Below are 110504 nucleotides of genomic sequence, written 5' to 3'. Positions count from 1 at the left end.
TTTCCTAATCATCCGCACTCACCTGCTTTTCGTTATGACTCAATTATACAGAAAAAAAGGTACAGCCTCTTCAATTTAATTGAATGACTGTACCTTTTTCTATGAGATGGACTTTTTCAGTGGCCTCACATCGCGTCGGTTTCTTTTTTTGTTTGAATAGAGGCACAACAAAAAAACGGTTCGTTGGATGACGAACCGTTTCGCTCTTATAGCTTCGCTAGTTCCTTCCGGTTTGGCGCGTGAGGCGGCTCTTCCAGCCACTTGTACTCGATCATGAGATCCATTCCGTCCTTTGCGAACTTTACGATTTCCGGTATCGTTTTGGAATATTCGGCGACAAGATCCGTTCTGGAGGATATGGATAAAGCATGCCCGACATAAGCAATTCCCTGCGTATTAAGGGCTGTGACCAGGAACATCATCAGCCTGTCGGAGAACGGCGAGACCGTTGACGTGGACACCTCGGAATTCACCATGACCGTTCCCAGGAGATCATCTTGGATGAAGGTTTTATTTAGAAATTTTATCTGCTTTTGGGCCAGCTGTTTTCCCCGTATCAAATATTTTTTAACCTTCTCGTCTTGAACGACCTGAATCAACCCCGTCAATAGGATTAATCCGAAGTAATTCCGTTCAATATTGAAGAACATCTCCGACATCTCGATGACGTTAAGGGGACGCTCTTTCTCCATCCACTGCGAAATGAAGGTTTCCTTCTTCCGGATAAACTCGATATGGTCGGGATAAGGAACCATGGGCGGCCGATCGTATAGTCCTTTCTCCAGCATCAACTCAACCGAGATATTGTACAATTCGAGAGTGGACTGCAGACACTGCGTAAAAAATTCGCGAACGTCATTGCGGGCTACGCTGGATACGATCATGCTGTAAGTGGACATCCCGATTCGGCTCATCCCGTATACATAGCTGACGGAGAACAAGTCGAAAAATAGCGCGGGCGCGCTTACATTTAAATCGTTCTCCGAGAATCCCGCGGGTATCGGAAAATTCTCTTTGGTAAAAATTTTTTTTATTTCCTCCACATGCTTCTCGGACAATTCCAGCGATCTCTGCAATAGGACTGCGACGTCCTCATAGCTGTTGTGCTGCTTCAAATGTTTGGTTATGCAGATCGACATCGTTTCGTTAATATAAACCGACCATAACCACGCGATTTCCGTGGACGACAGCCCGACTTCATGCGTCACGTTCATTCATCCATTCTCCTTGCGCCGATTAATGAAATTCCCCTACATTATGCGCCGCGGAACCTTTCCATATGCAAGAAACGAAAGAGGCGTCATCCCATTTCGGGAGCGGACGGTGCAACCTTATTCCATTTTGTCCCGTCAGGATAGGCAGGAACAACACACAACACCATTACGAGACAAGGAGCGAACATAATGAGCAACAAGATGGGAAAAACATTACTCGGCACACTATCGGTAACGGTACTGTCCCTCACTTCCGCAACCGCCATTTACGCCAATACGAATGGGGGCTCCCTGCCCGGCAGCATCCAACCGATCAAAGCAGAGGTCGGCCAAGAGCAACTCGAGCCGGCCGCGCACTATATGTCCGTGAAAGGAACCGTTGAAGCCATCAACGATCATGGCCAAAATAAAGACATGCAGCTGGTGACGGTCAAAACGGCAGACGGAGCCACCACTCACCTTGTCGTGTCCGAGCAGACTTATCTGCTCGATGAGCTGAAGGTCGGAGCGGAGATCATCGGCTTCTACGATGCGAATTTGCCCGTTATTATGATCTACCCGCCTCAATACTCGGCCGTCGCCATTGCCGAGGTCGACAATGGCCGCAACGTGAAGGTCGATCAATTCGACGAGAATTTGATTAGCGCCGACGGGACGCTCAAGCTGAACGTCGCGGACGCTACGGAGATTATACATACCGATGGGACGGCCTACGACGGCGAACTAGCGGGCCAGGATCTCATCGTGGTGTACGGTCCATCCACCCGCAGCATTCCCGCTCAGACGACTCCGGAGCAAATCGTGGTGCTTCCCGAACAGGGCGAGCAAGACGTGGATCAAGCGGCCTTCGCAAGCGTGACGGGCACGATTCAAGAGATCGCCGAGCCGGAGCAAGAAGACGCGTCTTACCAGCAATTCATTACAGTGGAGACTCAAGAGGGCGAAACGATTCATTTGACGATATCCGAGCAGGCATATGTCGATGAGAAGCTTGCCGTAGGCGCGGAGATTATCGCCTTCTACGATGCGAACGCTCCGATGCTGATGATTTATCCGCCGCGTTATGACGTGGAAGCCGTTGCGCTGGTTAAGGATGACCGTTCGGTCATGGTGGATCGCTTCGATGAGACGCTGCTTAACAGCGACGGGTCGTTAAAGCTGAACGTAACGGACGAAACGAAGGTCGTTACGCAAGACGGAGCGGCATTCGAAGGCGATCTGACGGATCGGAAGCTCTTCGTGGAGTATCAGGCCGTGCAATTAAGCTATCCTGGGCAGACGACCCCGACTCGGATCGTTGTCTTGAATGAACGGGAGACGGCCGATGAATCCGGCGTCATCATTAAGGATCTGAACAACCTGGAGGAGAAGCCATGGCTGGTCAATGGCCAATCGGTTGAAGCTCCAAGCGCGTATGCGAACGAGGAAGGGACGGTCATGGTGCCGCTCCGCGCAATCGCCGAAGCGCTCGGCTATGAATTGACATGGGAAGCCGAGACGAGAACCGTAAGAGTAGGTCCGGTCATCTCCCTCCAGATTGGCGAGGACTACTACGTCTATGCGAAGATGGCTCCGATCGAGCTGGGCACGGCTCCGGTCCTGTCGGACGGCGTGACCTATGTGCCGATCTCCTTCTTCAAGCAAGTGATCCGCGCCGAAGAAGTACGGATCGACGCCGAGCAAATCGCGATTCGCGAGTAGCATAGCATACGAAACAACCCGCTGATGGCAGCGGGTTGTTTCTTTTTGTCCACGGGCTATTGATTGAGAATGCTGTCCTCCAGCACCGAGAATTTATCGCCGTATTTTTTGATAATATGCTGTTCGCCCCAATCGCATAAAGCGTTCAAAATCTTCTGCAGACTCCAGCCGTACTCGCTCAGCTCGTATTCCACCTTCGGCGGCACCTGATTGTAGACAATCCGGTTAACGATCCCGTCCTCCTCCAGCTCCCGAAGCTGCTGGGTCAGCATCTTCTGCGTAATGCCGGGCATCAGGCGCTTCAAGTCGCTCGTCCGCTTCTTCCCATGCGTCAAATGACATAGAATGACGCACTTCCACTTGCCCCCGATCACCTCCAAGGTAGCTTCTACGGATATGTTGTATTTCTTCTTCACGGCCGTCTCGTTCGCCATGGCTATTCCCTCCTTGCTGTCGCTCATGGGCACTTTTTGGTACCTATATCACTTCAAAGTACGTACTACCCATTCTGAATCAATTCCATCATAATAGCATTCACCGGCCGGATTGAATAGAGAGTTGAGGAGTGGAACCATGGCACGAGAAAAAAATAAGAACATGCTGGCCTTGCTGGCTTTAGCCGTCTGCGCCTTCGCCATAGGAACAACCGAGTTTATCAGCGTCGGGCTGCTGCCCCTTATTGCCGAAGACTTTCATATACCGGTGGCGACCGCCGGATTAACCGTTACCTTGTATGCGCTGGGCGTCACCTTCGGCGCGCCGGTGCTGACGTCGCTGACCGCGGGCATCCCGCGCAAAACGCTGCTGCTGTGGATTATGGCGGTGTTTATTGCCGGCAATCTGATGGCCGCGGCCGCAAGCGGGATCGAGATGCTGCTCGCCGCCCGCATCATCTCCGCGCTGTCGCATGGCGTCTTCATGTCGATCGGATCGACCATTGCGGCCGATCTTGTTCCGGAGAATCGGCGGGCCAGCGCCATCTCGGTCATGTTCTCCGGGCTGACCGTCGCGACAGTCACCGGCGTGCCGCTCGGCACGTATATCGGACAGCTCATGGGCTGGCGGGCGGCCTTTGCCGCGATCGTGGCGATCGGTGTCCTTGCCTTCATCGCCAACATGGTACTGGTCACCTCGAGTTTGCGTCAGGGCGCCAGAACAAGCTTCCGCGACCAAGTGAAGCTGGTCACGAACGGCCGCATGCTGCTATCCTTCACGATCACCGCATTAGGCTACGGGGGAACGTTCGTCGTTTTTACTTATTTATCCCCGTTGCTTCACGATATAACCGGATTTGAAGAAAAGACTGTCGCTCTAATCCTCCTCGTTTATGGCATCGCAATTGCCATCGGCAACGTGGTCGGAGGAAAAGCCGCGAACCGCAATCCCGTGAAGGCCTTGTTCTATATGTTCGCCATTCAGGCCATCGTGCTATTGGCGTTTATGTTCACCGCGCCGTACCAGGTCGCCGGACTGATCACGATCTTCTTCATGGGCTTGCTCGCGTTCATGAACGTGCCGGGGCTGCAGGTATACGTCGTGATGCTCGCGGAACGGTTCGCCCCCGAAGGGAAGGACGTAGCTTCCGCCGTCAACATCGCCGCGTTTAACGCCGGCATTGCGCTCGGCGCCTACTTGGGGGGCGTCGTGGCCGACTCTATCGGACTGATCCATACGACGTGGATCGGGGCGTTGATGGTGCTCGGAGCGGCTCTGCTTACGGGATGGGCCCGAGTTTTGGACAAGAGAGATCACGCAAACGTCGTACAGCTTACCGCAAAAAAATCCGCTTAACACAAGATAACCACACATTTTAGGAGGAAAATTGTTATGATACAGCATCTGCAAGACACCGTTACTCTGCACAATGGCGTGCAAATGCCGGGCCTTGGGCTCGGGGTATTCAAGGTGGAGGAAGGTACGGAATTAGTCGAGGCGGTAAGGACGGCCATCGCGCACGGCTATCGCAGCATCGACACGGCCGCTATCTACGGGAACGAGAGCGGCGTCGGCGAGGGCATTCGCCAGGCCATGCAGGATAACGGCATTCCGAGAGACCGCCTGTTCGTCACCTCGAAGGTGTGGAACGCCGACTTGGGCTACGAGGCCACGCTATCGGCCTATGAAGCCAGCTTGGAGAAGCTCGGCCTCGACTATCTCGATCTGTATCTCATTCACTGGCCGGTCGCCGGGAAGTACAAGGATGCATGGAGAGCGCTGGAGGAGTTGTACAAGGAAGGCCGGGTCAAAGCGATCGGCGTAAGCAACTTCCAGATCCATCATCTCGAGGATCTGATGGAGGATGCCGAGATCAAGCCGATGGTGAACCAGGTCGAATTCCACCCGCGTCTCACCCAAAAGGAGCTGCTACGATTCACTACCCAGCATGGCATCCAGCTTGAAGCCTGGTCCCCGCTCATGCAGGGCGAGCTGCTTCAGGAACCGGCGCTGGTCGAGCTTGCGGCGAAGTATGGCAAATCGGTTGCGCAAGTGATCCTTCGGTGGGATCTTCAGCACGGCGTCGTCACCATACCGAAATCGACGAAGGAGCACCGCATCATCGAGAACGCGTCGTTGTTCGATTTCGAGCTCAGCCGCGAGGACATGGAACGCATCGATGGCTTGAATCGCAATTTGCGGGTAGGACCGGATCCGGATAACTTTGATTTCTAATAAAGAAACGGCGGTGTTTGGGTCAATCCCCTGCACCGCCGTTTTTCCGCTGAATCGGGAACACACCGCTGGTTTACTTCGCTCCCGCTTCCAGCAATATTCGCTCGATTTCCTTGAATCCCTTGCTGCGGGCATGCTGCAGAGGGGTTACGTTATCATGATCCGCCAGGTTGACGTCCGCCCCGTGATCGATCAGCAATTGCACGGTCTGCTGCTGCCTCTCGTTTCCATTGTTTAAAATGATAGCCTCAAGCAGGGCGGTCCACCCCAGATTATTCACATGGTTGACATCGACGGTCGTCCTGGTCAGGAGCTCTTTAACGACCTCCACATAACCATGTTCGGAAGCCGGAATCAAGGCGGTTCCGCCATAACGGTTCGTGATGGCCGGATCGGCGCCCGCGTCAATGGTCAGCTTGAGAATATCCAGATAGCCCTCTGCTCCGGCGTACAGAAACGGACTGTTCTTCATGCCGTCTTGCTTGTTGACGTCGGCTCCCGCCTCGATGAGAACCTTCACCGTCTCGAGATCTTGGTTATACGTTGCAAGCATGAGAGCCGTGCGTCCTTCGTCGTCCTGCGCGTTCAGGTCGGCGCCTTCCCTTATCCACTCGGCGACCTTATCGGCTTGTCCTCTCTTTGCCGCCGCTTGGAGCAGCATTTCGTTTGCGCTTGGATTCACGCTTTCTCCCTCCTTCTGTTGATCGGCGGGCTCTTCCGCCTTATTCGCCGCGCAGCCTGTCAGCAACAAGAAGCAGCAGACCGCGGCAGCCATCCATTTCTTCATCTGCATCTACCCCTTACAAGGCTCATTATAGCAAATGCATCTTGGCTTCCGCCTCGTCCCATGGTACCGAGTAGCCGGCTCCCTTGGCGCAGAAGATGGAGGAGGACGTATAGAGAGGATCGGCGTCCTTCCGATAGCCCAACCGTTCGATGACCTCCTCCGGGTTATGGCACAGGTCGTAGCCGCCGAACACGCAGCGGATGCTGCCCCGCCCATGCGTGAAGGAAGCGAACTCCATGCTATAGTTCATAAAGGTCGATACGGGCACCCTTCCCGAAATAATCGCGTGGGCTGCGGTCGTCTGAGGCGGCTCGAACGTGCCGGCCGCGCGCTGAATATCGGACAGCACCCGCCCCATCTCGTCGATGCTTACTTTGATTTTGAAATCGTAATAGGGCTCCAGCAGGACGTTGTCCGCCTTCTCCAGCCCCTGGCGCAGCGCGCGGAAGGCTGCCTCGCGGAAATCCCCGCCGTGCGTATGTTCCTTGTGCGCCCGTCCTCTCAGCAGCGTGATCTTCAGGTCGGTGACCGGCATGCCGGTCAGCAGCCCGTGATGCTCCCGTTCGTAGAGATGGGACTCCACCAGGTTTTGATAATTAGAAGGTAGTACCTCCGGATGACAGTCGCTCGAGAATGCGATGCCGCTGCCCCGCTCACCTGGTTCAAGGAGGAGGTGCACCTCCGCATAATGCCGAAGCGGCTCGAAATGGCCATATCCCGTCACGGCCGACCGAATCGTTTCTTTATACAAAATTTCCGGCTGGCCGAAGGAGACGGCGAAACCGAACCGCTCCTTTACGAGCTGCTCCAGCACCTCCAGCTGAATGACGCCCATTACGCGGATATGTATTTGCTGCAGGCTTTCATTCCAGACCACGTTCAAGGACGGATCCTCCGCGTTCAGAATATGGAACGCGCCGAGCACCTTCTGCACGTGAAGCGATTCGTCGAACAGCACCCTCGACTGCAGGGTGGGCTCCGACTCGTAGGACAGCTTGTCCGTAAGCAGCCCAAGCCCCTGTCCGGCCTCCGCCGCGGATAGACCGACGGCCGCGAACAAATCGCCGGCCGCCACTTGCTCCACGGGCTGCGATTTACTGCCGTTCACCAGGAAGAGCCGCGTTATTTTCTCGTCGTGCGCCGCTCCACCACTCTCATACTGCAGCTGGTCACGAACCTTCAGCTTGCCGCTCAGCGCCTTGATGAACGTAAGCCGTACTCCGTTCGGATCATGCCTTATTTTATAAATGCGTCCTCCAAATGGAGCGTCCTCCTCATTGGCCGTCGTCGTCAGCAGCCACAGCTGCTCCAAAAACTCGGCGATGCCCGTATCCTGAAGCGCGGAGCCGTGAGCGCATGGGAAGAGGCGAGCCTCTCGAATCATCGTCTGCAAGGCATCCAGCCAGAAGGTCGGATCGGCTCTTCCCTCCAAGAACGCGTCCAGCAGCGACTCGTCCCGCTCGGCCATGAATTCTCGCAGCGCCTCGCCGACGGTGCCTTCCGCGAAGCTTCCCGTTATGGAACAGACATCCCCCGTCAGTTGCCGACGAATGTCCTCAACCGTTCGATCCGCATCCGCGCCGACCCGGTCCGTTTTGTTGATGAAGAAGAACGTCGGGACCCGCCGCTTGCGAAGCAGCTGCCAGACCGTCTCGGTATGGCCCTGCACGCCTTCAACCGCGCTCACGATAACGATGGCGTAATCGATGACCTGAATCGCGCGTTCCATCTCCGGGGAGAAATCGACGTGCCCAGGCGTATCGATCAAATAATACGAGTCGCCTTTATATTCCATCATGGCCTGATCCGCGAATACCGTGATGCCCCTTGCCCGTTCGATATCGTGGCTGTCCAGGAAAGCATCCTTATGATCGACGCGTCCCCTCGACCGGATGCTGTTCGTATGGTACAGCAGCTGTTCCGCAAAAGTCGTCTTGCCTGCATCCACATGGGCAAACAAACCGATTGTTATTCGCTTCATGCTATTCGTCCTGCCTCACTTCCGGCTTGCGCGCATCGCCTTCACTCGTTTGATGCTTTCGTCGTTCGCGAATGCCTTGTACTCGTCCGATTCGACGGCATAGAGGGCCATCTTCCCTTCGGCATTGTGATGAATGCCCCAGCCGTAGCGTTTGCCCAGCGAGGATGTCCGCAGACAAGGCTGACCTTTGGAGAAGAACGCCTGCCGCGCAGCCTCCCGCTGCTCCTCCGCAATGTCGTTCCGGATCGCGTAGGTTTCGAACAACACGTCTTCCTGCGTGTACCGGTAGGGATGTCCCGCGATCATCTCGTAATGGATGACCGGCACCGTCTTCGAATCGCCTTTCGCCTTCGGGATTTCCGCTTGGGAGACGGGGCAGTCCTCGCTCACCTCGATAAACATGCCGTAGTGATTATGATCTTTCATGGTAGTGCCTCCTTGTACTAGTTCTTCCTATAGCCAGTATAGACTAAGATCACTGACAGATATGGTCAGGAATTGAAAGTCTTTTAAAAATGATGTATGCCATGTCAGCTTTCATGGTTTCGCCATACTTTTTTATATTTTTCAGAAAAATTTCATTCTTTCATCATTATATATTGACAACCCTCCAAAAGAGAATATATAGTAAATGACGTTGATAATCATTATCACATACTAGAACTAGATAAGGGATGGGTCTGCAAAATGAATGCCAAAAAAATCTCGTTTAAAACACTGCTCGTTTCGGCTGCCGTTATGATTTCGCTCGTCGGCTGCTCCAGCCAGACGAAGAACACAAACTCGGCGGCGGAGCCGACTTCGTCCGCTACCGCTCCCGCGGAGACGGCAACGGCAACTCCTGCTCAGGAAGAAGCAGCGGCTGTGGAATATCCCATCACAATCAAACATGCTTTCGGCGAAACGGTCATCGAGAGCAAGCCTGAACGCGTCGCTACGATTCAATGGGCGAACCATGACGTGGCTCTGGCCCTCGGCGTCGTGCCTGTAGGCTTCTCGGCTGCCAACTACGGCGTCCAAGACGACAGCGGCCTGCTGCCTTGGACGAAAGCGAAGCTCGATGAGCTGGGCGTAGCAACCCCGAACATTTTCCAAGACACGGACGGACTTGATTTCGAAAGGATCTCCGATTCCGATCCGGATGTTATTCTGGCCGCTTACTCCGGCATTACGCAAGAAGAGTACGACACGCTGAGCGAGATCGCTCCGGTCGTCGCTTACCAGACGAAGCCTTGGGCCACGACTTGGCGCGAGCAAGTTCAGTTCTCGGCAATGGGCATGGGCATGCAGGCAGAGGGCGAACAGCTCATCAAGGATACCGAAGCTCTGATTCAAGAAGGAGCAAGCAAATATCCGCAAATGAAAGGCAAAAAAGTCGTTTGGGTCAACTTCTCGGCTAAGGATATGTCCAAGCTGCACATTTACACGCCTGCGGATCCTCGCGGCGAATTCCTGATCGAGCTCGGCATGGAATACCCGGAGAGCGTGACAAGCCAAATTACGGATCCGGCTGCCTACTCGCTGCAGCTGAGCGCCGAGAACGCCGAAGCGTTGAACGATGCCGACATTCTTATCGGATATGGCGACGAGTCCTTGTACGAAGCGGTGAAAGCCGACTCCCTGCTGGGCAAGATTCCGGCGATCCAAAGAGGGTCCGTCGTCTTCATCGGCAACGGAACGCCGCTGGCCGCTTCCGGCAACCCGAACCCGCTCTCCATCGCCTATACCTTGGATGAGTACCTGGCGCTGATTGGCGGAGCCGTTGATAAGCTCAATGAATAGCGCTTCGATTTCGAGCACGGGCACAGGCGGGATTCGTTCGCAATTCCCTAAGCATTTCGCCTTGGTTCTAGTGGGCTGCCTAGTCCTGCTTCTCCTGTGCGTGCTCGCCTCGTTGGCCCTGGGCTCCAAGTCCTTGAGGCTGCAGGAGGTCATAGACGGATTGTTCCGTCCCGACCTGAGCTCCTACTCGGCCAACATCGTGCAGAAGCGGATCTCCCGCACCGTCTTCAGCTTATGCTGCGGAGCGGCGCTCGGGGTATCCGGGGCGCTGATGCAGTCCGTCACGCGCAATCCCATTGCGGACCCCAGTATACTGGGCGTCAACATGGGCGCATCGTTGTTCGTGGTGTGCGGCATCGCGTTCTGGAACATCAGCACCGCGAATCAATATATATGGCTAGCTTTGGCCGGCGCCGCGATTACCGCGGTGTTCGTGTTCGGAATCGGCTCAATGGGGCGTGGCGGAGCCACGCCCATTAAGCTTGTTTTGGCCGGAGCCGCCACCAGCGCCGCCCTCGGCTCCCTCGTTACCGCCATTATGATTCCGCGCTCGTACGTCATGGATGAGTTTCGGTTCTGGCAGGTCGGAAGCGTCGGTTCGGCCAGCTGGGGCGGCATCGGCACGTTCCTCCCGTTCCTGCTAGGCGGGCTGCTGATCGCCTTCCTCGTGGCGCCGGCGCTCAATGCGCTGGCGCTGGGGGACGATACGGCGACCGGCCTCGGCGTTCGGACGGGGACGCTCCGCTTCACGGCGGCGCTGGCTGGCGTATTATTATGCGGCGCGACGACGGCGCTGGCCGGACCGATCGGTTTTATCGGACTGTTATCGACCCACGTCATTCGCCTTCTGCTTGGAGCCGATTTACGGTTTGTCATCCCGATGTCCGCTATCGCAGGGGCCGCCATTCTTACCTTAGCAGATGTGGGCGGCCGATTGATCGGCAGCCCCGGAGAGCTTGAGGTTGGGGTCGTGACGGCCTTTATCGGGGCACCTATACTAATCATAGTCGCTATGAGATCGAAAGTGCGTTCATTATGACCCATACAAACCCTACAATTACATTAATCATGGCAGGCCGGCGCCGGAGACAAGGCCGATGGATACTCGTGACCAGCCTTCTCGCGGTGCTCGCCTGCGTACTGTGCTGCGCCATGCTGATGTTAGGCAATACCGTCTATCCCGTGAAGGATGTGATCCGGGCGCTGTCCGGCGAGCAGATTAAGGGCGTCTCCTTCGCGGTAAGCACGATCCGACTGCCGAGAATGCTGGCGGGTCTGTTCGCGGGCTTCGCTTTCGGCGTCGCCGGCTATGTGTTCCAGACCATGCTGCGCAACCCGCTTGCCAATCCGAACGTGATCGGCATTACGTCGGGCTCCAGCGTGGCGGCCGTCTTCTGCATTGTCGTTCTTCAAGCCAGCGGCGCCGTTATCTCCGTCGCATCCGTCGTTGCGGGGCTGGCTACCGTCATTCTGATTTATCTGCTGTCTAGGGGCAAGGCCTTCTCGATCGGCAGGCTTATCCTGATCGGGATCGGCATCCAAGCCATGATCGACGCCGCCATCTCCTATCTGATGCTGATCAGCGCGGAGCAGGACCTTCCCGCCGCGGTCCGGTGGCTGACGGGCAGTCTTAACGGCGCTCAGATGGATCGACTGCCTCCGCTTATGATTGCCGTCTTGATCTGCACGCCGATTATTATCGTGCTCGGCAAGCAGCTGAACCTGCTGGAGCTGGGCGAACAAGCGGCCACCTCCCTCGGCGTTGACACGGACAAGAGCCGGATCGCGCTGATCGTGAGCTCCGTCTGCATGATTGCCATCGCCACCGCGACAACGGGACCGATCGCTTTTGTCTCCTTCCTTGCAGGGCCGATCGCCAAGCGATTGGTGGGAATCGGTTTTTCGAACATCATTCCTGCTGGATTGGTAGGCATCAACCTGGTACTGGCGGCGGATCTCATCGGGCAGTTCGCTACCCCTTACAGATTCCCTGTAGGCATTATTACCGGTCTGCTCGGGGCGCCTTATCTCATCTTCTTGTTAGTCCGAATGAATCGGAAGGGAGAACTTTAATGAAACCGACACATCACTTCCAGGCCGAGCGGGTCGTTGCGGGCTACGAGAACAAGACGGTTATTCACGGCGTCGATCTGGTCATACCCAGCCATAAGATCAGCGTCATTATCGGCTCCAACGGCTGCGGCAAGTCCACGCTTCTGAAGACGCTGGCCAGGCTGATTAAGCCTGCTTCCGGTACCATCACGATCGACGGCAAGCCGCTGGGCAAAATTCCGCCCAAGCAGCTGGCGCGCGTGGTGGGTCTGCTTCCGCAATCGCCAATTGTCCCCGAGGGCATTACCGTGACGGATCTGGTCGGGCGCGGCAGGTTCCCCCACCAGTCCTTGTTCGGCAACTGGACCAAGAAGGACTACGCGGCGGTAGCCGAAGCGATGGAAACGATGCGCATTACCGAGTTCGCCGACCGTCATATCGATGAGCTGTCCGGCGGCCAGAGGCAGCGCGTCTGGATTGCCATGGCGCTTGCGCAGGAGACGGATATTCTGTTCCTGGACGAGCCGACCACGTTCCTCGATATTACTTATCAAGTCGAGATTCTGGATCTGCTCACCGACCTGAACCGCAGGCATGGCACGACGATCGTCATGGTCCTCCATGACATTAACCTGTCCGCGCGGTACGCGGACCACATCATTGCTCTTCATGAGGGCAAGCTAGTAGCCGAGGGCGCGCCGTCCGAGGTTATCACGAGCCCGCTCGTGAAGGACATCTTCGGCATGGATTCCGAGGTTATCGCGGACCCCGTCTCGGGCTCGCCCATGGTGGTGCCGAAGGGACGGTACCACGTCATAGGCTCTCCTGTACAAGAAGCATGACCGTTTGCGGTCATGCTTCTTTTTTTTTTCGCTATATTCTAGCTTGGTTGTTTGTTGAAAAAAGCCGCATGGGCCGCGGGCGGATTCTCGAACCAATGCGCTACTTGATTTGCCGCCTCCTGGCTGGAGGCCGCCTGCATGAGAATATGTACGACATGCTCCGGCAAGGGGCCCGTCATCGCGTTCGTCCACTCTGTCACCGCCGTCAGGTAAGGCCTGACACGGCTCCAGTACGCCATGCCCACTTGTTCGTCCCACGGGGACTCCTTGCTGGCCAAGAGAGTTTCCAGCAGCTGCTCCGCGCAATAAGAAGCGGTGTTGCAGCCCTGGCCCGTAATGGGATCCGCGAGGAAGACGCTGTCGCCGCACCCCACGATTAACTTGCTGTTATGTATGACATAGGGTTTTCGGATGACCGGCGTAACCGCGGTCTGCAGGTAAGCGCCTTCGTCTACCAGGCCAAACGCGTCAGGTTGGATACGCCCGGCAATGCCCGGAAAGCTGTCCTCCACGATGGTCCTCATCCGCTCCTCGAAAGCCTCAGCGGTCTTGATTCCTTTGAAAGCATCAAGCGGTCCGTCAGGCACCGCCTCGATAAACAAGATGGTGACTGGCCCATTCTCCGTCAACGCCGGGATTTCGAACATTTCGCCCGCTCCAGGAATGATGGTAATCGAAACCCCCGTGGGTTCTACCGGGGACACCCCGGTGAAATATCCGACGATACATTTCCGCTGCGGCGTCTGGAACGGCGTAAGCTCCTTTTCGACCGGGAAGGGAAGCAGCGGACCGGCTTTGCCTGTCGCATCGATGAGGAGGTCGAAGGCTTCGGCTAATGCATCAATTTCATGCGCCTGCACTCTGGCTTTTCGGAACGGTACGCCCTGTTGGGATAGATCGGCCATCCCCGCTGAGAAGGTAAGCCGCTGGTCTACGGACCTAGCCGGACCTGTGAGCTGTCCCACGAACAACTTCTGCGGGCCTAAGCTTACATGGATCGTCTGAATGGACGGCGCCGCATCCATGTCCGGCATCTGGAATCGCTGCGCTCTATCCAGCGCCGGGTGAAAATGAACCTGCGTGGACCGAACCCTTCCTTGGCGGATGTCCTCCGGATCCTCGTGATGAAGGACCGTCACGTCAAATTCGTTCTTCAAGGAGTACGCCAGCTGCAAGCCGGCAACTCCACTTCCGATAATGCCAATCCTTTTTTTCATAAAATTTACCACTCCCTTCTCCAAACAAATTATGCTCGGACGCGGTAACTAAGAAGCGCTTCCGTTCCCTTGAGAGAACAGATTTTTCAGGGGGAGAGCGGCGCCTTGCAAGGGCGAATCCGGCTGCGCCAGCCGGTTAAGGCGCTGGGGGCGCCTTGCAGGAGCGGAAACCAACTGATGCCAACTTCTAAGGCGCTGGGAGCGCCTTGCAATAGCAGAGACCAACTTACGCCGACTTCTAAGGCGCTGTGGGCGCCTTGCAGGAGCGGAAACCAACTGACGCTGACTTCTAAGGCGCTGTGAGCGCCTTGCAGGAGCGGAAACCAACTGATGCCAACTTCTAAGGCGCTGGGAGCGCCTTGCAGGGGCTGAAACCAACTGATGCCGACTTCTAAGACGCTGAGAGCGCCTTGCAGGGGCAAAAGTCGGCTCCGCGTGCCGGTTAAGGCGCTGTGGGCGCCTTGCAAGCGTGAAGGTCGGCCGCCGGCGTGGGTTAAGGCGCTGGGAGCGCCTTGTAAGTGCAGAAACCGTCCGTTAGGGGCGATTAAGCCGCTCAATGCGCTTTGTACGGGTGTAAGAGAGGCAGGCTGGGGGCTTACGGAACTGAGAGGCGTTATTCAGTGGAAAATGAGGCTTATTGAGGGGCTAGCGGAACTGTGCGCCCTTATTACCTTCGAATGTGTTCGAAACACCGCTGAAATAGGCAAATAACGGCTCTCCGTTCCGTTACCATCGAAAAAAAGCTCGTATATTCGAAATAAGGCTTCTCATTTCCGTTAGCGGTTAGGATTAGAGTTCAAGCACCTAAATCAAGCACCTGTAGAAACCGCATCATCAGCCGTAAATACGAAGAAAGGTGCAGCCCCTCTTCTGAACGCCCCCACTTGTTAGACAAAACTAACAAGTGGGGGCGATTCCATTAAGCCTGGGGTCTGCACCTTTCTTTCGTTCAAGCAAATTTCATAGCGGTCCGGCCGCCCACAAGGACGGCCATCTCGTCAACTCCTTACCACTTTCTCGACTTGCAGCCCTTCAGTTTGGCCGAAGCCTCAAGGCCGTTCTTCATGTTCCAGCCCTTGTCGGAATGCTCATCGAACTGCTCGCCGATGATGTCTTTGACCTTCTTCTCATCGATCATATCATCTACCGTGCCCGATGCTTTGGACTCCGTAAACGTGAGCGCGTCGTATTCGAGCGGGCCGAAGCCGAGCGACAGCTTAGGCGCGCCTTCGACGCATGGCGCTCCTTGTTCCTTCTTCCACTCGTACCCGCCTCCGATGGAGGCGGCCCCTGCTTTGGCCTTAACGCCGATCTCGAATGCCGCGTGCGTCTTCGGCAATTCCTCGAACGGGCTGATGTCGATGCCGCCGCCAATGCCTAAGCCGATCTCGCCGCAGATGGCCGCGCCTTCGTCGCTGAAGCAGAGCTTGAAGCCGCCGCCGATTCCTTCGTAGAGGGAGCCGCCGATACACGCCTGACCGCAAGGGTCGCGCACGATAATCGGGTTATTGTTGACATAGGCGTACATGTTCGCCTGGCCGCTCTCATAGAAGATCTGATCGCGAGCCATCCAGCGGCCGGACAACGAGTCGTAATCCCGGGTGCTGAAGCGCACGAGACCCGTATCCTCATCCGCAATGCCGCCGGAGAAGCCGATATCCAGGCGGAACGCCGGATTGGAGTCGTTCAGCAGACGGCCGAAGCTGTCGTACTGCATTTCCTTCACGGTGTCCCCGTTCTCGTCCAGCACTTGCACCGGCGTCGCGACTTGGTCCGTAATGACATAATACTTCTGACCGTCGCGCTCGAGGCCGATCAGGTACCCGTTCAGGTCATAATGATAAACCGTAATGACGCCGTCCGGACCGATCGCCGCGCTGATCGATTTCTGCTGATTCATGTTGCCGTACAAATATTGCGTCTTGCCCTGTCCGTCTTCGCGGGCTGTCAGACGTCCGAGCCCGTCATACGTATAATGAATCGAATCGCCGCCAGCCGTCGCTTCCAGCAGCTCGCCGCCCGGAGCGTAGTGGAACGTATCGCTGCCCCTGCGGGTTAAGCTGCCTTCCGCATTGAATTCATACGCTGTCGACCCGACCTGCTCAAGCACGTCGAAATCGCCGTATGTGCTTACTTCGCGTTCCGAGCCCGTTACTTCGCGGACAAGGCGGTTTTTGTTATCGTCATACTCGTAATGCTCTTGAATGGAGGAGCTTCCGTCTACCTCTCTCGCGACGTCCGTCAGCTGGCTGTCGGCGTCGTAGGTGTACACGAACCGCTCCGTCTTGCCGCCCGACACGACCGTCTTCGTCTCCAAGTAGTTTCTCTTGTCATACGTATAGGTGACCTGGTAGAGCTCCTTGTCGCCCATTCGGTAAGTCAGGCCGGAGATGCGGCCCAGATCGTCGTAGCTGCGGGCAATGTGCAGGTTGCCATCCTGAATTTCTCCGAGCCGCTTGTTAGGACCAGTGTACTCATAGTGGAACGGTCCCATCTGAGTGACTTCATAATCTTTGTTGTAAGCGACCGGCGTATTGTACGAGAAGTCGCCAATCGTGGACGTCATTCCCGTCATTAAGCCGAGCTTATTGTTCGTATACGTGAATCGTCCTTGCGCATCGCCTATAAAATTGGAGGCTGTCACGTGCATGCCGTCATACTCGTAGGACACCGTTTGCTTATCCGCATGGCTGTTGCTCGTTACGGTATTGATCGTTTTGATGCGTCCCATCGTCTCGCTTGGATCGTACGTAAACTCCCTCAGAAGATCCTCGTCGCTTACCGAGATCAAGTTCGCTCCATCGGTTGTATAGTCGATCGTCCGCCCGCTCCGCAAGGTGGAAGAATCTTTGGCGGAGCCCACTGTACGGTTTACGGTCAGCCCGTTCTCTTCTTCCCCGAAGCGCAGGCTTTCGAATTCGCCGTCCGCGTTATAGCCCTGATAGACCGTTTCGCCATTCGGCATCGTCAGCGAGGTATGATTGCCGTCATCGTCATAGCCGTATTGATACTGCTTCAGTCCCGGCGTCACCATGGACTCCAGACGGTTAGCGGCATCGTACTGGTACGTTTTGACGAAGCCCGCGGCGTCGGTTACCGTCTCCACCAGCCCCCGATCGTTGTACGCGTATTCCTGGAACTGCGGTCCCTGCTCCAGCTTCTTCATGCGTCCGCGTTCGTCGTACGTATACAGGATCGGCTCGATCGACGTTCCCGGCTCCTCGATACGGACGGTACGGTCCCACTCATCCATGTAGTAGACGACTTGGTGCCCCTCTGCCGACGTCACCACGACTTTGTGCTCGTCGGGGAAATACTCCCTTGTCGTTGTGGCGCCGTCCAGCGTGGACGTCGTCTTCATGGAGACGATGCTGAACGGATCGTAATCGTCCGCAAGCACGACCTCGCGCTTCGTGTCGCGAAGCACTTCCCGTCGGTCATGCGTCAAGGTCCGGATATGGGTGACATATTCCTCGCCCCATTGCATGTCGCGGGCGAACGTCATGAAATCCACGGCGTCATCCGGATATCGCTTGGTCGTCAGGGAAGCCGTCGTATTCACCGATGTTTCGGCCCCGTCATCATCCTTCAGCGTCACCGACCGGAAGCCGACGAGCTCGCGAACGGTATACGTGGTCTTCAAGCCGTCCGGATTCGTAACCAGCACTTCATAACCGTAATCGTGCTCGGTCCGCTTCAGCGTCTTCACGCCGTCGCGGGCGGTCTCCGCTCGAATGAGACGTCCATCTCCGCTGTAGTCATAGTCTTTGACATGATGCTCCGGATCGATGAATTGCTTCATCAGCCCCTTCTCGTCGTAGACCATACGGTGCGTTTCCCCTGCAGGATTCGTCACCTCGGTCAGCCTGCCGTTCTCTACCTTCAGCTTCGTCACCTGTCCGTACGGGCTGATGATTTCGACCGGTAAGCCGGTGTCATCGCGCACGATCTGCACGGTTTCGCCTTTGAAATCCTTCAGGGCGACCAGGCGGCCCTCGGCGTCATACTCATACGTAAAATGGGTTTTCCCCGTCAGGGCGCTGACCGTCCGGATCAAGCGGCCGTTGTTCAGGTCGTACACGCCGGCGTACATGCCGCTCGAATCCGGCACCGCCAACGTGCCTTCTTGATTGCCGGTTCCTTTGGACGTGCGGAATACCATCGATTCATAGTTCGAAGGATTGGTATACAACAGAACTTGATCCTCCGGTCCGGCCTGCAGCAGCTTGACATCCACCAATTCCGGCGCCTTGGAATTCTCGCTGGACGTCATATTTTTGGCGGCGGCAACAGCCTTGGTGTCGAAGAGTCGCACCGTTCCCGTCGTATCCACTTTGTAGATCGCCTGGTATATATTGCTCGAAGCATGGAAAGCGAAGTAGAAATTGCCTTCCTCGTCCCTTTCGAACTTCAGCGTCTTGAACAAAAGCTCGCTCGCTTTGACGCCGTCTTGAATATTGTAGCTTTGGCCCATAATTTCATCTTCCCAGCGGGAGGCAAACGGAACGCCTACCTCGACGCGAATCTCCCCGTTCGGATCGATGGATTTAATCTGCGAAACGTACAAGCCTCCCGACTCGCAGCCAATCTTACATGCATTGATGCCATGTCCCTGCAGGACATAGATCGTGCCATCTTTTCCGATTTCGACGGACATGACTTCGCCGATATTTTCTTTTGTGCCCAGCCCCTCGGTCGTTCCCTTGCCTAGGTAGTTATCCGACAGCACGTCGCGGTCTTCGACTGCATACGGGAACATTTGGCCGTTCGTATCGACCCGGTAGAGCACGAAGTTATCGATGAAATATAATTTCCCGTCCGGTCCCACTTCATAATCGTTGAATTGGGTGCTCCACGAAATCGATGTAGCCGCCGTGCCGTCCGGGTAATATTGTTTCGTGCCGATCGGACGCGCCGTGCCGTTCCCGGCAAAATGCTCCCACGCGGACTCCCCGGCCGCTTTGCGATACAGATTCTGCGTTACCGAGTCCTTCGCGAACATGGTGCCGTCGGCTGCCAGAGCGATCAGCTCATCGTTTGGCGAGCGCAGCGCAGCCGCGGTTTCCACCCCTCGGCCGAACGGTTTAATTCGGACAATGTCATTGCCCTTGCGCGCATAATAGCTGCCGTCCGATCCGATAATCGCGCTCGGGAAGGTGCCGTACGAGATGCCCGCGCCCTTAATTTCCTCGGTCACCGTTCCTTGCTCCAGATTCAGGAGCAGATCCTGCGCGCTCAGCTTCCAGCCGGCAATCCCCGTCTCTTCATAAGGGTTGTTCGGGCTGGTCATATAGCCTTGGAACTCCCGGTTCAAGGAGGCGCTGTCCCGGGTTGGGCGGAAATAACCCATCAGCAGCTGCCCTTTGCCTATCGGCTTGCCGAAGCTGGAGCCCCCGCCGCCGGAACCGGAGCCGCCGCCGCTACCCGAGGCGGGGAGCGTTCCGATGAACATCGTTTGCGGATAATGGTACGTCACGACGGCTTTGTATGGATGCTGGCCGACCAGCTTCCTGCCGTAACGGTCGAGACCGTCCCATACGAACTTATGTTTAACATTCTTGCTGAGCGAGCTTACGGCGTACGTCTTCGTAAACGTGCGGCCGCCCACGATCAGAGTGACCGTTGCGCTCGTCAGCCTATCGGGCAGCTCTCTGCCGTCCGTTACCGGAATTTCGATTTCGCTTCTAGCCGTGTATCCTTCCGCGAATTGGGTATCGTAGTCAAGCGATAAGGACGTTCCCAGCACCGGTATCGATTGGCCTAACGTTTGGCTTAAGCAGCCGATGATGGAGCCTTTGTCTTTGCACGGATCGCCTTTGCCGTCCGCATCCTTGCCCGGGTTCTTCTCTCCATCCGTTGGAGGCATCAGACGCTCATCCGGCTCCACGAACGGATTCATGTTGAAGTCATGCGGCGAGAAATGTTCAACCGGGACGCGCCAGAGCGTCTTGCCTGCCTCGTACATGGAGGCGAGCTTCGCGCGCTCCTCCGGCGTCCAGCCGAACGCCGCAAGCTGCGCTTCCGTCTCCGCCGTGCCGTCGCCGTCCAAATCGATTTGCGCCATGCCGTCAGTCACGCTCAGCAGCTTGACGACAACGCCGTCGGTTTCCGCTTCCCATGCGCCCTCCTGCAGATTGTAGTATCCGTTAGGAAGGATGCTGCCCACCTCAAGCTCGAGGAAATTATCGACATAGACATAGACCGGTTGGTTGAATTGGACGCGGGCCGCGCCGGCCGCGACCGCTTCATCCGCGGAAAGCTCCACCGCGTACGTATACACGACGTTATGCGGGATTTCGCCCGGCATCGCTTCTTCACCCTTGTCGCCTACCGTATACTCCGTCGCGCGTACGTGCAGCGTATCCAGCGTCTGCACGCTTCCGTCCGGCAGCGTGATCGTTGCCGTCGTGGACGGATGGAATAGCATGGACGCTTGACGCGTGCCGTCTTCATCCGTGACGGGGCTGCCTTGAGCCACTTGAACGCCGGACGAAGCTTCTCCCATCTTCACTTCGGTTACTTGCGTGTCGTATGCCTTCAGCACCACTTCCGGCATCGTGTAGAACTCGTTCCAGTCCGCCGGCGCTTTGCGCTGCACGGTCATATAACCCGTCTTCTCATATTGAAGCGTCACGCCGCTGCCGCCGTTTACGACCATGTCGTAGGCGCCGTCCTCCCGGGTAGCGGTCATGCCGAGATCGCCGTTCTTCAGCACGGTCACCTTAACGCCCGGAATCGGGTTGCCTTCCGCGTCATTCACGACGCCCGTCAGCACGCTGACTTGTTGCTCCTGCAGCGCGCCAGGCATGACTCCGTATTGGACCGGGTTCGGTCCCGTGTACAGGAAGGAGATCGCTTCCTTGAACGTCACGTTGTTCGTATTCGGCAATGTCGGCGCAATCGTGCTCGGATCCGGCGGAATGATCAGCGCGTCTGGCTTCGCCGATGCCGCTTCGGAGCGGATCGATTCCGCGCCGTCCGTACGGACCGCCGTCACGGCGAACGTATACAGCTGGCCGTTCGTGAGCGGCTTCGCCGCGTATTGCGTCGCCTTGCCCGCGCTCACGCCGGTATTCCATGTCACGCCGCCGTCAAGCGACGTGTAAACCATGTATTCTTTGAGATCCGATGCCGTAACGGCGCTCCAGCCCAGCTTCACTTCCTTGTCGCCCGCGCTGGCGGTCAAGCCTTGCGGAACGATATATTTGCTTGGCGTGCCGCCGACGAGACCGGATTTCGCCGATTCGTTGTCATTCGCGTCCACCGTCGTAACAGCGAACGTATAGCGCGTGCCGTTCGTCAAACCGTTGGCCAGGAAAGCCGCCGATCTTGCCATCTGAGCGGGACGCCAGGTCGCGCCGTTATCCGTGGATACGTAGACGTTGTAATAAGCTTTATCTTCATCCGATGCCTCGTTCCAAGCCAGAGACAGCATGCCGTCCCGGACATCCGTTATTCGAAGGCCCGTTGGCACCGAAGGCGCCGTCGTATCCTCGCTGCTTGGCGTGGCCGTGACAGCGGCGGATCTGGCCGATTCATTGTTCATGACGTCTACGGCGGTCACTTGAACCGAGTACTCGACCCCGTTCGTCAGATTCACGACTTGATAGAACGTTTCCGTGCCGGCATAGATTCGGTTAAATCCGCCCGTCGACGTATTCGTTACATAAACGTAGTAGTTTTGCAGGTCCGCATCGGACACCGGGCTCCAGGATACGGTGATGGTTTTGCTTCCCGCGGCGGCCGTCACACCGGCCGGAACGGCAGGCGGCGTTCGGTCGGGGCCGACAATCGGCGTTACCGTTACCGTAGCCGATTTCACCGATTCGTTGCCGCTTGTATCGACGGCCGTGATGGCAAACGTATAAGGAATGCCGCCTTGCAGCCCCTGATAGAAATGCATCGTGACCGGGCCGACATCCAAACCGGAATCCCAAGTCGCGCCGTCGTCCGTCGATTTGTAAATCTTGTACTTTGCGAGATCGGCTTCCTCAACTGCTGCCCATACCAGGACGGCGCCGTTGCTCTCCGCCATGCTCATCATAATGACCGGCGCGGCCGGCGGTGTCTGATCCCCCGTGCCGCCGGAGCCTTTCGGCGTAGCCGCCGCCGGCTCCGACTTCGCGGACTCGTTGCCTTCGGCATCGAATGCGGTAACGGCAAAGGAATACGCCGTATCGTTCGTTAAGCCGCTCACGATATATTCTGAGACTTGGCCGGCGTTCACAGGTGCCAGCCACGTGCTTCCGCCGTCCTCGGATACGTAGACGTTGTAGCCTTGTACGCCATCCTCCGCGGATGCGACCGTCCAGCGCAGCGTAACTTGAGCGTCGCCCGCTTCCGCCGCTAACCCGGATGGCGCGGACGGAGCAGCCCCGTCGACAGGCGTCGCCTTCGCATGGACCGATTTCCCCGACTCGTTGCCGACTTGATCCTTCGCCGTTACGGCAAAGGTATATTCCGTATCGTTGGTTAAGCCGGTTACGGTATATTCAAGCGCATGGCCCGCTGCAATACCAGGTCTCCAGGTCGCGCCGCCATCCTCGGAGACATAAAGCGAGTACCCTGCCAAATCCGCCGCCCCAACAGCCGACCAGCGAACGATGACCGCTCCATCCTGCGCTTCGGCTGCTATCTCCAGAGGCGCCCCTGGAGCTGTCCGGTCAGCCGGCGTCGCCGTTGCGGGAGCGGATTTCGGCGAACCATTATCCGATGTATCATATGCCGCAAGTGCGAACGTATAGGCTGTGCCATTGCTCAGTCCGCTTGCGGTATAGCCGGTTTCAATACCGAGATGAATGCCGGCATCCCATGTCGTGCCGCCGTCCGTCGAGCTGAACAGCTTGTAGCCGGCGAGATCTTTCTCCGTGTTGGCTGTCCAGGATAACGTGACGGCCCCGTCTCCCGCGGTGGCCGTCAAGCCTTGCGGAGCTGCGGGAGCGATCCTGTCGATCGGCGTGGCGCCCGTCGTCTTCGACTTCGACGACTCGTTACCGGCCAGGTCTATCGCCGTCACGGCGAACTGATAAGCCGTGCCGTTCTTCAATTCGGCTACTGTATAAGAGGCTTCCTGTCCCGCATGAACCTCGCGGCTCCAGCCCGCTTCCGTGCCGTTCACATACACCTTGTAGCCGGCCGTATCCAGCGTCTTCACCGGGCTCCAGCGAAGCTTCACGAAGCCGTCGCCCGCTTCCTCGGCGACAAGTCCCGCCGGAACAGCCGGCGCGCTCGTGTCGCCGACATGAATGTTGCCTTGCTTCGTCACGACAAAAAATCCGCTGAGCAGATTCCTTTCGTATAGCTCGCCGCCGCCCGGCTTGCTTACGCTCACGATTGCTTTATGGAGACCGGGCTTCGCATCCTCCGGCACCGTCCATTCGATCGGGAACAGATATCTTTTCTTCGCTAGCATCGATTGATTGTCGTATGTCTGGCTGTACAGCTTATCACCTTTGGCATTGAACAGCTCCACCTTCACTTGCACGGTCGTATCGTGCGAGCTCGTCACCATAGCCGTACCCGACATAGGCTCTCCGGCCTTCACGATGTTCCGTCCGGTTACGGCTGCTGCCGTATAAGCCGCTCTCTTGTTCGGCTTCGGCGGGTCCACCGGCGATTGCACCTCCAGCACCAACGCCTCCGTTTTCTCTACATACGTTACCTTCCGCTCGGCATCCGTCACGAGAATCTCGACGGCGTAGCTCCCGGTCGGCACCGCATCCGGCACCTGCCAGGCAAACGCGTAGCTTTGCTCCGATCCCGAGGCGAATAGCACCTTCGGATAGAGCTGCCGCGCAACCACGTTGCCCGCCGGCCCCTTCACCTGCAGGCTCACCGCCGCTTCCCGGTCCACCTTCGCGGCAACCTTGACGGTCACGGCCGCTTGCTCCCCGGTTTTCACGGCATTCTTCTCCGCCGCCGCGCTCACCGTAAAATCTTCAACCGCAGCGGAGCCGGCAGCCCCGTTGTCGTCGGCGCTTGCCGCCGCAGCAGGAAATACGCTGTTGAACAGCATCAAACCAATGAGCCACAACATGATCGGCCGCGGCCCTCTTTTCCTTGCGCGTTCGAATAACATTATTTAATCTCCCCCTCTTAATAGTGGTAGTCGTCAGAGTCATTGAGTTGTTCCCTATCGAATTATAGGGTCATCGGGGAGCTTCAGGGAGGATGAACTTTTTTCACCCCGGGGTGAGAAAAGTTCATCCTTATGCGCAAGGCCGGCTGCCCCTTATACTGAGAACGAAAGCGGGGGCCGCAAGCTCAGCGGCTTCATCAACCATACGGAAAAGGAATGATGATCATGAAAAAGTGGAAGTTTGCCGTTACTGCGGTATTAGGAATGGCTCTGGTATTCGGCGCGGCGATGCCCGCGTTTGCGGCAAAAGCCGAAGCGAAGCCGGAGGCTTTCAAAGCCGGAACGGTTTACGCCATGAAAGCCGAGGCCAAACCCGAAGTTTAAGGGCCCTAGGTCACGCAAAAACACCCCTGACATCTCGAGGATGTGAGGGGTGTTTTTGCGTAACCTGTTAATAACGTCAATTAACAACATCTAACCATGCTGTTATGTACTTACAAAAGCTCATTGGGTTTGTAATACTCGCAACCAAGCTTTTTGAAATCCTTATCCCATGTAAGAACGGGCTGCTTGTCCATTTTGGCCTTCTCAGATAGATACGCGTCAACAAGATCCACGTTCTTCGCTCCATGTACTTCAATTGCAGCAATCAAAGCCTGTTCAACGGAAATATCTTCATGGTCGAGAAGATCGAGCAGAGCGGAAGCTATTTCCTGTCTAGAAAATTTGTAATAAGCCTTCAGGGTCCAACATGCCTCTGCGACTACCGGCGCTGTTACGACAAGAGTAATCTTCTCTTCTTCAAACAGTTTTACTATGGCTTCTGTCTGTTCCGCGTCATCATTCAATAATAGCCGAAGGATGATGTTGGTATCCGAAAGGAGAGTTTGTCTCAACGTTCGATACTCCTTAAGTAGTTTGCGCTCACTTCTGCGCCGATTGCGTCATTGATAGCATGTTCATCATATTTGATATTCGTTTTTAGCAGTCCGACCGATTCTCTGATGGACCTCTTTTTCTGCGGCTTCATACTGATTACTTGCCCCGTTTCATCATCAATTTCTATCATCAATCTGTCACCCTCCTCTAGTCCCCATTGATTCCGCAATTCTGCCGGTATCGTTAACTGACCTTTGCTAGTCAATTTGCCTGTAAAGTGTCTTTGCATGGTTAACAACCTCCCTCATGTCAGATCATTGTAATACAGCAATAAAAGTATTACTTCAAATTTATCACTTACAATCAGATATTTCAAACATTTGTGCCAATCCCGCCGGTACATCCAACACGCATCCCTTTTTTCATATGAACCTCCCCTCGCTTCCTGCTTTATATCCCTTAATCTAATCGGGGCCTGCAAGGAGGAAACGCGTTTCGGCTAAGCGGTCGAAATTCAAGGTTAAGCCGACCTTTTAGCGCCCTGAGCCTTCGCTTAGGAAAGGCCGATTATCGGCAGCGCCCATGTAACATCCTTCATTTTCCAGAAGGTAACGCTTTCACGCCCTAACGCAATAAAAATACAGGAAAAATCTCGTTTTTTCGCGTTGAAATACGGCTAAATTCGGAAAGATCATGTATAATAAACAATTGAATGGCAAGTGGGCAGGAGATTGGAAGACGAGCCTGCTGGGAGCTAACCGCAAAGAAGGATCCCTCAGACCGCAGCCGATCGGAGCTAACGGCAAGACCATAGAGCAATGATCTTAAAAACAGTGTAGGAGGCAATCAACAATGGCATTGGAATCCATGAAGGACATGCTGAACAAAGCGCTAGCAGGAGGTTACGCAGTAGGTCAGTTCAACATCAACAACCTCGAGTGGACGCAAGCGATCCTCGACGCCGCTCAAACCGAGCAATCCCCGGTTATCCTCGGCGTATCCGAAGGCGCGGCTAAGTATATGGGCGGCTTCAAAGTCATTACGGCTTTCGTACAAGCCCTGATCGAAGAGCAAAAAATTACGGTTCCTGTAGCAATCCACCTCGACCACGGCTCCAGCTTCGACAAGTGTAAAGCCGCGATCGACGCAGGCTTCACTTCCGTAATGATCGACGCTTCCCACCATCCGTTCGAAGAGAACGTGGAAACAACGAAGAAAGTCGTAGAATACGCGCATTCCAAAGGCGTTTCCGTTGAAGCCGAGCTCGGCACAGTCGGCGGACAAGAAGACGACGTCATCGCTGACGGCGTTATCTACGCGGATCCGAAGGAGTGCTTCGAGCTTGTACAACGTACGGGCATCGACTGCCTCGCTCCTGCTCTGGGCTCCGTACACGGCCCTTACAAAGGCGAGCCGAACCTGGGCTTCAAAGAGATGGAAGAGATCTGCCAAACGATCAAGCTTCCGCTCGTTCTTCATGGCGGCACAGGCATCCCAACCGAGCAAATCAAAAAATCCATCTCGCTCGGCACGGCTAAGATCAACGTGAACACAGAGAACCAAATCGCGTTCACGAAGACGGTTCGCGAAGTTCTGGCTTCCGACTCCGAAGTTTACGATCCGCGCAAATTCATCGGCCCAGGCCGCGAAGCGATCAAACAAACGGTTATCGGCAAGATCCGCGAGTTCGGTTCTTCCAACAAAGCTTAATCGAACAGGCTTATGCCTTTTATCTGCCCGAAGTCCTCTTGAGGATTTCGGGCAGATTTTTTTTGCCGCATTCTGGTCATCCTCGAAGGACTCCGGTAGAGTTTTTCTCAATTGGTTTTATGCTTTGAAGTGGTTCAGAGGAACGGCGTATGATGGAATTACTCTAGGAATGAGGTGAGCGTATGATCGAAATTACCGTTGAGCGGGTTCGCCGGTTAGTCCATAGCCAATTTCCGCAATGGAAGCATCTATCTATACAACCTGTTGAGAAAAGCGGCCATGACAACCGCACTTTTCGGCTGGGCGACGAGATGACCGTTCGTCTGCCGAGCCACGAGCGCTACGCTTCGGCCGTCGAGAAGGAGCTGACGTGGCTTCCGGTTTTCAAGCCTCTCTTGTCGCTGCCCATCCCGGCTCCCATCGCCAAAGGAGAGCCTACGGAGGAATATCCTTTTCCTTGGTCCATCAACAGCTGGATTGACGGAGACACCGTCACGCATGACAACATCGGCGATCCGAACGAGTTTGCCGAGGACTTGGCCGGTTTTCTGAAGGAGCTGGAGGCGATCGACGCAAGCAACGGCATACCGGCAGGCATCCAGAACTTCCATCGGGGAGGTAGCCTCGCGGTCTATGATGAGAATACGAGGGCTGTCATCGAAGCGGTCGCCGGCCAGTACGACAGCAAGCTGCTCACGGAAATATGGGAGCTCTCCCTTGCGACCAGCTACCAGTCCGCGCCGGTATGGCTGCATGGCGACGTAGCCGTAGGCAATCTGCTTGTCCGAGACGGCCGGCTGTGCGGCGTTATTGATTTCGGGACGATGGGCGTAGGCGATCCTTCGAGCGATCTGGTCATGGCCTGGAACTTTTTCGACGACGATAGCCGCCGGTTGTTCCTGAAGCTGATGGACTTCGATGAGGCTACGGTTGATCGTGCGCGCGGCTGGGCTCTATGGAAAGCGCTCATTACTTATGCTTGGAACGAGAAGGGCTCGGAGCTTTCGACATGGGGAAGGAATGCGATAGACACCATTATTCGGGATTACAGGCGGCTGTAAGTATGATGCTTAACTTAAAAGGGCACCTCTGACAATGAGGTGCCCTAATTAAGATAGTTGTTACCTCAGACCCTCACGAGCAGACGTTTCTAGCACGCTTATTTACTCCAAACTGCCTCGTCACGCTCAGTTAGACGTTTCTGGCACGCTTACCCGCCAAGCTCCCTCGTCGGCTTCCTTCTCTGCGCATACTGCAGCGCCAGCATGGCGCCAAGCGTGCCGAAGCCGATCAGATCGGTCACAAGCCCCGGGATAATGAGCAGCAGCCCCGCAGCAACAGCGACAATCCGTTCCATTACGTGCAAGGACCGTATCCAATAGCCGATCAAGCCCGCTCCGACGCCGATCATGCCGATCACCGCGGTAAGCGTGACGCCGGCTGCCTCCAGCCAGTTGGTATCGATGAGCAGCAGCTGCGGCTGATAGACGAAGATGAATGGGATGATGAAAGCGGCAATCGCCACGCGCGTCGATTCCACGCCCGTCTTCAGCGGCTTGGATTTCGCTATGCCAGAGGCCGCATAAGAAGCGAGCGCGACAGGCGGCGTAATGTCCGCCACAATGCCGAAATAAAAGACAAACATGTGGGCGGCGAGCAGCGGAACCGGATAATCGAGGGCGACTATAGCCGGCGCGGCGATCGTCGACGTAATAATATAGTTGGCCGTCGTCGGCGTTCCCATCCCAAGCACCAAGCTTGCCAGCATCGTGAGAATAAGCGTGGGCAGCAGCAGGCCCCCCGCCAAGTCGAGCAGGCCGTTCGCGAATTTGAGGCCAATGCCCGTTAAAGTAACGACGCCGACGATCATACCCGCGCAAGCGGTCGCGGCAACCACGCCTAGGGCGGATCTTGCCCCGGCGGCCAATGCGGATAGGATGTCCTTAACCGACATACGGGTAGCCTTGCGGATGGCGCCAACCGCGATGACGGACAAAATGCCGTAAATCGCCGCCCGCTCAGGGGACATGCCGGACATGAGAAAGCCGATAATCGCTACAATCGGGAGCAGTAGATACAGGTTTTTCAGTACCTCCCGGCGGTTCGGCAGCTCCTCCGAGCGAAGCCCTCTCAGCCCCTGCCGCTTGGCCTCGAAGTGCACCATAATCCAAATTCCGGTGAAGTAGAGCAATGCCGGAATGAGCGCGGCGAGCGCCACCTGATAATAAGGGGTGTTCGTGAATTCCGCCATAAGAAACGCGGCCGCGCCCATAATAGGAGGCATGATTTGCCCGCCCGTGGAGGAGGAGGCTTCAACCGCCCCTGCAAACTCGCGCCTGTACCCGATTCGCTTCATGAGCGGAATCGTGAAAGCACCGGAGGTGACCACGTTCGCGACGGAGCTGCCGCTAATCGTGCCTTGCAGCGCGCTGGAGAAAATCGTAACCTTGGCCGGTCCGCCGATCCGCCTTCCCGCTATGACCAAGGAGAGATCGTTGAAGTACTCGCCAACGCCCGTTTTGTCCAGGAAGGAACCGAATAACAGGAAGAGGAAAATAAAGCTGGCGGAAACCATAAGCGGCGTCCCCAAAATCCCCTCCGGCGTAAAATACATCTGGCTGATCAGCCGTTCCACCGATACGCCTCTATGCTCCAGAAACCCGGGCATGTACTCTCCGAAGTAGGCATACAGCAGAAAAACGACCGTGATCGATACAATCGCTATTCCCACCACGCGGAGGGCGGCAACCAGAACAAGCAGCACCGCCGCTCCGCCGACGACCATATCCAAGGTCGTAAAATTCCCGATGCGGTTGAACAGCGCCTCATAGTTCATGAGCCAATACAATCCGACTCCGATTCCCAGCACGGATAACAAATAATCATACCAGGGGATTCGGCCGTCCCGGCCTTTCTTCGTGGAAGGATACAGCAGAAATATAAGACCCAACCCGAAGGAAAGGTGAACCGCGCGATGCACCTGATCCGGCAACGGGGTGAAGAAGCTGACGTACAGCTGGTACAGCGAGAACAAAACGGCAAATCCGAACGTCACGGCTCTCATGATGCCTTCCAGCCGCCGAAAATTAAAATCGGGATCGTATTTGCCGATCATCTCCTGTATGTCCTCTTGGCTCATGGTTTCCTTCTCGAGCTGCGGCACCTTCGGGTTATCAGTCAAGGCGAAGCCCTCCCTTCAAGTACTCCCAGACATGTAGACGGCCCACTTCGATCCGTACTGCCGACCCCGGCTTACTAAGCGAAGCGAGCGGAATTTCATCCCCCCGCAGAAGCAATCGATGGTCGGCCAACACTTGGCCGATTCGAAGCTCGAACGAATGGAGCGTCCGGCCAATGCCCTCAATCCGCATTTTCCCATCGTCCATGCGAAGGGTCTCAACACCTTCGAGCGAGGTCGGCATTCCGACCCCATACGATTCGAATAACATGGCGTCGAGAACGATTTGCCCTTTGTCATTAATGAAGAATAGCTCCTCTACCGGCGTACGATGAATCGAATGAATATAGAGAAGCGAGAAGCGGCTGCCTTCATCGACAGGCGACTGGAAGACGATCCGGCCGTCCGATACCTGCCTGATGCTGAGCACCGGAATGGTCGAAGCCCACAACCCGACGGCCGCGCACACGAACGCCAGGAAGAAGAGCATCAACCATCCCGTTCGATGAAAAACAGGTGCGGAAACCCGCACCCGTCCCCTGCCTTTCATTACTTAATGACGCCTTTTTCCTTCAGATACTTCTCCGCTCCCGGATGTAGCGGAATACTGATTCCTTCCAGCGCGTTATCGGTTTTGATCTCGTTCGCTTTGGCGTTGATGGCAATGAGCGGCTCCGTATTCTCATAAATCGTCTTGGTTATATCATAGACGAGCTGCTCATCCAGCTCAGCCCGCACGGACATAATCGCCTTCACCGCGACGGTCTTCACTTCGGCGTCCTGCTTGGGATAGGTGCCCGCTGGAATGATCTGCTGGCTGTAATATTTGTACTTATCCGTAATGGCCTTTACTTTGTCATCCTCGATCGTCAGAAGTTTTATGCCGGTCGTCGCGGCCAGCTCGTTAATCGCCGCCGTCGGCGCGCCCGCCGTGACGAACGCCGCGTCCAAGCCGCCGTCCTGCATTTTCTTGGCCGAATCGCCAAACGATAGTCGCTCCGTGCTCAAATCGTCGAAGGTAAGACCATACGCCTCAAGAATTTGTCTGGCATTGACCTCCGTACCGCTTCCCGGCGCGCCTACCGAAACCTTCTTGCCCTTCAGCTCCGAGACGGTAGTAATGCCGCTCTTCTCCGACACGACGATCTGAATCGTCTCCTGATAAAGGGCGCCGATCGCCTGCAAATTGCCTACAGCTCCGTCGTTAAACATCTCCGTGCCCTTGGCCGCGTAATCCGCGATGTCGCCTTGCGTAATCGCCAGATCGACCTCTTTGTCGCTGATCAAACGCATATTTTCGACTGCCGCTCCGGTCACCTGCGCCGTGGCATTCGTACCCGCCTTCTCTTGAATCAGATTGGCGATTCCGCCGCCCAGCGGATAATAGGTACCCGCCGTGCCGCCTGTCGCAATGATCAGGCTGGACGGCTTCTCTCCCGCCGCATTCGCATCCGATGCTCCGGGCTCCTCCTGGTTATTTCCGCCGCAGGCGGCCAGGGCCAGGATAAACACCAGCGCAAGAACGACTCCTCTGCTCACTCGTCTGATCATATTCATACCTCCATCCGTCAAATCATCGTATCCGTCCATACGGATCGTTGTCCTCGGTAGTATGTATATGTCGCGGAGTCGGAAAAAATCAGAAAAACAAAAAACCGTTTCTCGGCAGACGGGCGTTTTGCGCGCCATTTGCCAAAGAAACGGTTTGATTTGCGGTTTATTTAATCACAACATACTCCAGGTTCACGAGCTTCGCGTACGTGACGATCTGGTCGGTCGTCAGGTTCAAGGACACGACGGTATGATGGCCGCCGCCGTTCTCGATCCAAGCCTTCACGCCGTCTTGGAAGTTCGGCTTCACCGTCCAGAGGACGCGAGCGACAGGCAGCTTCGGAGCCGGAACCGTCGGCTCGAACGCGGACACTTCGTTGATCAGCAGCTTGTAGTGCGTGCCGAAATCGGCCATGGAGACCACGACGCCTTCGCCGGCCTTGCCGTCGAATACGAGACGGGCCGGGTCTTCGCGGTCGCCGATTCCGAGCGGATTGACCACGATTTTCGGCTTATTCGCCGCCAAGGACGGATCCACCTCAAGCATGTGGGACTGCAGGATTGCTTCTTGGCCTGCCGCCATCTCGTACGTGTAGTCTTCCATGAAGCCCGTATTCTGGTTGCGGCTCATCACCTTCATCAAGCGGTCAAGCGCGGCCGTCTTCCAGTCGCCTTCGCCGGCGAAGCCGTAGCCTTGCGCCATTAGGCGTTGAACGGCCAGACCCGGAAGCTGCTTCATGCCATGCAGATCCTCGAAGTTCGTCGTAAACGCGTTGTAGCCTTTCTCGTCCAGGAATCGCTTCAATGCAATCTCATAGCTGGCTTGAATACGGACGCTGGCTTCCCATGCTTCCTTGCTGTTCGTGCCGTAGTCGAAGTCGTACAGCTCCGCGTATTGGCCCATCAGATCATCGATTTCCTGCTCGGACACGGCATTCACGTATTGCACGAGATCGCCGATGCCGTAGTAGTCGACAGTCCAGCCGAATTGGATTTGCGCTTCGACTTTGTCGCCTTCGGTTACGCCGACGTTGCGCATGTTGTCGCCGAAACGAGCGACTTTGATGTTGAAGCTTTCGTTGTAGCCAACCGCCACGTCCATCCAATCGGCAATTTGCTTCTGTACTTCCGGACGCTCCCAGTAGCCGACTACGATTTTGTTCTGCTTCTTCAGGCGGGCATTGATGAAGCCGTATTCGCGGTCGCCGTGGGCGGCTTGGTTCAGGTTCATGAAGTCCATGTCGATCGTTGCCCATGGAATGCTTTCGTTGTATTGGGTCGCGAGGTGCAGCAGAGGCTTCTGCAGCAGCTTCGTGCCGCGGATCCACATTTTGGCCGGCGAGAATGTGTGCATCCAAGTGATGACGCCCGCTACTTCGTCGCGGTAGTTCACTTCTTTCATGATGCTGGTGATTTTGTCCGCGCTAACGGCCAAGTCTTGCAACACGAGCGGATAAGGCAGCACGCCGCTGTTATTCAGGGCATCCGTCATCGTCTGCGCGTGAGCCTTAACCTCGGCCAGCGCCTCTTCTCCGTACAAGTGCTGCGAACCTACGACGAACCAAAATTGTTTAGCTGCTGTTGCTGTCATCCTGATCATCCTCTTTTCTATAAAATATATAATGGATAAGTCCGATTATTTTTGCCCGTAGTAGGCGTCTTTCCCGTGCTTGCGAAGATAGTGCTTATCGAGAATGCTCTGCGGCAGCTCCTTGGCGAAGTGGTTCAGCTGGCGGGCGTACAGGTTCATCTTGCACACTTCCTCCAGCACGACGCTGTTCACGACCGCCGACTTCACGTCCTTGCCCCAAGTGAACGGCGCATGTCCTTGAAGCAGGACCGCCGGAATCGCCATGACGTCCAACCCGCGCTGCTCGAACGTCTCGATAATGACATGGCCCGTCTCCGCTTCGTACCCCCGGTCCACCTCATCCTTGTTCAGGAAGCGCGCGCAAGGAACGGCGCCGTAGAAGGTGTCCGCATGCGTCGTGCCCATGACCGGCACATCGAGTCCCGCTTGCGCCCAGATCGTGGCCCAAGTCGAGTGCGTATGCACGATGCCGCCGATTTGCGGATAATGTTTGTACAGCACGGCGTGTGTCGCGGTATCGGAGGACGGTCTTAGATCCCCTTCGACCACTTGTCCGTCGAGATCGACAACGACCATATCGCTCGGCTTCATCTTCTCGTAGCTGACCCCGCTCGGCTTAATGACGAACAGTCCGCTCTCCCGATCGATCGCGCTCGCATTGCCCCATGTAAATTTCACGAGTCCGTGCTTCGGCAAATCCAGATTCGCCTGGTATACTTCTTCCTTCAGCTGTTCTAACAACGTTAGCTCCTCCCGTTCTCTAGCAGATGATCTACCGCGGCCTGCTCAATGGCGAGACCCGCTTTGTAGCGTTCCATGAACGCTTCGAACCCTTTCACGTCCGCCGGATCCGGCGCGATCTCCTCGCCTTCGACATCCTGGAATACCTTCTTCTCGAGGAAGTCGTCGAGCCGCTCTTCTTGATCCTTGTTGAGCAAGTAGGAGGCCAGAAGCGCCATGCCCCATGCTCCGCCCTCGCCGGCCGTGGACATGACCGATATCGGTACGTTAAGCGCGGCGGCTACGATGCGTTGTCCGACGACGGGAGTCTTGAAGAGGCCGCCATGAGCCAGGATGCTGTCGATGGCCACTTTCTCGTTGTCGGTCAAAATATCCATGCCGATCTTGAGCGCGCCGAAGGCCGTGAACAAGTGGGTGCGCATGAAATTGGCCAGATTAAAGTTGCTTTCCGGCGAGCGGACGAAGAGCGGACGGCCTTGGTCGATGCCCGTCATGTTCTCGCCCGAGAGATAGCCGTAGCTCAGCAGGCCGCCGCCGTCGGGGTCGGCCTCGAGCGCCTTGTTCAGCAGCACGCTGAACAGCTTGCCGGAGTCCGCCTCGTAGCCCATAGCCGCCGAGAACTCACGGAACAAGCCCATCCAGGCGTTCAGATCGCTGGAGCAGTTGTTGGCATGAGCCATGCCGACCGGGCTGCCGTCCGGCGTCGTGACCATATCGATCTCCGGATACACCTTGGACAGCTCTTTCTCCAGGACGATCATCGCGAATACGGAAGTGCCCACGGAGATGTTGCCCGTGCGCTTCCGGACGCTGTTCGTCGCCACCATGCCCGTGCCCGCGTCGCCTTCCGGAGGACAAAGCGGAATGCCCGACTGCAGGTCCCCGGCCGGGTCGAGAAGCGCGGCTCCCGCTTCCGTCAGCTCGCCCGCTTGCTCGCCCGCGACGTAGACTTTCGGAAGAAGATCGTTCAGCTTCCACGGATAGCCCTTAGACGCGATGCGATCATCGAATTGCTGGACCATCGAAGCATGGTAGTTATGCGTCGCCTCATCAATCGGGAACATGCCGGAGGCATCGCCGATGCCGATCGCTTTGTTGCCGGTCAGCAGCCAGTGAATGTAACCGGACAGCGTCGTTACGAAATCGATCTGAGGCACATGCTCCTCTTGGTTCAAGATTGCTTGGTATAGATGCGCAATGCTCCAGCGCTCCGGTATATTAAATTGGAATAATTCCGTTAATTCTTTGGCCGCCGCGCCCGTTGTCGCGTTGCGCCACGTCCGGAACGGCACCAGAAGCTCGCCCCTGTTATCGAATGCCAGATAGCCGTGCATCATCGCGGAGAAGCCGATCGAACCGACAGCCCGGAGCGTAATGTCGTAGTTCCGTTCCACTTCCTGCTTGAGCTCGCGGTAAGCCGTTTGGACGCCTGTCAGAATATCCTTCTGGTCGTATGTCCAATAGCCGTCCTTGAGCTGATTCTCCCATTCGTAGCTGCCCGACGCGATCGTCTGGAAACGACGATCGATCAGCACCGCTTTGATCCGCGTAGAGCCCAATTCAATACCCAGTGACGTTTCTCCCTTGGCTATCGCTTCTTTCCATTCTGCTTGACTCATGGCCCGCTTATCCCCTCTCCGTTTTCGGTTTCCCGCCCATTCCCTTACTGACAGCCTTAGTATATTTTTTGTACGTACATTTGTCAATATAGTCTAATAGTTATACCTACATAAGTCTCGATGCCACTTATCGCTGTCATATTCTGCGTTTTTCAAGGACTAAGTAGGGAATTTGTACGGTTTTACCTGCAATTAAATGGCGCTGCATTTGCATTTCAAGCATTTCATGCTAATATGTGTACGTACAACTTATCCGTTCAACGATGAAAGAAGTGAATATCGTGAAGCCTAAGTACCAGGTCATTATAGATGATATCAAGAGTCATATCCTGTCGGGCACATACAAGGCGGGCGAGCAAATCCCGACGGAGCATGCTCTGCAGGAAAGCTACAACGTGAGCCGGCAGACCGTTCGGAAGGCCATTCTGGAGCTATCGAACGAGGGCTTCCTGCGAAGCGAGAAGGGCTCCGGCACTTACGTCAGCAGCCAGTACCGTTCCCGTTCGGGCGGGAAGCGAACCATCGGCGTCATTACCACCTATATTTCCGATTACATCTTCCCTTCCATTATTCGCGGCATCGAGAGCCGGCTGAATGAGGATAGCTATTCCCTGCTGCTCGCCAGCACCAATAACGATATCGCGCAAGAGAAGAAAGCGCTCGAGATGATGCTTTCCTACGGCGTGGACGGACTTATTATCGAGCCTACGCGGAGCAACGTGTACAACCCGAACATCGCGTATTACCTTTCGTTCAAGGAGCAAGAGGTACCTTTCACCATGATCAATGCCTATTACGAAGAGCTGGAGGTGCCGTTCTTCTGCCTGGATGACGTGCAATCCAGCTATCTTGCCACCAGAGAGCTCATCGCCAAAGGCCATACGCAGATCGGGCTTATCGCGAAGATGGATGACTTGCAGGGGAAATATCGGATGAAAGGCTACATTAAGGCGCTTGGAGAGGCCAAGCTGCGGTTCCGTCCCGAGCATGTCCTGTCCTTCGACACGGATACGAAGCCGGACCTGTCCGCCAGTCTGGAAGACTTCCTGAACGACAATCGGGGCGAATTAAGCGCGCTAGTGTGCTATAACGACGAAGTTGGCCTAGAGGTTGTACATGTGTGCAGAAGACTGGGCATCTCCATCCCGGACGAGCTGTCCATCATCGGCCAGGACAACTCATACATCGCCAAGAACGCCAATATTCAGCTCACGACGCTGACTCACCCCCAAGAACAGATGGGCCGCGACGCCGCGGACTGGATTATCAGGAACTTGCAAGGCAAAAAAGACTTACCCGTCAAAACCTACTACCAGCCGGTGTTGATCGAAGGCGAAACGGTCAAAGCGATCGAGTTGGAATAACAAACGGCCCCTTCCCGAGGGGCCGTTCTGTTTACCTTATGCGAATTACGATCGAAATCCCTTCACGATAAGCCAAATCGGTAAAGCGATCTCGAATATTGCTCCGGGAATATAAAGAATATTCCCTGCTTCCACACCAACTAGCGACAGAGAGCTGCTCGCCAGCAAGCCCGTATACCCGATCCAGCCGACGACGGACAACAGCCGAGGAACTAGTCTCGACCGGTAGAGGATCGTACAAAACAGCAGGCTGCCTACGCTCAGCACGAGCATGGCCAAGTCAAACAGCAAGTAATGAGCTTCCACCGCCGCATTTCCTAACGTGTGCATGGATGCATCACCTGAGGCTCCCGATGCCGGCGCTTGCTTGCTTAACGCGAGAATGATCAACGGACCGGCTAGACTCACAATGAGCAGCGCCGACTCCACGACCCGCGAAGCGAAGTACCCGTAGGCAAATGCTTCGTGATGCTTCTTCAAAATGGGATGCAGCAGCATGGCAATCCCCACGACCGCTATGGCGTTAATGACCTCCAAGAACACTCCCGCATATATTTGCTTTTGCTTGGCAACCACACCGTTTAGCAAATCGGCCCCGTGTAAAATAGGATCCAGCATGCCGCTTCCGATCAGGAATGCAGCCGTCGACAACAAAAACAACACCCCTGCCGCTCTTTCCAGCTTTCTCATCCTTGGTCCCCCTCCTGACTCCTTTATCAGCAGTATAGCTCGGGGGGGAATGGACCTGTAGACACTTTAGTGTGGTTTCGGGGTGCCCATTAACAAGTTTAATTCGCGGGCGCGGGCAATCGCTTCCGTGCGCCGCTGCACTTGGAGCTTCTCGAATATTCTTCTATTGTGGCCTTTCACCGTATCCAAGGCGAGGAAAAGCTTCCCGGCGATTTCCCGATTGGAGTGCCCCTTCGCTATGAGCTCCAGCACCTCGATCTCGCGCGGGCTGAGCAGGTCGCCCTTCCTTCCGTCCTCGAGAACGCGGCGCAAACGCTCTAGGTCCAATCGAGCTTCTTCGATGGCCGGGTGCGGCAAATCGCCGGCAAGTCCCAGAGCCTCCCGGTAACGCTCCGCCGCCAGATCGGTGCGCCCCTCCGCTTCCTGTATTTGCGCGATTCCAATCATGGCCATAATCGCCATCAGCCGATGATTGATCCTTCGGCAATTCGCGATGACCTCGTTATAGGCTTCGAGTGCCTCGGCATAAATTCCCCTTCGCTGGCAAGCGACGCCCAGCATCCAAGCCGATGCCGTCCGGGCCGACAGGTTATCGGGCTGCAGATAGGCCAGCGCTCGGCGCGATTGGGCCATTATAAGGTCAATACCTTCCGTATCTCTTACCAGGGCTTTCCGTACAGGCGCAATGAATTCGACTAGTTCATCCGTCTTGTCTTCCCTATCCGAATCTTGCATAGCCGCTTCTGCCGCTTCAAGACGGAGCTCGGACACGTCGGAGCTATCGGTTAAGCTCAAGGATGCCAACGTAGCGCGGGTAGCCGCGATCCAGCCGATCAAGTCCCTGACGCCGGCGTCTTGCTCCACGCCCTCCAAGACTGCCTCCGCCGCTTGAAGCTTAGGCTCGATGCTCGTCGGCTTCCCGGCTATCAATAGGGCCGAGCCGTAGAAAACCCACAATGCCGGTCTAGCATTCAGCTCCTGAGCAGGCAGCGACTCCAGCCAGTCGAGCGCTACTCGCGCGGCCCCTCTCAGATGCAGCGGCATTCCATTGCCTTGAAGCAAACGCGCGCTCCGCTCGATGTCCCGCGCTTCGACAGCATGACGAAACGACTCGATTTCGAAACCTTGTTGTTCATACCAGAAGCTCGCTCGTTTGTGCAATTCCGCGATAAGGCCCTCATCCGCGCTTTCCAGCAGCCGTCTGCGAAGAATATCCGCGAACAAATGATGATAACGATACCACCGCCGTTCCTTATCCAGGGGGATGACAAATAAATTTTTACGATCAAGCTCGATCAACATGTCCTTACCCGAAGCCCCATGCTCGGGTATTAGCTCGTCGCATAACGGACCGCACAATCGGTCGAGTAGGGAGGTCTGCAGCAGAAAGACCTGGACATCCTCGGACTGCCTTTGCAGCACTTCCTCAACCAAATAATCCAGCACAAAATGATGATTGCCCGTAAAAGACTGCAGGAGCCGATCGGCGTCCCGCTCCTCCTGCATGGAGATGGCAGCCAAGCGCAGGCCCGCGGCCCAGCCTTCGGTGCGTGATTGAAAATCCGTTACATGATCCTTGGAGAGGTTGAGCTCCATTACTTGGTTAAAAAAGGCTTCGGCTTCGCTAAGCGTAAATCGCATGTCGGCGGCGCGCAGCTCGGTGATCTGGTCCCGAACACGCAGCCGCGGCAAAGAAATGGCCGGGTCCTCGCGGGTCGTAAGGACAAGATGCATCGAATGGGGGAGATGGTCCAGCAGGAAGGCTACGGCTTCATCCACCTCGCTCGGGCTCGCCGCATGGTAATCATCCAGAACAAGAATAAAAGGGAACGGAATGGCCGCGAGTTCATGAAGGATCGCCGTCAGAATCGACTTGATCGGGGGCGGCTGCGGAGAGTGAAGGACGGAAAGCACGCCTTCGCCTATATTCTCCGCAATCGTCTGCAGCGCGGCGATCATATAGGTGATGAAGCGCGCAGGCTCGTTGTCTTCCTGTTCCAGCGACAGCCATGCCGCCGGCCGCCCGCAGTCGGCCAGCCAATCGCAGACTAAGGTCGTTTTGCCGTAGCCGGCCGGCGCGGAGATCAGGGTCAATTTTCGGTGCAAGCCCCTGTTCAATCCTTCGATTAACCGTCGGCGCGGCACCGTGTTGGGCCGAGGCGCAGGAATATATAATTTGGTGGCAATTAATGGAGTCGACATAGATCCATTATAACAACGTCGACCGTCCATCCTCAATGAGGATGGCGGTGACGAGAGGATAGTATTCGGTTGAAAAAGAAGCAGCAGATCAGTACGATAGTATCTGCCGATGTGAATAACCATAAGCACCATTCATACTTAAACGTAAGAATGTGCGCATGTGTCAGAACCAAAATGCCCGCCCCAATCGCGATCGGAACGGATGCCAGAATGGCCCAGTGCAGCCGGTAGAAACAAACCGTTGCCACGATGACCCCCCGCACCAGCATGAAGATTATAAGCACTGTCACCGTATCCCTCTCCGGAAGCTCAAAAAAACCGCCGACAAATCGGTAGTTATGATTGAAAAACGGGAGGACCGTGACATTACCGTAAAGAATGTAATTGATCCCGACCAATGTAAACCATCTGACAAACCGCGAGGATTCAATCTGTATAAGCCGATACCACTTGTTGGAGATCCAGAAGAAAAGCAGCAGTCCAATAAACGTATACCCCGGGTGCCACCAATTCAGTTTATAAATCCCCAATGCCAAAAATCCGTATTCGATCCCTACAAACATCCCGGCGAACACCAAAGCCCACCGAAAACGCAGGTGAAAAGCCGTAATGAACAGAGCCACCGAAGTGACGTAATAGACCTGAGAGAGGTAAGTTCCCAATACGATATCGAGATACGGGTCCTTCAGTATGTGAGGGTAATACTCGTAGCTCTCAAGCCAAATACAGACTACGTTTTCAAAGTAACCTGCAATAGCACCCAAACCTAGGTACAACGCCAGAAGCTTGGGGTCCCTTTTTCTCCAAAAGGTATAGGCGATAAGTAGAAGGCTCAGCCCGCCGAGCAGGAGAAACCAGAGGGCGTTTCCCGTTAGAATGTTTTCTCGGAGCATATACGGAATTGGATGTGAATGCGGCATAAGTTCCTCTCCTGGAATGGGTTGGGGTCGTATACCTATTATGGGTATAAGCATCTGAATCGATTCGCTGTTAGGCAGAAGGCATTCTGGTGCAATTTGGCATGTCTAATAATGTCGAAAAAAATTAATTTTCTTCTGACTTTACCGATAAATACAGGGATATATATTTTTTGAACAGTTGGCCGGGAGGAGTATACATGCGAAAGAACGGATTTTGGAGCAGCCAATCAATCGGCAGGAAATACGGCTATATTTTTACGATTGTCATGCTCTTATTTATATTGTCAGTAGCGGTTACATTCGGGTTGTTAACTCGTACCAAAACATCCGTTGAACAAACTCGTGTCGAAAACGAGGTGGTCATCGAGGTGTCGGAGCTCATGTCCCTGTATCAAGAGAAGTATCTCTTCGTTCCCGAGTTTATTCTGGATAACAATAATAAGCGTTTGCTTCTCTATCTGGAGCTGAGCGATCAGTTTGTGGATACGGCCAAAGGACTTAAAGGGCATCTAACAACGGATGAGCAAGTCGACCTGTTCGATCAAATGATCGAAAACAATCATAAGCTCGACGAATATTTTTTCAGTCAAATCGTGCCTCATGTCCAAAATATCAATACCGAAAAATTTGTTGAATTGCAATCTGCCGCGACCCGGTTTAAGGAAGACACCATGGCATTAGGAGACGCCTTGAAGCAAAAGGCCATTGCGTCCAATCAAGAGGCCATCGAGCGTTCGGGTGAGAACATTAACAGCTCCATCTCGACTCTCGTCATCTCGGTAGTCATCTCCTTCGTCATTTCGATCGTTCTCATTCTTTCTATCAGCCGCTCCATTCGCCGCCGTCTGCTGCAGGTCGTCACGTTCAGCGACGCCATCGCGAGCGGGAATTTGAATATCGACGATCTTCCGGATCAGAGCCAGAGCGAAATTGGCCAGTTATCCAAGTCCATCAATCATATGAAAGCCAGCCTGAAGGAAATGATCCATGAAATTTCGGCTTTATCCGGCCATGTGGATCATCAAGTGCTTCGTCTGACGGACACCTCCGATGGGGTGCGGGAGCAAAGCGAGCAGGTTGCAACGACAGTCGAAGAGCTTGCGGGCGGCGCTTCCAGCTTGGCGGAAGAGGCCCATATGATTTCGGAGAACATGAAGCAATTTTACGAGAACATTACAGGCGCCACTTCAAATGGAGAAAGGCTCGTACGGTTCTCGCAAGAGGTGCTGACGGTCTCCATCGATGGAAGCAATCAAATGACGCAGTCCCTCGAGCAGATGAATACGATCACGGAGACGGTGCAGAGACTGGTCGATAAAATCAAGGACCTGGAACAACAAACCTCGGCCATTACCGACTTTGTCGGAAGCATCCGTTCGATCGCGAAACAAACCAATCTGTTGGCCCTTAACGCCGCGATCGAAGCCGCGCGCGCCGGCGAGGCCGGAAAAGGCTTTGCCGTAGTGGCAACCGAGGTGCGTAAGTTGGCGGAAGAAGCCGGCAAGTCGTCGGATAGTATTACGAGGATCGTTGGCACCATCAATGCCGAGATCATGACGATGACCAGGGAGCTGGACAACGGCTTCCAAGAGGTTAGCAAAGGGAAGCAGCAGATTGAAACGTCGGGACAGTACTTTTTTGACATCAAAGAGAAGGTTTCGACCATGTCCCAGAGGATCGATGATATCTCCGAAACACTCGTTCATCTTGGCGAAGCAAGCGATGGCATCAATCAGTCGGTCGAGCATATCGCCTCGATATCCGAACAATCGGCAGCCGGCGCTGAAGAGATTTCGGCCACCGCTACCGAGCAGAAGTATGCGATGCAGCAGGTTTCGAACGGAGCGAACGAGCTGCGGGAATTAGTGGAGAGAATGAACAAGCTTATCGCGCGTTTTCACATTTAGCCAATGAAAGGAGAGCACGATTCGATGAAACGAATAGTAGTCAGCGGATTAACGCTGCTTATGATCCTGGTGTTAGCCGCATGCGGCCAAGCCCAGCCCGTCGACTCCGGGCAAACCGATGCGGCGGCGATCAAGCTGAGATCCGATCAAGATAAGGTTTATGTCGGATTTGTAATGGATACTTTGCAAGAGGCCCGCTGGTACCGGGATAAAGAATATTTCGAGAAGAAAGTGATCGAGCTTGGCGGCAATGTCAAATCATTAGCCGCCAATCAGGATGCGGAGGTACAGATCCAGCAAGCTGAGCTCCTCATCAAAGAAGGCGTGGACGTTCTGGTTGTGATCCCGACGGATTCTATTGCGTCAGGAAAAATTGTCGAGATGGCTCATGCCGCAGGCATTCAGGTTATTTCGTACGATAAGATGATCTTGCAAGCGGATGTGGATTACTACGTATCGTTCGATAACCATAAGGTTGGTCAGCTTCAGGCGCAATATGTTGTCGATCAAGTGAAAACGGGGAGGTACGCTTATGTAGGGGGATCTCCATCCGATAATAATGCGAAGCTAGTACGGGATGGCAGCTTCGAAGTCCTTCAGCCGCTAATCGATAACGGTTCGATTGAAATCGTGTATGACCAGCTTACCGAGCATTGGTCCGGGGATATAGCGAGGGAGCAGATTCAAGCTTATTTGGCTAATAACGGAGAACCCTTCGACGCGATTGTTACGGCTTATGACGGCTTGGCGCGCGGCGCGCTCGAAGCCATCGGCAGTCAGGCAGGGAAGATTCCTATATCCGGCCAGGATGCCGAGCTCGAAGCCCTGCGACGGATCGTTGCGGGCACGCAGACTATGACGGTCTATAAGTCGCTCCCGTTAATTGCCCAAAGCGCTGCACAGCTTGCGGTAGAGGTCGGTATGGGAGGCACGCCTTCCGCCGTTGATCAAACGGTCGACAATGGCCAGAAGCAGGTGCCTTCGATTTTATTGGAGCCTGTTGCCGTGACCAAGGACAATATCGAGCAAACCGTCGTTAAGGATGGACATTATATGAAGGAAGAGATTTATCAATCGAACGAAAAATAACCACTCGATGGTAAGGGAAAAGGGCTGACCGCTGCGGCGGTCGGCCCTTTCTTGTTGCCCGTAGGGTCATCGATATTACCTTGCTGCGACGGCTTCGATCTCAACGAGCAATACCGGAGAAGCGAGCGCTTTGACAATAACTAGCGTCGTCGCCGGCGGAGGGGTCGGCAAGAAGCCCGCGCCGGCCTCCATGAAGGGACCGATCAGACCTTCATCCGTTAAATAGATCGTTGCTTTCACGATGTCGTTCATATCCATATCCGCACCGGCAAGGACTTTGTTCAAATTGCCGATGGCCAGCTCCGCTTGCTCCCGAATATCTTGACCGGGAATCCCGTCCCCGCCTATTCCGACTTGGCCCGAAATGAATAGCATTCGCCCAAAGGATGTAACCTCAACACCGTGGCTATAAGCGTCTGACGAGACCATTCCTGAAGGATTGAATTTTCTTAGCGCCATGGGGTTAGACCTTCCTTACGGCAAACCAAAGTTCAACGGAATGAAGGCCGTCCCTTCCGCCGTAAACCTCTAACTCCAAGCCATCCGCCTGCTCATAGCCTGACGTTGGGAGCCACTCCGTAAAAAATCTTCGATACAACGTTTCAATCGTGTCGCCGAACGCATCCCAGCCGATCGGCTCCGATGGGAAGATGGCCCATGTCAGCGCGGGAATCGTTACAGTCGAATATCCGGCCTCGTTGCTGGTTCCACTCTTGAAGGCACCTAGCATATACGGGAAAGTATCCTTCCCTGTATCTCTGTAGCTGCAAATCCCATGTACTTTGTACGAATCCTGGCTCACAAACTTCGGCAAGTCGCCGGCATTGACAGCAAGTCTCTCTACTTCGCCATTGGCATGACTCTCTTGCCAGAGCTGCGCCGGCGTGTTCGGCGCTTCGCCGTCCTCATCGATCCGAAAAACCCGCTCCATGCCGAATACCTCGAATGCTTCCTTCGTTTCAATACGATAATTCATCGCGTCTACCCCTTTGATCGTAATCTGGAAGGAGAGGCGAGGATAGGCTTTCAGCGCAATCCCGTCTTGACGGGCCATAGCCGGCGTGACCCCGTGAAGAGCTTGAAAAGCACGGGCAAAAGAAACCGGGGATTCGTAGCCATACTTCATGGCAACATCGATCACTTTCGCCGTACTGCTGTTCTGTAATTCGAGCGCGGCAAGGGTAAGCTTTCGTCGCCGAATATATTCAGCCAGCGGGACATTGGTGATGAAGGGAAACATCCTTTGGAACTGATAGGTCGAACAGCAAGCTCTACGCGCTACTTCTTCCAGTTCAATGTCCCCAGCCAAATTCATCTCAATATAGTCCATCGCCCGGTTCATCCGCTCCAGCCAATCCATCTCAATCCCTCCTCCTGGACCAAAGTATAAAACACCCGCAGCCTACGACTCGCAACTATTCGTGCACCAATAAGTTGCGTCATAAGTTCTCCTATAAGAGTTCCACCGAGTCGTATCGATGTCCTCCCGAGGCGCTTGCTTCTTTTTGCTCTAACCAGGGTTGGTCTGGACACAAAAACAACCCCGCTTCAGAGCGGGGTCAGGTGCATGCTATAAGCGATAAAGCCGGCAAGCGATCAGCGCCCGCCAAGGCGTTTCTGTCGATGGCTTCCGGCTGTTTCTCAAGCCAGCCGTTATGAACCATAAGGTTATAGCACATAGCGCCAGCTTGCATGGCATGATTGACGACGCTTTTATAGTTCAGGACGACATCCGACCGCTGGGCCATAATCCTCCCGGCTAATTAGCAATGAAGTTATTTTTCCGCTGGCTGGTAATCGTTATGCATTATTCCTGTACGCTTCGAACCGCCTCCACGAATGATTATCCGTTCAATACCAGCTCCATTGCTGAACTTTTGCGTTTGAACCCTCTTTTTTCATAAACGGGCAATCCATCCGCAGAAGCGGTTAAAATGATTCGACCGACATGATTGTTTTTTGCGAATTCGATACAGCTATCTAATAAGGCCGTTGCAATCCCGTTTCCCCTATAGGTAGGAATCGTGTACACATTCATGATGTAGGCATCCATCCCTAAGAGATTATGTAAGTATGGCGGGCGATTAATTATAATGAGGCCGCTTGTTGCTATCAATTTCCCTTGGGACTCCGCAACAAAGGAGATATACTCTTCACTTTTCAAATGTTTTTCATAATACATCTTGTTCGCATGGCTGACGGTTTCGATCTCCGTCTTATTTGTTAGACCTCCCACTTCTTGCAGCAGCGCCATTCGAAGCTCGACAAGCTCCTCTACATCGGAATGCTCTGCGCGTCTTATCATGAACTCCATATTCGTGTAACGCTCCTCTTCAAAAAATAGATTACACTTACTCTACCATATGTTGGTATTAAAAGAAGGCCATCCTATGAAGGATGACCTTTCATCGTATTATAAACTTTTATACATCACGTTTCTTGGATGACCAGATTACCAGATGGACAGACGCTCATCCGGCGATACGTACATCGCGTCATCTTCCGTAATGTTGTACACCTTATAGAATTGCTCCAGCATCTGCACGACGAAGTTGACTCTCACTTTGTTCGGGGCATGAGGATCAACCTGCATATTGCCGATAATCGCCTCTACGGGCATCCACGTCGCAAACGCATGGGCGTATCCTTCGAACACCTGGGAGAGATCCGCGTCGGGATTGTCGTCCGCAATATCAAGCACGCATGACAAGCCGCCTAAATCCGCAATCGTTTCCGCAAGCGTCAATTCGCCGTTTAATTTAGTCCCCGTTATAAACTCGATTCGAGACAGCTCTTTCTCCATCTTCTCCGTACGCTTCTGGAATTCGGCATAGTCGGCCTCGGTCCACCAGTTGGCCAAATTACCGTCCTTGTCGAACTGAGCGCCGTTCACGTCGAAAGCATGGGAGATTTCATGGCCGATAATCGCGCCGATGCTGCCCAAGTTCTGCTCGCGGCTCGCCTCCGGATCATAGAAAGGCGCCTGCAGAATGGCTGCCGGGAAAATAATGCTGTTCGTTAAAGGATGATAGAACGCGTTAACCGTCATGACCGGCAGCATGTTCCATACGTCTGAGGAGTACGGCTTCTTTAATGCTTCTTTCCCGGCTGCCTCCAATGCGATTCTCTCGTTCATAAGCGCTTCAAACAGAGTGCCCCCGTCCGCTTGGCTCGGGAAGCTGTAGGAAAGCGTCGGCTTCCACTCATCGGGATAGCCGATGTTGACATCAATGTGCTGCAGCTTCTCGACGGCCTTTTCCTTCGTCTCGTCACTCATCCAGGTAAGCGCAAGGATCCGCTCCTCGTATTTCGCGATAATTTCGCTTACGATGTCTTTGACATCATTTTTACTGGATTCAGGGAAGTACTTATTGACGAACACTTTGTCGAATACCTGCGGTTCAAAGCTTTGGGCCAAAGCAGCCGCCCGCTCCTCCACTGGCAGCTTCTCGGGCACGATGCCCATCAGCTCTTTCATGATATCATCCTGGAAGCTTTGCGTTGCTTCGGAGAATGCCGTTTCATACTGTTGGAACATCGTAATGGCCAGATAATCTTTAATCGTCTGCAAGTTTTGATTGGTAATAAGGCCATCTGCAAATTGGATATACGCATGCTCCGGGGAGTAGACCGTCATATCGGCAGGCAAACTATAGAGCTTGATCGTCATCTCAGCCAATCCGGAGTTCGTCGTCGCCTTCTTCATCTCGTCCCATGTCGACTTCTTCAGGTAAGCCTTCGGATCTTGCATTTGTTCCGGCGGCGTAGCCTTGGCGGCAAGCTGCTTCTCAAGCTCTACTATCGCTTCCGCGCGCTCGGACAGCTCATCCTCTTCGCCGCTGTAGCTTAATACGCGTTCCAAATAGTCTACGTATGCCTTCTGAATATTGGCCATGGCGGGATCTTCCGAATAATAAAGCGCCGTACCCAAGCCTAACCCTGTGCCAACAAAGGTTGCGGCATACTTCGTTCGGTCTCCCAGCGTATCTTCAATAGGCCCAAAGCCTATAAACGGGACAAGATTAAATCGATCCCAATACTTCTCGGCTAACGCTCTCAACCCTGCAACATCCTGAACGGCGTATAATTCATCTAAATAAGGGCGGAGCTCTTGAATGCCGTTCTCTCGCGTATCTACATCGGTATACATGTTATAGATTTCCGCAGCTCTCCATTCCGGGGAACCGCTCTTAGCATTCTTATTCTGGAGCAGCTCCTTCATGATCTCGGAGCCTGTGTCGTCGACCTTCTTCATGACATCAAAGAATGTTCCGGCCATCGGATAACCGGGATGGATAACCGGATTGGCAACGTACTTCCGGTTCGTATAGAGGTAGAAGTCGTCCTCTAATTGCACTTGTTTGGCGCCGTACGGATTGCCCGCCGCGGCGGCCTGCATCACATAAGATAATACTCCCAAAAACTGCTCGGCTTGTTCGACCGTAACCTTGTCGGCAGGGAGTCCCAGCTCGTCCAGCAATCCGAAGTCATCAAGTGCCGCATAGTAAGGAGCAGCCCATGCCGGTACATTCTCGGCGCTGTCGCTGGTCGCTATACCTTGCCATTCCAGCAGATTACAAGCGATAACGACCAGCTGCGTGCCGGTAACGCTCGAGCCCGGCTGGAATTTGTTCGCTCCCGTCCCCTTCATATACCCCGCAGTCACGGCGATCGCAATATCCTTCGCATACTCATTGCCGGCAGGTACATCAGAAAAAGCTTGCTTCGGATTGTCCGCCGTAATTTGAAAGGTCTGATTGATCAATGCTGTCAGTTGACCCCTTGTAATCAGCGGGTCGTTTGCCGCATACGCATTCGTCAGCCCGACGCCGAATAACATCAGCATGGCTAACAGAATGACCATGGAACGTTGAAACTTTCTCACAAGTGCACCTCCAGGGTAATCTATTATCCCGTCTATCTTATCATAATAGACAAGATAGGTAAAATAAGGATATAATCCCTCTATTATGGACATTTTGTGAATGACGACTCTTATGGGCCCAATCGGATAAACCTTTCTTGTAGGGCCTCCATCATCTCTTTCGGCAGCTCCTTGATCTTAATATCGGCTCCCAAGAAAAGCAGCCAGCTGGTCATTTCGGCCAGCTCTTCCGCATGATGAACCTGGACATAGGTTTTTAGAATGGCTCTCGTTTGGAAAGGATCGGTATAGGAAATAGATACCTTTAACGGATGATATTTTTTGAACTGCGCAATAGCTTTGGGACCCAGCTCAAGGACAAGGTTGATCGCCTCCTCCTGCTTGCTTAGCTTCTCCCGTATCTTTTTTCGGCTTAGCCTCTTATTCACGGGGTAGGGCTCTACATCGGTGAGGTTATCGACGGAGAGAATGCGTCTCTTCTCTTCCATTAGGTCGAAGCCCTCTATTAGCCAAACGCTTTTCTCCCGGTAAAGGTGAAGGAGATAAATAGGATACGAGTTGGTAGAACCCCCTTCATACATGGTGAGCAATAAGCAGGTATCCGACAGCAGGAGTTGAATAAGCTTCTCTAGAATAGGATGCGGAAGATCCGACAGCTCCAGCAGGTCCGGATTATTCGGGTTGGTCCCTTCGAACAGCAAAATTTGATTTAAGAGAACAAGGTCATCCTGCTGGTTCTGCGATATGAGCCCCAGTAATTTCTCCGCTAAGGACTGGCGGCTCTTCAGATATGGAAGCTGTTGATTCCTTGTCGCCATAAACGCAATAAAAAGCGCCTTGGTCTCATTATCGGTAAAGCGGACGGTCGGCAGGACCGAATTATTCATGACGAAATAGCCCCCGTCCCTGCCAACCTCGGCGACCAGCGGCATCCCCATGCCTTCAATTTCTCGGATATCCCGAATCGCGGTTGAACGGGAGATATGAAATTCACGCATGATCTCGGAAATGGTGAAGGAAGCGCGGTTGTTGATATACCGCATGATGGTGTTAATCCGTTCTACTTTTTTCATGGCAGCCCCCTAAACAGTATCACTTTTTGACACGTTTAAGGGTTATTATAAACTCAGCAAGAGAAAAGGAACATCGCTTCTAAACATTTCGGGAAAAAGGATGGATGAAAAAATGGCAAACTACGCGCTTGAGGAAAAAGAAAGCTTTACCGTGCTTGGGATTGGAACGGATCTGAAAAGCGATTACACGGACTATGCCGGCATCAACAAAGAAAAGCTGGAATTCTGGCAAGCGGCCCAGCAAGACGGAAGACTGGACGCTCTCAAAGCGGTAGCGGAGAATGACTACATTTTCGCCGTGAACGAAGCCGTGAACAACAAAATGATGTATTACGCCGGCGTTATGACGAATGCAACACTGCCTGAGGCTTCTCGAGTGATTCTGTTCCCTAAGGGAGAATACCTGGTTGTCCAAGGGGAAGCTCAGACAGCAGATATGCTCGGCAATATGCTTACCGGCATCGCCTTCGGTCAAGTGCTGCCGGAAGCAAAAGACTTCGCCTACGTGGGCGGGCCGAACGCCACGGTCGAGATGGGGCAGCGCGACGGCATGGTTTTCGGTGAAGTGTGGATCCCCGTCGTCAGAAAATAAATAAGAACTAGGAGGAATGGTCATGTCCATCGCAGTAGATTTTAAACAAGTATCCACGAGCGGCTTAGAGTCGTCTCCCGTACAAGAAGCGCTTGCCGGTTTGCGAGCGAATGAAGCCCGCTACTTCATGAACAAATATAAGCATGAGTTCACGGTTACGCCAGCTGCCGAAAGTCAGGAAACCCTGGCGTACGTAAACCGGGTTTTGAAGGAGGAGCGCGACATTGAGTTCGCCGCTAAGCCTTTGGAAACGTCGCGTTTCCAAGTGGAAAATATCCAGTGGGCCTTCGTCTTCTATGAGGACGGCCTGGCGGTCAACGTTATGTATACGGTCGATGACCCTAAGAAGCGCGCGGTCGGGTTTAAGCTCTCTGAAGGAATGGACGTGCCCTCCGAGCTAGAAGGGAAGTTTAAGTTCGCCAGGCAGAAGTCCAAGCTGGCCGGCACTATTCGCGGATCGTTTTTCGTGATCAAAGGGGAATATTAATACTCGCGCACAACAGCACCTCTCCAGATGGGGGTGCTGTTGTTGTTTTCACGCAAAGGTTTAGTTAGCCACCATCGAAGCAGCTGTTTCGGCCCTCCGTTTTGCAAGACTCTCCCGACGATACCCCTTCGCGATTAACCAGCCTGCCAGGCTCATCTCGTACACGCCCACAGGCAGCGCCATCAGTCCCTTAGCCGCCGAGTATGGGGTAATAAACCCAAACATTTGAAGCAACCCGGCTATAAAAACCATTCCCCCTGTTACCATTCCGAATATCGCTAGCGGTTTGGGCACAAGGCCGGTTCGATATAGCAAGTAACTGTACAAGCTCGTATTGAGACCCAGCATGAGATTCGGGCCCAGCATGGCCGTCCAGCCGTAAATCGACTGCAGCATCATTCCAATAGGCTCTAATTGGGTCTGATCCGCTAAGTCTGTTGAAGCATAAGCCGAGCTAAGCTGTAACAGCCCCAATATGCTTACCAGACCGATCGCGATAAATACGGCCTCCATGAACCGGAAGCATAGATATCCGAGCGCAAGATGCTCATTCCAATGCCGCACGTACGGAAACAGCATCACCGCCGTACCGACGGCCGTTACCACAAGCAGGAGCTCATTGACCACGCCGATTAAAACTCTTGATTCCGATCCATCCGCCACGGCCGTCTGCCAATGCTCCGACAATACAGGTCCATACAACAGAACCGCTATAATCGACGTCGCCGCCGCCAAGATATAGAAGATTCCTAGTATCGTTGCGTTTCTTCGGTCTTGCCTCATCTTTGTCGCCTCCTCAATCGGAAAAAAGTTTAATTCTAGTAGTTATGCGATGGTATACTTGAGCCAAATAACCTTCTCAAACTTGCAAAGAGGGAGATCCTATGGACCACAACAAAGTCATCGAACGATCATTGATCCATATTGAGGAGCATTTGCAACACCCCCTGACCGTAGAATCCGTTGCCGGCGCCTTCAACCTGTCCAAATACTACTTCCACCGGCTGTTCTCGGCTATCATGGGCTGTTCGCTCAACCATTACATTCTATCCAGAAGATTGAATGCATCCCTAGCCTTTATTCAAAACAACAAGAGTTCGCTAACCGATATTGCGTATCAGCTTGGCTTCGGTACGCAAGCCTCCTTCACTCGCGCTTTTAAACGACACTACGGCGTTGCGCCAAGCTCTTTAAAAACAGGAACCACAACGATTCCACCGGTCCCCGTTCCGGAAGTCGTGAAGAGACCCATCAAAAATATTAACGGCGATATCGTCACGGATTTCACCCTGACCGAATTCAAGGAGACTCGAGTCAGCGGAATCGCCTTCGAAGTGGATTTAGCCAACGATGATTACAAGGAGAAGATTCGCGCCCATTCCAAATTGCTGTTGAGTCATATGGATGGGATCTTAAATACACCTTGTTACGTCATTTATTCCAATTGCCAACCCGATTCCACCCGGTTTAAGGTGCTGTGCGGAATCCCCGGCAGCATGGAGATCGATCAACCTTTTTACTTCACCGTAGATGTGCCGCCCATTTTTTGCGCAAGGTTCAACTATCGCGGCGACCTGCTTGATATTGGGGACGTACTGAAAACCGACTATGCCCGGTTTCTAAAAATATCTAGACAGGAAACGGCCGAAACCGAAATCGAACTCATTCAAGCTTTTGATAACGTTCACCAGCTGGATTCCAACTACCACATCTATGCGCCTATAAAAAAACTCCCTCTCGATTCTGATCTGGAATAGCGAGCATCTGCATCTGCAAATAAAAATAACATAATCGATTTCACCCGGCTTTCCACATCTTGCTGTAATCGCACGAAAAAATGCACCTCGAGAGAGGTGCATTTTCGCTCGTTTATTCGGATTTCCACTGCTCAAGCAGCAAGCTGGCATAGTAGGTTAGGTTTTTGAAGGCCACAGGAGATAGCGTATCCTTCTTCTTCGGTTGGTCAAGTTCATCCAAATACTTTTCGAGGAAATGAATAGCTTGATCCGTCCGGCCCTTCTCGACATGATGCTTCGCTTGCTTAAGGGCATTCCCCAATCGGGATACGATCGAACCGGCCACATCGCCCGATTGTACATAGCCGTTCGTCAGCTTCTCCAGCTCGGACAGAATGTCCAGCGTCGCCACCGTGATCTTCAGATCCGCCGGCTGGCCTGCGCTGAACACGAAGGTGAGAACATCGCCATTCGACAACGTTGCCAAGTAGCTGCTCTTGATTGTCACCGCTTGCTTGCCATCCGAGGTTGGGGCAGCAAGGCTGTAGTCAGTGCCGGCAACAAGCCCGGTATTGCCCTTCTTAATTTCCGTAAGCGTGTTGCCGTTTAATGTTGCCGTCACCGCAATGTCGGCTCTAGCATTCGTATAGAACGTAGCCGTCGCCGTCGAGAGCGTAGAATGCTCCACCGTATAGGCTAGGTTTGGCACCGGAAGCTGCATCGCCTGAACTTCGTCGCGTATGTCTTCACCCAGGTAGAAGCCCAAATGCGCCGGCTGGTTGTACATCGCGTTCTGCGAGTTCGCCGCCAAACGATACTGCGGATCATGCATCAGCGTGTAAATCACGTTATCCGTCGGGATATCCGTCGTGTAGATTCTTAGAGCATTATTGTCGCTCGTGCGAACAAGAACCTCGTCGCGCCAGTCTCCGAATATATCCGCGATAAGGCTTGGATTCGCTTTTGTTCCGTTGTTGGAGTAGGCTCCGGTCAGGGTCTGGAGCGTTTCAAGCCCGCTTTCCCCTGTTGCCACATTATAATTAAACTTCGTAATGGATGGGGAGTCTGTCGAGTTATTATTGTCCGGCCCGTCAAAAAACTCGCTGAGCAGGTCTCCGTCCCAATACAGGACGAAGTTAACAGGAGCCTTGCCGGCAACGCCAATGCCTCCGACATCGCTCGTAATCATCTCGCCGCTCACGATATTGTACATAGGCGTTCCGATGGCCCAAACCTCGAAGCCCGGCAAAGGAGTGACATTGGCCGCAACGCCGCGCCCGACGTCGCCCAGGTTGGCCGCATACGTCCATACAGGCTCCCCTGTGGAACCGCGCACCAAGGATACGTTGTTCGGAGGTCCGGCCTCATGCGGCTGGAACACATAAATTTCGTCGCTGCCCGGCACCATTGCGGATACATGAAGCGCGTCGCCGTGGCCACCGGCCACTGTTCCCCTTGTTCCGTTGGTGCTCCACACGATCGTTCCGTCCTGGTCCAGCGTAATGCCGCCAAGCACCACTTCGCTATAACCGTCGAAATCCACATCCGCGACTTTTACGTTATGATTGCCCTGATTACCGCCGGCATTCCACTCCGCCAGCTTAAATCTCCAAATTTCCACAATTTTGCCGTCTATCAGCTGATAAGCAGCCGCAAATCCCGGTCCGTAATGGGCGCGCACCTCGATAACCGTAGGATACGGCTCCGCGCCATCTATGCCATTCTTCGGCATATAGGCCACTGCTCCGTTGAAGCGGTCGCTGCGGTTATTGTTATTGTCGCCCCAGTTAGGGGTGATGTTGTACGGCGCAAAATAATTGACCGTGTCGACCGGCTCGCCTGTTGCGCCATTAAATACCGTAAAGGTTTCCGGACCGGACGCCACCCTGCCAAGCGCCGTGTTGTTAACCTGGTTGTTATTCGCCGGGTTTTGAAGGCCGCCTACCCATACCGCTTCGGGATCGCCCAATACCCATGCCGGAGTATCTGTCAGATCATTAATCGTGCCATCCGCTTTCGGAAGATAACCTCTGGTTCCGTCGGCTGTCTTGACCGAGAACTCCGCCTTGCCGTCCTGATCCAGATCATAGAAGTTGAACGCGCTGTGATGCGCGCTGGACACGATATTGATGCCCAGGTTGATTCTCCACAGCAGCTTGCCTTCAAGGGTATAAGCGTCGAATATCGTTTCTCCGGTGTGCCTGTTGGCAAGGCCCGGGTCTTGGGCCTGCGAAGGATACCATTTGACCAGAATTTCATACTGGCCATCTCCATTAACATCGGCTACGGAGGTGTCGTTTGCCGTATAGGTAATCGGATCCGCATTGGATGCCGCTCCGTAAGCCAGCGCCGGGTTGGGACGATCCGCCGGCTTCTGCAGGGGAATATCCTTGTAGTTATTGGCCCATGCCGTTGCAGGCTTGCTTGTTGCGCCGGTACTAACGGTCTCTACAACATATTGGTCCCCGGTTTGACCGTCTGCGTCCACATAATTAAGCGTTGCAACCGGTGTTGCGTTAACCTTATCGCCGTTTCTGTACACGTTAAAGGTTAAACCCATGTCATATTCCGAGGCGAGCAGACGCCATGTTACAAGTATGCCTTGCCCGCTGTTTTCCGGAACGGCTGTTACTCCTCTGTCCAGCCACTCCATGGAGATCGGCTCGGAGGTTATTTTTTCTTTATGGCGGTTCTCGATGTAAAGCTTCGCTTTTACTTCCATCCGATTGACCGCTACGCCTGGAACACTCTCGAGCGTTCCTACATAGGAGAATACGCCTTGCTTCTCCGGGTCATAAACCAATTCAGCGGCTGTTGTCGACCATGGCGCTTCGGTTAAAGCCCAGGTTACGCCTACCGTTTCGGTACTGCCGCCCGCCACCTTCACTTGAACGGTTGTCGGCAGGTTAAGCCCTGCCTCGTCGGCCACATCTCCGATATAAACCGTCTTGAACCAGCTTTGCCACGTATTATCGTCCGCCGTTGCGGGACGCTCCGGCAAGAAGTCATACGGCAGCACTTCGGTTATTGTGTCCGATGAAAGCGGCTTTGTGAAGAAATACAAGTTATCCATGCCGTTATCCACAACGCCGAGGTTATTACCTCCCGCGCGCTCGCCGGTGAGAACGAACGAGCTGATTTGGCTGCCTGCGAAAGGAACCGTCACCACGGAGGGCACGGCTGCGGCTTGATCCCTCGGAACAAGGGAAACCGTAGCGATCATCGTATCGAAATCAAACTCTACGCCTATCGTGTACCAAATATTAACCTCGTTATAACTAAACGCGTGGTAACGGTCGCTGCTCCAGAAATTGGCCGGGTTAGAGCCGGTCGGCCCCGGCAGAGCCCCTGCGAACGCGCCTATGGTCCTCGCGCCATTATAGGTGCCTGTTCTTAAGCTGAGCAGAACATTGGCCCCATCCTGGAAGCTTAGGTTAAACGTATTTTGCAAGGTGGAGACCGCTGGAACCTTCCAGTCAAAGTGAGCATACACCTTACTGCCGGACACGGCGTACGGTAAATCGCCCTTACCGCCGCGGTTGCCCGAACCGGACGCGTCAAACCGGAAATAGTTATTGATTCGAGGCGCGTCTTCCCTGGCAAGCGTATGGTAGGTACCGCCGGCGAATATCCAGAGCGGGGTCGTATCGTTTCCGGCGAAGCTGCTTCCGAACTCCTGCTTGTACCCTTCCTCTACTAGAGCGGAAAAGTCCGGAGCAGGTTCGGTTATCGGCGGGACATATTTGACTTGAATCTGCACGCTATTGGCTATGGATCCGTCCATATTGGACACAGCCGTTAAGGCGGCCTCTCCTGAGCCTATTCCGGTAACCGTCACGCTGTTATCCGGGTTTACGACAATAGCGGCAATGCTAGGGTCGCTGGTCGACCATGTAAACGTCCTGTCGGTTGCGTTAACAGGCAGGACAACCGCGCTGAAGGTAGCGGTACGCTTGTCTGCAAGCGAACCCTCCCCATATTCCAGGCTAGCCGCTGCGTTTGGAGATAGGATAACCTCGCTTGGGTTTATGGTCGGTTTTACGCCGCCGGAGGCAGCGGCCTTGAATTGGATGTTATCCACGCGCATGCCATACGTGCTTTCATCCCAATCAACGCCCGCAACCGCATTAAACCTCGCCCAGTTCTGTCCGCTGGCCCGGCTCGCGCCAATGCTTATGCTGGTCAGCCCGTCGCTCGGCAGGGCTATTGGCTGCGGCGCGGCGTATTGAATGGAGCCATCGTCGTTGGTAAGGCTAATGAACGCCACTTGCGCCAGAAGATCGACGTTCAGGGCCGCCGAAAGCTTGGTCAGGCGCGGCACGCCGGTTAGCGCGGTTGTGGCCGCTCCTAATGCCGGAGCGTTGTTGGCGGCCATATTCCCGCTGTAGAAGGAAATGCTCGCAGGCGAGTTCGCGCTCGTTCCGCCTCCGGACGTTCGAAGCGTTACGACTTGATCCGCGCCTTCGTTAAGGCGGACATCAAGGGAGTTTGCGCTAGGGCGGGTAATGTCCACCCACCAGTCGAAGGTTACCTCAACCTGATCTTTGCCGGTAAGGTCATACTCTCCGCTATCAAGGGGAAGCGTCCACCAGAAGCTTGCTTGTTTGGCCGCGCTCGAATCCGCATCCATTCCCGGAGGCTGAACGCGAAGCACCTTGTTGGAATCAAAATCCGCTACCGAAATGGACCCCGAGCCCGTGGCTGCCGGGGCGCCGGTTACGGTTCCTAGCAGCTCTCCATCCTCAAAATCCAAAACATCGCCAACTTGAGTCAAAGCGACAGGCGGGGTGCCGCCATCTCCCTCCGCACCCAGAACCAACGAGGGCATAAGCGTAGCTGCCATGGAAACGGTGAGCAGTACCGACATGTACTTCTTAAACCTTCTCTTCATTCCTTTTACTCCTCCCAGCACTGAATAGAGTTTTTAAAGTGAAGCGCTTTCAAATTTCCTGCTCTCACCTCGCTTATGTAGGGCATAATAATCAACTAAGTGTAGAGGTTCTTGCCGTGGCCAGGATACGTTTTGAATTATAGCCCTCGCCAACGAAACCGTAAATCGTGGCTATTGATTGTCCTAGTCATTTTTGATTCTGTACCCAAAATAACCGATAGAACCTGTTCGTTGAGGCACTTCAACATTTTTGCAGCGGGATTTATGCTCAGCAAAAAACTCCACAACCGCTAAGGCTGTGGAGTTCAAATCCTAGAGTCGAAGCATGATGAACGGCTATGCTAGCTGCGCTCAACCTGAGCATAACGAGCCCGTATGGAAGCGATCTTCTCCTCGATCTCAATCTGGTTCGGTAAGCTCGAAACATCATATGACGCAGCTATTCCTGCACCTGCCAATACATTTTTCACCGCGCCTGCAAAAGAAAATGCCCCCATCGGCCCAAGTCCTGCAAGCTCCTCGAGGCTGGCTGTACTCTGTCCCTCGACTATGGGATGCCCAAGCGAATCGTCTCCGCCAGACGCGATATCGTAGAAAGCCCGGACGAATTCAGCGCGAGAGCTCCCCGAGCCTTCCGCCACAACGAACGCCTGAATAATCGTAGCGTTCACCTGGCGTCTCTGCGCGATCCCGCAAAACTTACGACCATCGATGCCGAGATCGTAGTCGCCGGGGCAATACGCGCCCTCGACTAATCCTTTCTCCACGACCCGTCCTGTACTGCTTAACGCTTCCCTAATCAGCTTGAACATCGCCTCGAAGTCAAATTGATAACCCGAATGTCCTTCAACGGAATTCGGAAAGATAAGCGACAGATTCACCACGCCTCCATCCAGTGGGACCGCGGCTCCCCCTGAATTCCGCACCGCGACAGGCCAGCCGTTCGACTCCAGCCACTCCATTGCTTCCCGCGCGTTTGGCAGCCGGAGGTCCTGCGAGCCAAGCACGAATGCCTGCGGATGCCGCCAAATATGGCATACGGCCGGTCCGCCATGTCCCGCTCGGCGACAGAGCAACTCGTCCAGCGCGAAGGAGAATAGCGGATCGGTCGAGCCTAGCTCATTCATTCGGTCCAGGATCATCATATTTTGCGGCAGTTGGCTCATTCCAGTGACCTTCCCTCCGGGTAAACAATAACTGATTTAATACATCTGTCAGTTCGCCTCTATTTCGAAAGTATCCCGTTATGTTATGCACGTTTATATCGTACTCATGCAAGTGTACTTTTTCAAATCCACTCAATCGTTCTGCATATGCTCTATCCGGAGTACCATAATAGATATGATATTCATTATTTTTGTGTGGCAGTCTTTTCGCTTTTTCTAGGAAAATATTTCGCAAGTCCAGATACTCTCGGGGAACCTCACTGGGGATTTCTTTTAAAATCGGGATAATCCAGCTAAGTTCATCGGGATATTCCTTTTTGTCAATGTCTATGTATGTTTGGGGACCGAAGGCATGAACGGTAACATTAAATCTAGTTAATAATCCAAATAATATGGCGGCATACCCGCCCATCGAAAGCCCCATTACTAATATTTTTTTAAATCTATGAACCGGTATTATATCCTCCAGATAAGTCACAACTTGATCAAAATTCTCTACGTCAGAGATATTGGAAAGCCCTTTATGGTACCATGCCTTTTTAGCATCCCTAATAATCATTCTATTGACGCCCATGGATTGAGTGGAACGAAAAAATTCAAATGGCGGAAGCGTTTCTGGACCATCTGTCAGCGCACCTCTGCCGCAGAACGTAATTAGTAACGTATCGCTATCCTTGGTATAATCGATAATAATGCTTTTGTTCGAATTGGTAATATATCGGTCAATTAAATGCTCATTGTGTCGATTGATATAAAATTCTCCGCCCAAGTTAATCACTCTCTCATGAAATATAATTATAACATTCGGCTACCATTTCGTTTACTTCAGCAATAATTACCTCGTTAGATGTGACCTTTAACAAACGCTCAAAATAATATATCGAGGTTCGAATTTCACCATTTACTTTATACATAAATCCCAGGTTATACAAAATATCTTCGCTATTCGGATTTATAAGATATCCCTGACGAAGCGCGCAGATGGCTGATTCAATATCGTTCTCTAAATATCGAGTCATGGCCAGATAACTCATCCACTCCTCGTCATCTTCGATTACATCCGTTAGTAATTCAATAATTTTCTTAGCCTTCGTGACATGTCCATTATCGATTAACACCGTGATACCCTTTTTTAATTCCCGATATTGATCAGATTTCGTGCTTTCCGTCTCATTAATCCCGTACCATGAATTGTATATAAATTGCCATATAAAATCCTGTTCCAGTTCTTCGGGATTCAATATTTGTACATGTATTTGATAAGGTTTAGGTTGATACGCGCCTAGTTCCGTAATCATTATTTCACTATCGAATACATAATGGGAGAAGTCGCCGTAATTCATATATTGACCGATTTTGAAATCAAAATGGGTCTTAATCCAGTCGGGAATTTCCACTGTATCAGGGTTTAAACCCTCTACAACCAACCCTATACGGGGCTTAAATGGCCTATTCATTTTTCTATTTTCTCCTTCCGCTTGTTACTAGTACTATCGGAACATTTAACCAATAAATTCATATTGGTATTAAAAAAGAGTCCGCGCTATACGCAGACTCTTTCTTATAATGGTGACCGTGAAAACTGACCCTTAAATTTTCAAAACCAGCTTTCCAACCGTGTTCTTCCCTTCCAAGAGAGAAAGTGCTTCCGCCGCGTTTTCCAAAGGATACACACCTTGAATTTCCGCGCGGATCTCCCCTCGTGCCAGCATACTTAACGCTTCCCGCGCCGCTATTCCGGTCTCCACGGGATTACTGTCGCTATATCCCCCTAAGGTAAAGCCCGCAATTTGATGATTGGAAAACCAGACTTGATTAAAGGAATGGCTAACATCCTCTTCCCCGCTCGCGTTTCCTACGACAACCAGCTGCCCCAGCGGGCGAAGCACCTCTAGGCTTTGTTTGCGCATGCTTCCCCCCACCGGGTCAAATACGGCATGAACGCCTTTGTGTCCGGTTGCCTGGAGGGTTTGCCTTACAAAATCTGTTCGGATGAATAACTCATCGTATCCGAATGCTGCGGCCTGCTTTATTTTCTCGGCGTTTCCGACGGTTCCTAATACTTTGCCGGCCCCCAGGCGTTTGGCCATTTGCCCCAGAAAGCTGCCCAGGCCGCCGACCGCACCATGGACAAGAATATTATCGCCTTTCCGTATTCTATATACGTCTTTTATAGCCAGGTAAGCGGTCGTTACATTAACAATGGAGGCAGCCGCAGTCGCCAAGTCAAGGTCCGCCCCCAGTTGGTCTAACGGTACCGTAAGATCAGGCCGCACGTTCGCCATGGACGCAAAGCCATTAAGGTCATGCAGCGTCATCGAAGCAACGGGTTGACCCACGTAGAAGCCTTCTACTCCCTCCCCAATGGCGCGCACATGCCCTGACACCTCCAAACCCGGCGTTAAGGGCAGCGGAAAAGCAGAAACGAACTCCCCCCGGCTTAGCAAGACTTCAAAAAAACCTACTCCCGCATAGGCAACGTCAATGGTAAGCAAGCCTGGGGCTGGTTGCAGGTCCGGCTTCTCGCGAAGCGACAAGGCCGCAGGTCCTTCGGGTCGGTCGATAATAATAGCTTTCAAGTTAGTAGCCTCCTTAGTGGATGAATAAACCCATTATATGGGCCAACCAAGGAAGCATCCTGTTTGCCGTTATACAGGTATCCAGACTAATAGGCTGCATGCCGGATACTAGCCAGTCTCTGTTCCGTATCCGTGCCTGCAAGGGGAGTAAATATGCAGCAATGCAGATTGGCGTTGCCGTTAATATTCGAGAAAGAGGTTAATTCAAAAAGAAGCCGCCCTGCGACGGGATGTTCCAGTGTATAGCGAATGGCCTTCTTCTGCTGCACATCGTGCAGCCGCCATAATGCCCGGAACTCCTCGCTTTCTTCGCAAAGCTGATTGGCAAGCTTCTCGAACCAGGGATCGCCGATTTGCTGGTCAAAGGACGAACGAAAACGCCCTGCCGTATAATGGGCGACTTCATCCCAGTTCACCAACTGCTTGCGCAGCTGGGGATCGGTAAACAGAATTCGTGTCATTACCCGTTTATCAGCGGGAATTTCACGGAAATCAGCAATAATCCCGGTTGCCAGCCGATTGTAAGCGAGCACCTCGGTTCGGTGGTTCGTAATCATCGCCGGGCAGTTCAGTTGATCGATAATTCCTTGTATCCCTTCATGCATGTCCTCAGGCTTGGGATTCAAATCTCCTTCTCCAGCGTAGTTAGCCAAACGAAGCAAGTGCGCATATTCCTCTGAGGAGAGATGCAAAGCTCTGGCGACACTTACGATAACTTCTTTGGAGACCGTACCGACCCTGCCTTGCTCCAGCCAGGTGTACCAAGTGAGGCTTACGCCCGCAAGATGCGCAACCTCCTCTCTTCGCAATCCTGGCGTTCGCCTTCTCCCTAAACGGCCGACAATGTCGGAAGGCTCCGGCTTCATCCGTTCGCGACGGGATTTCAGAAAGTCTCCGAGTATTTTACTTCTATTATGGGTCAAAGACATTCGTTGGAACCTCCCCTTAAAGCACCTTGTGACTTTCATGATAGCATATTTCTTCCAATTTCTGATATGATTACCCTTAATCATATTCCTAAGGAGTCGTGTTCATTGGCTGTATCCACGAATAGGCTGACCAAAATATCCGATGTGCTAGCCCAAGCCTCCACTCATCAACAAAAAATATTGCGCATGAAGGGGCTTTCGGCCATTGAATCCTGTACGCGTACGGAAGGGGCCGCAGGCACATTATTTTTAGAAAACCATATGCTTTTATTCGTAATAAAGGGGACATACACGGTTCGGTTTGGAAGCTCGGTGCATACGGCACACAAGCATGAAATGGTACTCATTCATAAGTCCATTGTGATTCAATATGAAAAAAGCGGGGAACCAAATTCCGACTACACGCTCAACTATATGATGTTCCTCTTGCAAGACGAATTAATTGACGAGTTTATGAAGCTAGCGGATTATACTCCGACTTCAATAACCCCGACAACGGACCCGATATCCGTTCATAAGATGGATGGAAGACTCTCCAGCTATCTGCAATCCTTGAAGCCTTACTTCGAAGAACCGGAGCGGATTACGGATGGGTTGGTCAAGGTGAAGTTATTAGAGCTATTATTTGGCTTAGCGGATCGAAACGATATATTTTTATTCGAGCTCTCCCGAATTAGGCGCCAAGAACGAAAAAAGATCCAGGACGTCATTGAGGCGAATTTGACGAATCCCGTAACCTTAAATGATTTGGCCTACTTATCCGGGCGAAGCCTCTCCTCTTTCAAACGTGATTTTAAAGCTATTTATAATACTTCCCCGCTCCAATGGATACGCAACCGCCGACTGGATCATGCAAAAGAAATACTGCTCCGTTCGTCTCTATCCGTAACGGAGGCATAACGCCGGTTATCACCACCTCTGCATGACCGTGGACAATGTGGATGAAGCGCTGGCCTATTTGGATTCAAACGGGGTTACAATCATCGGGGAACCCTTCGAAGTAGAGGCGATCCATCGACGCCTCGCCTTTTTTACGGATCCATGGGGGAATATTTTTGAACTGGCTCAAGCTATAGAGTAAAAAGTAACCAGCCGCTAGCAGCCCGGTTTAATTGCCAATTGCACCGGGCTACTAGCGGCTCAGCTATCCACTCCCCATTAGAGTCGGCGGCTTTTCGGACGCAGCGCCCATGAGGCGATGGCAAGCGCGGCATAGAACAGCGGGAGAATAACATGGAATCCGCCATCGCCGTAATCATGAGCGAATGCATGAGACAGCGCCGCGCCCGTCATGAGGAAGAAGATACCGCTATACGCCCATTCCTTAAGCCGGGGAAAGCCTGGTATAACGATCGCAATGACGCCAAGCAACTTCCACGCCCCGAGAATATTCGTGATATATAACGGGAAACCAATATCGGTCACTAACTCGACATTGCCCCCTAATCGCATCAATTGCCCAATACCGCTTAATGCAATAGAGAATGCGAGAATGCTGGTGACGGTCCAATAAGCGACCATCCTTCCAATAGAAGGAGATTCAACCTTCGCGATTTTTTCATTTCCTGTAATTGTACTCATTTCCATTCCTCCTTAGATATGGTTTGCTTCTTTGTTCTTGTTGAGTTCATAATAAACCCTAATCATGTCAAAAAATGATACTGTTTGTTGCCCTTTATAAGGTTGTTTGTACCATTCAAATGGTATAAAAAAAGTCCCCGCGAATCACGGAGACTTCCCTGCTAAACTTACACCTTGAAGCGATAACCCGCGCCCCATACGGTCTCGATAAACTGATGCTGCGACGGATCCTTCTGGATCTTGTCCCGGATCTTCCCTACATGGACCGTGACCGTGGCGGTATCGCCATAGTTCTCGATTCCCCAGACCCGATCCAGCAGCGCCTCCTTGGAATAGACACGGTCCGGATTTTCCGCGAGGAACAGCAGCAGATCGAATTCTTTGGCCGTCATCGTAACCTCCGCCCCGCGGAGCGTGACCCGTCTCGCATCGACCTGGATCGTGAGCTCGCGAATGTTCAGCTCGTACGACTTCCGGGCATGCGAATGGCCGGTGCCTGCCGCGACACCGGTCAATCGGTCATACCGTTCGAGATGCGCCTTCACCCGCGCCACGAGCTCCGTCGGGCTGAACGGCTTCGTCACGTAATCGTCCGCCCCTAAGCCGAGGCCACGGATCTTGTCGATATCCTCCTTGCGGGCGGATACCATCAGCACCGGTATAAACTTCGTCTCCCGGATTCGCCTCAATAGATCGAAGCCGTCCATGCCCGGCAGCATGACGTCCAGAATGATCAGATCGTATGCTTGCTCCAGCGCCTCCTCAAGCGCCTGCCGGCCGTCTGCCCGAAGGGTCACCTCATAGCCGTGCACCTCAAGAAAATCCCGCTCCAGCTCGGCGATCGCTTGATCGTCCTCAACGATTAACACTTTCCGCTTCGACATCTCACGCTCTCCCTGCTTCATTAATATTCCGATTCATCGGAATGCTAATCATCACCGTCATCGACTGTCCCGGCTCGCTTCTCGCATGAATCGCTCCGCCATGATTCGCGACAATCTGCTTCACGATGGCAAGGCCAAGCCCGGAGCCGGCCACGTTCTGATTCCGGTTCGTATCCGCGCGGTAGAAACGATCGAAGATCCGCTCCAGTTCGGCCGGTTCCATCCCGGGTCCGTTATCCGTAACCGCGAATACCCAATCCTCCGACTGCCGCCCGAAATAAACGTGGATATGGGGGTCCTTCTTGTCCATGAATTTCACCGAATTGCCGACAAGGTTCAGCATGACGCGCCTCATCTTCTGGACATCCATCGTCACGACATCATCGGGACCCGCCTCATATTCGCCCGTCAGCCGCACGCTCGCGCTCTCATACTCCATCTGCAGCTCGCTCATCGTCTGCCGATAGAACGACTCCAGCGGCACCGCCTCCATATGGAAGCGCTCCTGTTCGAGATCCAGCTTCGACAAGAGAAACAGATCGTCGATCATCCGGTCCATATCGAGCGCCTTCGCATAAATCACGTCGATATACTTCTTCAGCTTCTCTGGATCGTCCGCAATGCCTACCCGAATTCCCTCCACATAACCCTTGATCGAGGTCAGCGGCGTCTTCAAATCATGCGAAATATTCGAAATGAGCTCCTTGCGGTTCTCCTCTAGCGCCAGCTGAGCGTCGATCGATCGCTGCAGCTCGCTGCGCATCTTCTCGTACGAGCGAATGACGCTTCCCACCTCGTTGCGCACCTTGGATTCCAGACGGAAGTTCAGATCCCCTTCCGCAATGCGCCGGGAGCCCTGCTCGAGCTGCCGCAGCGGCCTTACGATATCTCTCGTCGTGATCCAGAGCAGCGGTACCAGAATGATGCCGACCAGAATTGCGATGCCGAGCAGCACGAATAACTCGAATCGATTCGTCTTGGACTCTGCCATCGTCATATCGGCCACCAGGTAATACGTTAGAGGATCGTTAATGCCAGGGAAATCGTAGGCTACCGAAAGCAAATCGCGTTCCTCCCACGCGCTCACGACGAACACGTCGTCGGCGTGCGGTCCGGCCGTGGACACGTCCAGCTGCAGCTGCCTCAGGAACGCTTCCCCTTCGCTAAGAGCACCGTAGCTTTCCCAGCGCTCGCCTTGGCGGACGACAAGGAAGCCCCCGAACGGCTGCAGCCGGTCCCCTATGGAGGCCGCGAACTCGGGGGACGTCAGCTCCTCCGGCGTATACCGCTCCGCATAACGCAGGTCCACGAACAGATCGATGCTCCGAGAGAAGGCTTCATCAGGGGATTGATCCTTCACGATACCGCTCGCGAGATACGAGAGGACCGCCGTGACGAGCCCAATTCCGGTCATCGCCACAATAATCGCCGTCAGAATAGTACCGAATAAATACGTTAAAATTAGTTTCAATCGAATGGACATAACGTCAGAACTCTTTTCTTTGGAAGGCCAGCAAGCCCAATATAGTGCCAATGATATAGTAGGCTGTCATAAATAGCAACGTCGAAACCGTCATGCTGGCATCCCCCCCGTACAAGAGAGGCTGCAGCCAGTCCGCGTAGTTCGTGACGAAGAAGCGATTCAGCTGCGGCTCAAGAAATCCGATGACGCTCATCGCCATCCACAGCACGACGCTCACCGCCAGCCCAACGCCGCTGCTTCCCACCCATAGGGACACGCTGTTCGCCAAGACGAGCAGCAAACCGCTGAACAGGATCGCGCCGCCAAGCTCCGCTATACCCGCCCCAAGCGAGGACGCTGCAGGCAAGCCGTGAAGGATGAGGTCTCCAATAAACGTCGGCAGGAACATAAACAGGACAATTAAGGCACCTGCCGCCCACCCCGCGAACAATTTGCCCATGAAGAGAAACTCCCGGCTAATCGGCAGCTTCAGCGCATGCTTGATTGCCCCCTTGAATTCGCCAATCATGAGGTCGCTGCCGAGCGTCACCATGAGAAAAGGGAGTATAGCCGCGAGCAGCAGCTCGATTGCCGACAGCGGCAGGTTGTCATCGAGTCCAAGACGGTCGCCGATAAAGACGAAGAGAACGCCAATAATGAAGGAAAGCAGCAGCAGAGCCTTCAGCTTGCCTCCGCGGAACAGCTTGCGCAGCTCCTCTGCGGCGAGGTTATTTATCTGCGCGATCATACGGCGGCTCCACTCCTTTCCTGTGCGAGATGATGCAAATAATAATCTTCCACTCCTGCATACGATGCCCGAATCCGCGCGATGTCCGCCGTGTGGACATGCCGCCCTTCGTAAACGATGCAAGCATGCGTGATCCAGTCTTCGATGTCGTGTACCTGATGCGACGACACGATGACGCTCATCCCCGTGCCCTCCACAAGGCCGCGCAGCATCATCGAGATTTCCCGCCTGCCCTCGATGTCCATGCCCGAGAAAGGCTCATCGAGCAGCAGCAGCTTCGGCCGGTGGAGCAGCACGCTGGCCAGCTCGAGCCGCTGCTTCATGCCGGTGGAGTACTTCTTGATCTTCAGGTTCCAGTGCTTCGTCATGCCAACGAGCTCCAACGTCTGCCGGATGCGCGCTTCGTCGACACCCGGGTATAGCTTATGGTAGCACTTCAAATAGTCATATCCCGTGAGATAGAGATACGGGGACGGCTCCCCGATCATCAGGCCCATGTGCGGCCTCGTCAGCTCGGGCCGGTCGGCGACGGAGGCGCCGTTCCAGCATGCTTCCCCGCGGTCTATCCCGATCCAGCCGGCCATCGCCTGCAGCGCCGTCGTCTTCCCGGCGCCGTTCGGTCCCAATAAGGCGACAACCTCACCGGAACGCACGGTGAGGTTCAGCCCTTGGATGCCGCGACCGCCGGGGTAGACCTTCGTCAGATCGTTTACTTCAAACATAGGTATGGTCCTCCCGAGGTCAATTGCGTTAGCTGCGGTCGTCGAACGTTGCGGCGTCGATGATTTCCACGGACTTGCCGGCAGGGTCGTACGCCTCCGGCGTCGTAGCATTGATGCCGCTAACTTCGCCTGCGCCTTCGATTTCCACGCGGTGGGTGACGCCCGCCTCATCCTTGCCGCTTACTTCAAGCTCGCCTTGCACGCCTTGTACCTCGTTATTCGCATCGACCGTCATTTGCAGCCGCACATGTTCAATGGCAACGTCTTCGGTTAGCTCAGGCAATTGCTCTTCCAGGTCGATTCCCTCAAGTCCTTGGAAGAAAGGAAGCTGCTTAAGCTGCTCCCACTCCGCATGCGCTTCCGGCGCATGCGCGCGACCAACCCGTTCCTCAGCCGATGCCGCATCCATCAGCAAGCGTACTGGAAGCGGAATGTCTTCCTTGCTGATATCGACCGTAATCGTCTTCGAGCCGTCCGCCTGGTTCGCCACGCTGAAGTTATCCTTCAGGTCGCCGACTAGAAAATCGAGGAGCGCTTCTTCCGCTTTGTTCATCGGACGATCCTGGAACTCCTCCTCCGACCAATCGTGGTGTTCGCCGGTGTGTTCATCATCCACGTTGATCACCTGGTAATGCAAATCATGCGTCCGGTCTACGAGATAAACCTTGTCATCGCCACTGCTGTACAGGCTGGCTTGTCGTTCGACGCCCATGAGCGTGAAGTCGAGGTCGCCGCTGACGTTTTCCATGCCGCCGACTTCCCCCATCTTCCCTGAGCCGTCCGCCTTCAGCACCGTTTCGCCGTCAACCGTAATGCTGAAGTTTCCGCCCACCGTCGCGCTCTCGATTGTATCCCCCGACGCATGGTTCGCTTTCAGCACCGCCTTGAACGCATCGTAGCCTTCCGTGTTCGGGCTATACGCGAAAGCCGTCGCCGTAAATAGTGTCATTGCGCCAACCGCCGAGCCTATCATGATGAATTTGCTTTTCTTTTTCATTTTTCATTCTCTCCTTTAAGGTGGTATGGCCTCTCTCTCGCCTACAACCTTAGTCTAAAGGAGGAGTCTAAAGTCCCTCGAAAGCAATTCGAAAATTTCTCTAAAATCGGGAAATCAGGCCATTGAAAGGCGAAAAGCCATCCTAGGTGGATGGCCTCGATTAGCGCATTATGATGCCGCCATAGGGTGACGGTTTTCCAAACAGGCACAGGTTTGCCGATTACCGCATCATGTCATGTTGTTATCTCTCAACAGCTTGGCAAATGCCTCAACATGCAGAGGACGACTGAAATAGTAGCCTTGAATCTCATCGCATTGCAGCTCTTTCAACAGAGCATATTGCTCGGCGGTCTCTACACCCTCCGCCACAACGTTCATATCCAATTCTTTAGCCAAGGTCAGAATGCATTGAATAATGCTCCGATTCACTGAATCCGTAAGGATTTCCTCCACAAAGGATCGGTCTATTTTCAATGTATCCAAGGTTAGCTGCTTCAATAAATATAAAGAAGAATATCCGGTTCCGAAGTCGTCTAAGGAGACCTTGATGTTCCTTTTTTTCAATTCGGATAGCAGCTGAGTCACTTCGAATTCATTGCTGATGAATGAACTTTCTGTAATTTCAATTTCCAACTGCCCCGCGGCTATTCCCGTTTCTTCAATAATGTTATCTATGGTTTGCAAAATGTTTGGCCTTATTAATTGTTTTACGGAAAAGTTGACCGAAGTGGTAATGGGTTTAAAGCCTTGATCTTGCCAACTTTTATTTTGCCTGCAAGCTTCACGTAATACCCATTCGCCTATTGGAACAATAAGTCCCGTTTCTTCTGCAATCGGTATGAACTCAGCAGGAGAGATCAGGCCCCATTCAGGATGCGTCCATCTAATCAAAGCCTCTACCCCAACAATCTTCGTTGTTTGCGAATCGACACGAGGCATGTACATAAGGAAAAATTCCTTCTTGTCCAGCGCTTTTCGGAGATCGTTGCTTAAATTAAAATGCTTGAAAGATTGCAAATCCGTAGATGCGGAGTAATATTGAATCTGGTCCCTCCCTTGAGACTTAGCCACATACAAGGCCGTATCCGCATTTTTGAATAAAGTCTCCACCGTACTCCCATCCTCAGGCGACATACTGATGCCTATGCTGATCGTGACATGAAGATCGTATCCATCTATTACAAAATCAACTTTAGTTAACTGTGCCAGCTTGTCGGCAAGCCGTCTAATTTCATCATGATGGTTCACTTCAGACATAACGATGCAAAACTCATCGCCGCCAAGACGATAAACCGTCTGACCTGCCTGTAAACATTCCTGCACTCTTCGGGCAAAGTGCTGTAATAATACATCGCCGATGGAATGTCCAAGTGTATCATTTACATATTTAAACCGATCCAAATCGATTAACATGACAACAACCTTTTTGCTCGCATCTCGACTATTTTTCAAGCGTTGATCCAATTGCACCTCGAACATCCTCCGATTAGGAAGCGTCGTTAAATAATCATGATAAGCCAAAAATTGATTTAATTCCTCTGTTTGCTTTCGTTCCGTTACATCTAGAACGGTGCCGATTGTCGCCGGCTTGCCCTGATGAAGAACTTTCTTATAATGAACCTCGATAATGATGATGGATCCGTCTCGCTTAATGCCTCTGTGATGATAGTTTTGTATAGATTCGCCTTCAGCTAAGGATGATATTTCATCTATCACTCTTTGTCGATCTTCGGGGTGTATAAGACTTAGTACCTTCAGATCTGTTATCGTATCATAACCCATCATCTTATTTAAGTGTGGATTCGAATAGATGAAGGTTCCCTCCACGGCAATAAATACGCCAACAATCGACTGCTCAACCAAGCTTCGATATTTGGTCTCTGCATCTATTAATGAACGCTCCACTGCTTTTTGGGCTGTAATATTTTTGGCTATCCCGTAAACCCCTACTAATTCATTATTAATGACGATGGGGATATTGGTCACGTTAAATTCAAGAATAGATCCGTCTTTATGAATACCTGTCGTTTCATAATTTTGCGGAGTACGGGTTCGTATCGTTTCCAAGAAGAAATGATTCGTTTTTTCACTAGAAGCTGGTTCCACAAAAGCTTGATAATTCTGATGTAAAATCTCTTCTTCCTTTACAGCAAAAGTTTCTAAAAAAGCAGGGTTCCAGGATAAAAAATTCCCTTGAAGATCAAACGAAAATACCGAGTCAGGATTATTATCAAACAGGGACTTATAATATTGCTCTTCCTCTATCAAGCTTAGCTGAAGCTTCTTATGCACAGTAGTATCCTGAACGACGCCAACGATTCGGGTTAACTCATTAAGCTCATTCACTACAAACTCGGTGACTTGAACCACGTTTCGTATTTCCCCATCAGGATGGACGATTCGAAATTCGATTTCGTACCCCGTTTTATCATCAAGAGCAGCGTTGAATCTTTCGATTGTTCGTGTACGGTCATCAGGGTGTATAAGGGTATAAAATTGATCAAAGCTCATAGAAAAGTCATCTTCTATTCCATGTATAGTGAATAGTTGTTTAGACCATGTAGTAGCATCTTTTTGAAAGTCATACTCCCAATACCCTACATTGAATATCTTTTGAACGAACTCAAAATCTTCATATCTTCTTTGCAGATGGTCGAGTAATTGTTCGGTGTTCTTACTATTATGAAATTCATCTTTATGAATTTTGTAATTTTTGGGCATTTGCAGCCACGCTCCATACCTCGTTTGACATAACCGTAAGCTGTACATATCGCCTTGCACGACATGTTAGGATATATTTTTCTCCATATGTTTCGCCAGTATTCCAAACCAGCGCCCAGCTTGCTCATCGACATTAGATTCGACCATGATTAGCCAATGTTCTCTTTAGAAACTCCTTCGTGCGCTCTTGCTGCGGATGGTTAAAAATTTGCTCAGGCGTTCCTTCTTCCGCGATAACGCCTTTATCCATAAAGACTACCCGGTCCGACACTTCCCTCGCGAAATCCATCTCATGGGTGACAATGAGCATCGTCAGCCCAGTTTCCGCTAACTCCTTCATCACCTTGAGCACCTCGCCTACCATCTCGGGATCAAGCGCGGATGTAGGCTCGTCGAATAACATCACATCAGGCTCCATCGATAAAGCTCTCGCAATGGCTACGCGCTGCTTCTGACCGCCTGACAATTGCTTAGGCTTAGCATGAACATAACTCTCCATGCCGACTACCTTTAAATATTTTCTAGCGACTTGCTCCGCTTCTTCCTTGGAGCGTTTCAATACTTTGACCTGACCCACAACGCAATTGCTTAGCACATTATGATTTTCGAACAGGTTGAATTGCTGGAACACCATCCCGAGCTTTGTGCGGTAGGAGGGAATGTGATGATTCCCATCCAATATATTTTGTCCACGGTAGTAGATTTGACCGCCGCTGGGGATCTCCAGAAGGTTGATGCATCGCAGCAATGTCGACTTCCCCGATCCCGAGGAGCCTATAATGCTGACCACTTCGCCATGATGGACAGAAAATCGGATATCCTTAAGCACTTCGTTGGCGCCGTAGCTTTTATTCACATTTTGAATGTCGATGACTTTCGTCATTTGCCAAGCTCACCTCTTTCTGATCTTGCCGCTATGATCTTGTAGCTCTTGGAACCATTCATCTTCTTCTCGACATAGAGCAATATTCTCGTGACGGTGAAGGTCATGACGAAATAAAGAACACATGCGACAAAGAAGGATTCAAAATAACGGAAGTTGTTGCCCGCCACGGACTTCGTCACGAAATACAGCTCGGAAACGGAAATCACGTTAAGAACGGATGTATCTTTAATATTGATCACGAATTGATTGCCCGTTGCCGGTAAAATATTGCGAATAGCCTGCGGTAAAATAACGTTAACCATCTTCTGCATATGGTTCATGCCTATCGCATCAGCCGCTTCGAACTGCCCTTTATCAATGGACATGATCCCGCCGCGAACAATTTCCGCCATATAGGCGCCTGTATTAATGGACACGACAATTAAGGCCGCCACCAACACATCTAAATTCAGATTGAAAGCTAACGCCGAACCGTAAAAAATGACCATAGCCTGCACGATCATCGGGGTTCCGCGAAACACCTCTATATACACCGTACAAAGGAAATTTACCGTCTTAAGCAATAAGCGCTGCGCGATATTCCTTGGCGTAGGGATCGTTCTTAACACGCCCGCCAATAAGCCGATGACAGCGCCAACTATCGTTCCCACTAAAGCAATAAATAGCGTTAGCCCTGCCCCGCGAAGAAACATCTGCCAGTTCTCTTCTACAATTCGGACAATCCAATCAAAGCTCATGTCTATTCCTCCATGCTTGAATTACAAAACCGACTGTATGGAATACAGCCGGTTTCCCGTTTTCTTATTTTGCCGCAGGTTGATTTTTTATTGCCGTATCCATAATGCTTGTGCGCTCATCTTCAGAAATGCCTTTTAGAATTTCATTGATTTTCGCCGTATATTCGCTGCCCTTCGCAAGGCCGACCGCAATCGCCGTGTCATCCTCGGAGGTTTGGAAGCCATCCTTGAATTCTACCATCGCGAAGTTTTCGTTGGCTGCCGAAGCACTCACAGCCTCCGGGCGCTCGGAGACGTAACCGTCAATCATCCCGGACTCCAGCGCTACTCTCATCGCCGGAAAGTTGTCCATCGCGGCTTTCTTGGACACACCGTTAATTTGGTCGATAACCGAATAGTGGAAGGTGTTCAGCTGCGCGGTAATGTTCGCCCCGCCAAAGTCTTGAATGGAAGTCGCCCCTTCATACTTCCCGCCTTTTTTCACGACCATCACTAGGTTCGATTTGTAATAGTTGTCGGAGAAGTCGATCGTCTCCTTACGCTCCGCGGTAGGGGACATTCCGGCAATAATCGCATCGATTTTGCCCGAAGTTAGAGATGGGACGAGTCCATCCCACTCGGTCTTTACAATCTCAAGCTCCTTGCCCAAGCCTTCTGCTATCTTCTTCGCGATCTCCACATCATAACCGCCGGCAAATTCAGCGCTTCCAGAGATGCTGACAGCTCCGTTGGAATTATCGTTTTGACTCCAGTTGAATGGCGCATAACCCGCTTCCATTCCAACCTTGAACGTCTCTTTTGCCGTGGCATTGGAATCATTGGAACCGGAGCTGTTTGAACTTGCGTCGTTTGCACCGCACCCGCTAACCATAATCATCGCGGAAATCAGCATCATCGAAAATAGTTTTGTCTTCTTCATCGTCTTTTCCCCTTATACTGTAAGCTAAAACCAAACAAAAAAAGCGACCCGAGATGAGCTCAGGCCGCACTATTTCATAGTACCATTCACGCCTCCGCTTCCCTTTGGAGATAGCTCAACTCAATGAACTGGGAGATTCATTGAGACAGTCTTGCAGCTCTTAACTGCAAGCCCAGCAAGTAATACCGAGCATATTACCCACTTCGGCGGAATTTCCTTCTTCGCAGCTTCATCGCCTCTCAAGCTCATCTGCAAACTGTTAAATACCGCGCCTCTACCTCACCACTAGCGTGAGGTGTTATTTAATTAATTAAATTATGATATAGGAGGTAGAAGGCTGTCAACAATCATTGGTTGGTTATTCGTGAAGAATATTCCAGTAACAGTTAAATTATATGAAATTGAATGCATGGAAAAATCATTTTATTGGATTCGATAAATCAAACTTTCATACGGTTCCATTCGCCAATCAGGCGCGTGATGCTCATTCCCGGGGTTAGCACCTCCGGACCGGTATACGACCTGTTTAGCCGCTCCGGTGATTCGATCTGCGATATTCTTCTCCTCAAACTCGAGAACAAGCGGGTCCTCCGAGAAGCTTACCATAACGAGAAACTCCTCATCCTTGCTTTTCCTGATATAGGACAGTACTTTGTCTTGATTGTTCTTGATAAAGATGAGCTCACCATTCCAAAATGCAGCGTGTTCCGTTCGCAATCGAATTAAAAAGCGATAGTGTTCAAACAGCTCTTGATCAAATGGAGTCCAGTCTAACTGGTAATCATCAAACAAGGATTTCCATGTGTTGAACGTTCTTTCGTTAAACTCCTGCCCCATCATAAGGAAAGGAACACCCTCAACGGTCAATAATAGGGTAGCCGCAGGCTTAGCTAACTTTGGCCCAAGATATTCGGCGACCCTGGAGAGCTCCTTCTCTTCGAGCCATCGCATTCTTAACGAGCCTCTCGGGAAGCTGTATGTATAAGAATGATATATCTTAATAACATCCTTCTGCGATAAGGCTCCCTCAGCTACAGCCTTGATCATTAATCTCAGACTGCCATCATAAGTCAAATCGCAGGAATCCACATGATGATATTCGTCATAGGACTGTGAAATAAGAACAAACTCCCGTCCGTTCTGCCCGAGTTCATTCCTGATTTCGGTTAAAAAAGCGGATGGCGTAATATCCGAATCATCCAATCGGAAACCATCGAATTGAAACTCGGCGAACCAGTAGCTCATCGCTTTTTTGATATATCGTCTTAGGTCCGGATGGTCGAAATTCAGCCCCGCAAAATAATCCCTGTTCGGAACCTCGTAATAAACCTCATCGTTCTCGTTCCGCGTAAAATATTCAGGATGCGTTTCCGTCAAGATATGGTCAACGCTTCCCCGGTTCATGACCCAATCCATGATGACTCGAATGCCATTGGCATGCGCTTCGTTAATCATGGCCTTTAGCTCCTCAGCCGTTCCGAAGGATGGATCGATGGAGTAATAATCTCGTATGGCGTAAGGATCGCCATGTTTACCAATCCTCTTTTGCTCTCCGACCAGCCCAAAAGGCATGATCCACAGCACGTTCACTCCAAGCTGTTTGAAGTACCCAATCTTCTCCGCAAGTCCAGTAAAACCATTTTCGTTGAACGCTCGGAGGTGAAGCTCGTATATGACCGCTTTTCTGATCCATTCCGGACTCTCTAGGGCCGAATAGTTTTTGTACATAAACCCAGGGTTACGCGCGGAGATGTCGGTTGTCCGTATGAGAACCTCTCCGTTTTCCGTAACCGTCATCGCAGAGTTATTCTGCCCGTCTTCCGAAATATTCGGATTTTGCGGATCCACGATCCACTCCTCGCCGTTAACGACAAACTTGTACAGATGCCTGCCTTTCGCAATGCTCCGCTCCAGCTCCCAGCGGCGTTCTCCCGTTTGTTGCATATAATCGGCTTGATGGTTCCAGCTATTGAAGGTCCCCGCCACCGCAACGCTTTGAACGTGATCTTGAGCGATATAAACGAACTTTACCCCTTGAGCTCCCTTTACTGGCATGAATCTGCGCAACCCCTTTACGTTTAATCGGTACCCGCAGCGTTTCCCCAACGCCATTCCCAGGCTGGCCGACCCGTTAAACAAAAAAGGGCCCAACCCCTGAACACAGCGAGGTTGAACCCTTCGGTTACATTGCCTTTATCTTAGCTTCTAAGCTACTTGGAAACGATTGGTTTGTCAACATCTTTCAATGACGGTAAACCGCCGCCTATATTTGTTTACGATACCACTCGACAGTTGCGGCTAATGCTACATCAAGCGGGGTAGCTGGCTGTCCAAATCGTTCTGTATATTTTCGATTACTAATCACAAAATCTTTTTCAAATTGGTAAAACATTTCAATGCTTTCCCTGGCTGTCGGCATGAAAAGACCACCGATGCGAAGCATCCCTTTGCCCATGGGCTTGATTGTTGCCTTGACCCCTGCAAGCTGCGCGGCCAGTTCTACAAATTCCCTTACCGTTACCGTTTTCGAATTCGGAACATGCCATGCCTCTCCATAGGCATTATCTGTTTGCCCGAGCGTAACTAGCGCTTTGCCGAAATCCTCAATATACGTATAGGTATGCTTCACATCCAGCTTGCCCAGTATGGACACTGGTTTACCTGACACAAGCGGTCGAAACATCATGCTGCCTGCAGACGAGTTCGTAACCCCTGGCCCGTAGAAATCAGATCCACGACCGATTACGACCTGCAGCTCTCCCCGGCGATGCAAATCAAGCAACCTCTCTGCAAGTTTTGCGCGAATTCTGCCTTTCTTCGTTGCTGCGACATACGGCAGTTCCTCGTGAATTTCACCTTTGGCCTCCCCGTACATGTACATATTTTCTGCCGCGACCAGTTTGGCGTTTGCCGCCTTCGCGGCTTCTATGATATTCTCCTGCAGTCGTTCAAACAAAGAGCTCCACTTATGGTACGGGGGTTGTACGCACTGATACACAACTGATGCCCCCGCAATAGCCGATTTAGCTTGATTTACATCCATCAGATCTGCCTTTTCGACAGATATGTGTTCTGTCCATGGATATCGACCCGAAGAATTTACGATCCGGTACGGCTCCCCTCTCATCTGAAGCTCCTTCATAACCGATCGGCCGAGCGGCCCTGTCCCTAATATGACATGCATGCATATATTCCCCCTAGACCCATTAGTATTGAAATCAGAATAAACCCTATAGCGGCTATAGGGTCAATACCGGGTGGACAGGAATTTGCAGCTCCACGATAAACTCGCTTGGGTCACGCATTTGACTTAAATCAATAACATATTGCTCTATTGCAGGCCCGCTTTCCGCATACCCATGACGATCCATCCACTCGAGGAGATGCCGATAAACATTCTTGCAAGAATTTTCGTTGGGTGGGCCGCTGTAGGTTGCCGTTATGTACGCGCCTTTGGGCAATGTTCGCACGAAGGGGTGATCGGGAACCTCGGATAGAAGGGGGATGCACACCTCTATATCCGAATCCATTCTATTGAACGTTAGCAAGTTCTCATGATAGATGCACATGATAGGTCCCTGCGCAGTCAATTCATTCGCTTCAAGCTTATCGAATAGCTGCGTAAATCGCACAATGGACGCCTCCATACTACATTCCGCCCGCCTTCTTTCGAAAGCGACAGTACGATCCGCCATTTGCTTCAAATCAATCAATAGCCCTCCATAACCAAGCTTTTTATTTAAGCCTCTCAGGCTATCCAGCTGTTCCAGTCGCCTCTCCATGGAAGCTGCTGTTGCTTGAAGCCGTTCGATTTCCGCCAGTATCTCCTGCTTTTTTCCTTTCAAGGCCTCCGTTAGCCCTTCAATCCCTTTCTGTTTCAAAATGTTGCTTATCTCCTCTAAAGAGAAACGGTAGCCTTTTAAATCTTGTACGATTTTGATCAACAGTATATCCATATTCGAATAGTATCGATATTGAGTGAAGGGGTCTGTCCGGCTGGGGCAAATTAACCCGAGTTTATCGTAATACCTCAACGTTTGAATGGAAATTCCACAGATTCGAGAGACGTGCCCGATCGTATAGGTTTGGTCGCTAGCCATACTTCCCTCATTGTTTCCTTTCGATATCATCCGTCCGATTACTCCTCTCACATGTCCATTCGTTCGGTCGAGATAAGTTCCCCTATTATTCTGCTGGTGGCAGCGAAGCTCGTAGCAGGGTCTCCATGTCGGCAACAGGTATGGCCAAACCGGCCTCTATCATTTGGTCTTGATGCTGGACATCGCCAGTGGCGAATACAACGGCGATGGCTTTGCCGCGCTTGTTAATGACGGGAGAGCCGCTATTGCCGCTATAGACCGGCGCATCAAGTGCCATGACTGGCGTCTGGCGGTCTTGAATCGGGACCAAGCCGATAATCGTGCCTTCGATGGCGATTTGCGTGAAATGAAGAGGATTGCCAATCACGTAGATTGGTTCATCAGGCTCCCACTGCTTGTTGTCTCGCTCGACTTCAATGAACGGCAGCCGCCCATCCCCGATGTCCGCCTTCAGTATGGCGATATCCAAATCCGGATCGCTGCCCGACAGCACTGCTTTATAACCCTGACTTTGCTCCGGGAATTGCACGATAATATAACCGCTATCTTCAATGACGTGATAGTTGGTCACTATGTAGCCGCCGTCTATGTGGAATCCGGTGCCCTTGCCTTTGTCCGTGCTAACCGTAACAACCGCTTCTTTATACCTTTGGATTTCGGCTTGATTGGATAATTCCTTCGACTCGAACAAGAGGGGCAGCGTCTTCATGTTGTAGATTTGCGGCCAGAAGGCCACTATATTTCCGACTAGAGCGGCCACGAGCAGGAATATGATCGTATTTCGGATCCACTTCCGTCGGCCCGCCGATGAACCCCCGTCGTCATCCTCTTCCTCTTCCGATTCCAAGTCCCACTCCTCGTCTTCATACAGGTGGTCATTCTCATGTTCTTGCTCTTTGTTTCGATTCGGATGGTCTTCCATGCGCATCCCTCCGTACTCGCCGTAATCTAGTCCCGTAATTGTATCATTAAACTGCCTATAATTGGGGATGCGGAATTCAAACAAACCACTTCCGGGAATGGAGTGGTTTGTTTGGTTTACTATTCGAGGGCTGTCGTTTAAAGCCGTTTAATCAGTTCTTCCAGCTCTTCAAGCAATCCCTTTGCAAGTTCGAAATTCGTATCTTTTAAAGCCCCTTCTATTTTCATTTCAACCGATTTTTTCTTTTGTTCCATTTCCAAGTAGTCTTCATCAAAATGATTCGCATAGATCATCTCTCTAAACTCCGGCACCGTCATTTTTCTAATTGTCTTATCTTCGATAATGAATACATAATCCATACCGTTCACAACCGAATAGAAATCGTGGGAAATCATGAGAATCGCGCCTTTAAATTCTCCAATGGCTTTCTCCAACGCTAGTTGTGCATAGGTGTCTAGATGGCTTGTCGGTTCATCCAGAAGCAATACGTTTGCTTTGCTGGCAGAAACCTTGGCCAATTGCAGTAAATTTTTTTCTCCGCCGGAAAGAGACCCTATCTTTTGACGAAGGATTTCTTCTTCAAAGCCATAGCTTGAAAGATACAATTCAATCTCATCGTACGTTTTAAACCCTGCGTCGATGAATTCTTCTAGTATGGTATTAGCGTCCTTTAGCATTTCACCTTGGAACTGAGATAAATAAGCCATTTTAGCATCGGCATTGACTTCAATTGAAGCATGGTTATTGTTGTATACATCTCGAAGCAAAGTCGTTTTCCCTGTACCGTTTGCGCCGATAATAGCTACTTTATCCGTAGATTTTATCTCAAAGCTAACATGGTCCAGCAGCAGCTCATCAAAGCCAACGCTGTAATGATGGACACTTACAACGGTAGTGTCTTCCATTTCATCATCCATGACAAAACGGATATTCGGTTGTTTAATCTCAACGAATGGAGCTTTAATTCGACGCGCTTCCAGTCGTTCTTGAAATCTGACTCTAGCTCTTAACGCTCTTCCTCTTGAAGCGTTTGAATTATACGTGGCGATCACTCTAAGATTGTTGATGATCGTATCGTTTCTCTCCATCTCTTCTTGTTCGGCGACCGCGAGCTCTTGCAGCTCGACTTTCGTCTGAAGCAATGCGAAGTTATACTCGATATATCGTCCATCAAACTCTTGGATCTCCGTATTTTCGAGGTGTATAATTTTGTTGAAACAATGATTCAGTAAATAGCGGTTGTGCGTAACAACCAACAGCATGCCTTTGTACGAATTGATAAGTTGTTTAAGCGCGTTTAGGTTTTCGAAGTCTAGGAATACATCGGGCTCGTCCATAATCATGAGGTCGGGACGGTTCAGCATTTCCTTCATCACTTGAATAAGCTTGAATTCCCCGCCGCTTAGGTCGGCTGCCTTGCTATCTCTTCGTTTCATCAGGTTCGCCGCATTTAGCTGTTTATGAATGTTGCTCTCAAAATCATCCCCGCCCATGGCATCCAATGAGTCTAAAGCCTGTTGATACTTTTCCAGTAATGGTTCTAGATCGGTCGAGGTTTCCATTTCCGTGCAAATCGATTGAATCTCGTTCTGAAGCTTTATAAATGGTTCTGCTAAATATTCAAAAACGGTTGTTTCTTTCGCTTCGTCTAGTTCTGGGAACTGACTTACATATCCAATCTTGCAGTCGGGGTCCGTCTCTAGCTTTCCATCATAAAGATACTTTTCCGGATCCAACAGAATATCTATTAACGTGCTTTTCCCACTGCCGCTTGTTCCGATAAAAGCGCAATGTTGGCCTTCTTCTAACGTAAATGAAATGTTGTTATATAGCTCCTTCTGCGGAAACGAGAAGGATAAGTTATCGACTTTTATCATCGTATGACCTTTCTTTATCACTAAAATAGTGGCTATTATTAGATGTATTGCGCTGTTAGAGTAACACGGTTTACAACCAACTTCAATGCCGCCTAAGCCGGGGAAAGGAATAACTGCCATCATGACGAAAATAAATTCGAATTCGCCGACCGGGCTGAGCGTTGTCCAGTGGCAGGAACTGATCGCCAGCTGCGCCCGGGAAGCGGCGAACACCCCGTACGATATCAATTATGGCACCGAGGTCCGCTCCATGGTGCACCCCTTCATGGCGAAGTTCACGCCCGAAGAAGCCTGGCTGTTCGAGCTGAACGTCGGCCTATTCTTGCTTGGAAGGCAATCGACCGACCGCCACATGGGCCACTTCGCCCGGATAGCGGCATCCGAGACGCTGCATGCAATCGAAAGCCAACTCCATAACTTGCCGCCGGAGATCGCGGTCAAGCAACAGGGGCGGCTACTGGAGACGGCTGCCTATATTCGCGATACGGCAACCTCGAATACATGGTTCCCCCCAGCCTATCTGGATATTTATGTGGAGCTATGGCTGATCCTGGTAGCATCCGCTACGGACAGGCCTCGTCTGTTTAAGGAGGAGCTCGCGCATTTGGCCGAGGGAACCGGCAAGGAAAACAAGCTTTTCCCGCTCGTCGCCCGCGCTTGGATTCACTTCTGGCTGCAAGAGGATCAAGCGGCTTGGCGACTGCTCGAAGCAGCGGAGCGGCATCGGCTAAAGCCCGGGCATGTATTCCGTTTTCTGCGCGTGCTGGAGGAGGCTGGCGAATGGAGCCGGCTAGAGGCTTGGCTGACCCACTGCGCAACCGAGCGGGTCGGTCGCACCCCCGGCAGTCTGGATACTTATGGACGCTACTGGGATGCCGTTACCTTGCAATTGCCGGAGGTCGAGGGGAACATGTGGAGGGCGATTACGAGCCTCCTTCCCTACTCCGGCAGCCTGTACGAGGAAAGCCTAATGCGCTATGGCCGCTATCGGCAGTGGATCGATTACCAGCTTAGCCTCGGCAGCGATCCGCTCGACTTTCGAGCGAAGGATTTGCAGCCCATCGAGAAGGAGGCGCCGGAGGCGCTGCTGCCGTTCTACCACCAAGGCGTGGAGAAATACGTGTTGCTCAAAAACCGCGACGGCTACAAACGGGCGGTCAAGCTGCTCAAACGGCTGGCCAAGCTGTACAAGAAGCTAAAGCGCGAGCAGCGGTGGGAGGCGTACATGGAGACATTCACCAGCCGGAATAACCGGCTGCGGGCCCTCCAGGAAGAACTGCGGAAGGGAGGGCTCATTTCATGACACAGACTACTGCCTATAATCTGGATACGATCGCGGTTCGAATGGTGCTGACTTCGCATGGGGACGCGTTGTTCTTTGCGGACCCGGATTCGCTGCGGGAGTGGACCGGACCCCAGCTGAAGCATCGCCTGTTCGCCTGGCACGAACCGTCCTTCTACGGCACCGAGCTGGAGCTCGTCAAAGTCGGGGAGCTCGAGGCCGTCGTGCTGCCCGCCGAAGAGGTCATTGCCTTCTTCGCCTCGGGGCCGCTCCTCACGCATATCGAGTGGAAGTGGGAAGACGATGCCGCGCGCCTAGCCGCATTGGCGCCGCTCCTTAGCGAGTGCCTGGAGAAAGGGCTGTACGCGCCCGACCTTGCGGCTTACCGCAGAGGCTCCCTGCGCTGGAGCTGGGATGCGGCTGCAATCGGAGCGACCTTCGGACAGGCGCGCCGCGACGAACTGGACCTGAAGCGCGGCGGCTGGAGCGATGAGGCGCACGAGGGGCTGAAGGCGGCCTTCTCGGCGGCCGTGACGAGCCGCTTCTACGGTACGGAGCCGGACGAGGCGGATCTGCGCCGGGAATTCCCGGCTCTGTTCGCGCGCGAGAACGCGGCGGCTAGGGCGGCGGGACTCGATGACGAGGCTTGGCTTGTGCAGATCGGCTGGAAAGCGGATGTCGCGCCGTTCCGTCCCCTGCTGCAGCTCATGGAGCCGTGGGAGGGCGACGAGTACTCCCGCTGGCGGCTGCGGCTCGTGCTGCAGGACAAGAGCGATCCGGCCAAGCTCCGAAAGGTGCGGCTCGGCGACGACGGCTCGGCGGCAGGCAAGTGGCCCGACGCGTGGGCGGAAGCCATCCGCAGCCGCTCGCACGGCTGGCTAGAACGGCTGCGGGCCAGCCTTCCGCACGATCGGCTGTCGCGCGGCGACGATGTTCTCGGCAAACCGCTTGACGACGAGGCGGCCTGGCGGTTCCTGAACGAGGACAGCCGACGGCTGCTCGAAGCCGGCTGGCAAGTCCTGCTGCCCGCATGGTGGGAAGCCGCCAGCCGCAAGAAGCCGCGGCTGCGCGCGGCGGTGCAGTCGGAGGAGGAGTCCAAGAAGAAGCGCGGCGGCGGCAAGTCTTTATTCGGTCTGGAAGCGATTCTGAGCTTCAACTGGCGCATCTCCATCGGCGACGCCGACCTGAACGAAGAGGAATTCGACGAGCTGCTCGCGCGAGGGGAGCGTCTCGTGAAGTTCCGGGACCGCTGGATCGTGCTCGACCCGGCGCTCATCGCCCAGATCCGCCGCATGATGGAAGGCATGGACAAGAGCCAGGGATTGAGCTTCCAGGATGTGCTGCAATTGCATCTGCTTTCGCAGGGCCAATCGGACGGCGACGCGGATGGCGCAGCGACGGACGCCGGCGCGGAGACATTCGGGGCCGCTGCCGCCCGCGTGGAACTCGAAGTCGAGCTCGACGCTCATTTGACCGGACTGTTCGCCAAGATCAATCAGCAGAGCGAATGGCCTCGGATCGATCCGCCGGCCGGTCTGCGCGCCGAGCTGCGCAGCTACCAGCAGGACGGGTTCGCCTGGCTTGCTTTTCTCCGGCGCTTCGGGCTCGGGGCCGTTCTTGCGGACGACATGGGCCTCGGCAAGACGGTCCAGCTGATTACCTACCTGCTGCACGCCAAGGAGCAGGCGGATGAAGGCATGCGGCTCCCTTCGCTGATCGTCTGCCCCACCTCGGTACTCGGCAATTGGCAAAAGGAGATATCCCGCTTCGCCCCGTCGCTGCGGGTGGCCATGCATTACGGCTCCGGGCGCAAGAGCGGCGACGCGTTCCGGAAGGAAGCACGCAGCGTTGACGTCGTACTGACCTCCTTCGCTACCGCCTCGCTCGACCAGGAGACGCTGGCCGCGTTCCAATGGGGCGCCGTCTGCTTGGACGAAGCACAGAATATTAAGAACGCCGGGACCAAGCAGGCCGCGGCGGTCAAGAGCTTTCCCGCGCTCCATCGCATCGCTCTCACCGGGACGCCGATCGAGAATCGGCTGGCGGAGCTATGGTCGATTTACGATTTTACCGTGCCCACGTACCTTGGGACCGCCAAGGCGTTCCAGGACCGCTTCGCAATCCCGATCGAGCGCGATCAGGACGGGCGTCGCACGGCGGAGCTCAAGCGGCTAGTGAAACCGTTCATGCTGCGGCGCAAGAAGAAGGATCCCGCCATCCAGCTCGACCTGCCGGACAAAAACGAGATGAAGACGTATGTTCCGCTTACCTCCGAGCAAGCGGCCTTGTACGACAATTGCGTCAAGGAGCTGCTCGAGAAGCTGAAGAAGCTCGACGGCATTCAGCGCAAAGGCGCGATTCTCGGGGCGCTGACGCGGCTCAAGCAGGCTTGCGACCATCCGGCTCTGCTGGATGAGGATACGGGAACGGAGCCGGAGGATGGCCCTTTACCGACGGAAGCGATCGTCGCCCGCTCCTCTAAGCTCGAGAGGCTATTGGCGATGGTCAAGGAGCTGCGCGAGGCGGACGAGCGCTGCCTCATCTTCACGCAATACATTGGCATGGGCAAGATGATTCAGGATGTCCTGCAGCGCGAGCTGGGCGAACCCGTGCTGTACCTTAACGGAAGCACGCCGAAGACGCAGCGGGACCGGATGGTTGAACAATTCCAGTCGCGCGACCTTCCGCCGTCCGAGCAGCCGAACGTGTTCATCCTTTCCCTCAAGGCGGGAGGCGTCGGGCTTAACTTGACCGCGGCGAACCACGTCTTCCACTTCGACCGCTGGTGGAACCCGGCCGTCGAGAACCAGGCGACCGACCGAGCCTACCGAATGGGCCAAACGCGCGACGTGCAGGTGCATAAATTCATCTCGCTCGGCACCCTTGAGGAACGCATTGACGAGATGCTGGAGAACAAGCAGCAGCTAAGCGACAACGTCATTACCAGCTCGGAGGGCTGGATTACCGAGCTGTCGACGGATGCGCTGCGGGAGCTGTTCTCGCTGCGGCGGGATTGGTGATATGAGGTCAACGAGTATACTCCATGTATACCGAATGCCGAATAAGGGAGGTATGAGTGATATGGAGAGCCGACGTTTCTCATCCGCATTAGGCGAATTTATCAAAACGCGCCGATATCGGCTTCAGCCTGAAGAAGTGGGAATCAAGCCATTCCCCGGCCGAAGGCGTACCCCTGGGCTTCGAAGGGAGGAAGTCGCCTATCTTGCCAATGTCAGTGTAACTTACTATACCTGGCTGGAGCAGGGCCGAGAGAAGAATCCTTCCCCTGATGTGTTGTCCCAAATTAGCCAAGCGCTGCGGCTGGACGAGGACGAGCGGAAGCACTTATTCGATCTGGCCGCACCCGATCCGGTCCGTTCTAGTATGGCACCGAAGCCAGAAAAACCCGACGCCGTATTTCTGCAAAACCTTGTGGATCAATTGCGTTATCCTTCTTTCATCGCGAATGAAGTTGCCGATATGATCGTTTGGAATCGGGGGGCAGAGCTCGTTATTGCGGATTTCGGTCGCCTGCCGGAAGGTGAACGAAATATGGTGACGCTGCTGTTTCTAGATCCGGAGTACCCGAAAAGACTTGTGAATTGGGAAGAGTTTGCCCGTTACATGACAGCATTAATTCGGGCAGGCTTCGAGCATAACAAAGACAACCCGATGTACATGGAACGATTCGAGCTTTTGAGACGGAACAGCGAGGACTTCTTACGTTTTTGGGAGTGGCATGAAATTCGGCAAAAAAGCTCTGTCCCGGTCCATTATCTCCTTCCGGACGGACAGAAGCTGGAGTTCACGATCCATTGCGCCGCCGCCATCGACAATGACCCTGGACTGCACTGGTGCTTTCTCGTTCCGACGCCTGGTACAGGCACGGAGGAGAGACTCGCGCTGATGCTAACGCAAGACTCCGAATGGTCATCGCAAGCTTAGCCTGTTAGTCCGATTACTAGTATGGAGACACTGTGGTTAGCCCCTCCTGTCGTTGGTATGATCAAGACAACTTCAACGACAAGGGGGCTGTTTCATGAATTCCTATCCTTATCAAGGCAAGCTGGCTATGGTCACCGGCGCTTCCTCCGGGATTGGCGAGGCGTATGCCAAAGAGCTTGCTGCTCGAGGCTGCCATGTCGTACTGACCGCACGTTCACAAGATAAGCTGGAAACGTTGGCCGACGAAATCAAACGCAAGCACGGCGTGCAGGCATATGCTCTGCCGAGCGATTTGTCCCAAGCAGGTGCCCCGCGCCAACTAGCCCAAGCCATAGGCGATCTCGGTCTTGCGGTCGATATTCTCATCAACAACGCAGGGTTCGGCACGTACGGCCGCTTCGCGGATATAGATCCGGAGCGAGAGCAGAAAGAGATTATGTTGAACGTCGCCGCGCTTGTCGACCTGACGCATCACTTTCTGCCCGGCATGCTGGGGCGCAAGGACGGCATCGTTGTAAACGTGGCTTCAATGGCCGCGTTTGCGCCTTGCGCCTATTCGGCTGTTTACGGAGCTACCAAAGCATTCGTGTTATCTTTCTCAGAGGCGCTATGGGCGGAGACCCGCGGACGCGGTGTCCGCGTACTTGCCCTATGCCCTGGTGCGACGGATACGGGTTTTTTCGATGCTGTCGGCAACAGGGACATGGCGGCGGGCAGCGCGATGTCCACCCCGGAGAGCGTAGTTCAAGCCGGATTTCGTGGAATCGATAGAGGCAGCAGCTATATCATCGACGGGCGCAACAATTACATGGCGGCACAGCTGAGCCGTTTTCTTCCCCGACGCAGAGTAGCTTTGATCATGGAACGCATTTCACGCCCCAAAGCATACTAAGGAGACTAATAAAACGGAGAGAGGTTTAGGCGGCTTGTTGCGGATGATCGCCTTACTTGGAGTGCGTTCACCGTAATGTCTGTAACGGCAATATTAAGGGCTATCCTTTTTGCGGGATAGCCCTTCTTGCATCGTATCATTGCTTCACAAATTTCACAGCGTCCGCAACAACATATCCGTTGCTCCATGTACCATCATCCAACTGATTTTTGATGTACACGGCATTATTATCGCTTTTCTCGCTTGTAAAAGCATAGGTGCCGATATAAACCCATTGCCCGCCATTGATCTGCTGATTGACTGTCGTGTACTCTCGCGTTCCGCCGTGTTTGGTAATAACCACCGCATTCGTTGCCCTGTTCGTGCTTTCGGTCCACCATACATACACGGCATAGCTTGCATTCTCAAGCTGTGGCTTAAAACTAAACCATCTGATCGCCGAATGATCATTTCCGTCATGGACGTAATTGGAGCCGTATTTTTGAGTCCCCCATGTACTTGTTGTCCAAGTCCCCCATGAACCGGTATCCCCCGGACGGTTATTATCGACTATAATGTGGCCGGCAGACTTCAATCTGTCCGTAGCCTGCAAGGTATTAAATTCCCCCCAGTATGCGTCTGCGCCAGGTCCGAATATCGGCCAAGGCTTGCTGTCGAAGAAAACGGGCTTGCTCTCCAGATAGAGAGAGCTTGGCAGGGCCGATTCGCTGCTGAGCACTCCCCACAGGATGGTTCCATCTCTTCGTTTATTGGCACCGATGTAGTGATCCGAGCCGCCGCTGCTGATCGAGCCTAGATAATTCCCAATTATATTTTGCTTTTCGGTATTGCTTTGAATGGATCCTACATAAGATAAAGCATTGTTCCTAAACCATGTATTACCGGGCCCTGTCTGCCCTTCGACAATGGATCCAGGGGCATCCTTCGAAGTATCGGCATAACCCTCCTGAAACCTGTTTCCTTCAAAGAGGTTCATATAGGCGTACGTAGCATGAAGGGCAACATCATTATATGATTGATAGGTCTCCTCAACGGAATTGTAGCTCACGACATTATGGTTAGCCCCTGATTGCAGGATAATCTGATGTCTTAAGTTCCATAATTTATTATCCGTCACCCTGCTTCCCGTTGTCCCCATGCCTAAGTTGACACCATATCCATAGCTATATTGGATATAGAGGCTTTCGTGTAATTTGTTTCTCTCTATGACCACCTTTTTGCTTGTGCTCACATAGATATGATTCATCTCCGCTCGTTCCGATTCAATATCCTTTACATAGGCATTGTATACATGATGAAATCTAATGTTGCTCTTGCCGTATGTCGTCGGCATTTCCGAACGATAGATCTTAATATTTTCAACGCCTACATTTTCCAGCATGTTAAGCTTTTGAACCATGGGTACATAGGAAGAAGGGTAGGGAAGACCCATCTTCATATCCAAGGTTAACGTGTTACTCGACTTGGATATGATTTTGAATATCTGTCCATAAATGTTGTTTCCCCAAGCCCAGCCCCCGCTTTCAAGAGGAGCTTGATCCGCATACAATTGGATGAAATCCCCTGCATTCAATGTGCTCGCGTCTGAAACCGTGATCGTTTGATCCCCTGCAGCGGGCGATCCTGAAACAGCGATGGGTAAACCCTCTTTGTTTCCTTCAAATTTAATTTCCGCATTGGCTGCGCCGGGAGCCGTAATGACTAGCTCGGTTTTATCTGAACCATCGCCTTTAATAATTAAATCTCCAGAAATCAAATTGGCATTCAGCAATAGATTGGTTTCAAGATAATACACGCCTTGCGGGAAGTAAAGGATTCTTCTGCCTGAACTGCCGTTAAGGATGTCTATGATCTTCTGACTGGCATCGACCGAAGAATCGTTAGCAGGGAGCCCGTTCTCCGTTACATTGATGGTCATCCATCCGCCTGGATCGACCCATTGCACATCCTCCCAGCCTGCTGGAGGCAATCGATTTGAATCGATGCTTCCATAATCAAAGGCAAAGACACTGCTAATTGATGTAAGAATGAACAAGCACCCTACCGCGGCAGCCGACAACATTCTGAATAAATTATTCATAACATTATCCTCCCTGTATGCTTATGAAATCCTTCTGCATGTAGGGGCTTGACATTGTATCGCTGCTCGACTGCATAAAATGTCAGCGCTTACATGTTTGCTTGTATTCTAATCGCCAAAGGAATACCTCCACCATGTTAATGTCTAAACTTACCGGGCGTCTTCCCGGTCCACTGCTTAAACACCTTGATGTAATAATTATCATTGGCAAAGCCGCATTTTTCAGCGATCTGCTGGATCGTCAAGCGAGTATCGATTAAATACCGAATGGATGCTTCCACACGGATTCTTTGTAGGAATTGAGTCATGGTCTGGCCCGTTTTCTTCTTAAACAGATCACTCACATAGCTTGCATCCATGTTCGCCTTCTTCGCTAGATGATCCAATGTAATATCTTCCGAATAATGTTCGATGATATGCTGAATCATCCCGTTTACTACATGATGATCGGTCAAAGCGTTATGGCTTTCCGATGCAAAAGTCTGCTTGTCTCCGTCCGTTAAATACTCCAAGCGCTTGACTTTATATTGTGCGGATAACTCCTTGCTCACCTTCTCCAGCATCTTCGTTAATGCGGTTGGATCTAGCGAAAGTTTGAGCAAGTAGCCCGATGCGCCGAATTCCAATGCCTGTTGCGCGAATTCAAAATCAGTCATGCAAGTAAGCATCACAAACTTGCAGTCCATCTCCCTCTCTCTCACTTGAATAAGAAGGTCTAAGCCTGTCATCATCGGCATCATAATATCGCTTATGATGAGGTCTGGCTTCAATAGCTCCAACTCGTCTAATGCTTCCGCTCCGTCTTCGAATGCACCCACAATAGTGAAGCCGTACTGCTCCCAGACGATCAAATGCTTGATCAATTCAAGCGCTCGGGGTTCGTCTTCGACCAATATGACCTTCCACACCATCATTCAGCTCCCTTCATAAGGTTTCGCAACAAGCAGCGGCATTCGAAGACAGGCCTCCGTGCCCCCCTCTACCGGCATAACCGTTAGGGAAGCTTCTTGCTTGAATAGGATCGTGAGACGCTCCTGAATATTGACGATACCTATGCCCTGGCGTTTGCGAGGAAGCTTTCGTTCGGCTGCCTTCTCTAACCCGATGCCGTCATCCCGTATGCGAATTACAAGCGAGTCCTGTTCGGTATATACCCGGATTGAGATATGCCCCTTCTCCTTTGAGCGGGAGAAGCCATGAACGATCGCGTTCTCCACAAGCGGCTGCAAGGTAAGCTTCGGTACAAGGGCGTATTGCAGCTCATCACTCCTCTCGACAACGACCGCGAATCGGTCCGCAAATCGGAAGTTTTGGATGCTGACGTATGCTTGAACCATGTCCAATTCTTCTTCCAGCCGGATTAAATCGACCTCCACATTCAAGCACGTTTCTAACAGCTTCCCTAATGCAACACAGATCTGAAAGGAGGTATCGTCCTGCTGAATCACAGCTTGACTCTTTAGAATATTTAGGGTATTGAGCAGAAAATGGGGATTCATCTGAGAATGAAGCACTTGAAAGCGTATGGATTCCTTCATCCTCTCCTCCGCTTTCAGCTTATAGACCATTTCATTCAGATCAACAATCATGTGATTGAAGCTGACGGCCAAATCCAGCATTTCTCCTCTGAGGCCATCCTGTGACAGACGAGTCTTTCGAATATCCTTTGTTACATTTCTCATCTGTTTCTGTAACAGTCTCACAGGCTTCGTGAATGTATAGGAGATTAAGAACGTCACTAGGATAAACATCGCTGTAACGGCAATGAATACGTAAAGGAACGATTGGCGGAGGGATAACGCTTCCGAGTACACGATATGGAAAGGTACCCGCTTCACAATGGTCCATTGCAACGAGGTGAGGTAAGCTGTCGTATAGATCGCTCTATTGGATTGATCGATGTTAACTTGCGGTTGATTGTTCTTGAGAGAGGCAGGCACATAGCCTTGAGGAATATCGTTCGCTATTGTTTGATCGCTATGAAAGATCGTCCGCCCCTCAGCGTCGATGATATATAACTGCTCGCCATCAGCAAGCCGCTTCGTCAGCGAGTTGAACCACTGGGTGTGGTCAACGCTAAGGCGCGCCACGGCATAAGGCTTGCCGTCTTCATTTTTGAATGCGGCAACCATGGTTAACAGCTTTGAGCTCTGTGTCAGCTCATACAAGTAATTGGGTTCTTCTATCCAAGCATTGTACGAACGCGATGACATAATCCCCAAGCTGCGCGCTTCTTCAAGCAGTACATCTCCGTCTATCGGAAGAACGGGCGTATACGTGTGGTAAACATCTCCAAAGTGATTGACCAGCGTAATATACACGGGCGGAGTAGACAGGAAGAAGCTGTTTGAATAGCTATTGATGGTTTCCTCGATCTCCTGTCTACGCTTGAACGCTCCATCGACCGAAGAATCCTTCAGATGACTGACGAGCAAGGGGTTCTGACTCATCGAAATTTGCGACTTGGATATCATGCCAAGCAGGTCAATGAATGACATCTGCATATCCGCGATCTGGCGTTTGCTGGATTCAATGCTGTCCTCCTCCAGCATCTCCTCGATCTTGCCGAAGCCGTAGAGGGAGATGAGGAGGAGCGGAGCAATAATTAGAAGGATGAATGCGGTAAACAATTTATATTTCAGCGTCGCTGGCAATAGTTGCTTCAACATAACTTGTCTCCTAGTCTTGCTTCATCTATATTCCCATCCTCTTATTCATAACAACGCACTTCATATATCGCAGCCGATGGATCGCCGTTCGTAGCTTCAATGACAACGCGAAGCTTGGTCGTCTTTGCCGGTTCCGGCAGGACATGCTGCCGTAATCGCTGATAATTCCCCGTTTCTCGATGTATCGTCTGCCAGGTCCCATCCACGTAGGCCTGAAGGGAGTAATCCTTCGCGCACTGCGGATCCGCATAGAACGGCGGGTAGCAATGGTATTCTTCGAATAAGTGCCCAGGGAAGGTCAGTTCTATCGCTCTTATCCTCTTGCATTCGGTCCATTCCAATTGAAGCCATTGGGACAGCGGCTGCAGGGGATCGGAACGCCAAACGTTCGTGGTGGCATAAGGCCTTGTTACTCCGGTTATCACATTCATTGGACCGTAACAAGACTGCGCGGGTGTTACACGGAAGCTATAATTGCTATGCTCGCCTCTTAATTGTCCATGGCCTAAATCCCTGCCCGCTACATGTCCGGGTTCGATCGTTCCCGCTGGATGCCACGCCAGTTGTGGATTAGGCAGGATATCTAATCGTACATATCCGCTTGGATGCAGCCCCTCCAGTCCCGTCTCCCAAGAGACCCATTGCTTCAACCCTGGTACAACCAGCAATTGTGCTTGTAATAATTCTATTCCCGTATCCACGCGATAATCCCAAATATGCTCGGTCTTAACGAGTCTAACCTGCATCATTTGATCCGTATCGGACAAGTTTGACACACACACGTCAATCCGATCGAGGCGATCGCTCCCAATCGCGATCCATTGCGCCTTTCTGACATGCAATCGATGAGGATGAATCAGCTCGAGGTGATCCAGACATCCTGCATTCTTCCGGGGTTTCGTTAGCTCCCAGCTCTTCAACGACGATGTACCGCTCCATGTACTGTCCGGACCGACTCCGTGCAAGCTCGCCTCACTGCTGGCTGTAACTGTGGCGGTCAAGGCAACATCTAACGGATCGCGATTCGATACATTCGGCAAGAAGCACCCTGCACGCAGGAGCCTCTGCTGCACCTCCTCGCATGCATGCTCGGCAACCTCAGAAAGGGAAAGACCCTTATCCCGAGCTACCGCGGCAGCCGTTCCAACGGCTTGACCCATGAGCGCAGTTGTGGCCATTACGCGTACTGTACCAAGCGCCGCATGCGTGACACTGACATTGCGTCCAGCCATCATTAGATTATTCATATCCTTCGAGATGCAAATACGCAGCGGTATGCCATATGGACCACAGTAGCTCTTTGCGCTATATTCGCTGTCATTTCCTTGTGCCGCTTGCAGTTCACTCGTCGGCGCCAGCAAGCCTCCCGGGGTATGCAGATCAAGGAACCAACCCCCAAATGCAATTTCGTCCCGGAATACCTTCCTGTTCATCGGGTCATGCTCCGTCATCAAATACTGCCCCATAATGCGACGGCTTTCCCGCTTTCCCGGTACTTGACCGAGCCAATCCAAGGCATAATTCCGAGCAAGCTCCCGTGTTTCCGGATCCTTGTTCTTCACCCAATCCCAGACGCCCAGGGCATGCCTCGTCAACTCATGACGAATATCCTCGGCATCGTGAATCGTATGCCATGGAACGCCGATCTCAATCCACCAATAACCGCCGCGGATATCATACGGCTTCCTGCCTTGTTCATAGAAGAAGGAGGCATCCTCATACTTTACTGCCCACTCGGGGGCCTTAAACGGAACCGGATGTCCCATGTCTTTCGCTTTGAAGTGAATCGAGTTCCCCATTGTATCCATGCTCGCTTCTACAGGCGCATGAGGTTCCCCAAACTCCGAGCGGCCTTCGGACCCCATTCGCCACTCACAGCCCGCAAGATCGGCAATAACGCCGTCGCCCGTACAATCAATAAACGTGTCGGCCGATATATCCAGCTCTAGCTCGGCATGGGACACTGTCGCCAGAATGGATTGCACGGTCTTCTTCCCGTCCGTCTTAACGGAAGTGACCGTCGTGTTCATATGAAAAGTAAGGTTCGGCGTTTGCATAGCAAGGTCGTACATGGTCATATCCCATACGCTATTCGTCCACCCGTTCTCGAGCACAACCTCGTGATTGCGATACCTTTCTTCAATAAGAAGCTCCGAGATAATACCCGTTTCTCTGGCATAAGGGTGAAAGCATGCAGCACCATGCGGAGTGACGCGAATTTCCGACGACGAATTCCCGCCGAATACCGGACGATCCTGAATCAGACAAGTGTTCAAGCCTTGACGAGCGGCGGCCACGGCGGCACTGAAGCCTGCTAATCCCCCTCCGCACACGACAACTTCATAATGAGAGACATGTCGTTTCATCGTTATCCCCTTTCATCTGATTAAAGAATACGAAAGACTACCCCTTAACAGCTGACTGAGCTACGCCTTGAATAATGTATCGTTGCGTGAATAGGAACAGGATGATAATCGGCAATATGCCTGCCGAAGCGGCGGCCATCATTCCGTTATAATTGATGTTATGTTCCAGAATATAATTCTGTAAGCCAAGCGGAATGGTATATAGTTGTTTATCAATCAAGAAGATCAACGCATTCTCATAATCATTCCAATTCCATGAGAAATCGAGAATCGCGAAAGTGGCTAATGCCGGTTTGGCCAGCGGTACAATAATTTGCCAAAAAATTCGAACATGTCCTGCTCCGTCGATGAACGCAGCTTCGCTTATTTCGTGGGGGATGGACATAAAAAACTGTCGAATGAGGAACACTCCGAAAATGGTGAACATACCAGGGAGAATCAAAGCCAGATGATTATTGTAGATGCCCAGCCAATTAAACATCATAAATTTCGGAACGAATAATATTTGCGGTGGAATCATCATGATCGATAAATACAGAAAGAACATGATATCTCTGCCAAGGAATGACGTCCTTGCGAAGCCGTACGCTGCCAGAGCAGATAGAAAAACAGCTCCAGCTGTGGAGATGACTGATATTTTCACCGAATTATAATAGTAATGCACAAAGCTTTGTTCGCCGACCCACACCGCTTGATGGTGATCCAGACGAAAAGTCTCCGGAATCCACTGAATAGGGAATACGAACACTTCGCCTGGCGATTTGAAGGACGTGCTGATCATCCAGAAGAAGGGAAGCAGCATCAACAGCCCGATTGCTAACATAACAACGGTCGTTACCCACGTCCCTATGGCCAAGGATGCTCTTCTTCTAACCAAGTGCTTGATCCGGGATACCGTATGGGGGTCCATGGCCATTCACTCCGTTCCTTGTTAGTAGTGCACCCAGCGCTTCTGTCCCAGCCAATTCATCACCATGATCAGCAATATGATCGTGAACAACGCCCAAGAAGCAGCAGACGCGTAGCCCATATCATAATAACGGAAAGCTGTTTTGTAGATGAATATGGATAGTACCGTTGTGCTGTCTCCCGGTCCGCCGCCGGTTGTCGCTTGAATAATTCCGAACGATTTAATGGCACCGATAAAGCCGGTTACAAGCAGCAAGAACGTGGTCGGGCTTACAAGAGGCAGGGTTACATGCCGGATGGTTTGCCACCACTTGGCACCATCGATATGCGATGCTTCCATGAGCTCGGATGGTACTTCCTGCAACGCCGCCAAATAAATGATGACGTTAAAACCAATCATTGCCCACGCATGAATGATTCCTACCCCATAGATGGACGAAGTGGTAGACGCGAGCCACGACGGCGGATTTGCGATGCCGAGCATACGCAATGTCTCATTGATCGGACCATTGTTAGGCTCGAACAACAGCATCCACACGAAAGCTACCGCCACGCCGTTCATGACATACGGAAGAAAGTACATCGATCTCAGCAGCTTCTTCATCCGTACATGCGCATTCAGAAGAAAGGCTATCGGGAATGAGACCATGATGGAAGCCGGCACCGTGAACAGAAAGATGAACGTATATTTCAATGAGCGGTGGAACGCTTCATCCTCCATCAATCGACTGATATTTTCGAGTCCAATGAAGTTGGCCGATTGCTTCGTCAAGAAAGAATAATCCGTGAACATTAAATAAAAGGAATACAGGGCGGGCAGCAAGAAAAACAAGGTAACGCCAAGCACATTCGGTGCTACAAACATGTACCCGACGAGCTTCTGTCTTGTGTTGAACCGAAACTTCACATGAATACCCTCCATAACAGAAGGAGAAAGACCGTTGTTCCTTCTCCTTCGTATTATTGTTCATGCCCATTTCTTATCTGGCCAGCAGTTTATTGTGACGCTCCACAAGATTCGTTAAGCTCTCGTCAAGCGACTGCTCTTGCAGGAAGTACTTCTCATACTCTTCCTTCAGAACGTCTTTTGTTTGACTATCTATGGTAGAGGTGAATACCGGATAATCCCCGAAGACGACGTTCTTGACCGACTCCATATCGTATTGGTCCTCCATACCCTGGAGAATCAACTCGACCCCTTTCGCCGCATCGGCGTTCTTAGAGGACGGGATGCGTCCGCCCGGTGCCAAGTACATAATGCCCTCGTCCGCATACCACTTCAAGAACTTCCAAGCCTCGTCTTTATGCAGCGAATTGGGATTAATCGATACGACGTCTCCCAATCCAGCGGATACGGCGTAATCCTCCGCATCGGCTGTCGGTCTCGGCACGGTAGCGAATGCAATTTTGAAGTCGCGCGGGAAATCGGTCAAGTTGCTTGCATTGCGGAATATCCAAGAACCCGCTCCCATCATGGCCGCATCGCCCTTCAAGAACATGGCATCTACCGCCAGCTTCGTCGATACTTGTTCCCCGTAAGTCGGGATGCTCTTATCCTCGTGCATCATCTTGTAATACGTTTCCAGTGAGCTTCTTACCGCCGGTTGATCGAACGCCGACTTGCCGTCTACATCGAGCTGATTCTGCATGACGCCTTCGAAGTTGAACGTATACATCTGGTCGAAGTGCGCGTAGCCCCAGCGGCTGTCTGTTTTCAACGCTTTCGCGTATTCCGCCAGATCCTCAAGCGTCCAATCCAGCGCAGGCACCTCTAGTCCCGCTGCATCCAAAGCATCCTTATTCAACCAGATAAAGCTCATCGATTTGTTGGTAGGCAAACCGTAATATTTTCCATCAAATTGCCAATCCTTCGCATCTGGGCCCATAATGTCCGTAATATTGTAATCCGCTTCGTATTCGCTGAGATCGAGCGCTAATCCACCGCTCATCCGCTTCCCCAGCGTATCCTTGGAATAATTCACATACAAGTCAGCATTCATGCCCGAGACTAATGCCGTGTCGAGCTTCAGATTACCCGCATCATCATTTACGAATCGAATGTATTCGACTTGAATATCCGGATTAGCCGCATTCCACGCGTCCACAGCGGCCTTCGGTCCCGCTTCCTCCGGAACGCCGCCCCACATTGTCAGTTTAACGGGTACAGTCGGCGTCTCCGCCTTAGGCGTCTCAGCACCGTTATTTGGCTGGTTGTTCTCATTCGGGTTCGCACTGTTCCCGGCGCAAGCCGATAAGATGGATGCCATAAGGATGAAGCACCCTACAAGCAATCGCGACTTTCTCGTCATCCTGTAACCCTCCCCCAAGTCAATATCTGCTTTCAGCTATAAGAATATCAAAAAGACACCTGCAACTTAATGAACCTGGTTTAGTCAAAATAGCAAATTTTTTGGTTCATGAAGAAGAATCACGGCGTTTGCAACAGAGTAGCGGGGGAAGCGGGGAAGCAACCCCTTCCGGGATACCGTTGACCTTGCTTCTCCACTAAGAAAGGACAGGGCGCGTGCCCCTGTCCTTTCGTGTTGTATCATACTTACAGCATCATACTGCCATGAAAATCTTAATGTCTATTCCAGATTCCGTTGGCAGTCCTTCCCCAACAAGCAACGCATGATGTAAGAAAGACAATGCCTCGCTATTCGTAATAATCTTGGGGTAGGTTCGGAACAACACATTTTTCAGGTCCTTGTTGAAGTTCCCGTTATTTTCGATATAGATCTCACAGGGTTGATCGGAGTGGTCCCTTCCCTGAAGTATGTACCTTGCAGATAAGGTATGCCGATCACCGTGCTTTCCGATGACTTGTGTATCTACCCCTCCATCAAGTACAACTCCTTCGAAATATTTGCCGGTCGCATGACCCGTGAATAAAATCATGACCACGGAATCCCCGTCACTGTTACGCACCTCGGTCGTTTTGCCTATTTTCACATGAACCGTGAAAATTTCTTCGAATGTCAATGGTACTCCCCCCTATAAAGCGATTCTGAATACCGATCCCGATAATCAATTAATAGCCGCCGCATTTTTTCCACCGTGCCGTCTTGATGGGGGACATGGATGGAAACGGTCAAATTCGAATCGTTCAAATACTGAAATGAAACAAGATCAAAATTCAATTTCCCGAGATTCGGACAATGCAGCGTCTTGGGAGCATCTATGGCATCGAGAACCATATGGGAGTCCCAAAATTCTCGAAATTCCCTGCTAGCCTGGGACAGCGCCTCGAACTGCTCGGACCACCAAGGGTCGTCGCCGTGACGCGCATATCCGGCATGGAAATTAGCGACGATTCGCCGCGCATGCAGTTCCCATTGGTCCCCCTTAACATAGCGGAAACGGGGAGAAGTAAACGTCATCCAGACCAAATTCCGCTCCCTATCCGACATAACCGTGAGATCCCCATTCAATGCGCAGTAGGCTTCATTCCAGGCAATGATGTTCATGCGCGCATCCATGACATTCGTAGGGGAAAGGTTCTGGCTATCCAAGAAACGTTGAAGTTCCGGTGTTGCCTTAGAGGGTTGCTTCGTACCGAACAATGGAAATTGCTTACGGGCAAGATGATACAGGTGTCTGCGTTCCGATTCATCTAACCGAAGCACTACCGCTAATCGATCAAGAACCTCAGCAGATACGTTGATATGACGCCCTTGTTCCAAGTAGGTGTACCAATCCAATCCCACATTTGCCATCAGAGCTACCTCGCTGCGGCGAAGTCCCGGTGTACGTCTGCGTCCGGAATTAGGCAACCCTGCTTGATCTGGGGTCATTCGTTCACGGCGTGAACGCAAAAAACGGGACAATTCCTCATAACGATCCAAGCTGTTTGCCATAATCTCCATGCCTCCTACCCATTCATGAACGTAGGACTCCCAATCCTACGATAACCAGATCTCTTCCTAGCCTCTTCGGGTCCATTTAGACTAGTTTATGTCCTCCTTAGGAGGAATAGCAAGAATGGATAGACAGCGATAATCAGCCCCACCTGTTCAACTCCATTCGGACCAATATATTTCATGAAATGGATGAAGGAGCTCTCCCAATTGAAGCAGCCCCAAAGTCAAAAAATAAACCGAAACCTTGGAGGGAGTAAGATGTTTGAGCATATCGTGCTATTGAAATTTAAACCCGATGTTTCTATTGAGGTAAAAGAAAGTGCGATAAAACGCGCGCATGGCTTTAAAGGAAGCATTCCGGGGATCGTGGGACTTAGCGCCGGGATTAACGTTACGGAGGAAATAGAGCATATGCAGGGGTTTACGCTAGGGATTCGTGTCACTTTCGAGAATCAACAGGCTTGCCGGGAGTATATTCAGCATCCCCTGCATCAAGAATTATTGCAATCCATTGGCCTGCTTGTCGAGGGAATCGTCGTTATGGATTACCCGATTGCTGAAGGCCTTTAGAAAGGAGAGACTGCTGAAATGGATAAGAAGCTTGCCGGCAAAGTTGCCTTGGTCACCGGAGCGTCTAGAGGAATCGGCAGAACAATTGCCGAGCACTTGGCGAACCATGGCGCCAAGGTGGTTATCAACTTTGCGAATCGTGCAGACCAGGCGGCAGAGGTTGTTCAGAATATTCAAAGGAATGGCGGGGAAGCGACGGCGATTCAGGGCGATATCAGCCGCCCGAGCGAGCTCAAGAGACTCTATCAAGGAACACTTGAAACGTTCGGAAAGCTTGATATCGTAGTGAATAACGCGGGGATCATCATTACGAAACCCGTTGGCGATGTTACGGAAGAGGATTACGACCAGTTGTTTGCTGTAAATGTCAAAGGAACCTACTTTTCTTGCCAGCTTGCTGCCAAGCATCTAAATCCCAATGGCCGCATCATCAACTTCTCCACTTCGGTGACCGGTCAGATGTTCCCGGCTTACAGTCTGTACGCTGGCTCCAAAGGAGCCGTCGAACAATTCACGCGTCAACTGGCCAAAGAGCTTGGAAAGAGAAACATCACGATTAATGCCGTAGCACCTGGCCCTATAAATACCGAGCTTTTCACGGTTGGCAAAACACCCGAACAAATCCAGGGACTAGCCAACATGAACGCATTCGGCCGTCTCGGGGAGACCGAAGACATTGCAGGCGTGATCCTCTTCCTTGCGAGCGAAGAATCGCAGTGGGTTACCGGTCAAACCATCCGCGTTAATGGCGGATTCATTTAGGCTAGCAACTCCATCTCACTTTCGGACTACACCTAAGGGAATTGGATGCGTCCAATTCCCTTTCATTATGTCCACGATGTCATGTCAGGAATCCGCCTTATACTCGACCCTTTCCCCAAAAACAAAAGCCAATCCGCATAATAGGCCGGTGCTAAATGGTGCGGATAAATGCCGAATCGAAAGAACTCAAGGGAATCTCAATTTCACTAAACGTTCCTCCAGAATCAACCGCAGTTCATCGGGAATCCGCTCAAACTCGACCCCTTCCCCCAAAAACAATAGCCAATCCGCATAATACGCCAGCTCCTCAACATCGGACACATCCAATTGAACATGAAAATTCCCGCTCGACTGGAACATCCCGGTAAAGGATAGGATAATGCCCGGCGGGTGCATACGCTTAAAGCGCAGAATCCCGATCGCATCCAGCTTCACAACAAGATTGGACTCCCGGGCACGAAGCCGTTTTTTATCCATAATCTCTTGCTCGGACCATCTCATCTTCTGCTCGGAAATGGCCGAATCCCGCAGCATCCCGACAGGCAAATATCGAAACTCATCCGTATCGAAATCATAAACCTCGGCAAGCCACTGCGCGTTCGAGTTGAAAATATGCAGCAAAAAAACGTCCATTAACTGCGGCCAGCCAGGACTGAGCTCATAAGTCAAGCGCAAGTGCTTATCCCGCACGGCAAGCGAAATCAGCTGGTTCAGCTCTGGAGGCGCTGCGTCATCGAGCTCCAGAAGATTCGGGTTGGCAGGATTCGTATTTTCAAAAAGCACGATATGATTCAGCTCGATCAGTTCGTCTTGCTGGGTTTGCGACGCGATGCCAATAAGCTTCTCCGTGATCGAACGCCGATTATGCAGATAAGGCAGCTGCGAGTTCTTCGAGGCGATAAAGCTGATAAAGATCGCCTTCAGCTCTTCCGGCGTGAAGCGGACCGCGGGCAGATACTGGTTTTGCAAGACATAGTAGCCTCCGCCGCGCCCAAGCTCAGTAGTCAGCGGAAAACCCATTGCCTGAATCTCGTTAATATCGCGAATCGCCGTCGCGCGGGAAATCTTGAACTCCCGCTGAATCTCGGCAATCGTAAAATGCGCGCGGTTATTGATATAGCGCATAATGAGGTTGATTCGTTCCGTTTTTTTCAAGGTCCTTAAATAGTATCATTTTTCGATACATTTGACCAATACAATCAGTCTTGTAAAATAAAAACGCAGAGGAGCGAATAAAATGACGAACTACTCCATCCAAACCATCTCGGAGAACTACAAAATGACTGCTTTTGGTGTTACTCTTGAAGACTACAACGATTGGGCAGGTAATGCGGCAAAAACGGCAGCGAAAAAAGCCGAAATCACGGAAAACGGCAAGCTCGCCGAACTACTCGCTCTTGCCGACGGGCAAGAATATCAACTAAACTACGTCCTCGGCGGCAAGGCTTGGCGGGGATTCGGCGTGAAGGGCGAGTTCGATCTGGAAGGCACGATCGTCCTCAATTTCCTTGCTGGCGACTATATTGTCGTGCCTGGCACAGGCGCTGACCAAGACCGTCTCGCTGACGAAATCACAGGCAAAGTATTTGGCGGTCTGTTGGAACAAATCACAGACTACAAGTACGTAGGCCCGGGTAACTCCACCTTCGTCAAAGCCGCTGATAATGGCGAGTTTTATGGCGAGATTTGGCTTCGTGCCAAAAAAGTCGATGGCTAATCTTTAATGAAGGAGCGTTCACATGACAGATTACGCGATTGAACACAAGAAATCATTCACCTTGACCGCTTATGGCTTCTCCATCCGGTCGAACTTCCAGGACATGTCGGCTTTGCAGAAAGAAAAAGCCGAGTTTTGGGGCAGCCTCAAGGCTGATGGACGATACGACAAGCTCAAAGACGCCGCAAAAGATGATCTTGAATGGTCGGTCAACGAGGTATATCAAGGCAAACCGTGGAATTATTTCGCGGTAGAGGCCAGGAAATCAGTGGGTGACGCCACGCGCATCATCGAGTTTCCAGAGAGCGAGTACATCGTGGTCGCAGGCAACGGGGAGAAGGAAGCTTTGTTTGATCAGCTGACTTACCTTGCATTTGGTGAAATCTTGCCGCGAATCACAGATTATGCTTACATTGGCGGTCCAAATGCCACTTATCGCCAAGATAACGGTGACGGTACCTTCTACGGCCAATTTTGGGTGCCTGTGGTAAAAAAATAGGGATTCAGGGTTTTCATTGGGGCCATCTTTTAGTCAGATGGCCTTTCTTTACGTTCTTGAAATCTCTTTCTCGAAAGATTGCCTCTCATTTGTGGTACGATTCTTCACGTCAATGAAGTATAAATACTTTCCGTATACTTAGTAATGGCTTCATCGTAATATGGATACTGATATCCAAGACTTTCTGATACAGCTTTTGAGTATGTTCTAAATAACTCATAACAAATTAATAAGGACTGCCACATCTCCTGATATCCATTCTCAGAATAAGTTGATAGGAGCTTTTCCCAGTCTTCAATTGGGAGGTAACGATTAATAAATTTATAGTTCTTCCCTACACTAAAGGTGTATCCTTGCTCTGATCCGATTTTCCAAGCCATCATTCTTAATAAATTTGGTCTTGCAATCTCGTTTAAATGATCAATCGCAAAAAGTATTTCCTTTCTCGCTAATCCTTTTACTACGTATGTTGAAACCATCCAGAACTCATTACAACAATCATCAAATTCTTTTGCAGTTGGCTTTTTAATCCAATATTGACGATCATCTGCGATCACTTCATTTTTGATCAAAGAATCCTTATCGAGTAACACCTCAACTAAACCGTCGCTATTGGTAAAATAATCTTCCACCTCGTTTATTGGAATAAGTGTTAGGTCTACTTTCGTTCCATCCTCGAAAAGCATTAAATATGAAAACCAATTACCTAATTCTGGCGGGAAAAGCTCCATATTCTCTGGTTTTTGCATCATAATACGATTCCCAAAAACTCGCAGCCATTGATCATCCTCCTTGAATGAATCAATATCAGTTACAAAGTAAGATATGTCATAATCTTGGAATGTATCCGGGGGAATATTTTTGTTTGTACGTGACCCTTCCAAAGTTACCAATCGAATTCTATCCTCGTTTATAGCAAAATCTAAAAGGATGCTCATCATTTCTTGTTCACTTCTCAATACAGAAATCCTCCATTCCAAACGATTTCTTTTGTTGTAGTATTACTTTCCCACTACTTGTGATAAGGTTCACCGTAACCTTACAATGGCGAACTATACAGACTCAAATCTGTGCACCAGCGCCAATGCTTCTTCGTGGTCAGGCTCAAGTTTTAATAATTCTCTCGTGTAATTCAAAGCATCTTCTTCTAATTCTAATTCAAAACAACAAATGGCTAGACAATAGTATACGGTAGATACGATTTCCTCTTGGTTTTCATGAATCGATATTTCTAAAAACCGCTTGGAGTCCTCGTACATTTCCATCTCGAACAGTAACAATCCGGCCTCAAGCGCGATATCATAACGCTGCTCCATGACGTAAAACGACGACCACATCAGCTGTATACCCCGGAAAATATCCTGCTTTTCCGCGTCGTTTGCATCCAGTAACAGACTAGATATCTGCTTCGTACTCTGAATGAAAAATTCCGCGTCATATCCTCCTAAACGCCAAAAACTTAATATTTGCTGCAATTCCATGCTATCTATATTGGGATCTACCCATTCCTTCAAGCTGAAAAACTCGTCAGGACCAAAGCGCTCAATAAACCGACGATATGCTAGTCTGGTTTGGAAGTAGTCCATCGGCGTATCCACGTTGATCAGACAACCCACATTGATATTTTTATAATGATGCGGAGGAAATAACGCGAGAGCTCCCCTCTGTTCCAAAACTTGCTGAATCGCATGATAGTTTGCCGTTAATGAGAAGCTGCCATGGAGGATTAGCTCCGGCGGCTCCGCGAATTTCCAGTTTTCATGTAAGTGGTCGCCTTTGTCTGCTGTTAGTAATACAAATCCCGCTTGGGACAATTGATTCAAACGATCTAAACAAGTTAATCCGGCGACTGGAAATAAAATATGCGAATCCTCCAATTGGTCCTGATAGGTGGCTATGACATCACGATAAGGATAACTTTCTTGCTCGTACTCCGGCGCCCGCCGATGCTCATAATGCAAAGATATTTGATCAAGTAATTCCGATGGTTTAAGTGACTCCCTACGTTCAGGATATTCGATGAAGACATCTGCTTCATAGATTTGACCTTCACCCACATAAAGCAGCTCTTGCGGAATACTATCAAAAAAGTAGTTCGCCACAATGAGTAAAGGTTGTTTTAATTCTCCTTCACGAATAGTGGCGCCTGACACAATCAAATTTAGATCCGTATCTTGGACGGCATCGAATCGCGCAAAATCGAGTATTCCCTTGTCTATAAAAGATTGTAGAGCCGGATGCTCCTTCCAGGCCAACACATTGTTCATCGCCAAATCCGTCATGATATATCGAAACGAAGGTAACGCTATACCCGCATAGTCTATCAATCGACATATTTCGTGTAACACATGGAAAGCAAAACGCCCTGCTCCTGCCCCAAGCTCCACAATTTGGACAGGCTCTGAGCGATCCTCCTTATTTGCCCGATCTTGAAGAAACCCGAATATCATTTCTGCATAGGCCGTTGCGATCATTGGATTGCACGTTATATATTGAGGAACTTGGTCGTTGTTCCAAGCCTTCAATCCTTCTGCTTCATAATAATTGCGCTGAATGTTCCATATCGGTGCCTCACTAAAGCGGTAACGTTGTTTATTCATACTTGTCATTTGAACTTTATCCTGCTCTCTGGAAGTTATTCGTTCCCTGTACATTTTATTTTGTCTAACCTACGTCACGTTATCCAACCACCGAGTTCTCGCCGTCACTTATGATAAGGTTCAGCGTATCACTGTAACGGTTAATTTTCAATTTGCGCTTTTAGAATTTGCATGAACAATCGTTTAAAAGAGGGGGATGGGAAATCACGCCCGTGAAGCTGTAGGAAGCCAATCGGTATTAGGACCCCCTCCCAGCTCATGTTGATTCTTTTGGTTTCCGGAGGTAAGGGAGTAGAGTCTAACACGGCACCAACAGCTGTAGTCTTCTGGACGAAGTGCGGAATCGCAGAAATTTGATTAACCGTATGTAACAGAGGAGCCGCCTCATATCTCGACAAGTGCTTGGCTAACTCCAAGTGATATAGGCAAGTTCGTCCTCCTGCTATGAGGGAATAATCCAGAATATCTTTAAAGGTAACATGATCTCTTTTGATCAACGAATGATTCTGGTCTGCTATAAAAACAACACTTTCTTTATATAGTGGCTCGAAATAAAAAGCTGTCGGATCCTGTGGCTCTCCGCATATTGCAAAATCAAGCTCATTCTGACGTATAGCTTGCGACAACATTTCGGTATTCCCCAAATGAATCTGACAATCTATTCTCGGCTTACTCTGATGAAATTCGCGTACGGAGTCCGGAAGAATGGATTGGATCAATGGTTCAATAGCCCCAACACGCAGGCTGCCTGCCTCATCTTGCTCTAATGCCCTGGCCATCTCGGATACATCGTTCCAGTGCCGAATGAGCTTATCCACCTCGGCAGCGAATAATTGACCGGCACTCGTTAGCCCCACATCCCATCCTCTCTTGAACAGCTGGATTCCGATCTCCTTCTCCAACCGTTGGATTTGATTTGTAATGGTCGACTGTGCATAGTTTAATTTCTCAGCTGCTCGTGAGAAGGTGCCTTCCTGAAGAATCGTTTGAAAAGCGGTTAGTTCTTTTAAGTCCATCTGCTCCGCCCCCTTAATCGATGTATTAGATGAAGTTTATTGTTTTATTCCATTATATAAATGAAAATGCTTCCTATACAATAAACGTATCTTAAGCAAGGAGGAATTCTACATGCCGTTCATAAGAGTTAGCTACATGAAGCCTCAATATGAGCCCTCCCAATTGGAACGCGTCAGTCAGACGATCATGCACGCACTCATTCAACATTTCAATGTGCCCGCGGATGATCTATTTCAGGTCTTTCATGCGCATGATCCAGCGGAATTCTATTACAGCAACAATTACTTGGGCGTCGAGCGTAGCAATGAATTGCTGCTTATTCAAATCACTCTCAAGTCGGGAAGAAAGACTGAACAGAAGACAAGCTTCTATAGAACGTTAGCCGAGCAATTGTCGAGAACTGTTCCGATGAGAACAGAAGACGTGTTCGTCGTGCTCATCGATACCGAATTCGAAGATTGGTCATTCGGCAACGGGATCGCCCAAATGCTGCATCAATAAATACAGGAGGTGCTTCAGGATGTATCGGGAAATCAAATCTAGTGCCCGCGAATCGTTCGGGGCATTCGCTCCGACATTCGTCCGATACTCAGAAGATGTGTTATTCGGGGATTTGTGGAGACGGGAAGACTTATCTCTAAGAGATCGCAGTTTAATAACGGTTGCAGCTTTAGTGTCGGGAGGTATGACAGAGCAACTTCCTTATCACCTGCAATTAGCCGCACAGAATGGATTGAAGGAGGAGGAACTAGTTGAGGGAATCACTCACTTGGCCTTCTATGTCGGCTGGCCACGCGCCGCTTCCGCTCTTCAGTTAATAAAAAAGGTGTTCATGGAATAGGCGGCACAAGAGGCATCATGACATTGGATACTTGTATTAAATGGCGAAGGCACCGACTCAGGTGCCTTTATTCGCCTCACTTATGGTACGGCTCAGCGTATCACATTTAGCGCGAATTTACTTGCGCCCAAATAGGCACTTCATGTAATTTGGTAATATATAGGTCTCGACATGCCAGTCGTCGAGACCTATATATCTAATCAATATAAAAAATTGATTGTGGTGATTGAAAGTTACTATCTTGCTGAGTAGGGTAGTAAACAGTTTCATAATTGACTACTTCTGCAAACTTTAATATAACATCTTTATATTTGAAGGATATCCATGACACAAATTTAGTAGTGTATTTTCATAATCCTTTTTAATTTTTATAATATCCACCTCATTACTAGTTAAGTACTCAACTATCCAATTATAAACTGCTACAACCAAATCCTCTTTTTTACTATCGTCTGCCCAATAACCATTAATTACCCCTAATAACTCCAATAGAACTCTCGGATTATTATAAGCAGTTTTAAACAGCTCCTTTAATAGATCTTCTGCTAGCTTCTCTTCAATATTCATATCCGTGAAGCATAGTAGTACCCTACAAGTATCATCTATCTGATCTTCGAACTTATTATTATGCAAGTATGAATAATTAATTCTTTTTAAGTTGAGTACAGATTTATCTCTTGTCATACTTCCACATAAGGCATAAAGCATCCTTATAATATGGTAATTTTGGGGCAGAATAAAATTAAGCTGAACAACCTTTTCAAAAACATTCTCAATTAATGAATGGCTAGATAGTGGAATAAATAGAACATCAAACGGTTGTACATTACTTAAAGATATTTCTCCAGACGTAATAAATAAATAAAGCTCATTTGCGGTAAAAAATCCAAAAAGATAGTACCAAAGACTAGGGAGAATAAAGTTAAACTCATCTTTTTTAGTCTCATTAAGGGCCGAGATGAAATCATAAAACAAGTCTTTATTATTCAATAAATACTCTTTTACATTATCAAGGTCACCTTCAAGTGCAAAAAACGTATTAAAGATGAGTTCTTCTTTTAAGTTACTATTATCGAGTTCCTTTATTATTTTCTTAACTTCTTTATAGTATTCGTAAAACTCAATTAGATCATTTAATTTTGATTCTATTGTTGTAGTTATCAAATTTGAATTACTGGATATAAATTTAAATGAAAAAATACTTAATAGCTCCTTTAACGTGATGTGACGATTCTGAATTAATTGTTCTACAGATTCCCATTTATCTATATCCCCATAGGATCCATTAATAATGTCGCTATATAGTTTCTTTGTTAGATCACTTTGATCAAATAGTATCATACCTGTCATCCAATTAATTTGGCTATAGATCCCTTTCATAGCTTCAAGGAATTCCGCATCTTCAGAACCTAAATTCACTATAAACTCACCTAGTGAAAACTTATTAGGACAGTTCAAATAATCAAATAAACTTTTCATTGTTCTCAGGTTATACTTTTTACATAACATTGAAATTCTCAAACTATTCGCACTGCTTCTATTAATGCCAACTAATTCAAGCTGAATATTATTCGCTAATTTGATTTTAATCAAAGTCTTATTTATAATTCCATCATCCACTAATGATATATTCTCATCAATTAAATTAATTAAATTTCGTATAGCCTCTTCATTCCTTCTATATCTTTGAAAGTTTATGAGTATTAAGTTTTCGAGTACAATTCCTTTTGTAAGGTTACTGGGATCATATTTAAGTAAACATTCCATAAATTCAACATTCCGAAACTGTAAAGGTAACAGTCTAAGGTTCTTTACTTTCATCATCTCAATAAATTTTTTAATATACCATTTATTATTCTGTAAACCAATCTCTCTATATCTATTATACAATTCATAATCAGCATTCTTTGAGAAGCTTCTATCTATTAAATCTTCTATTTCACTAAAGTTATGCTTTAATAAATGTCCGGCAATTGTAAGTGTAGTTTGAATTGTAGTATATTCTTTGGATTCAATATACTTTTCAATAAATTTTAATAAGCGCCTTTTAATATCAAGAGGTAAATATCCAATATTGGAGTGTAGTTCAATATCACTAATGTTAAATAGTGGTTCCAAATGTCGTATGAATTTATTTTCGTATTTTGGAACACCCTTAAAAGTACCTTCATTTAGGATATCTAAGGATAACCATGAGCCAATTTTCATAATACTTTTCCCTGAAGTCTTATCTAAGTCTTCGCCCGACCCGTTGAGTTCGGAACATAAAGAATCAATATAATCAATTAAAAAATCTTTATGTCGGTATAAATATCCCAGACAAAATAAAAAAGTATTGCGCCAATAGGTACTTCCCGACATAGCACGCAATGAATCAACAATCTGTCTCTCTCTTCTATTGTGCATGAGATATTGTGCCGCAAAAAATTCTTGTAATGATCGTATACTAAATCCTACTTTTCCATCCTCTACCTCAGTAATAAATATCATTCTTTCAATAATTGTAAAAGATATCTCATCTATATATGTATCAATAATAACTTCTTCTAGTTCGAGTTTAGTAAGGTGCATTCTAACAATATGATGAAAATCTTCGATAGTCATACTTGAAGAGGGTGCAACTTTTCCCTCTGCGTTTGCTTGTAATGTATATCCTAATTCATTATGAATTGCATCTACTTCCTTAGGATAATCCATCAATACTCTGACAACACTTTTTTGCATCTCTCTTTTAAATATCGTTCTATAATATTCATTAAATAGATTGTATCTATCACGAGGAGGCTCCCCTCCGCTTTTAACCAAAAAAGCCATTATTGTAACTTGTAATGGGGTTTTCATTAAATTAGAAATAACCTCATCATTAAGGGCTTTATTTAATATGGTAAGATACATATCAAATTTATCAGTCGATGACTCCATCATTGTTAATAATCTATTCATGTAAATTGTACAATCTTCTTTGGTTAAATCAGTCAATTGAAGATGATTATATCTACTTTGATCGAATTCCTTTGTGTAACCTTGTGGACGTGTAGTAGCAATAATTATTGCGTCACAATTCTTCTGTTCTAGTTCAAAATCAATAAATAAATTTATCTCTTCAATTACTTCTCTCCTATTTGAAGTAACAGGTACTTCGTCTAATCCATCAAATATAAATAGAAAAGACATGCTACTAAGTAAATCCCTTATACTCTCTATATCTATTTTTCCATCTCCTTTCCTTTGGATAATATGTTGTATATAAGAGATTACAGAAGTACTTTCTGCTATCGTTTTACTAGCCATCCATCCAGCGTAATCTTTAAGTACAATTTTTATAGGAAATCTATTGCATTTCGGTAAATCTATATCCAATTCGAGACAATCACTCATAAAGCTATCTACCTCTGAAGTCGCATTCTTATTATTATCTGTTCTTAATATATTTGCGCGATATATTTGACAAAGAAACTGTGTTATTGTGGACTTCCCATAACCCGGTCCGCCAATAATTACAAATTTATTGTTCATTTGATTATTCTCTATATCTTGCAAATCATTATTATGATCTCTCTGTGATTCATCGCCAGCTCTAATAATAGACTTTAAGAATTTTTGTCCTCTTTTCTTTTCATTACTCTCAATTAATCCATCTTTAGTCGCATATAAATCAACAAATACTTTTTCCAAATTAATTGTTTTATCAGTTACATTTCCCGCATGTTCTAATCTAGACACAAGGTCTCCTTTAAATTCTTTAGCCAAGTATCTTTTTATTAATGCGCTTTCTTCAGTTTTAGTTTTATTTAGCAAATGATGTAGTGAACTTAGAACATCTCCAGGAAGAATAA

At 51.4% G+C, this 110504-nt stretch carries 87 protein-coding genes, 2 pseudogenes and 1 riboswitch (1 of these 90 cut by a window edge); of the genes and pseudogenes, 28 read left to right on the top strand and 61 right to left on the bottom strand.

Annotated elements, in window-relative coordinates; all coding sequences use genetic code 11:
- Positions 1-206: 206 nt before the first annotated feature.
- Complete coding sequence (locus NQZ67_RS16535) at positions 207-1214, bottom strand: DUF3231 family protein (RefSeq protein ID WP_257447971.1); 1008 nt, start codon at positions 1212-1214, stop codon at positions 207-209.
- 189 nt (positions 1215-1403) lie between these two features.
- Here NQZ67_RS16535 and NQZ67_RS16530 point away from each other — a divergent pair, with 189 nt between their 5' ends.
- A complete protein-coding gene (locus NQZ67_RS16530) occupies positions 1404-2915 on the top strand; it encodes a copper amine oxidase N-terminal domain-containing protein (protein ID WP_257447967.1) in 1512 nt (503 codons plus the stop codon).
- Between the two features lie 56 nt (positions 2916-2971).
- Here NQZ67_RS16530 and NQZ67_RS16525 read toward each other — a convergent pair whose 3' ends face one another.
- Positions 2972-3349: a winged helix-turn-helix transcriptional regulator gene (locus NQZ67_RS16525; protein WP_257447964.1), complete on the bottom strand. Its 378-nt coding sequence runs from the start codon at positions 3347-3349 to the stop codon at positions 2972-2974.
- A gap of 139 nt (positions 3350-3488) precedes the next feature.
- On the opposite strand from NQZ67_RS16525, the gene NQZ67_RS16520 reads away from it, so the two are divergent.
- Both NQZ67_RS16520 and pgoN read left to right on the top strand, forming a co-directional pair.
- The gene (locus tag NQZ67_RS16520) at positions 3489-4706 is read left to right on the top strand and encodes an MFS transporter (protein WP_257447961.1); all 1218 of its coding nucleotides are present in this window, start codon (positions 3489-3491) and stop codon (positions 4704-4706) included.
- Between the two features lie 36 nt (positions 4707-4742).
- The gene (gene pgoN / locus NQZ67_RS16515) at positions 4743-5585 is read left to right on the top strand and encodes a glyoxal/methylglyoxal reductase (RefSeq protein WP_257447958.1); all 843 of its coding nucleotides are present in this window, start codon (positions 4743-4745) and stop codon (positions 5583-5585) included.
- 73 nt (positions 5586-5658) lie between these two features.
- Here the strand turns inward: pgoN and NQZ67_RS16510 are convergent, their stop codons facing one another.
- Genes NQZ67_RS16510 through NQZ67_RS16500 form a run of 3 tightly spaced genes read right to left on the bottom strand, consistent with a single transcriptional unit; the run spans position 5659 to position 8779 of the window.
- Positions 5659-6372 (bottom strand): ankyrin repeat domain-containing protein, encoded by a 714-nt coding sequence (locus NQZ67_RS16510; RefSeq protein ID WP_257447954.1) that lies wholly within the window; start codon positions 6370-6372, stop codon positions 5659-5661.
- Positions 6373-6397: 25 nt separating this feature from the next.
- Complete coding sequence (locus tag NQZ67_RS16505) at positions 6398-8353, bottom strand: GTP-binding protein (RefSeq protein WP_257447951.1); 1956 nt, start codon at positions 8351-8353, stop codon at positions 6398-6400.
- Positions 8354-8368: 15 nt separating this feature from the next.
- On the bottom strand, positions 8369-8779 hold the full coding sequence (locus NQZ67_RS16500; RefSeq protein WP_257447950.1) for a DUF6157 family protein: 411 nt from the start codon (positions 8777-8779) through the stop codon (positions 8369-8371).
- A 261-nt stretch (positions 8780-9040) separates the two neighbouring features.
- On the opposite strand from NQZ67_RS16500, the gene NQZ67_RS16495 reads away from it, so the two are divergent.
- The 4 genes from NQZ67_RS16495 to NQZ67_RS16480 are packed head-to-tail and all read left to right on the top strand — an operon-like array spanning position 9041 to position 13029.
- The gene (locus NQZ67_RS16495) at positions 9041-10135 is read left to right on the top strand and encodes an iron-siderophore ABC transporter substrate-binding protein (RefSeq protein ID WP_257447949.1); all 1095 of its coding nucleotides are present in this window, start codon (positions 9041-9043) and stop codon (positions 10133-10135) included.
- Positions 10128-11174, top strand: a complete 1047-nt coding sequence (locus NQZ67_RS16490) for a FecCD family ABC transporter permease (protein ID WP_257447947.1) — start codon at positions 10128-10130, stop codon at positions 11172-11174. The genes NQZ67_RS16495 and NQZ67_RS16490 overlap by 8 nt, the downstream gene beginning before the upstream one ends.
- On the top strand, positions 11171-12208 hold the full coding sequence (locus NQZ67_RS16485) for a FecCD family ABC transporter permease (protein ID WP_257447945.1): 1038 nt from the start codon (positions 11171-11173) through the stop codon (positions 12206-12208). The genes NQZ67_RS16490 and NQZ67_RS16485 overlap by 4 nt, the downstream gene beginning before the upstream one ends.
- Entirely contained in the window at positions 12208-13029 is an 822-nt protein-coding gene (locus tag NQZ67_RS16480; RefSeq protein WP_257447943.1) for an ABC transporter ATP-binding protein, read from the top strand. The genes NQZ67_RS16485 and NQZ67_RS16480 overlap by 1 nt, the downstream gene beginning before the upstream one ends.
- A gap of 38 nt (positions 13030-13067) precedes the next feature.
- Here NQZ67_RS16480 and NQZ67_RS16475 read toward each other — a convergent pair whose 3' ends face one another.
- Positions 13068-14246: a styrene monooxygenase/indole monooxygenase family protein gene (locus NQZ67_RS16475; protein ID WP_257447941.1), complete on the bottom strand. Its 1179-nt coding sequence runs from the start codon at positions 14244-14246 to the stop codon at positions 13068-13070.
- 1006 nt (positions 14247-15252) lie between these two features.
- Positions 15253-24324 (bottom strand): fibronectin type III domain-containing protein, encoded by a 9072-nt coding sequence (locus NQZ67_RS16470; protein WP_257447939.1) that lies wholly within the window; start codon positions 24322-24324, stop codon positions 15253-15255.
- 225 nt (positions 24325-24549) lie between these two features.
- Here NQZ67_RS16470 and NQZ67_RS16465 point away from each other — a divergent pair, with 225 nt between their 5' ends.
- The gene (locus NQZ67_RS16465) at positions 24550-24708 is read left to right on the top strand and encodes a hypothetical protein (protein WP_257447937.1); all 159 of its coding nucleotides are present in this window, start codon (positions 24550-24552) and stop codon (positions 24706-24708) included.
- A gap of 110 nt (positions 24709-24818) precedes the next feature.
- Here NQZ67_RS16465 and NQZ67_RS16460 read toward each other — a convergent pair whose 3' ends face one another.
- Positions 24819-25220, bottom strand: a complete 402-nt coding sequence (locus tag NQZ67_RS16460) for a type II toxin-antitoxin system VapC family toxin (RefSeq protein WP_257447936.1) — start codon at positions 25218-25220, stop codon at positions 24819-24821.
- Positions 25217-25492 carry an AbrB/MazE/SpoVT family DNA-binding domain-containing protein gene (locus tag NQZ67_RS16455; protein WP_257447934.1) on the bottom strand — a complete coding sequence of 92 codons (276 nt, stop codon included), beginning with the start codon at positions 25490-25492 and terminating at the stop codon, positions 25217-25219. The genes NQZ67_RS16460 and NQZ67_RS16455 overlap by 4 nt, the downstream gene beginning before the upstream one ends.
- 563 nt (positions 25493-26055) lie before the next feature.
- Here NQZ67_RS16455 and NQZ67_RS16450 point away from each other — a divergent pair.
- Both NQZ67_RS16450 and NQZ67_RS16445 read left to right on the top strand, forming a co-directional pair.
- Positions 26056-26913 (top strand): class II fructose-bisphosphate aldolase, encoded by an 858-nt coding sequence (locus NQZ67_RS16450; protein ID WP_257447932.1) that lies wholly within the window; start codon positions 26056-26058, stop codon positions 26911-26913.
- Between the two features lie 182 nt (positions 26914-27095).
- Complete coding sequence (locus NQZ67_RS16445; RefSeq protein ID WP_257447929.1) at positions 27096-27974, top strand: aminoglycoside phosphotransferase family protein; 879 nt, start codon at positions 27096-27098, stop codon at positions 27972-27974.
- A gap of 149 nt (positions 27975-28123) precedes the next feature.
- Here NQZ67_RS16445 and NQZ67_RS16440 read toward each other — a convergent pair whose 3' ends face one another.
- The 6 genes from NQZ67_RS16440 to NQZ67_RS16415 form a co-directional block, all read right to left on the bottom strand.
- Entirely contained in the window at positions 28124-30052 is a 1929-nt protein-coding gene (locus tag NQZ67_RS16440) for a TRAP transporter permease (RefSeq protein ID WP_257447982.1), read from the bottom strand.
- A 34-nt stretch (positions 30053-30086) separates the two neighbouring features.
- The gene (locus tag NQZ67_RS16435; RefSeq protein ID WP_257447927.1) at positions 30087-30641 is read right to left on the bottom strand and encodes a DUF1850 domain-containing protein; all 555 of its coding nucleotides are present in this window, start codon (positions 30639-30641) and stop codon (positions 30087-30089) included.
- Positions 30641-31642 carry a TAXI family TRAP transporter solute-binding subunit gene (locus NQZ67_RS16430; RefSeq protein WP_257447925.1) on the bottom strand — a complete coding sequence of 334 codons (1002 nt, stop codon included), beginning with the start codon at positions 31640-31642 and terminating at the stop codon, positions 30641-30643. Before NQZ67_RS16430 ends, NQZ67_RS16435 begins: the two co-directional genes overlap by 1 nt.
- A gap of 166 nt (positions 31643-31808) precedes the next feature.
- Positions 31809-33233 carry an L-arabinose isomerase gene (gene araA / locus NQZ67_RS16425; protein WP_257447923.1) on the bottom strand — a complete coding sequence of 475 codons (1425 nt, stop codon included), beginning with the start codon at positions 33231-33233 and terminating at the stop codon, positions 31809-31811.
- A 45-nt stretch (positions 33234-33278) separates the two neighbouring features.
- On the bottom strand, positions 33279-33974 hold the full coding sequence (locus tag NQZ67_RS16420) for an L-ribulose-5-phosphate 4-epimerase (RefSeq protein ID WP_257447921.1): 696 nt from the start codon (positions 33972-33974) through the stop codon (positions 33279-33281).
- 2 nt (positions 33975-33976) lie between these two features.
- Positions 33977-35593 carry a xylulokinase gene (locus NQZ67_RS16415; protein WP_257447918.1) on the bottom strand — a complete coding sequence of 539 codons (1617 nt, stop codon included), beginning with the start codon at positions 35591-35593 and terminating at the stop codon, positions 33977-33979.
- Positions 35594-35874: 281 nt separating this feature from the next.
- Between NQZ67_RS16415 and NQZ67_RS16410 the strand changes: the two genes are divergently transcribed.
- A complete protein-coding gene (locus tag NQZ67_RS16410) occupies positions 35875-36957 on the top strand; it encodes a GntR family transcriptional regulator (RefSeq protein WP_257447916.1) in 1083 nt (360 codons plus the stop codon).
- A gap of 45 nt (positions 36958-37002) precedes the next feature.
- Here the strand turns inward: NQZ67_RS16410 and NQZ67_RS16405 are convergent, their stop codons facing one another.
- From NQZ67_RS16405 to NQZ67_RS16395, 3 genes are all read right to left on the bottom strand, one after another.
- Positions 37003-37647: a DUF4386 domain-containing protein gene (locus NQZ67_RS16405; RefSeq protein ID WP_257447913.1), complete on the bottom strand. Its 645-nt coding sequence runs from the start codon at positions 37645-37647 to the stop codon at positions 37003-37005.
- 66 nt (positions 37648-37713) lie between these two features.
- Entirely contained in the window at positions 37714-39849 is a 2136-nt protein-coding gene (locus NQZ67_RS16400; RefSeq protein WP_503636298.1) for a winged helix-turn-helix domain-containing protein, read from the bottom strand.
- A 32-nt stretch (positions 39850-39881) separates the two neighbouring features.
- Positions 39882-40769, bottom strand: coding sequence for a hypothetical protein (locus NQZ67_RS16395; RefSeq protein ID WP_257447909.1), 888 nt, complete (start codon positions 40767-40769; stop codon positions 39882-39884).
- A 197-nt stretch (positions 40770-40966) separates the two neighbouring features.
- On the opposite strand from NQZ67_RS16395, the gene NQZ67_RS16390 reads away from it, so the two are divergent.
- Entirely contained in the window at positions 40967-42676 is a 1710-nt protein-coding gene (locus tag NQZ67_RS16390) for a methyl-accepting chemotaxis protein (protein WP_257447906.1), read from the top strand.
- 24 nt (positions 42677-42700) lie between these two features.
- Positions 42701-43765, top strand: a complete 1065-nt coding sequence (locus tag NQZ67_RS16385) for a sugar ABC transporter substrate-binding protein (protein WP_257447904.1) — start codon at positions 42701-42703, stop codon at positions 43763-43765.
- Between the two features lie 75 nt (positions 43766-43840).
- On the opposite strand, the gene NQZ67_RS16380 is transcribed toward NQZ67_RS16385, so the two are convergent.
- The 6 genes from NQZ67_RS16380 to NQZ67_RS16355 all read right to left on the bottom strand — a co-directional run bounded on the left by NQZ67_RS16380 (position 43841) and on the right by NQZ67_RS16355 (position 49723).
- The gene (locus tag NQZ67_RS16380; protein WP_257447980.1) at positions 43841-44194 is read right to left on the bottom strand and encodes a RidA family protein; all 354 of its coding nucleotides are present in this window, start codon (positions 44192-44194) and stop codon (positions 43841-43843) included.
- A gap of 34 nt (positions 44195-44228) precedes the next feature.
- A complete protein-coding gene (locus NQZ67_RS16375; protein WP_257447902.1) occupies positions 44229-45125 on the bottom strand; it encodes an AraC family transcriptional regulator in 897 nt (298 codons plus the stop codon).
- 199 nt (positions 45126-45324) lie between these two features.
- Positions 45325-45513 (bottom strand): DUF3231 family protein, encoded by a 189-nt coding sequence (locus NQZ67_RS16370; protein WP_257447900.1) that lies wholly within the window; start codon positions 45511-45513, stop codon positions 45325-45327.
- A gap of 95 nt (positions 45514-45608) precedes the next feature.
- Positions 45609-46079 carry a GNAT family N-acetyltransferase gene (locus NQZ67_RS16365; RefSeq protein WP_257447898.1) on the bottom strand — a complete coding sequence of 157 codons (471 nt, stop codon included), beginning with the start codon at positions 46077-46079 and terminating at the stop codon, positions 45609-45611.
- 138 nt (positions 46080-46217) lie between these two features.
- A complete protein-coding gene (locus tag NQZ67_RS16360; RefSeq protein ID WP_257447896.1) occupies positions 46218-48650 on the bottom strand; it encodes a M13-type metalloendopeptidase in 2433 nt (810 codons plus the stop codon).
- 110 nt (positions 48651-48760) lie between these two features.
- Positions 48761-49723 carry a helix-turn-helix transcriptional regulator gene (locus tag NQZ67_RS16355; protein WP_257447894.1) on the bottom strand — a complete coding sequence of 321 codons (963 nt, stop codon included), beginning with the start codon at positions 49721-49723 and terminating at the stop codon, positions 48761-48763.
- Positions 49724-49835: 112 nt separating this feature from the next.
- Here NQZ67_RS16355 and NQZ67_RS16350 point away from each other — a divergent pair, with 112 nt between their 5' ends.
- Positions 49836-50315, top strand: coding sequence for a GyrI-like domain-containing protein (locus NQZ67_RS16350; RefSeq protein ID WP_257447892.1), 480 nt, complete (start codon positions 49836-49838; stop codon positions 50313-50315).
- 22 nt (positions 50316-50337) lie between these two features.
- Positions 50338-50802 (top strand): DUF8821 family protein, encoded by a 465-nt coding sequence (locus tag NQZ67_RS16345; protein WP_257447890.1) that lies wholly within the window; start codon positions 50338-50340, stop codon positions 50800-50802.
- Positions 50803-50862: 60 nt separating this feature from the next.
- Here NQZ67_RS16345 and NQZ67_RS16340 read toward each other — a convergent pair whose 3' ends face one another.
- Complete coding sequence (locus tag NQZ67_RS16340) at positions 50863-51585, bottom strand: DUF4386 domain-containing protein (RefSeq protein WP_257447887.1); 723 nt, start codon at positions 51583-51585, stop codon at positions 50863-50865.
- A 101-nt stretch (positions 51586-51686) separates the two neighbouring features.
- Between NQZ67_RS16340 and NQZ67_RS16335 the strand changes: the two genes are divergently transcribed.
- A complete protein-coding gene (locus NQZ67_RS16335; RefSeq protein ID WP_257447885.1) occupies positions 51687-52559 on the top strand; it encodes a helix-turn-helix transcriptional regulator in 873 nt (290 codons plus the stop codon).
- Between the two features lie 112 nt (positions 52560-52671).
- Here the strand turns inward: NQZ67_RS16335 and NQZ67_RS16330 are convergent, their stop codons facing one another.
- The 6 genes from NQZ67_RS16330 to NQZ67_RS16305 all read right to left on the bottom strand — a co-directional run bounded on the left by NQZ67_RS16330 (position 52672) and on the right by NQZ67_RS16305 (position 62103).
- A complete protein-coding gene (locus NQZ67_RS16330) occupies positions 52672-57429 on the bottom strand; it encodes a rhamnogalacturonan lyase family protein (protein ID WP_257447884.1) in 4758 nt (1585 codons plus the stop codon).
- 341 nt (positions 57430-57770) lie between these two features.
- Complete coding sequence (locus NQZ67_RS16325; RefSeq protein WP_257447883.1) at positions 57771-58595, bottom strand: lipoate--protein ligase family protein; 825 nt, start codon at positions 58593-58595, stop codon at positions 57771-57773.
- Positions 58549-59364, bottom strand: coding sequence for a lysophospholipase (locus NQZ67_RS16320; RefSeq protein ID WP_257447881.1), 816 nt, complete (start codon positions 59362-59364; stop codon positions 58549-58551). Before NQZ67_RS16320 ends, NQZ67_RS16325 begins: the two co-directional genes overlap by 47 nt.
- Positions 59365-59377: 13 nt before the next feature.
- Complete coding sequence (locus NQZ67_RS16315; RefSeq protein ID WP_257447879.1) at positions 59378-60052, bottom strand: tetratricopeptide repeat protein; 675 nt, start codon at positions 60050-60052, stop codon at positions 59378-59380.
- 132 nt (positions 60053-60184) lie between these two features.
- Positions 60185-61174, bottom strand: a complete 990-nt coding sequence (locus NQZ67_RS16310) for a quinone oxidoreductase family protein (protein ID WP_257447877.1) — start codon at positions 61172-61174, stop codon at positions 60185-60187.
- 86 nt (positions 61175-61260) lie between these two features.
- Positions 61261-62103, bottom strand: coding sequence for a helix-turn-helix transcriptional regulator (locus NQZ67_RS16305; protein ID WP_257447875.1), 843 nt, complete (start codon positions 62101-62103; stop codon positions 61261-61263).
- A gap of 105 nt (positions 62104-62208) precedes the next feature.
- Between NQZ67_RS16305 and NQZ67_RS16300 the strand changes: the two genes are divergently transcribed.
- Positions 62209-63003 carry an AraC family transcriptional regulator gene (locus NQZ67_RS16300; RefSeq protein ID WP_257447873.1) on the top strand — a complete coding sequence of 265 codons (795 nt, stop codon included), beginning with the start codon at positions 62209-62211 and terminating at the stop codon, positions 63001-63003.
- 13 nt (positions 63004-63016) lie between these two features.
- Positions 63017-63184, top strand: a pseudogene (locus NQZ67_RS30670) (VOC family protein); the annotation flags it as partial.
- 77 nt (positions 63185-63261) lie between these two features.
- Here the strand turns inward: NQZ67_RS30670 and NQZ67_RS16295 are convergent.
- The 16 genes and pseudogenes from NQZ67_RS16295 to NQZ67_RS16225 all read right to left on the bottom strand — a co-directional run bounded on the left by NQZ67_RS16295 (position 63262) and on the right by NQZ67_RS16225 (position 80659).
- Positions 63262-63684 (bottom strand): DoxX family protein, encoded by a 423-nt coding sequence (locus NQZ67_RS16295; RefSeq protein WP_257447871.1) that lies wholly within the window; start codon positions 63682-63684, stop codon positions 63262-63264.
- Positions 63685-63851: 167 nt separating this feature from the next.
- The gene (locus NQZ67_RS16290) at positions 63852-64568 is read right to left on the bottom strand and encodes a response regulator transcription factor (protein WP_257447867.1); all 717 of its coding nucleotides are present in this window, start codon (positions 64566-64568) and stop codon (positions 63852-63854) included.
- A 1-nt stretch (position 64569) separates the two neighbouring features.
- A complete protein-coding gene (locus NQZ67_RS16285) occupies positions 64570-66051 on the bottom strand; it encodes a sensor histidine kinase (protein WP_257447864.1) in 1482 nt (493 codons plus the stop codon).
- 4 nt (positions 66052-66055) lie between these two features.
- On the bottom strand, positions 66056-66778 hold the full coding sequence (locus NQZ67_RS16280; RefSeq protein WP_257447861.1) for an ABC transporter permease: 723 nt from the start codon (positions 66776-66778) through the stop codon (positions 66056-66058).
- Positions 66775-67500 carry an ABC transporter ATP-binding protein gene (locus NQZ67_RS16275; protein WP_257447859.1) on the bottom strand — a complete coding sequence of 242 codons (726 nt, stop codon included), beginning with the start codon at positions 67498-67500 and terminating at the stop codon, positions 66775-66777. Before NQZ67_RS16275 ends, NQZ67_RS16280 begins: the two co-directional genes overlap by 4 nt.
- 28 nt (positions 67501-67528) lie before the next feature.
- Entirely contained in the window at positions 67529-68497 is a 969-nt protein-coding gene (locus NQZ67_RS16270; RefSeq protein ID WP_257447857.1) for a hypothetical protein, read from the bottom strand.
- A 228-nt stretch (positions 68498-68725) separates the two neighbouring features.
- The gene (locus NQZ67_RS16265) at positions 68726-71218 is read right to left on the bottom strand and encodes a sensor domain-containing protein (protein ID WP_257447854.1); all 2493 of its coding nucleotides are present in this window, start codon (positions 71216-71218) and stop codon (positions 68726-68728) included.
- 133 nt (positions 71219-71351) lie between these two features.
- Positions 71352-72101: an amino acid ABC transporter ATP-binding protein gene (locus tag NQZ67_RS16260; protein WP_257447852.1), complete on the bottom strand. Its 750-nt coding sequence runs from the start codon at positions 72099-72101 to the stop codon at positions 71352-71354.
- Positions 72098-72841: an amino acid ABC transporter permease gene (locus NQZ67_RS16255; RefSeq protein ID WP_257447851.1), complete on the bottom strand. Its 744-nt coding sequence runs from the start codon at positions 72839-72841 to the stop codon at positions 72098-72100. The genes NQZ67_RS16260 and NQZ67_RS16255 overlap by 4 nt, the downstream gene beginning before the upstream one ends.
- A 64-nt stretch (positions 72842-72905) precedes the next feature.
- Entirely contained in the window at positions 72906-73760 is an 855-nt protein-coding gene (locus NQZ67_RS16250) for a transporter substrate-binding domain-containing protein (protein WP_257447850.1), read from the bottom strand.
- 103 nt (positions 73761-73863) lie between these two features.
- Positions 73864-74045, bottom strand: a riboswitch (Lysine riboswitch).
- Between the two features lie 138 nt (positions 74046-74183).
- Complete coding sequence (locus tag NQZ67_RS16245; protein ID WP_371825316.1) at positions 74184-75488, bottom strand: alpha-amylase family glycosyl hydrolase; 1305 nt, start codon at positions 75486-75488, stop codon at positions 74184-74186.
- 72 nt (positions 75489-75560) lie between these two features.
- A pseudogene (locus NQZ67_RS30665) lies at positions 75561-75815 on the bottom strand (glycogen-binding domain-containing protein); the annotation flags it as partial.
- A 208-nt stretch (positions 75816-76023) separates the two neighbouring features.
- A complete protein-coding gene (locus NQZ67_RS16240) occupies positions 76024-76944 on the bottom strand; it encodes an NAD-dependent epimerase/dehydratase family protein (protein ID WP_257447848.1) in 921 nt (306 codons plus the stop codon).
- 55 nt (positions 76945-76999) lie between these two features.
- Positions 77000-77890: a MerR family transcriptional regulator gene (locus NQZ67_RS16235; RefSeq protein WP_257447847.1), complete on the bottom strand. Its 891-nt coding sequence runs from the start codon at positions 77888-77890 to the stop codon at positions 77000-77002.
- Positions 77891-77945: 55 nt separating this feature from the next.
- Positions 77946-78782 (bottom strand): S1 family peptidase, encoded by an 837-nt coding sequence (locus NQZ67_RS16230; protein WP_257447846.1) that lies wholly within the window; start codon positions 78780-78782, stop codon positions 77946-77948.
- A gap of 137 nt (positions 78783-78919) precedes the next feature.
- Positions 78920-80659, bottom strand: a complete 1740-nt coding sequence (locus NQZ67_RS16225) for an ABC-F family ATP-binding cassette domain-containing protein (protein ID WP_257447845.1) — start codon at positions 80657-80659, stop codon at positions 78920-78922.
- Positions 80660-80780: 121 nt separating this feature from the next.
- Between NQZ67_RS16225 and NQZ67_RS16220 the strand changes: the two genes are divergently transcribed.
- The 4 genes from NQZ67_RS16220 to NQZ67_RS16205 all read left to right on the top strand — a co-directional run bounded on the left by NQZ67_RS16220 (position 80781) and on the right by NQZ67_RS16205 (position 86778).
- Positions 80781-81962 carry a hypothetical protein gene (locus tag NQZ67_RS16220; protein ID WP_257447843.1) on the top strand — a complete coding sequence of 394 codons (1182 nt, stop codon included), beginning with the start codon at positions 80781-80783 and terminating at the stop codon, positions 81960-81962.
- The gene (locus NQZ67_RS16215; protein ID WP_257447840.1) at positions 81959-84961 is read left to right on the top strand and encodes a DEAD/DEAH box helicase; all 3003 of its coding nucleotides are present in this window, start codon (positions 81959-81961) and stop codon (positions 84959-84961) included. Before NQZ67_RS16220 ends, NQZ67_RS16215 begins: the two co-directional genes overlap by 4 nt.
- Positions 84962-85022: 61 nt before the next feature.
- A complete protein-coding gene (locus tag NQZ67_RS16210; protein WP_257447837.1) occupies positions 85023-85886 on the top strand; it encodes a helix-turn-helix transcriptional regulator in 864 nt (287 codons plus the stop codon).
- Between the two features lie 94 nt (positions 85887-85980).
- A complete protein-coding gene (locus NQZ67_RS16205; protein WP_257447835.1) occupies positions 85981-86778 on the top strand; it encodes an SDR family NAD(P)-dependent oxidoreductase in 798 nt (265 codons plus the stop codon).
- Positions 86779-86914: 136 nt separating this feature from the next.
- On the opposite strand, the gene NQZ67_RS16200 is transcribed toward NQZ67_RS16205, so the two are convergent.
- The 9 genes from NQZ67_RS16200 to NQZ67_RS16160 all read right to left on the bottom strand — a co-directional run bounded on the left by NQZ67_RS16200 (position 86915) and on the right by NQZ67_RS16160 (position 98659).
- The gene (locus tag NQZ67_RS16200; RefSeq protein WP_257447833.1) at positions 86915-88858 is read right to left on the bottom strand and encodes a golvesin C-terminal-like domain-containing protein; all 1944 of its coding nucleotides are present in this window, start codon (positions 88856-88858) and stop codon (positions 86915-86917) included.
- 137 nt (positions 88859-88995) lie between these two features.
- On the bottom strand, positions 88996-89772 hold the full coding sequence (locus NQZ67_RS16195) for a response regulator transcription factor (protein WP_257447831.1): 777 nt from the start codon (positions 89770-89772) through the stop codon (positions 88996-88998).
- The gene (locus tag NQZ67_RS16190; protein ID WP_257447829.1) at positions 89773-91527 is read right to left on the bottom strand and encodes a cache domain-containing sensor histidine kinase; all 1755 of its coding nucleotides are present in this window, start codon (positions 91525-91527) and stop codon (positions 89773-89775) included.
- Between the two features lie 41 nt (positions 91528-91568).
- Positions 91569-93893 carry an FAD-dependent oxidoreductase gene (locus NQZ67_RS16185; protein ID WP_257447827.1) on the bottom strand — a complete coding sequence of 775 codons (2325 nt, stop codon included), beginning with the start codon at positions 93891-93893 and terminating at the stop codon, positions 91569-91571.
- A gap of 37 nt (positions 93894-93930) precedes the next feature.
- Positions 93931-94803, bottom strand: coding sequence for a carbohydrate ABC transporter permease (locus NQZ67_RS16180; RefSeq protein WP_257447825.1), 873 nt, complete (start codon positions 94801-94803; stop codon positions 93931-93933).
- Positions 94804-94824: 21 nt separating this feature from the next.
- Positions 94825-95709 (bottom strand): carbohydrate ABC transporter permease, encoded by an 885-nt coding sequence (locus NQZ67_RS16175; RefSeq protein WP_257447823.1) that lies wholly within the window; start codon positions 95707-95709, stop codon positions 94825-94827.
- Between the two features lie 73 nt (positions 95710-95782).
- Positions 95783-97111, bottom strand: coding sequence for an ABC transporter substrate-binding protein (locus NQZ67_RS16170; RefSeq protein ID WP_257447821.1), 1329 nt, complete (start codon positions 97109-97111; stop codon positions 95783-95785).
- A 253-nt stretch (positions 97112-97364) separates the two neighbouring features.
- Positions 97365-97784 carry a DUF3237 family protein gene (locus tag NQZ67_RS16165; RefSeq protein WP_257447819.1) on the bottom strand — a complete coding sequence of 140 codons (420 nt, stop codon included), beginning with the start codon at positions 97782-97784 and terminating at the stop codon, positions 97365-97367.
- On the bottom strand, positions 97781-98659 hold the full coding sequence (locus NQZ67_RS16160; RefSeq protein ID WP_257447817.1) for a helix-turn-helix transcriptional regulator: 879 nt from the start codon (positions 98657-98659) through the stop codon (positions 97781-97783). The genes NQZ67_RS16165 and NQZ67_RS16160 overlap by 4 nt, the downstream gene beginning before the upstream one ends.
- A 261-nt stretch (positions 98660-98920) precedes the next feature.
- Here NQZ67_RS16160 and NQZ67_RS16155 point away from each other — a divergent pair, with 261 nt between their 5' ends.
- Both NQZ67_RS16155 and NQZ67_RS16150 read left to right on the top strand, forming a co-directional pair.
- Positions 98921-99232: a Dabb family protein gene (locus tag NQZ67_RS16155; protein WP_257447815.1), complete on the top strand. Its 312-nt coding sequence runs from the start codon at positions 98921-98923 to the stop codon at positions 99230-99232.
- An 18-nt stretch (positions 99233-99250) separates the two neighbouring features.
- Entirely contained in the window at positions 99251-99994 is a 744-nt protein-coding gene (locus NQZ67_RS16150; protein ID WP_257447813.1) for an SDR family oxidoreductase, read from the top strand.
- A gap of 186 nt (positions 99995-100180) precedes the next feature.
- On the opposite strand, the gene NQZ67_RS16145 is transcribed toward NQZ67_RS16150, so the two are convergent.
- Positions 100181-101149, bottom strand: coding sequence for a helix-turn-helix transcriptional regulator (locus NQZ67_RS16145; RefSeq protein WP_257447811.1), 969 nt, complete (start codon positions 101147-101149; stop codon positions 100181-100183).
- A gap of 82 nt (positions 101150-101231) precedes the next feature.
- On the opposite strand from NQZ67_RS16145, the gene NQZ67_RS16140 reads away from it, so the two are divergent.
- Together NQZ67_RS16140 and NQZ67_RS16135 are read left to right on the top strand one after the other, a co-directional pair.
- Positions 101232-101711 (top strand): GyrI-like domain-containing protein, encoded by a 480-nt coding sequence (locus NQZ67_RS16140; RefSeq protein ID WP_257447809.1) that lies wholly within the window; start codon positions 101232-101234, stop codon positions 101709-101711.
- Between the two features lie 22 nt (positions 101712-101733).
- On the top strand, positions 101734-102210 hold the full coding sequence (locus NQZ67_RS16135; RefSeq protein WP_257447808.1) for a GyrI-like domain-containing protein: 477 nt from the start codon (positions 101734-101736) through the stop codon (positions 102208-102210).
- Between the two features lie 104 nt (positions 102211-102314).
- Here the strand turns inward: NQZ67_RS16135 and ant(6) are convergent, their stop codons facing one another.
- The 3 genes from ant(6) to NQZ67_RS16120 form a co-directional block, all read right to left on the bottom strand.
- Positions 102315-103169, bottom strand: a complete 855-nt coding sequence (ant(6), locus tag NQZ67_RS16130; protein ID WP_257447807.1) for an aminoglycoside 6-adenylyltransferase — start codon at positions 103167-103169, stop codon at positions 102315-102317.
- A gap of 93 nt (positions 103170-103262) precedes the next feature.
- Positions 103263-104819 (bottom strand): tetratricopeptide repeat protein, encoded by a 1557-nt coding sequence (locus NQZ67_RS16125; RefSeq protein WP_257447806.1) that lies wholly within the window; start codon positions 104817-104819, stop codon positions 103263-103265.
- A gap of 131 nt (positions 104820-104950) precedes the next feature.
- Positions 104951-105826, bottom strand: coding sequence for a LysR family transcriptional regulator (locus NQZ67_RS16120; protein ID WP_257447805.1), 876 nt, complete (start codon positions 105824-105826; stop codon positions 104951-104953).
- A 112-nt stretch (positions 105827-105938) separates the two neighbouring features.
- Between NQZ67_RS16120 and NQZ67_RS16115 the strand changes: the two genes are divergently transcribed.
- Together NQZ67_RS16115 and NQZ67_RS16110 are read left to right on the top strand one after the other, a co-directional pair.
- The gene (locus tag NQZ67_RS16115) at positions 105939-106328 is read left to right on the top strand and encodes a tautomerase family protein (protein ID WP_257447804.1); all 390 of its coding nucleotides are present in this window, start codon (positions 105939-105941) and stop codon (positions 106326-106328) included.
- A gap of 19 nt (positions 106329-106347) precedes the next feature.
- Complete coding sequence (locus NQZ67_RS16110) at positions 106348-106668, top strand: carboxymuconolactone decarboxylase family protein (RefSeq protein ID WP_257447803.1); 321 nt, start codon at positions 106348-106350, stop codon at positions 106666-106668.
- A 291-nt stretch (positions 106669-106959) separates the two neighbouring features.
- On the opposite strand, the gene NQZ67_RS16105 is transcribed toward NQZ67_RS16110, so the two are convergent.
- A protein-coding gene (locus NQZ67_RS16105) for an NACHT domain-containing protein (RefSeq protein WP_257447802.1) crosses the window boundary here: on the bottom strand, positions 106960-110504 show its 3' portion. The gene runs 493 nt beyond the window's last position; only the last 3545 of its 4038 coding nucleotides appear in the window; its start codon lies off the right edge, out of view; its stop codon occupies positions 106960-106962.

Origin of the sequence: Paenibacillus soyae, assembly GCF_024623455.1 — a bacterium.
Lineage (GTDB): Bacteria > Bacillota > Bacilli > Paenibacillales > Paenibacillaceae > Pristimantibacillus > Pristimantibacillus soyae.
The sequence above is the reverse complement of the archived record's forward strand: the minus strand, read 5'-3'. Positions and strand labels throughout refer to the sequence as shown.

Bases quoted from the DNA above. Each gene is read 5' to 3' on its own strand.
- NQZ67_RS16535 (WP_257447971.1), bottom strand. From the start codon at position 1,214: ATGAACGTGACGCATGAAGTCGGGCTGTCGTCCACGGAAATCGCGTGG.
- NQZ67_RS16530 (WP_257447967.1), top strand. From the start codon at position 1,404: ATGAGCAACAAGATGGGAAAAACATTACTCGGCACACTATCGGTAACG.
- NQZ67_RS16525 (WP_257447964.1), bottom strand. From the start codon at position 3,349: ATGGCGAACGAGACGGCCGTGAAGAAGAAATACAACATATCCGTAGAA.
- NQZ67_RS16520 (WP_257447961.1), top strand. From the start codon at position 3,489: ATGGCACGAGAAAAAAATAAGAACATGCTGGCCTTGCTGGCTTTAGCC.
- pgoN (WP_257447958.1), top strand. From the start codon at position 4,743: ATGATACAGCATCTGCAAGACACCGTTACTCTGCACAATGGCGTGCAA.
- NQZ67_RS16510 (WP_257447954.1), bottom strand. From the start codon at position 6,372: ATGAAGAAATGGATGGCTGCCGCGGTCTGCTGCTTCTTGTTGCTGACA.
- NQZ67_RS16505 (WP_257447951.1), bottom strand. From the start codon at position 8,353: ATGAAGCGAATAACAATCGGTTTGTTTGCCCATGTGGATGCAGGCAAG.
- NQZ67_RS16500 (WP_257447950.1), bottom strand. From the start codon at position 8,779: ATGAAAGATCATAATCACTACGGCATGTTTATCGAGGTGAGCGAGGAC.
- NQZ67_RS16495 (WP_257447949.1), top strand. From the start codon at position 9,041: ATGAATGCCAAAAAAATCTCGTTTAAAACACTGCTCGTTTCGGCTGCC.
- NQZ67_RS16490 (WP_257447947.1), top strand. From the start codon at position 10,128: ATGAATAGCGCTTCGATTTCGAGCACGGGCACAGGCGGGATTCGTTCG.
- NQZ67_RS16485 (WP_257447945.1), top strand. From the start codon at position 11,171: ATGACCCATACAAACCCTACAATTACATTAATCATGGCAGGCCGGCGC.
- NQZ67_RS16480 (WP_257447943.1), top strand. From the start codon at position 12,208: ATGAAACCGACACATCACTTCCAGGCCGAGCGGGTCGTTGCGGGCTAC.
- NQZ67_RS16475 (WP_257447941.1), bottom strand. From the start codon at position 14,246: ATGAAAAAAAGGATTGGCATTATCGGAAGTGGAGTTGCCGGCTTGCAG.
- NQZ67_RS16470 (WP_257447939.1), bottom strand. From the start codon at position 24,324: ATGTTATTCGAACGCGCAAGGAAAAGAGGGCCGCGGCCGATCATGTTG.
- NQZ67_RS16465 (WP_257447937.1), top strand. From the start codon at position 24,550: ATGAAAAAGTGGAAGTTTGCCGTTACTGCGGTATTAGGAATGGCTCTG.
- NQZ67_RS16455 (WP_257447934.1), bottom strand. From the start codon at position 25,492: ATGCAAAGACACTTTACAGGCAAATTGACTAGCAAAGGTCAGTTAACG.
- NQZ67_RS16450 (WP_257447932.1), top strand. From the start codon at position 26,056: ATGGCATTGGAATCCATGAAGGACATGCTGAACAAAGCGCTAGCAGGA.
- NQZ67_RS16445 (WP_257447929.1), top strand. From the start codon at position 27,096: ATGATCGAAATTACCGTTGAGCGGGTTCGCCGGTTAGTCCATAGCCAA.
- NQZ67_RS16440 (WP_257447982.1), bottom strand. From the start codon at position 30,052: ATGAGCCAAGAGGACATACAGGAGATGATCGGCAAATACGATCCCGAT.
- NQZ67_RS16435 (WP_257447927.1), bottom strand. From the start codon at position 30,641: ATGAAAGGCAGGGGACGGGTGCGGGTTTCCGCACCTGTTTTTCATCGA.
- NQZ67_RS16430 (WP_257447925.1), bottom strand. From the start codon at position 31,642: ATGATCAGACGAGTGAGCAGAGGAGTCGTTCTTGCGCTGGTGTTTATC.
- araA (WP_257447923.1), bottom strand. From the start codon at position 33,233: ATGACAGCAACAGCAGCTAAACAATTTTGGTTCGTCGTAGGTTCGCAG.
- NQZ67_RS16415 (WP_257447918.1), bottom strand. From the start codon at position 35,593: ATGAGTCAAGCAGAATGGAAAGAAGCGATAGCCAAGGGAGAAACGTCA.
- NQZ67_RS16405 (WP_257447913.1), bottom strand. From the start codon at position 37,647: ATGAGAAAGCTGGAAAGAGCGGCAGGGGTGTTGTTTTTGTTGTCGACG.
- NQZ67_RS16400 (WP_503636298.1), bottom strand. From the start codon at position 39,849: ATGTCGACTCCATTAATTGCCACCAAATTATATATTCCTGCGCCTCGG.
- NQZ67_RS16395 (WP_257447909.1), bottom strand. From the start codon at position 40,769: ATGCCGCATTCACATCCAATTCCGTATATGCTCCGAGAAAACATTCTA.
- NQZ67_RS16390 (WP_257447906.1), top strand. From the start codon at position 40,967: ATGCGAAAGAACGGATTTTGGAGCAGCCAATCAATCGGCAGGAAATAC.
- NQZ67_RS16385 (WP_257447904.1), top strand. From the start codon at position 42,701: ATGAAACGAATAGTAGTCAGCGGATTAACGCTGCTTATGATCCTGGTG.
- NQZ67_RS16380 (WP_257447980.1), bottom strand. From the start codon at position 44,194: ATGGTCTCGTCAGACGCTTATAGCCACGGTGTTGAGGTTACATCCTTT.
- NQZ67_RS16375 (WP_257447902.1), bottom strand. From the start codon at position 45,125: ATGGATTGGCTGGAGCGGATGAACCGGGCGATGGACTATATTGAGATG.
- NQZ67_RS16370 (WP_257447900.1), bottom strand. From the start codon at position 45,513: ATGGCCCAGCGGTCGGATGTCGTCCTGAACTATAAAAGCGTCGTCAAT.
- NQZ67_RS16365 (WP_257447898.1), bottom strand. From the start codon at position 46,079: ATGGAGTTCATGATAAGACGCGCAGAGCATTCCGATGTAGAGGAGCTT.
- NQZ67_RS16355 (WP_257447894.1), bottom strand. From the start codon at position 49,723: ATGAAAAAAGTAGAACGGATTAACACCATCATGCGGTATATCAACAAC.
- NQZ67_RS16350 (WP_257447892.1), top strand. From the start codon at position 49,836: ATGGCAAACTACGCGCTTGAGGAAAAAGAAAGCTTTACCGTGCTTGGG.
- NQZ67_RS16345 (WP_257447890.1), top strand. From the start codon at position 50,338: ATGTCCATCGCAGTAGATTTTAAACAAGTATCCACGAGCGGCTTAGAG.
- NQZ67_RS16340 (WP_257447887.1), bottom strand. From the start codon at position 51,585: ATGAGGCAAGACCGAAGAAACGCAACGATACTAGGAATCTTCTATATC.
- NQZ67_RS16335 (WP_257447885.1), top strand. From the start codon at position 51,687: ATGGACCACAACAAAGTCATCGAACGATCATTGATCCATATTGAGGAG.
- NQZ67_RS16330 (WP_257447884.1), bottom strand. From the start codon at position 57,429: ATGAAGAGAAGGTTTAAGAAGTACATGTCGGTACTGCTCACCGTTTCC.
- NQZ67_RS16325 (WP_257447883.1), bottom strand. From the start codon at position 58,595: ATGAGCCAACTGCCGCAAAATATGATGATCCTGGACCGAATGAATGAG.
- NQZ67_RS16315 (WP_257447879.1), bottom strand. From the start codon at position 60,052: ATGAATAGGCCATTTAAGCCCCGTATAGGGTTGGTTGTAGAGGGTTTA.
- NQZ67_RS16305 (WP_257447875.1), bottom strand. From the start codon at position 62,103: ATGTCTTTGACCCATAATAGAAGTAAAATACTCGGAGACTTTCTGAAA.
- NQZ67_RS16295 (WP_257447871.1), bottom strand. From the start codon at position 63,684: ATGAGTACAATTACAGGAAATGAAAAAATCGCGAAGGTTGAATCTCCT.
- NQZ67_RS16290 (WP_257447867.1), bottom strand. From the start codon at position 64,568: ATGTCGAAGCGGAAAGTGTTAATCGTTGAGGACGATCAAGCGATCGCC.
- NQZ67_RS16285 (WP_257447864.1), bottom strand. From the start codon at position 66,051: ATGTCCATTCGATTGAAACTAATTTTAACGTATTTATTCGGTACTATT.
- NQZ67_RS16280 (WP_257447861.1), bottom strand. From the start codon at position 66,778: ATGATCGCGCAGATAAATAACCTCGCCGCAGAGGAGCTGCGCAAGCTG.
- NQZ67_RS16275 (WP_257447859.1), bottom strand. From the start codon at position 67,500: ATGTTTGAAGTAAACGATCTGACGAAGGTCTACCCCGGCGGTCGCGGC.
- NQZ67_RS16270 (WP_257447857.1), bottom strand. From the start codon at position 68,497: ATGAAAAAGAAAAGCAAATTCATCATGATAGGCTCGGCGGTTGGCGCA.
- NQZ67_RS16265 (WP_257447854.1), bottom strand. From the start codon at position 71,218: ATGCCCAAAAATTACAAAATTCATAAAGATGAATTTCATAATAGTAAG.
- NQZ67_RS16260 (WP_257447852.1), bottom strand. From the start codon at position 72,101: ATGACGAAAGTCATCGACATTCAAAATGTGAATAAAAGCTACGGCGCC.
- NQZ67_RS16255 (WP_257447851.1), bottom strand. From the start codon at position 72,841: ATGAGCTTTGATTGGATTGTCCGAATTGTAGAAGAGAACTGGCAGATG.
- NQZ67_RS16250 (WP_257447850.1), bottom strand. From the start codon at position 73,760: ATGAAGAAGACAAAACTATTTTCGATGATGCTGATTTCCGCGATGATT.
- NQZ67_RS16245 (WP_371825316.1), bottom strand. From the start codon at position 75,488: ATGTACAAAAACTATTCGGCCCTAGAGAGTCCGGAATGGATCAGAAAA.
- NQZ67_RS16240 (WP_257447848.1), bottom strand. From the start codon at position 76,944: ATGCATGTCATATTAGGGACAGGGCCGCTCGGCCGATCGGTTATGAAG.
- NQZ67_RS16235 (WP_257447847.1), bottom strand. From the start codon at position 77,890: ATGATATCGAAAGGAAACAATGAGGGAAGTATGGCTAGCGACCAAACC.
- NQZ67_RS16230 (WP_257447846.1), bottom strand. From the start codon at position 78,782: ATGGAAGACCATCCGAATCGAAACAAAGAGCAAGAACATGAGAATGAC.
- NQZ67_RS16225 (WP_257447845.1), bottom strand. From the start codon at position 80,659: ATGATAAAAGTCGATAACTTATCCTTCTCGTTTCCGCAGAAGGAGCTA.
- NQZ67_RS16220 (WP_257447843.1), top strand. From the start codon at position 80,781: ATGACGAAAATAAATTCGAATTCGCCGACCGGGCTGAGCGTTGTCCAG.
- NQZ67_RS16215 (WP_257447840.1), top strand. From the start codon at position 81,959: ATGACACAGACTACTGCCTATAATCTGGATACGATCGCGGTTCGAATG.
- NQZ67_RS16210 (WP_257447837.1), top strand. From the start codon at position 85,023: ATGGAGAGCCGACGTTTCTCATCCGCATTAGGCGAATTTATCAAAACG.
- NQZ67_RS16205 (WP_257447835.1), top strand. From the start codon at position 85,981: ATGAATTCCTATCCTTATCAAGGCAAGCTGGCTATGGTCACCGGCGCT.
- NQZ67_RS16200 (WP_257447833.1), bottom strand. From the start codon at position 88,858: ATGAATAATTTATTCAGAATGTTGTCGGCTGCCGCGGTAGGGTGCTTG.
- NQZ67_RS16195 (WP_257447831.1), bottom strand. From the start codon at position 89,772: ATGATGGTGTGGAAGGTCATATTGGTCGAAGACGAACCCCGAGCGCTT.
- NQZ67_RS16190 (WP_257447829.1), bottom strand. From the start codon at position 91,527: ATGTTGAAGCAACTATTGCCAGCGACGCTGAAATATAAATTGTTTACC.
- NQZ67_RS16185 (WP_257447827.1), bottom strand. From the start codon at position 93,893: ATGAAACGACATGTCTCTCATTATGAAGTTGTCGTGTGCGGAGGGGGA.
- NQZ67_RS16180 (WP_257447825.1), bottom strand. From the start codon at position 94,803: ATGGACCCCCATACGGTATCCCGGATCAAGCACTTGGTTAGAAGAAGA.
- NQZ67_RS16170 (WP_257447821.1), bottom strand. From the start codon at position 97,111: ATGACGAGAAAGTCGCGATTGCTTGTAGGGTGCTTCATCCTTATGGCA.
- NQZ67_RS16160 (WP_257447817.1), bottom strand. From the start codon at position 98,659: ATGGCAAACAGCTTGGATCGTTATGAGGAATTGTCCCGTTTTTTGCGT.
- NQZ67_RS16155 (WP_257447815.1), top strand. From the start codon at position 98,921: ATGTTTGAGCATATCGTGCTATTGAAATTTAAACCCGATGTTTCTATT.
- NQZ67_RS16150 (WP_257447813.1), top strand. From the start codon at position 99,251: ATGGATAAGAAGCTTGCCGGCAAAGTTGCCTTGGTCACCGGAGCGTCT.
- NQZ67_RS16140 (WP_257447809.1), top strand. From the start codon at position 101,232: ATGACGAACTACTCCATCCAAACCATCTCGGAGAACTACAAAATGACT.
- NQZ67_RS16135 (WP_257447808.1), top strand. From the start codon at position 101,734: ATGACAGATTACGCGATTGAACACAAGAAATCATTCACCTTGACCGCT.
- NQZ67_RS16125 (WP_257447806.1), bottom strand. From the start codon at position 104,819: ATGACAAGTATGAATAAACAACGTTACCGCTTTAGTGAGGCACCGATA.
- NQZ67_RS16120 (WP_257447805.1), bottom strand. From the start codon at position 105,826: ATGGACTTAAAAGAACTAACCGCTTTTCAAACGATTCTTCAGGAAGGC.
- NQZ67_RS16115 (WP_257447804.1), top strand. From the start codon at position 105,939: ATGCCGTTCATAAGAGTTAGCTACATGAAGCCTCAATATGAGCCCTCC.
- NQZ67_RS16110 (WP_257447803.1), top strand. From the start codon at position 106,348: ATGTATCGGGAAATCAAATCTAGTGCCCGCGAATCGTTCGGGGCATTC.